This is a genomic window from Shewanella sp. MR-4 (assembly GCF_000014685.1).
GTDB lineage: Bacteria > Pseudomonadota > Gammaproteobacteria > Enterobacterales > Shewanellaceae > Shewanella.
Genome location: NC_008321.1, coordinates 4563234 through 4678576 on the forward strand (window position 1 = coordinate 4563234; position 115343 = coordinate 4678576).

At 48.5% G+C, this 115343-nt stretch carries 97 protein-coding genes and 3 rRNA genes (2 of these 100 cut by a window edge); 55 read left to right on the forward strand and 45 right to left on the reverse strand.

The window, feature by feature from the left end; all coding sequences use genetic code 11:
- A protein-coding gene (locus SHEWMR4_RS19945; protein WP_011624542.1) for an EAL domain-containing protein crosses the window boundary here: on the reverse strand, window positions 1–2300 show its 5' portion. The gene continues 1330 nt to the left of window position 1, outside the view; the window shows 2300 of its 3630 coding nt (coding positions 1–2300); its start codon is at window positions 2298–2300; the stop codon falls past the left edge of the window.
- A gap of 632 nt (window positions 2301–2932) precedes the next feature.
- On the opposite strand from SHEWMR4_RS19945, the gene SHEWMR4_RS19950 reads away from it, so the two are divergent.
- The 6 genes from SHEWMR4_RS19950 to cyoE all read left to right on the forward strand — a co-directional run bounded on the left by SHEWMR4_RS19950 (window position 2933) and on the right by cyoE (window position 8361).
- Window positions 2933–3253, forward strand: coding sequence for a hypothetical protein (locus tag SHEWMR4_RS19950; protein WP_011624543.1), 321 nt, complete (start codon window positions 2933–2935; stop codon window positions 3251–3253).
- Window positions 3254–3441: 188 nt separating this feature from the next.
- Entirely contained in the window at window positions 3442–4470 is a 1029-nt protein-coding gene (gene cyoA / locus SHEWMR4_RS19955) for a ubiquinol oxidase subunit II (RefSeq protein WP_011624544.1), read from the forward strand.
- Between the two features lie 2 nt (window positions 4471–4472).
- Complete coding sequence (gene cyoB, locus SHEWMR4_RS19960; RefSeq protein WP_011624545.1) at window positions 4473–6452, forward strand: cytochrome o ubiquinol oxidase subunit I; 1980 nt, start codon at window positions 4473–4475, stop codon at window positions 6450–6452.
- Between the two features lies 1 nt (window position 6453).
- Window positions 6454–7074, forward strand: a complete 621-nt coding sequence (cyoC, locus tag SHEWMR4_RS19965) for a cytochrome o ubiquinol oxidase subunit III (protein ID WP_011624546.1) — start codon at window positions 6454–6456, stop codon at window positions 7072–7074.
- Window positions 7074–7415 (forward strand): cytochrome o ubiquinol oxidase subunit IV, encoded by a 342-nt coding sequence (cyoD, locus tag SHEWMR4_RS19970; protein ID WP_011624547.1) that lies wholly within the window; start codon window positions 7074–7076, stop codon window positions 7413–7415. Before cyoC ends, cyoD begins: the two co-directional genes overlap by 1 nt.
- Window positions 7416–7428: 13 nt before the next feature.
- The gene (gene cyoE / locus SHEWMR4_RS19975) at window positions 7429–8361 is read left to right on the forward strand and encodes a heme o synthase (RefSeq protein ID WP_011624548.1); all 933 of its coding nucleotides are present in this window, start codon (window positions 7429–7431) and stop codon (window positions 8359–8361) included.
- Between the two features lie 109 nt (window positions 8362–8470).
- On the opposite strand, the gene SHEWMR4_RS19980 is transcribed toward cyoE, so the two are convergent.
- Window positions 8471–9256, reverse strand: a complete 786-nt coding sequence (locus SHEWMR4_RS19980; protein WP_011624549.1) for a class I SAM-dependent methyltransferase — start codon at window positions 9254–9256, stop codon at window positions 8471–8473.
- A 151-nt stretch (window positions 9257–9407) separates the two neighbouring features.
- Here SHEWMR4_RS19980 and SHEWMR4_RS19985 point away from each other — a divergent pair, with 151 nt between their 5' ends.
- Window positions 9408–10253: a 23S rRNA (adenine(2030)-N(6))-methyltransferase RlmJ gene (locus SHEWMR4_RS19985; protein ID WP_011624550.1), complete on the forward strand. Its 846-nt coding sequence runs from the start codon at window positions 9408–9410 to the stop codon at window positions 10251–10253.
- Between the two features lie 99 nt (window positions 10254–10352).
- Here the strand turns inward: SHEWMR4_RS19985 and SHEWMR4_RS19990 are convergent, their stop codons facing one another.
- From SHEWMR4_RS19990 to SHEWMR4_RS20000, 3 genes are read right to left on the reverse strand one after another with little or no spacing between them, the layout of a single operon-like run.
- Complete coding sequence (locus SHEWMR4_RS19990) at window positions 10353–11072, reverse strand: lytic transglycosylase domain-containing protein (protein WP_011624551.1); 720 nt, start codon at window positions 11070–11072, stop codon at window positions 10353–10355.
- On the reverse strand, window positions 11072–12100 hold the full coding sequence (locus SHEWMR4_RS19995) for a DUF3137 domain-containing protein (RefSeq protein ID WP_011624552.1): 1029 nt from the start codon (window positions 12098–12100) through the stop codon (window positions 11072–11074). The genes SHEWMR4_RS19990 and SHEWMR4_RS19995 overlap by 1 nt, the downstream gene beginning before the upstream one ends.
- A gap of 50 nt (window positions 12101–12150) precedes the next feature.
- Window positions 12151–12717, reverse strand: coding sequence for a LemA family protein (locus tag SHEWMR4_RS20000; RefSeq protein WP_011624553.1), 567 nt, complete (start codon window positions 12715–12717; stop codon window positions 12151–12153).
- A 466-nt stretch (window positions 12718–13183) separates the two neighbouring features.
- Here SHEWMR4_RS20000 and SHEWMR4_RS20005 point away from each other — a divergent pair, with 466 nt between their 5' ends.
- Entirely contained in the window at window positions 13184–14791 is a 1608-nt protein-coding gene (locus tag SHEWMR4_RS20005) for an AbgT family transporter (protein WP_011624554.1), read from the forward strand.
- A gap of 92 nt (window positions 14792–14883) precedes the next feature.
- On the opposite strand, the gene SHEWMR4_RS20010 is transcribed toward SHEWMR4_RS20005, so the two are convergent.
- From SHEWMR4_RS20010 to SHEWMR4_RS20025, 4 genes are all read right to left on the reverse strand, one after another.
- On the reverse strand, window positions 14884–15183 hold the full coding sequence (locus SHEWMR4_RS20010) for a hypothetical protein (protein WP_011624555.1): 300 nt from the start codon (window positions 15181–15183) through the stop codon (window positions 14884–14886).
- 48 nt (window positions 15184–15231) lie between these two features.
- Window positions 15232–15528, reverse strand: coding sequence for a hypothetical protein (locus SHEWMR4_RS20015; RefSeq protein WP_011624556.1), 297 nt, complete (start codon window positions 15526–15528; stop codon window positions 15232–15234).
- A gap of 111 nt (window positions 15529–15639) precedes the next feature.
- On the reverse strand, window positions 15640–18774 hold the full coding sequence (locus SHEWMR4_RS20020) for an efflux RND transporter permease subunit (RefSeq protein ID WP_011624557.1): 3135 nt from the start codon (window positions 18772–18774) through the stop codon (window positions 15640–15642).
- Between the two features lie 9 nt (window positions 18775–18783).
- A complete protein-coding gene (locus SHEWMR4_RS20025; protein WP_011624558.1) occupies window positions 18784–19932 on the reverse strand; it encodes an efflux RND transporter periplasmic adaptor subunit in 1149 nt (382 codons plus the stop codon).
- Between the two features lie 821 nt (window positions 19933–20753).
- Between SHEWMR4_RS20025 and SHEWMR4_RS20030 the strand changes: the two genes are divergently transcribed.
- Window positions 20754–21500, forward strand: a complete 747-nt coding sequence (locus SHEWMR4_RS20030) for a TorF family putative porin (protein WP_011624559.1) — start codon at window positions 20754–20756, stop codon at window positions 21498–21500.
- 102 nt (window positions 21501–21602) lie between these two features.
- Here SHEWMR4_RS20030 and SHEWMR4_RS20035 read toward each other — a convergent pair whose 3' ends face one another.
- A complete protein-coding gene (locus SHEWMR4_RS20035; protein WP_011624560.1) occupies window positions 21603–22292 on the reverse strand; it encodes a DNA-3-methyladenine glycosylase I in 690 nt (229 codons plus the stop codon).
- A gap of 207 nt (window positions 22293–22499) precedes the next feature.
- On the opposite strand from SHEWMR4_RS20035, the gene SHEWMR4_RS20040 reads away from it, so the two are divergent.
- Complete coding sequence (locus tag SHEWMR4_RS20040) at window positions 22500–23147, forward strand: glutathione S-transferase family protein (RefSeq protein ID WP_011624561.1); 648 nt, start codon at window positions 22500–22502, stop codon at window positions 23145–23147.
- Between the two features lie 10 nt (window positions 23148–23157).
- Here SHEWMR4_RS20040 and SHEWMR4_RS20045 read toward each other — a convergent pair whose 3' ends face one another.
- Together SHEWMR4_RS20045 and prlC are read right to left on the reverse strand one after the other, a co-directional pair.
- Window positions 23158–23688 carry a thioesterase family protein gene (locus SHEWMR4_RS20045; RefSeq protein WP_011624562.1) on the reverse strand — a complete coding sequence of 177 codons (531 nt, stop codon included), beginning with the start codon at window positions 23686–23688 and terminating at the stop codon, window positions 23158–23160.
- A gap of 129 nt (window positions 23689–23817) precedes the next feature.
- Entirely contained in the window at window positions 23818–25857 is a 2040-nt protein-coding gene (gene prlC / locus SHEWMR4_RS20050; protein WP_011624563.1) for an oligopeptidase A, read from the reverse strand.
- Window positions 25858–26120: 263 nt separating this feature from the next.
- Between prlC and SHEWMR4_RS20055 the strand changes: the two genes are divergently transcribed.
- The 8 genes from SHEWMR4_RS20055 to SHEWMR4_RS20085 all read left to right on the forward strand — a co-directional run bounded on the left by SHEWMR4_RS20055 (window position 26121) and on the right by SHEWMR4_RS20085 (window position 34573).
- Window positions 26121–26903 (forward strand): hypothetical protein, encoded by a 783-nt coding sequence (locus SHEWMR4_RS20055; protein WP_083757950.1) that lies wholly within the window; start codon window positions 26121–26123, stop codon window positions 26901–26903.
- Between the two features lie 101 nt (window positions 26904–27004).
- Window positions 27005–27535, forward strand: a complete 531-nt coding sequence (locus SHEWMR4_RS20060) for a hypothetical protein (RefSeq protein WP_011624565.1) — start codon at window positions 27005–27007, stop codon at window positions 27533–27535.
- A gap of 167 nt (window positions 27536–27702) precedes the next feature.
- Window positions 27703–29058: a glutathione-disulfide reductase gene (gene gorA, locus SHEWMR4_RS20065; RefSeq protein WP_011624566.1), complete on the forward strand. Its 1356-nt coding sequence runs from the start codon at window positions 27703–27705 to the stop codon at window positions 29056–29058.
- A gap of 365 nt (window positions 29059–29423) precedes the next feature.
- Complete coding sequence (locus SHEWMR4_RS20070; RefSeq protein WP_011624567.1) at window positions 29424–30245, forward strand: hypothetical protein; 822 nt, start codon at window positions 29424–29426, stop codon at window positions 30243–30245.
- A gap of 276 nt (window positions 30246–30521) precedes the next feature.
- Window positions 30522–30698, forward strand: a complete 177-nt coding sequence (locus tag SHEWMR4_RS21010; RefSeq protein ID WP_198134660.1) for a hypothetical protein — start codon at window positions 30522–30524, stop codon at window positions 30696–30698.
- A 3-nt stretch (window positions 30699–30701) separates the two neighbouring features.
- The gene (putP, locus tag SHEWMR4_RS20075) at window positions 30702–32198 is read left to right on the forward strand and encodes a sodium/proline symporter PutP (RefSeq protein WP_011624568.1); all 1497 of its coding nucleotides are present in this window, start codon (window positions 30702–30704) and stop codon (window positions 32196–32198) included.
- 9 nt (window positions 32199–32207) lie between these two features.
- Complete coding sequence (gene proB, locus SHEWMR4_RS20080; RefSeq protein WP_011624569.1) at window positions 32208–33314, forward strand: glutamate 5-kinase; 1107 nt, start codon at window positions 32208–32210, stop codon at window positions 33312–33314.
- Window positions 33315–33325: 11 nt separating this feature from the next.
- Complete coding sequence (locus SHEWMR4_RS20085) at window positions 33326–34573, forward strand: glutamate-5-semialdehyde dehydrogenase (protein ID WP_011624570.1); 1248 nt, start codon at window positions 33326–33328, stop codon at window positions 34571–34573.
- Window positions 34574–34691: 118 nt separating this feature from the next.
- On the opposite strand, the gene SHEWMR4_RS20090 is transcribed toward SHEWMR4_RS20085, so the two are convergent.
- On the reverse strand, window positions 34692–35141 hold the full coding sequence (locus SHEWMR4_RS20090) for a DUF2513 domain-containing protein (RefSeq protein WP_011624571.1): 450 nt from the start codon (window positions 35139–35141) through the stop codon (window positions 34692–34694).
- A gap of 301 nt (window positions 35142–35442) precedes the next feature.
- Window positions 35443–36975, reverse strand: a complete 1533-nt coding sequence (locus SHEWMR4_RS20095) for a DUF3612 domain-containing protein (RefSeq protein ID WP_011624572.1) — start codon at window positions 36973–36975, stop codon at window positions 35443–35445.
- A 209-nt stretch (window positions 36976–37184) separates the two neighbouring features.
- Here SHEWMR4_RS20095 and SHEWMR4_RS20100 point away from each other — a divergent pair, with 209 nt between their 5' ends.
- Together SHEWMR4_RS20100 and SHEWMR4_RS20105 are read left to right on the forward strand one after the other, a co-directional pair.
- Window positions 37185–37748 (forward strand): malate synthase, encoded by a 564-nt coding sequence (locus SHEWMR4_RS20100; RefSeq protein WP_011624573.1) that lies wholly within the window; start codon window positions 37185–37187, stop codon window positions 37746–37748.
- A gap of 265 nt (window positions 37749–38013) precedes the next feature.
- Window positions 38014–38964 carry a YeiH family protein gene (locus SHEWMR4_RS20105; RefSeq protein WP_011624574.1) on the forward strand — a complete coding sequence of 317 codons (951 nt, stop codon included), beginning with the start codon at window positions 38014–38016 and terminating at the stop codon, window positions 38962–38964.
- Window positions 38965–39013: 49 nt separating this feature from the next.
- Here the strand turns inward: SHEWMR4_RS20105 and SHEWMR4_RS20110 are convergent, their stop codons facing one another.
- Window positions 39014–39160 carry a hypothetical protein gene (locus tag SHEWMR4_RS20110; protein ID WP_083758005.1) on the reverse strand — a complete coding sequence of 49 codons (147 nt, stop codon included), beginning with the start codon at window positions 39158–39160 and terminating at the stop codon, window positions 39014–39016.
- 112 nt (window positions 39161–39272) lie between these two features.
- Window positions 39273–39818, reverse strand: a complete 546-nt coding sequence (locus SHEWMR4_RS20115) for a helix-turn-helix transcriptional regulator (protein WP_011624576.1) — start codon at window positions 39816–39818, stop codon at window positions 39273–39275.
- A 144-nt stretch (window positions 39819–39962) separates the two neighbouring features.
- Between SHEWMR4_RS20115 and SHEWMR4_RS20120 the strand changes: the two genes are divergently transcribed.
- From SHEWMR4_RS20120 to SHEWMR4_RS20135, 4 genes are read left to right on the forward strand one after another with little or no spacing between them, the layout of a single operon-like run.
- Window positions 39963–41165: a hypothetical protein gene (locus SHEWMR4_RS20120; RefSeq protein WP_011624577.1), complete on the forward strand. Its 1203-nt coding sequence runs from the start codon at window positions 39963–39965 to the stop codon at window positions 41163–41165.
- On the forward strand, window positions 41162–42190 hold the full coding sequence (locus SHEWMR4_RS20125; RefSeq protein WP_011624578.1) for a hypothetical protein: 1029 nt from the start codon (window positions 41162–41164) through the stop codon (window positions 42188–42190). Before SHEWMR4_RS20120 ends, SHEWMR4_RS20125 begins: the two co-directional genes overlap by 4 nt.
- Window position 42191: 1 nt before the next feature.
- Window positions 42192–45245 carry an efflux RND transporter permease subunit gene (locus tag SHEWMR4_RS20130; protein WP_011624579.1) on the forward strand — a complete coding sequence of 1018 codons (3054 nt, stop codon included), beginning with the start codon at window positions 42192–42194 and terminating at the stop codon, window positions 45243–45245.
- Window positions 45242–45547 (forward strand): DUF3240 family protein, encoded by a 306-nt coding sequence (locus SHEWMR4_RS20135; protein WP_011624580.1) that lies wholly within the window; start codon window positions 45242–45244, stop codon window positions 45545–45547. Before SHEWMR4_RS20130 ends, SHEWMR4_RS20135 begins: the two co-directional genes overlap by 4 nt.
- A 42-nt stretch (window positions 45548–45589) precedes the next feature.
- On the opposite strand, the gene SHEWMR4_RS20140 is transcribed toward SHEWMR4_RS20135, so the two are convergent.
- The 8 genes from SHEWMR4_RS20140 to SHEWMR4_RS20175 form a co-directional block, all read right to left on the reverse strand.
- Window positions 45590–46225, reverse strand: coding sequence for a paraquat-inducible protein A (locus SHEWMR4_RS20140; protein WP_011624581.1), 636 nt, complete (start codon window positions 46223–46225; stop codon window positions 45590–45592).
- A 104-nt stretch (window positions 46226–46329) separates the two neighbouring features.
- Window positions 46330–47520, reverse strand: coding sequence for an HD-GYP domain-containing protein (locus SHEWMR4_RS20145; protein WP_041409196.1), 1191 nt, complete (start codon window positions 47518–47520; stop codon window positions 46330–46332).
- 221 nt (window positions 47521–47741) lie between these two features.
- Window positions 47742–47981, reverse strand: a complete 240-nt coding sequence (locus SHEWMR4_RS20150) for a hypothetical protein (protein ID WP_011624583.1) — start codon at window positions 47979–47981, stop codon at window positions 47742–47744.
- A gap of 7 nt (window positions 47982–47988) precedes the next feature.
- Complete coding sequence (locus tag SHEWMR4_RS20155) at window positions 47989–48726, reverse strand: DNA-binding protein (protein WP_011624584.1); 738 nt, start codon at window positions 48724–48726, stop codon at window positions 47989–47991.
- A gap of 15 nt (window positions 48727–48741) precedes the next feature.
- A complete protein-coding gene (locus tag SHEWMR4_RS20160; protein WP_011624585.1) occupies window positions 48742–49284 on the reverse strand; it encodes a hypothetical protein in 543 nt (180 codons plus the stop codon).
- Window positions 49281–49964 (reverse strand): energy-coupling factor transporter transmembrane component T, encoded by a 684-nt coding sequence (locus tag SHEWMR4_RS20165; RefSeq protein ID WP_011624586.1) that lies wholly within the window; start codon window positions 49962–49964, stop codon window positions 49281–49283. The genes SHEWMR4_RS20160 and SHEWMR4_RS20165 overlap by 4 nt, the downstream gene beginning before the upstream one ends.
- On the reverse strand, window positions 49954–51321 hold the full coding sequence (locus SHEWMR4_RS20170) for an ATP-binding cassette domain-containing protein (protein WP_011624587.1): 1368 nt from the start codon (window positions 51319–51321) through the stop codon (window positions 49954–49956). Before SHEWMR4_RS20170 ends, SHEWMR4_RS20165 begins: the two co-directional genes overlap by 11 nt.
- Before the next feature lies 1 nt (window position 51322).
- Entirely contained in the window at window positions 51323–53512 is a 2190-nt protein-coding gene (locus SHEWMR4_RS20175) for a TonB-dependent receptor plug domain-containing protein (protein WP_011624588.1), read from the reverse strand.
- Between the two features lie 408 nt (window positions 53513–53920).
- Here SHEWMR4_RS20175 and SHEWMR4_RS20180 point away from each other — a divergent pair, with 408 nt between their 5' ends.
- Window positions 53921–55279: an isochorismate synthase MenF gene (locus tag SHEWMR4_RS20180; protein WP_011624589.1), complete on the forward strand. Its 1359-nt coding sequence runs from the start codon at window positions 53921–53923 to the stop codon at window positions 55277–55279.
- Window positions 55280–55291: 12 nt separating this feature from the next.
- Here the strand turns inward: SHEWMR4_RS20180 and SHEWMR4_RS20185 are convergent, their stop codons facing one another.
- Complete coding sequence (locus tag SHEWMR4_RS20185) at window positions 55292–56017, reverse strand: transporter substrate-binding domain-containing protein (RefSeq protein ID WP_011624590.1); 726 nt, start codon at window positions 56015–56017, stop codon at window positions 55292–55294.
- A gap of 241 nt (window positions 56018–56258) precedes the next feature.
- Between SHEWMR4_RS20185 and SHEWMR4_RS20190 the strand changes: the two genes are divergently transcribed.
- Window positions 56259–56918, forward strand: coding sequence for a 7-cyano-7-deazaguanine/7-aminomethyl-7-deazaguanine transporter (locus SHEWMR4_RS20190; protein WP_039977624.1), 660 nt, complete (start codon window positions 56259–56261; stop codon window positions 56916–56918).
- 99 nt (window positions 56919–57017) lie between these two features.
- The gene (locus SHEWMR4_RS20195; RefSeq protein WP_011624592.1) at window positions 57018–57485 is read left to right on the forward strand and encodes a GNAT family N-acetyltransferase; all 468 of its coding nucleotides are present in this window, start codon (window positions 57018–57020) and stop codon (window positions 57483–57485) included.
- Between the two features lie 265 nt (window positions 57486–57750).
- On the opposite strand, the gene SHEWMR4_RS20200 is transcribed toward SHEWMR4_RS20195, so the two are convergent.
- A complete protein-coding gene (locus SHEWMR4_RS20200; RefSeq protein WP_011624593.1) occupies window positions 57751–59880 on the reverse strand; it encodes a cache domain-containing protein in 2130 nt (709 codons plus the stop codon).
- Entirely contained in the window at window positions 59881–61263 is a 1383-nt protein-coding gene (locus SHEWMR4_RS20205) for a sigma-54-dependent transcriptional regulator (RefSeq protein ID WP_011718787.1), read from the reverse strand.
- 284 nt (window positions 61264–61547) lie between these two features.
- Here SHEWMR4_RS20205 and SHEWMR4_RS20210 point away from each other — a divergent pair, with 284 nt between their 5' ends.
- The 8 genes from SHEWMR4_RS20210 (at window position 61548) to mutM (ending at window position 68571) form a co-directional block, all read left to right on the forward strand.
- Window positions 61548–62372, forward strand: a complete 825-nt coding sequence (locus SHEWMR4_RS20210) for a substrate-binding domain-containing protein (protein WP_011624595.1) — start codon at window positions 61548–61550, stop codon at window positions 62370–62372.
- On the forward strand, window positions 62369–63076 hold the full coding sequence (locus tag SHEWMR4_RS20215; RefSeq protein ID WP_011624596.1) for an ABC transporter permease: 708 nt from the start codon (window positions 62369–62371) through the stop codon (window positions 63074–63076). The genes SHEWMR4_RS20210 and SHEWMR4_RS20215 overlap by 4 nt, the downstream gene beginning before the upstream one ends.
- Window positions 63077–63079: 3 nt before the next feature.
- Window positions 63080–63787 (forward strand): energy-coupling factor ABC transporter ATP-binding protein, encoded by a 708-nt coding sequence (locus SHEWMR4_RS20220; RefSeq protein WP_011624597.1) that lies wholly within the window; start codon window positions 63080–63082, stop codon window positions 63785–63787.
- On the forward strand, window positions 63771–64364 hold the full coding sequence (gene mobA / locus SHEWMR4_RS20225; protein WP_011624598.1) for a molybdenum cofactor guanylyltransferase MobA: 594 nt from the start codon (window positions 63771–63773) through the stop codon (window positions 64362–64364). The genes SHEWMR4_RS20220 and mobA overlap by 17 nt, the downstream gene beginning before the upstream one ends.
- A gap of 30 nt (window positions 64365–64394) precedes the next feature.
- Complete coding sequence (locus SHEWMR4_RS20230; RefSeq protein WP_011624599.1) at window positions 64395–66194, forward strand: bifunctional molybdopterin-guanine dinucleotide biosynthesis adaptor protein MobB/molybdopterin molybdotransferase MoeA; 1800 nt, start codon at window positions 64395–64397, stop codon at window positions 66192–66194.
- 16 nt (window positions 66195–66210) lie between these two features.
- The gene (gene moaA, locus SHEWMR4_RS20235) at window positions 66211–67194 is read left to right on the forward strand and encodes a GTP 3',8-cyclase MoaA (protein WP_011624600.1); all 984 of its coding nucleotides are present in this window, start codon (window positions 66211–66213) and stop codon (window positions 67192–67194) included.
- Window positions 67195–67275: 81 nt separating this feature from the next.
- The gene (locus tag SHEWMR4_RS20240; protein ID WP_011624601.1) at window positions 67276–67731 is read left to right on the forward strand and encodes a hypothetical protein; all 456 of its coding nucleotides are present in this window, start codon (window positions 67276–67278) and stop codon (window positions 67729–67731) included.
- Window positions 67732–67755: 24 nt separating this feature from the next.
- Window positions 67756–68571: a bifunctional DNA-formamidopyrimidine glycosylase/DNA-(apurinic or apyrimidinic site) lyase gene (gene mutM, locus SHEWMR4_RS20245; protein WP_011624602.1), complete on the forward strand. Its 816-nt coding sequence runs from the start codon at window positions 67756–67758 to the stop codon at window positions 68569–68571.
- A gap of 61 nt (window positions 68572–68632) precedes the next feature.
- Here mutM and SHEWMR4_RS20250 read toward each other — a convergent pair whose 3' ends face one another.
- From SHEWMR4_RS20250 to SHEWMR4_RS20260, 3 genes are read right to left on the reverse strand one after another with little or no spacing between them, the layout of a single operon-like run.
- Window positions 68633–70357, reverse strand: coding sequence for an ArnT family glycosyltransferase (locus SHEWMR4_RS20250; RefSeq protein WP_011624603.1), 1725 nt, complete (start codon window positions 70355–70357; stop codon window positions 68633–68635).
- A gap of 13 nt (window positions 70358–70370) precedes the next feature.
- Window positions 70371–71030 carry a TVP38/TMEM64 family protein gene (locus SHEWMR4_RS20255; protein ID WP_011624604.1) on the reverse strand — a complete coding sequence of 220 codons (660 nt, stop codon included), beginning with the start codon at window positions 71028–71030 and terminating at the stop codon, window positions 70371–70373.
- Between the two features lies 1 nt (window position 71031).
- Entirely contained in the window at window positions 71032–71763 is a 732-nt protein-coding gene (locus tag SHEWMR4_RS20260) for a glycosyltransferase family 2 protein (protein WP_011624605.1), read from the reverse strand.
- A gap of 233 nt (window positions 71764–71996) precedes the next feature.
- On the opposite strand from SHEWMR4_RS20260, the gene SHEWMR4_RS20265 reads away from it, so the two are divergent.
- Together SHEWMR4_RS20265 and SHEWMR4_RS20270 are read left to right on the forward strand one after the other, a co-directional pair.
- A complete protein-coding gene (locus SHEWMR4_RS20265; RefSeq protein ID WP_041408930.1) occupies window positions 71997–73160 on the forward strand; it encodes a nucleotide sugar dehydrogenase in 1164 nt (387 codons plus the stop codon).
- Between the two features lie 24 nt (window positions 73161–73184).
- Window positions 73185–74192: an NAD-dependent epimerase gene (locus tag SHEWMR4_RS20270; RefSeq protein WP_011624607.1), complete on the forward strand. Its 1008-nt coding sequence runs from the start codon at window positions 73185–73187 to the stop codon at window positions 74190–74192.
- A gap of 58 nt (window positions 74193–74250) precedes the next feature.
- On the opposite strand, the gene SHEWMR4_RS20275 is transcribed toward SHEWMR4_RS20270, so the two are convergent.
- Window positions 74251–75723, reverse strand: a complete 1473-nt coding sequence (locus SHEWMR4_RS20275) for a capsule assembly Wzi family protein (RefSeq protein WP_011624608.1) — start codon at window positions 75721–75723, stop codon at window positions 74251–74253.
- Between the two features lie 65 nt (window positions 75724–75788).
- Window positions 75789–76280 carry a pantetheine-phosphate adenylyltransferase gene (gene coaD, locus SHEWMR4_RS20280; RefSeq protein WP_011624609.1) on the reverse strand — a complete coding sequence of 164 codons (492 nt, stop codon included), beginning with the start codon at window positions 76278–76280 and terminating at the stop codon, window positions 75789–75791.
- Window positions 76281–76554: 274 nt separating this feature from the next.
- Between coaD and SHEWMR4_RS20285 the strand changes: the two genes are divergently transcribed.
- From SHEWMR4_RS20285 to SHEWMR4_RS20300, 4 genes are read left to right on the forward strand one after another with little or no spacing between them, the layout of a single operon-like run.
- Window positions 76555–77625 carry a glycosyltransferase gene (locus SHEWMR4_RS20285; RefSeq protein WP_011624610.1) on the forward strand — a complete coding sequence of 357 codons (1071 nt, stop codon included), beginning with the start codon at window positions 76555–76557 and terminating at the stop codon, window positions 77623–77625.
- Window positions 77626–77656: 31 nt separating this feature from the next.
- Window positions 77657–78037: an HAD hydrolase family protein gene (locus SHEWMR4_RS20290; protein ID WP_037424029.1), complete on the forward strand. Its 381-nt coding sequence runs from the start codon at window positions 77657–77659 to the stop codon at window positions 78035–78037.
- Window positions 78028–79593: a hypothetical protein gene (locus SHEWMR4_RS20295; protein WP_011624612.1), complete on the forward strand. Its 1566-nt coding sequence runs from the start codon at window positions 78028–78030 to the stop codon at window positions 79591–79593. Before SHEWMR4_RS20290 ends, SHEWMR4_RS20295 begins: the two co-directional genes overlap by 10 nt.
- Window positions 79590–80318: a glycosyltransferase family 2 protein gene (locus tag SHEWMR4_RS20300; RefSeq protein WP_011624613.1), complete on the forward strand. Its 729-nt coding sequence runs from the start codon at window positions 79590–79592 to the stop codon at window positions 80316–80318. The genes SHEWMR4_RS20295 and SHEWMR4_RS20300 overlap by 4 nt, the downstream gene beginning before the upstream one ends.
- 44 nt (window positions 80319–80362) lie before the next feature.
- Here the strand turns inward: SHEWMR4_RS20300 and SHEWMR4_RS20305 are convergent, their stop codons facing one another.
- Genes SHEWMR4_RS20305 through SHEWMR4_RS20320 form a run of 4 tightly spaced genes read right to left on the reverse strand, consistent with a single transcriptional unit; the run spans window position 80363 to window position 84573 of the window.
- Window positions 80363–81253 (reverse strand): WavE lipopolysaccharide synthesis family protein, encoded by an 891-nt coding sequence (locus SHEWMR4_RS20305; protein WP_011624614.1) that lies wholly within the window; start codon window positions 81251–81253, stop codon window positions 80363–80365.
- A gap of 45 nt (window positions 81254–81298) precedes the next feature.
- A complete protein-coding gene (locus tag SHEWMR4_RS20310; RefSeq protein ID WP_011624615.1) occupies window positions 81299–82372 on the reverse strand; it encodes a CDP-glycerol--glycerophosphate glycerophosphotransferase in 1074 nt (357 codons plus the stop codon).
- Window positions 82373–82391: 19 nt separating this feature from the next.
- The gene (locus tag SHEWMR4_RS20315; RefSeq protein ID WP_011624616.1) at window positions 82392–83477 is read right to left on the reverse strand and encodes a glycosyltransferase; all 1086 of its coding nucleotides are present in this window, start codon (window positions 83475–83477) and stop codon (window positions 82392–82394) included.
- Between the two features lie 52 nt (window positions 83478–83529).
- Entirely contained in the window at window positions 83530–84573 is a 1044-nt protein-coding gene (locus tag SHEWMR4_RS20320; RefSeq protein ID WP_041408933.1) for a glycosyltransferase family 9 protein, read from the reverse strand.
- A gap of 88 nt (window positions 84574–84661) precedes the next feature.
- Between SHEWMR4_RS20320 and SHEWMR4_RS20325 the strand changes: the two genes are divergently transcribed.
- Window positions 84662–85414, forward strand: a complete 753-nt coding sequence (locus tag SHEWMR4_RS20325; RefSeq protein ID WP_011624618.1) for a 3-deoxy-D-manno-octulosonic acid kinase — start codon at window positions 84662–84664, stop codon at window positions 85412–85414.
- Window positions 85415–85428: 14 nt separating this feature from the next.
- Here SHEWMR4_RS20325 and waaA read toward each other — a convergent pair whose 3' ends face one another.
- Complete coding sequence (gene waaA, locus SHEWMR4_RS20330; protein ID WP_041408934.1) at window positions 85429–86703, reverse strand: lipid IV(A) 3-deoxy-D-manno-octulosonic acid transferase; 1275 nt, start codon at window positions 86701–86703, stop codon at window positions 85429–85431.
- A gap of 245 nt (window positions 86704–86948) precedes the next feature.
- Here waaA and SHEWMR4_RS20335 point away from each other — a divergent pair, with 245 nt between their 5' ends.
- The 5 genes from SHEWMR4_RS20335 (at window position 86949) to glpG (ending at window position 91340) form a co-directional block, all read left to right on the forward strand.
- Window positions 86949–87596 carry a TetR/AcrR family transcriptional regulator gene (locus SHEWMR4_RS20335; protein WP_011624620.1) on the forward strand — a complete coding sequence of 216 codons (648 nt, stop codon included), beginning with the start codon at window positions 86949–86951 and terminating at the stop codon, window positions 87594–87596.
- A gap of 270 nt (window positions 87597–87866) precedes the next feature.
- Entirely contained in the window at window positions 87867–89060 is a 1194-nt protein-coding gene (locus tag SHEWMR4_RS20340; RefSeq protein WP_011624621.1) for a glycine C-acetyltransferase, read from the forward strand.
- 11 nt (window positions 89061–89071) lie between these two features.
- Entirely contained in the window at window positions 89072–90097 is a 1026-nt protein-coding gene (gene tdh, locus SHEWMR4_RS20345; protein WP_011624622.1) for an L-threonine 3-dehydrogenase, read from the forward strand.
- Window positions 90098–90195: 98 nt separating this feature from the next.
- The gene (glpE, locus tag SHEWMR4_RS20350) at window positions 90196–90501 is read left to right on the forward strand and encodes a thiosulfate sulfurtransferase GlpE (RefSeq protein WP_011624623.1); all 306 of its coding nucleotides are present in this window, start codon (window positions 90196–90198) and stop codon (window positions 90499–90501) included.
- Window positions 90498–91340, forward strand: coding sequence for a rhomboid family intramembrane serine protease GlpG (gene glpG, locus SHEWMR4_RS20355; protein WP_011624624.1), 843 nt, complete (start codon window positions 90498–90500; stop codon window positions 91338–91340). Before glpE ends, glpG begins: the two co-directional genes overlap by 4 nt.
- 76 nt (window positions 91341–91416) lie before the next feature.
- Here the strand turns inward: glpG and elbB are convergent, their stop codons facing one another.
- The gene (gene elbB / locus SHEWMR4_RS20360; RefSeq protein WP_011624625.1) at window positions 91417–92073 is read right to left on the reverse strand and encodes an isoprenoid biosynthesis glyoxalase ElbB; all 657 of its coding nucleotides are present in this window, start codon (window positions 92071–92073) and stop codon (window positions 91417–91419) included.
- A 385-nt stretch (window positions 92074–92458) separates the two neighbouring features.
- On the opposite strand from elbB, the gene polA reads away from it, so the two are divergent.
- Window positions 92459–95227, forward strand: coding sequence for a DNA polymerase I (gene polA / locus SHEWMR4_RS20365; RefSeq protein ID WP_011624626.1), 2769 nt, complete (start codon window positions 92459–92461; stop codon window positions 95225–95227).
- 978 nt (window positions 95228–96205) lie between these two features.
- Here the strand turns inward: polA and yihA are convergent.
- Window positions 96206–96865: a ribosome biogenesis GTP-binding protein YihA/YsxC gene (gene yihA / locus SHEWMR4_RS20370; protein ID WP_011624627.1), complete on the reverse strand. Its 660-nt coding sequence runs from the start codon at window positions 96863–96865 to the stop codon at window positions 96206–96208.
- Window positions 96866–97034: 169 nt separating this feature from the next.
- On the opposite strand from yihA, the gene SHEWMR4_RS20375 reads away from it, so the two are divergent.
- The 5 genes from SHEWMR4_RS20375 (at window position 97035) to hemN (ending at window position 101927) form a co-directional block, all read left to right on the forward strand.
- On the forward strand, window positions 97035–97658 hold the full coding sequence (locus SHEWMR4_RS20375; RefSeq protein WP_011624628.1) for a c-type cytochrome: 624 nt from the start codon (window positions 97035–97037) through the stop codon (window positions 97656–97658).
- A gap of 823 nt (window positions 97659–98481) precedes the next feature.
- Window positions 98482–99120, forward strand: coding sequence for a class I SAM-dependent methyltransferase (locus tag SHEWMR4_RS20380; protein ID WP_011624629.1), 639 nt, complete (start codon window positions 98482–98484; stop codon window positions 99118–99120).
- 82 nt (window positions 99121–99202) lie between these two features.
- Window positions 99203–99757, forward strand: coding sequence for a Der GTPase-activating protein YihI (yihI, locus tag SHEWMR4_RS20385; protein ID WP_011624630.1), 555 nt, complete (start codon window positions 99203–99205; stop codon window positions 99755–99757).
- Window positions 99758–99825: 68 nt separating this feature from the next.
- The gene (locus SHEWMR4_RS20390) at window positions 99826–100293 is read left to right on the forward strand and encodes a DUF2489 domain-containing protein (RefSeq protein ID WP_011624631.1); all 468 of its coding nucleotides are present in this window, start codon (window positions 99826–99828) and stop codon (window positions 100291–100293) included.
- 257 nt (window positions 100294–100550) lie between these two features.
- Window positions 100551–101927 (forward strand): oxygen-independent coproporphyrinogen III oxidase, encoded by a 1377-nt coding sequence (hemN, locus tag SHEWMR4_RS20395; protein ID WP_083757955.1) that lies wholly within the window; start codon window positions 100551–100553, stop codon window positions 101925–101927.
- 71 nt (window positions 101928–101998) lie between these two features.
- Here hemN and add read toward each other — a convergent pair whose 3' ends face one another.
- Window positions 101999–102994 (reverse strand): adenosine deaminase, encoded by a 996-nt coding sequence (gene add / locus SHEWMR4_RS20400; protein ID WP_011624633.1) that lies wholly within the window; start codon window positions 102992–102994, stop codon window positions 101999–102001.
- Between the two features lie 211 nt (window positions 102995–103205).
- Here add and SHEWMR4_RS20405 point away from each other — a divergent pair, with 211 nt between their 5' ends.
- Window positions 103206–105011, forward strand: a complete 1806-nt coding sequence (locus SHEWMR4_RS20405) for a DUF885 domain-containing protein (RefSeq protein WP_011624634.1) — start codon at window positions 103206–103208, stop codon at window positions 105009–105011.
- A 102-nt stretch (window positions 105012–105113) separates the two neighbouring features.
- A complete protein-coding gene (locus SHEWMR4_RS20410) occupies window positions 105114–106127 on the forward strand; it encodes an alpha/beta fold hydrolase (protein WP_011624635.1) in 1014 nt (337 codons plus the stop codon).
- On the opposite strand, the gene SHEWMR4_RS20415 is transcribed toward SHEWMR4_RS20410, so the two are convergent.
- The 5 genes from SHEWMR4_RS20415 to ccoG all read right to left on the reverse strand — a co-directional run.
- Window positions 106084–108534 (reverse strand): EAL domain-containing protein, encoded by a 2451-nt coding sequence (locus SHEWMR4_RS20415; RefSeq protein ID WP_011624636.1) that lies wholly within the window; start codon window positions 108532–108534, stop codon window positions 106084–106086. The two genes, SHEWMR4_RS20410 and SHEWMR4_RS20415, sit on opposite strands and share 44 nt — an antisense overlap.
- 245 nt (window positions 108535–108779) lie before the next feature.
- A 5S ribosomal RNA gene (gene rrf / locus SHEWMR4_RS20420) occupies window positions 108780–108895 on the reverse strand.
- Between the two features lie 221 nt (window positions 108896–109116).
- A 23S ribosomal RNA gene (locus SHEWMR4_RS20425) occupies window positions 109117–112009 on the reverse strand.
- 357 nt (window positions 112010–112366) lie between these two features.
- Window positions 112367–113909, reverse strand: a 16S ribosomal RNA gene (locus SHEWMR4_RS20430).
- Together the 16S, 23S and 5S rRNA genes form the textbook arrangement of a ribosomal RNA operon.
- Window positions 113910–114469: 560 nt before the next feature.
- A protein-coding gene (gene ccoG / locus SHEWMR4_RS20435; RefSeq protein ID WP_011624637.1) for a cytochrome c oxidase accessory protein CcoG crosses the window boundary here: on the reverse strand, window positions 114470–115343 show its 3' portion. Its footprint extends 554 nt past the window's final position; the window shows 874 of its 1428 coding nt (coding positions 555–1428); its start codon lies beyond the right edge, outside the window — the gene reads right to left on this strand; it ends in the stop codon at window positions 114470–114472.

Consider the following 115343-nt stretch of genomic DNA (forward strand, 5'->3'; position numbering starts at 1 on the left):
AAACTGCCGATGTAATGGCTGACCGATCCCGTCTCATCCCGCACCACTGACATCATCAGCCATTTGGGAAAATCATATCCATCCTTATGCCGATCCCATACTTCACCCTGCCAAAATCCGGTCTGGTCTAGGGCGGCACGAACTCTGGCATCGATACTGCGGTCGGTCCGTTCAGCCTCAAGGGAGCGGCAGTTTTTGCCGATGATCTCGTCTCTCGAGTAGCCGGTGATCTGCGTAAAGGCGCTATTCACATCCACTATGATGTCATGGGCATCCATAATGGCGATGCCTTCGCCGCTTTGCTGGAATACCTGAGCCAACAGATTCACCCTAGCAACGGTGCGCTCCTGCTCGGTAATGTCTTCCACAATAAACAGGATGAGCTGCTCGCCGTTGGCGGCAGTCACTAGGGAACCGTTCAGCCTCACGGCGACCATTTGTCCATCCTTATGACGGTAATGCTTCTGGTATGGGCCGTAACGGCGAGTCTGCTTGAGGCGCTCGAGCTGCTCGGTTTCACTCAATCGATAACGAATAGGTGTGAGTTCCCAGGGGTCTAGGGCCTGCAACTCTTCGAGGGTATAGCCGGTAATATCCATAAAGGCTTGGTTGATGGCGACAAACTGCCCATCCTCTAGGCGTTTTAAGGCGTGCCCCACTGGCGCCTTGTCGAACAGGGTACGATACCTTTGCTCACTCTCCACTAAGGTAGCTTGGAAGGTCTGGCTACGGGCAATTTCCTTTGAGAGCGCCATGGTTTTTTCCGCCACCTTTTCGGCAATGCGGTAGCGTTCTCCCGAAGACACTAATGTCATGCCGCCCACGACGGCGCAGGTAATAAACGCCAGCAGCAACAGCAGCAGCGACAGACTAAAAGTGTCCCCCATCAAGGCAGAGTAAGACTCGTAGATCACTATATGCCAGTGTCTATCGGCCAGCATCAGGTTGGCCTGATAATACTGGCCCATCCTGTCACTATGTATGTTCCCCATAAACTCAGGGAATATCTTCTGACTATTAGTGTAGAGTAAGGCGCCGCCGGCACTCATGTCCGTAAGGCGCCAATGTAAGCCTTTAACCTGTTCCACTTCATTGATAATCGATTGCAGATCGATCACCGCCGAGCAAAAGCCCTCAACAATCCCTAAACGGTCGAATACGGGCGCGAGGATCAGTGTCCCACCCGGACCATTGGGATCTTCCGCTAGTTGGATCTTACCCGTCATCACGGGTGATAGGGTCGCACGTACTTTTGCAATTGCAGCAGCACGAGTAGGTTCGCCATTCAGATCGAGTCCAAGGGCGGCACGGCTAGTATTCATCGGCTGAACAAACTTGACTGGCACCAACCAACCGTCGGGATTCGGTTGCCCTCCGGCTAAGTATCGAATACGGTAATTTTCACCGATTTCATTACGGGTCGCCGCCTCAAAATTATCTTTATCCGTTGCGGCTATCAGCGGTGACCAAGCCCAAGCTCGAAAGCCATCTAATTGCAGTTGGTTACGCTTACCAAACTGGATAAATTCATCCTCAGAAACCTGCTCGCTATTATCGAATAAGCTCGCGAGCGCAATCACTTGCTGTAGATTCGCCCCCTGAAAGCTCTCAACACTATTGATAATCGCATTAGACTGAATTTGGAATTTATCTTGCAGCTGCTGTCGCTGGTTCATATCCGAGTAATAGTACACGACGACACAAAATGAGAATCCGACTAACAGCGGCAGCCCTGTATGAATGCGCCTTGAGCGCCAAATGGAACGCTGATCGAATAACAGCATAATCAGCGGGATAAAGATCACTGCCCCGAGTAAATCACCCAGCCACCAATTTACCGTACTCCCCAAAGCATCCTTAATGGGGATAGCGCCATGGGCCACTAAGGCAGCATTGCCAAATGTCGTGGCAATCATGCAGGTCAGCGCGAGGCTAAGGCAAGACTTAATCACGGTATTAGGTCTATCTAGAGTCACCAAGGGATCGATACGACGGATAGCATTGGCGGAGACATAGGCCTGTAAGCTAGAGGCAGAGGCAATCACTAAGGGCAGCCAACCTAAATGGTTCTCACCACCGATATTGATATTTATCAGCCAAGAACCGACCAATATCCCAAGCCAGGGTGAATACTTGTTCCAGATCAGACAGGAGGCAATGGCAATACCCGCCGCAGGCCAGATGGCAGCTGAATAACCTGGGGGTAAGGCAATCAACAACCCCATTTTGCCAACAGCAAAGTAAGCCAAGGCAACGAGTAGATTGACCTTAAGGTAGTGAGCAAATGCTTTGATATACAATCCCTTTTATTACTAAGCCGCGACTCAGATAGGCCACATAATGCCCTAATCTACAAATCAATCTCAAGCTTAGTAAAAGCTCAGCGTAAATTCAGTATTAAAAAAACACCTCATCCGACCTGGTTAAGATTCTGTTTGCTGTCGCTCAATCTGCTAGACTCGCGCCAAGTGCTCAACGGCTGGACAAAGTGCAGTGCGTCGACGGAAATATTTAGCCAGTTCCCCTTTCGCGTTGAGACACTCGGCTAAATCTCAGCAAACCTAGGTAAGTTTGGTGATTTTCCGCCCTCAATTTGTTCACATTTAACCCAAGGCATTTTCTGACGCCGCTCACATTAACCATAATTTTTGCGAGTGTAATCAGTGTAATTTAGGTTAAATTGGTTAATAAATTGTTTTTATTTGGTTTTAATTAAGGTTTTTTTAATGCAAAAGCCGTTTTGAGCCTGGTATCCGCTTTCAATCAATCCCCGCTTCTTGTTATCCTCCCGCCCGCACAAAAAAGTTGCAGCTTGAATTTTTATTCAACCAACGATTTCCTTTCGTTCAGCCGGACCTGTTAATTGAAATTCGCACTCAGCCAATTTATCGCTGAAGGATTGAATCTCGTTGCGAGGTTCTCACACTTCAGTATGACAAACTTAGCCCTGCTTTTTGGGTTACTGTTTGTGCTGCCCGCAGCTGACTTAGTGTCAGTGATGGTCGGCGGCTGCATCGATATTGGTGAGTTAATCACCCTGAGCGATGGATTTTTAATCGAGTTTTTCAGCGCCACTCTGCTGAGCATTTTGCTGCTCAATCCCCAGATTATTAAGCAATTGTGGAATCTGTTCGACAATGGCTTCAAGTTTTTCAACAGCTTAGATTTAACTAATGCTGCCCTGTTTTTAGCACCCCCAAGGCTAAAATCCCTCGAGCACCTTGCGCACGGTTGTCGCGCCCCACCATTGTAACTCTCTGTTTTAAAATTCAAATTTAGCATTAAGCGCTGAAAGTCGATCCTCAATCTTGCATTGGGGTGGCAGGCATTTTTGTGCCGCGCTCGAGCCACTTTCGGATTTGCCTTCGGATAACGCCGCTCAATGCTACTGCCAATCTCTCTGGGCAGAGTTGTAAACCTTAGGGTTAGAGGAATCTTCCTTTGTTAATTCGAAATTTAAGTAAAGTAGCATTCGCGGCGATAGCCCTGATGCTCGCAGGCTGTGATGGCGGCGTATTGGATCCCAAGGGCCAGATCGGTGTCGATGAAAAGCACCTGATCATCATCGCTACCCTACTCATGCTGATTGTGGTTATCCCCGTGATCTTCATGACTTTGTTCTTCGCATGGAAATACCGCGATGGCCGAGATCATGAGGTTTACGCCCCTAAATGGTCCCATTCAAGCGCGATTGAAACCGTGGTTTGGATTGTGCCTATTGTGATCGTATTGATTTTGGGCGTGATCACTTGGGGTTCAACCCATGATCTCGACCCTTACAAACCACTCGAACACGAGGCCAAGCCAATTACGGTTGAAGTGGTTTCTATGGACTGGAAATGGTTGTTTATCTATCCAGAACAAGGTGTTGCATCGGTAAACGAACTGGCTTTCCCAGCGAACGTACCAGTGAACTTTAAGATCACCTCTGATACCGCAATGAACTCTTTCTTTATCCCGCAGTTAGGTAGCCAAATCTACTCAATGGCTGGGATGACGACTAAGTTGCACCTAATTGCCAACGAACCCGGTACCTATGACGGTATTTCCGCTAACTATAGCGGCGCTGGTTTTGCGGGCATGAAGTTTAAAGCCATTGCCACGCCAACGGCGGCCGACTTCGATGCTTGGGTAGCCAAGGCAAAACAACAGGCGACTAAGACCTTAGACTCTGCGACTTACCAAGCCTTAGCACAGAAGAGTGAAAACAATCCTGTTGAATACTTTGGCTCAGTTAGTCACGGCATGTTCGATCAAATCGTTATGCAATACATGCACATGGACTCAAACGAGCACATGGCAGGCCATGAAGGTATGGAACACATGAGTGCCGACCACAATATGGCTGGCATGCACCACGATATGGCGCATATGGCGAGCGAACAGAAGATGGCCGACATGGAAAGCTCAACCCATTCTGACACTTCATCAACAGAACACTCATCCACTCACCAAGTGGAGGCGGAGTAATCATGTCTTTTCTCGGTAAATTAAGCTTAGATGCGATCCCGTATCATGAGCCTATCATCATGGTGACCCTTGCGGTTGTTGCCGTGATAGGTCTGTACGTCGCAGCCTTGATCACTAAACACAAAAAATGGGGTGTGCTTTGGCACGACTGGTTAACCTCGGTTGACCATAAACGCCTCGGTATTATGTACATAGTGCTTGCCTTCATCATGCTGATCCGCGGTTTTTCCGACGCCATCATGATGCGTACCCAACAGGCACTGGCCACCAATGGCGCAGCAGGTTATCTGCCGCCAGAACATTACGACCAAATCTTCACTGCCCACGGCGTGATCATGATTATCTTTATGGCGATGCCATTTATGATCGGTCTAATGAACTTAGTGCTGCCACTGCAAATCGGTGCCCGCGACGTTGCCTTCCCCTTCTTGAACAACCTCAGCTTCTGGTTAACCGCGTCAGGTGCCGTGCTGATCAATATTTCATTAGGTTTAGGTGAATTCGCCCGTACCGGTTGGGTAGCTTACCCGCCGTTGTCTGAACTGGCTTACAGTCCGGGCGTCGGGGTCGATTACTACATCTGGGCGCTGCAGATTTCGGGGATAGGGACAACCTTAACCGGGGTCAACTTTATCGCGACTGTGCTTAAGATGCGTGCTCCAGGCATGAAGCTGATGCAAATGCCTATCTTCACTTGGACTTGTACTTGGGCCAACATCCTGATCGTGGCGTCGTTCCCGATCCTGACCGCGGTTTTAGCGCTGTTAACACTCGATCGCTACATGGGTTTCCACTTCTTCACCAATGATGGTGGTGGTAACGCCATGATGTATATCAACCTGTTCTGGGCTTGGGGTCACCCTGAAGTGTACATCCTGATTTTACCTGCGTTTGGTATCTTCTCGGATGTGATTTCAACCTTTACCTCTAAGCGTCTGTTCGGCTATTCCTCAATGGTATGGGCCAGTGGCGCGATTTCGATCCTCGGTTTTATCGTGTGGTTACACCACTTCTTTACCATGGGCTCGAGTGCCAACGTCAACGCCTTCTTCGGCGTGATGACCATGGTGATTGCGGTCCCGACTGGGGTAAAACTGTTTAACTGGTTGTTCACTATTTACCGCGGCCGCCTGCGCTTAACCGTGCCAGTGCTGTGGACCTTAGGCTTTATGGTGACTTTCACCATTGGTGGTATGACGGGCGTACTATTAGCCGTACCTGGCGCCGACTACGTACTGCACAACAGCTTGTTCCTGATCGCTCACTTCCATAACACCATTATCGGTGGTGCCGTGTTCGGTTACTTAGCTGGTTTTGCTTACTGGTTCCCGAAAGCGACGGGTTTCCACTTAAATGAGCGTTTAGGTAAAGCGTCATTCTGGTGCTGGCAAATTGGTTTCTATGTGGCCTTTATGCCGCTGTATGTACTCGGTTTTATGGGTATGACTCGCCGTATCAACCACATTGATAACCCAGCATGGAACATGTGGATCTATATCGCTGCCGTGGGTGCTTGCATCATCATGGTCGGTATCATTCTGCAATTCGTGCAACTGTACGTGAGTATCCGTGACCGCGACCAAAACCGTGACACCACGGGCGACCCATGGAATGGCCACACACTGGAATGGTCAACCGCATCACCACCACAGTTCTACAACTTTGCTAAGTTGCCACAAGTGTCTGATATCGATGCCTTTACCGATGCCAAAGAAAAAGGCACCGCCTATCAACGCCTCAAACACTATCAGCCAATCCATATGCCGAAAAATACCCCGAGCGGTATCTTAATGGCGCTGGGCATTACTGCCGCTGGTTTTGCTGCGATTTGGCACATTCTGTGGCTCGCGATTGTGGGCATGGTGAGCGCGTTTATCGTGTTCTTATTCCGTGCTTATAACAACGATGTCGACTATTACGTTCAACCCGATGAAGTGGCACGCATTGAAAATGCTCACTTAAACAATGTAGTAAGGGGCTGATATGAGTGTTGCAATCCCAGCTGATTTAGAAGTTGCTCACGCCGAGGAGCACCACGAGCACCATGATACGGGTGGCAACACCCTGTTTGGTTTTTGGCTCTACCTGATGACCGACTGCATCCTGTTTGCATCGGTATTCGCCACCTACGCCGTGCTCTATATGAACACCGACGGCGGTGTATCGGGTAAAGACATTTTCGAACTGGACTTTGTGCTGATCGAAACCGCAGCCCTGCTGCTCAGTAGTATTACCTATGGCTTTGCCTTGATTTTCGCTAAGCGCCACAACAAGGCGGCAACCCTCACTTGGTTAGCCATTACCTTTGCACTGGGCTGTGTGTTTATCGGCATGGAAGTTTATGAGTTCCATCACCTGATCGAACATGGCAACGGCCCACAACGCAGCGCCTTCCTGTCATCTTTCTTCACCTTAGTGGGCATGCACGGCTTGCACGTGACCGCAGGGTTAATTTGGATGGCAATCATGATGATTGAAGTCGGCAAAACGGGCTTAGGCAACCGCAGCATCACTCGCTTGAGCTGCTTAAGCTTGTTCTGGCATTTCCTCGACATCGTGTGGATTTGCGTATTCACCGTTGTGTACTTATTGGGAGCATTGTAATGGGCGCACATACTCATTCGCATGATCATAGCCATGGCGCAGACGATCTAGCCGCCAGCATCAAGTCCTACTTAGTCGGTTTTGGGCTGTCAGTGGTGTTAACTGCCATCCCATTCTGGGCGGTAATGACCCATCACTTCGAGCAATCGACGACGCTTGCCATCGTCGTTGTCACGGCACTGGTGCAGATTTTGGTACACCTTAAGTACTTCCTGCACTTGGACTTCTCTAAGGAAGGCAAGGTCAACACCTTCTCCTTCCTATTTACCGCACTGATCATAGTGATGGTGGTTGGCTTGTCGGTATGGATCATTCTCGAAGCTAACGCTTTGATGATGTAACGAGACACAGCAAATGAACACACAAGCTAGATTGACATCGACGCAATGGAAAGCACGCTTCAAAGGGTATGTACAGGTAACTAAGCCTGGCATCATTTTCGGGAATCTGATTTCCGTTGCTGGCGGCTTCCTATTGGCCGCTAAGGGCGATGTGGATCTGGTCTTGATGCTGGCAAGCTTAGTGGGATTATCCTTAGTCGTCGCCTCAGGCTGTGCGATTAATAACTGTATTGACCGTGACATTGACGCCAAAATGCAGCGCACCTGCAAACGCGTCACCGTCACGGGCGAAATCCCCCTAAGCCATGTCTTGCTGTTTGGCATCGCCTTAGGCGTGCTTGGATTTGGCATCTTAGCCTTGTTCACCAATACCTTAGCTCTGCTGTTTGCCGCTATTGGCTATGTCGTGTATGTCGGGATTTATAGCCTCTATATGAAGCGAAACTCGGTTTACGGCACCTTAGTCGGCAGCTTTTCGGGCGCTGTACCGCCCGTGGTGGGCTATTGCAGCGTGACGGGGCAAATGGATATGGGCGCAGTGATTTTATTGCTGATGTTCAGCCTCTGGCAGATGCCACACTCCTACGCCATCGCGATTTTCCGCTTTAATGACTATGCAGCCGCGAAGATCCCCGTGCTGCCAGTCGCCGAAGGGATGGCCAAGGCGAAGCACCATATAGTGCTCTATATCGCAGTGTTCGCCTTGGTCAGCACCATGCTGCCACTCGCAGGTTACACAGGCACCGCCTTTATGGCCGTGACCTGTGCCACCAGCCTCTGGTGGCTAACAATGGCCCTCAAAGGTTATCGTCAAGATGTGGATATGCCACGTTGGGCCAGACAAGTGTTTGGTTTTTCAATTATTACCATCACAGCACTCAGTGTAACCATGGCGCTGGATTTTCAAGCGGTCAGTCAAACCCCACTGTTTACCTTAGTGCGATAAACATAACCTTTATTCAAAAACAAAAGCGCTAACCTAGGTTAGCGCTTTTTTATTGCCTTAATCCTCAATAACTAAGGGACAAGAGGGCGTTAAAAATGGATGAAGAGCACTACTTCATTGCCGATTTCACATAGACATCGAAGCGGTTTTTCTTCGTTTCGATAACCATACTGGGCTTAACGCCAGCGAGGTCTTCGGCATAATCGGGGCGCTTTACCACAACACGCTTACTGGCTAGGGCCATGGCGGGGGCGAGCAAACCATCGGCGTCGAGGTCTGCACCGACTAAGGTTTGGAATACTCGCATTTCTTTTTTGACTAAGGCTGATTTGTCGCGGTGGGGGTACATAGGGTCGAGGTAGACCACATCAACCTCTTGCTCCAATTTGGCGAGTGCTTCGAGGCTGGATCCATGGAAAAGCTGCATACGTTCACGCATCCAGTCGCCGATTTCGGCATCCTGATAGGCGCGGCGCAAGCCGTCTTCTAATAATGCGGCCACCACAGGATGGCGCTCTACCATAGTCACAGTGCAGCCCAAGCTTGCCAGCACAAAAGCATCGCGGCCTAGACCCGCAGTGCCATCGACCACTTTTGGCGTAACGCCTTGTTTTAACCCAACAGCCTTAGCAATCGACTGCCCACGACCGCCACCAAACTTGCGTCTATGGGCAACCGCGCCAGTTACAAAATCCACCATTATGCCATCGAGCTTAGGCTCATCGCGCTTATGTAGCGTCAAGGTGTCTGATTCAAAACGCAATTCAAATGGCGCATCGGCATCAAAAACCAGTTGCCAACGGGCACAAATGTCCACAAGAGTTGGAAATTGCTGATTAAAAAAGACTGGAATAGGCAAAGGGATCACTGTTTGACAGGTAGAAATTGCCGCCATTATGCCAAAAGCAAGCAGAGCTGAATACTCTCTTGCATGGCGAATTCGGGGCAGCACTTAGTGTGGCTAATTTACCCCAAGGAGTATTGTCCCTATAATTGCCCCATTGAATGCGGGTATCTCACCTGTACTGCTCACCTTGGAAGATCCGATGTTAAGTTACCGCCACGGTTATCACGCCGGCAATTATGCCGATGTGCTGAAACACGCTATTTTGCTGCAAACCTTGCAGTTAATGCATAAGAAAGACAAACCCTTAGTCTATATCGATACCCATGCGGGTGCCGGCGGTTATGCATTAACGGATGAGTTTGCTCAGAAGACGGGTGAATACCTCGAAGGCGTAGCTAAGCTTTGGAATAAAACCGATCTGCCAAAATCCCTGCAGGATTATGTAGATGCGGTGCGTCACTTTAACGAAGACAATCCAGAAGAACTCAACTTTTACCCAGGTTCCCCCGCCATTATCGATATGGAGCTAGGGCCGAAGGATCGTATGCTGCTGCACGAGCTGCACGGTACCGATCATCTGCTGCTGGATGAGTATTTCGAGCAGGATAAGCAGGTAAAAGTCATCAAGGGCGATGGCCTTAAAGGATTGATTGCTGCGGTACCGCCACTAGAGCGCCGCGCACTGGTACTTGTCGATCCCAGTTATGAGATTAAGACCGACTATCAAACGGTCGCCGAGACCTTAATCAAGGCGCACAAACGCTTTGCTACGGGCGTATTTATGCTCTGGTATCCCGTAGTCAACCGCGCGCAGACGGAAGAAATGCTTTCCCGCTTAGCCGACAGCGGCATTAAGCGCCAGCTACGTATCGAGCAGGCAATCAAGCCGGACTCCAATGAATTTGGCATGACCGCCGCAGGACTATGGGTGATTAACCCACCTTGGCAACTGGATGAAATCGCGACTGAGATGCTCGATTACCTCGGCAAAAACTTAGGCCAAGCCGATGGCAATGTCATCGTCAAATGGGAAGTCGGCGAATAAGCCAATCCTATTGCGTCATCACCGTATGCAGCAGAGCAGCGTCACCTCTTAGGTACGCTGCTTTTGTTTTTAAGCATTAAATAGGTCGTGGCTGTGTTGCTAGACTTTGGCGCTGCGGTAACGTTTTAGCAGAATTTGCACCCGTTCCACATAGGCTTGGGTTTCTGGATAGGGCGGAATACCGTTGTACTGAGTCACAGTTGTAGGCCCCGCATTATAGGCCGCGCAGGCTAGCGCAATATCACCATTGAACTGTTTTAGCATTTGCGCCAAATACTTACTGCCGCCGAGAATATTCTCCTCCGGCAAAAAGGCATTGGTCACGCCCATCTCTTTGGCGGTTTCGGGCATTAATTGCATCAGGCCCATTGCGCCTGTACGCGACAAGGCTCTGGCATTAAAGGCCGATTCGGCGTGGATCACGGCGCGGATAAGTGCAGGGTCTAATTGATGTTTATGGGCCGCACGGCTGATCAAGCTATCGTAATTGCGGGTAAACAGCCGAATACCATTCCAGTCAATTTTGGAGTCAGGACGACAGGCAAAGCAGTCATAGAGCAGGATTTGATACTCATTGGTGGTCGGCGCTTTATCGGTAAAAGCCGTGACACCATTGGCCTGTAGATATTGATAAACTTTGACTTTTTCTTGCCCAGTGTTACTCACAATACCGCTTTCAGAATAACGGGCCACAATACGGGGCTTAGGCTTAGCTTCGTCGGCAAACGCGGCCGCAACACTTCCCCAAGCCAACCACAAACCAAGGCTAACGGTGGCTATCGACTTAAGGCAAAGTGGCGAAGAATACGTTGCTGACATCAAAGTCCCGTGTGTTCGTTTAGTTTAAGTACTTCAATAATAGCAAAGAGTTGCTTCATCTCACGGTTTAACTGGCTAAATTCGGCCGAAAAATTAGCACTGTCGAAGATAGATTGCATCTGGAAACGACTGCGACGATTAGGCAAAAACAAGATCAAACGATTGCGGAAGAAGGCGCATTGAATATCTCCATCGAAGGACTTTGCCAATTGCTGCAAGCGCTCCATAAAGGCGGTATTGAGCAAATAGCGCGACTCGATTTGATCCGTTGAAAACACATCGAACTCTTTTTCGAACAGGGGATCTTCAAGCTTCACCCTCTGCAGCCCTGAGTGGCTGTCGGATAAGAAATTTGCCAGCCCACCGCGATCCTTTAATACCACGGTATGACCAATAAATTGCTTATGGCTACTTAGCTCAACCACAGTGCCGCGAAAACGGGTCTCGGTGCGGGTCACGGTTCGGCGTTTATTGCCGTCCCACTCCTCCACTCGCACGTCTTTGGTTAGGGTTAACTCATTGACGACTAACTCGATGCCCTTGTATTGGCCTTGAATATAATCACCAAAGCTCGCCTTATCGTAATTAGGTAGCACCTTAGCCGCACTGAGGCGATTCATGTCGAGGCGCATCTCGCGGTTGTAGATAAAATCCTCACCAAAGTACTTAAACATGATGGGATAAATTTCTTGCTGTACTTGCCGCTTAAACTGCCGAGTCGGTGTAAAACTCCAAAAACCTAATCCCAATAGCGCGACTAACGGCAGCGGAAACAGCATGAGTCCACGGTTATGCCCCAATAGCGCTAACAACACGAGACCTGCGACTATCGCCAAACTAAGATATAAGCGTTTACGCGTGGCCTTAAGGCTGTTGACGCGCTTAGTTTCATAGCGGGCGGCGAGCGGCGCCAGTTGGGTATCGTAGTACTCCTGCAGCGACTCCCTATCCGAAGCGTCGGCCGACAATCTTGCCGCCTGCCGCTGAGCCTTGATGGGACTACCTAAGATAAAGGTCAGTATATTCATTCAGTTAATATGTTTGCGGAGCCTATCTTGGCCCCGCAAATATCGAAGGATTACAGATAATCCGCCGCGTCTATCGGCGCTTTAGAGGCTTCATTCACCTCGTAGAATGGCATCACCTTAATGTTTGCCATCGACGCAATAATCGACCCGGGGAAAATCTCAACGGCAGTATTTAACTCAGACACCGCCGAGTTATAGAAACGGCGGGCAGCAGAGATATGGGCTTCAACCTCGTTATAGGTTTGCATCGCCTCAAGCATAGTATTGTCCGACTTCAGCTCGGGATAGCTTTCAACGCTCACCATCAAGGCACCCATTTTATCGTTCAGCTTCTCAGCTTGCGCAATATGCTCTTTCACCGCATTCGGATCTGTCTTGTTGTAATTGCGGGTTAATTGGGTGCGCAGCTCAGTGATTTCAGTGAGTAATGACTTTTCATGATCCATAAATCGCTTGGCGATTTTGAGGATATTGGGCACAAGATCGGCGCGCTTGGCTAACTGCACATCGATCCCCGACAGGGCTTCGAGGGCGGTATTGCGCTTTTTGACTAGGCTGACGTACCAAAGGTAGGTGACGATAAAAATCAGCGCTAATCCTAATAACAGTTTGTCCATCTTCCATCCTTAGGGTTTATTCTTAGTCTCAACGGGTACAGCTAAACATAAATGGCCAAGAATTTCATCTAAAGCGATAGCTAACGCAATGAAATATTAGCTTTAGCTACTCTGGTCAGAGCATTAAGCAACAAAATGACCAGCGAAATTATTCAGCTTGGATACAGAAAAACTAGGCTATAGTGTATATGCACAACGTTAAGAGCAACCTTTTTGCTCGTGAATACTGGACTCCTAGTGAGTCCATTTTTTTACCCCGTATTTCCCCCATAATCCGCCGCACAGCCACAGTTGCAACATTTAAGTTTCAATTAAAGCTTAACCATCATACTTTTCGGCCAATTTTTTAACTTTCACCTTAGCGTTAATCCAACCACTTGGGCCAGACATAGCTCTGCCAAGTACGCCGCATCGATTCTGCTCCCGGGTAAAGAATGCGCTAGCAAAGGTCGACAGAGGCAAGAGAATGAGCTCGAAATCCAACGATATTCCCATCAATTCACCACAGGCCGACGACATGAGTTCTAGCGGCTGGTTTGTCCGTTTTCTTAATATTGTCGAACGCTTAGGGAACCTACTCCCCCATCCTATTACCTTGTTCGCCCTGTTCTGTGTCGCCGTGATCTTAGTATCAGGCATTGCGGGCTACTTTGGATTAACGGTAACCGATCCGCGCCCCGTGGGCGCCCACGGCCGAGGCGCCGATGGACTTATCCATGTCGTCAGTCTGATGAATGCCGAAGGCTTGCGGATGATAGTGTCCAACTTAGTCACTAACTTCACTGGCTTTACGCCCTTAGGCACTGTGTTGGTCGCCCTACTGGGTGTGGGTATCGCCGAGCGTTCGGGACTGTTATCCGCGGCGATGCGTGCACTCGTTATGGGCGCATCGAAGCGTTTGGTGACATTAACTATCGTGTTTGCCGGCATTATGTCGAACACGGCGGCAGAGCTTGGATATGTGGTATTAATTCCCATGGCGGCGATGATCTTCCACTCCTTAGGTCGCCATCCACTGGCGGGGCTTGCCGCGGCATTTGCTGGGGTATCAGGAGGATACAGCGCTAACCTATTGCTCGGGACTGTCGATCCGCTGTTATCGGGTATCACTGAGGCGGCGGCGCGGATGATCGATCCCGACTACAACGTCGGCCCCGAGGTTAACTGGTACTTTATGTTTGTCTCGACCTTTGTGATCACTTTCCTCGGGGCCTTTGTGACCGAGAAAATTGTCGAGCCGAAACTGGGCAAATATCAAGGCGATGATGCCGATGAAACCGTGCACCAATCCATGGGCAATGTCACCGAGCTGGAAAAACGCGGCCTCAAGTGGGCGGGATTATCTATGCTGGTGCTAGCGGTAATCCTTGCACTGTCAGTCGTTCCAGAGGGTGCACCACTGCGCGATCCTAAAACCGGCCTAGTCTCGGGTTCGCCATTCCTCAAAGGCATCGTCGCCTTTATCTTTATCTGTTTTGCAATCCCGGGTTTTATCTATGGCAAGGTCGTTGGCAGCATTAAAAACGATAAAGACGTTATCAATGCCATGTCACACAGCATGAGTACTATGGGGCTGTATATCGTACTGGTGTTTTTTGCGGCGCAATTTGTGGCCTTCTTTAACTGGAGTAATCTCGGCGCCGTGTTAGCCGTGCTGGGTGCCGATGCCCTGCAATCCATTGGCTTAACTGGGCCAATCCTGTTCCTGTTTTTTATTATGATCTGTGGCTTTATCAACTTGATGCTGGGTAGCGCCTCGGCCCAGTGGGCCATTACCGCACCGATTTTCGTACCCATGCTGATGTTAGTCGGCTATGCGCCTGAAACCATTCAAGCGGCCTACCGTATTGGCGACTCAGTGACTAACTTAGTCACGCCTATGATGAGTTATTTCGGGCTGATTTTGGCCGTGGCTTGCCGTTACCAGAAAAACCTTGGTATAGGCACACTCATCGCCACTATGCTGCCGTACACCTTAGTATTTTTCGTTGGCTGGACGGCGTTCTTCTTCCTGTGGGTGTTTGGCTTTGGTCTGCCTGTGGGGCCAGGCGCAGCTACTTACTACACACCTTAAGCCGAGGTTTGCCTCCATCCCTTACCAAAAGGGCGTCGAAGCTAAGCTCGACGCCCTTTTTGATGTCCTAATTCTGGTGTTAATTAACGACTTCAGTCGTACAACCATTCCATTAAAAAACTACAGATCAGCAAGAAAACCCCCAGATTAAACACCACAGTCTGTAACTTTGCCTTAGGCGATTTATCCTCGGCCTGACTCATCACTTGGTTGAGGGGAGTAAAAAACATATTAGGGTCGAGCCCCATGCCAATAAAAAATACTGCGACGGCAAAGAGGCGAGTCAGCTCAGGAACGGCAAGTTGCTCAAGATAAAACTCATAGGCGCCATAGGCGACCATGCCCAGCGCGATACAATGGCAAACGACTGCCATGATAAGCTGCTTAGTCATAAACCCTCTCACCGATGACACCACTTTGCTCCTCAAGCCAACGCACTGTTACTCATTATGCGGCTGATAATATTCGGCGCGCAGTCTATCTCTTTTACGTTGTAGCCGCACCCAGTCAAACCAACCAAATAAAATACCTGCCGCAGGATAAATACAGAGTGCCCGAGCTAACTCGCCCCAAAAGGATGTATCTGAGGTGAAATAATGGATAGTGGCGACCACGAGGGAAGTCACCCCACCCCAAAACAACACGCCAACCACTAGGATAAAAAACCACTTTCCCTTGGCTATGGCTTTATCAAGTGCTGCAAGTTCCTGTGACGACATACCAAGTTCCTCATCCATTATGATTCCACCAATATGCCCGAATTGGCTAATGCTGGCTATCCATCGTAGTAACGATACGCTAACAAAAAGCCCTGCAGGTGCAGGGCTTTAATAGTGTTAGGCTGTAGATTACTCTGCCGAGGTCGGCTTTTCTTCTTTACCTTTCTTCTCGCGCTTACTGAAGATACGTTCCACAATCACGAAGAACAACGGCACGAAGAAGATACCTAAGAAGGTCGAACTCATCATACCGCCGAGTACACCAGTACCGATGGCGTTCTGGCTACCAGAACCTACACCCGTACTAATCGCTAACGGTACCACACCCAGACCGAAGGCGAGTGACGTCATCAGAATTGGACGCAAACGCACACGTACCGCATGTAAGGTCGCCTCGATAAGACCCGAACCTTTCTCATAGAATTCTTTGGCGAATTCCACAATCAAGATGGCGTTCTTCGTCGCCAAACCGACCGTCGTCAACAGACCTACCTGGAAGAACACGTCATTTGGCAAGCCACGACCATTCATCGCCAGCAAGGCACCGATAATACCGAGCGGAACCACTAGGATTACTGCGAACGGTACGGACCAGCTTTCATACAGTGCAGCCAATACTAGGAACACTACTAGAATCGACAGGGCATACAGCGCTGGCGCTTGGTTACCCGATAAACGTTCCTCATAGGATAGGCCGTTCCACTCGATACCAAAGCCAGGTGGTAACTGTTTCACCATATCTTCCATGATATTCATCGCCGCACCGGTACTGAAACCAGGAGCCGTTGCGCCTTGAATGTTCATGGCAGGTAAACCGTTGAAACGTTCTAGACGAGGTGAACCATATTCCCATGCGCCAGTCGCGAAGGCCGAGAATGGCACCATGTCGCCCTTGTTGTTACGCACGTACCAAGTGTCTAAGTCTTCAGGTTGCATACGGTATTGAGCATCGCCCTGTACGTAAACTTTCTTCACACGACCGCGGTCGATAAAGTCGTTTACATAAGAACCACCCCATGCGGTTGCGAGTACGCTGTTAACGTTCGCAATCTCAATGCCTAAGGCACTCAGTTTGGCATGGTCGATATGCAACTGATAGATTGGCGCATCTTCCTGACCGTTTGGACGAACGCCTACTAGGTTTGGATTCTGTGCTGCCATACCCAGCAATTGGTTACGCGCCTCGAGTAACTTAGCGTGTCCTTGGCCACTCTTATCTTGCAGGTACATATCGAAACCGTTTGCCGTACCCAACTCGATTACCGCTGGCGGTACGAAGGCGAATACGAAGGCTTCTTTCATTTGGCTGAATACGCCCATAGCACGGCCAGCAATGGACTGTACATCCATACCCGGCGCTTCACGCTCTGACCAATCCTTCAAGCCAACGAAGGCAATACCCATGTTTTGGCCTTGACCCGCGAAACTGAAGCCCGCCACGCTGAATACCGATTTAACGGCATCTTCTGCCATGTAGTGATCAGAGACTTTCTCTAACACTTTCATGGTGCTTTCTTGGGTAGAGTTGGTTGGCAAAATCGCCTGCGTAAACAAGATACCTTGGTCTTCGTCAGGTAAGAATGCCGTTGGCATGCGCATGAAAATCCAGCCCACAGCCACGACTAAGGCTGCATAGATCATCATGACTCTGAAGCTACGCTTCACAATACCCGCAACGCTCGATTCGTAACGGTTAGTTAAGCGATCGAAGCCACGGTTAAACCAGCCAAAGAAGCCCGTTTCGATATGACCGTGGCCCTTCTTCAACGGTTTCAACATGGTCGCACAGAGTGCAGGCGTTAAGATCAAGGCCACCAGTACAGACAGCGCCATCGCAGAGACGATAGTGATCGAGAACTGACGATAAATAACCCCGGTAGAACCCGACATAAACGCCATAGGTACGAATACCGCTGACAGTGTCAGACCGATACCGACTAACGCGCCAGTGATCTGATCCATCGACTTACGGGTCGCCTCGAGTGGACTTAGGCCCTCTTCGGCCATAACCCGCTCAACGTTTTCCACCACCACAATCGCGTCGTCCACGAGGAGACCAATCGCCAGCACCATAGCAAACATGGTGAGGGTGTTGATGGAGAAGCCCGTTGCCGACAGAATCGCAAAGGTACCCAGCAATACCACAGGCACAGCAATCGTTGGAATTAAGGTCGCACGGAAGTTTTGCAGGAAGAGGTACATGATGACGAACACCAGTACGATCGCTTCCAGCAGAGTGTGTACTACGCCTTCAATCGATTTCTCAACGAATGGCGTTGTATCGTAGGGGTAAACCACATCTAACCCAGCAGGGAAGAAGGGACGTAACTCTTCAACTTTAGCGCGAACCGCTTCCGCGGTATCCAGAGCGTTAGCACCGGTAGCCAGTTTAATCGCAATACCAGAAGCGGGTTTACCGTTGTAGAGAGACTCTACTGCATAGCTTTCTGAGCCCAGTTCGACACGCGCCACATCAGCCAAGAACACGTTCGCACCCGAAGTATCGGATTTGATGATGATCTTGCGGAACTGTTCAGGCGTTTGCAGGCGGCTCTGCGCCGATACTGTCGCGTTTAGCTCTTGTCCCGGCAGCGATGGCGTGCCACCGAGTTGACCCGCAGAAACCTGCGCGTTTTGCGCACGAATGGCGCTCACCACATCTAAACTGGTGAGGTTGTATTGGGTCAGTTTCAGTGGATCTAACCATATACGCATCGCGTATTGGGCGCCGAATAACTGAATTTCGCCCACGCCCGGTACACGGCTCATAGGATCTTGGATGTTAGCGCCCACATAGTCGGCGATATCACCCTTGTCCAAAGAACCGTCGGTCGAGACGAAGCCCAGTACCATCAAGAAGCCAGAACTTGACTTGTTAACGTTAACCCCTTGCGATTGCACCTCTTGAGGTAACAAGGTCATCGCGCCCTGTAACTTGTTCTGTACTTGAACCTGAGCGATATCGGGATCGGCCTCAGCGTTAAAGGTTAAGGTAATAGACGCGTTACCGAAGCTATCACTGGTCGATGCGATATAACGTAGGTGGTCGATACCTTTCATACGTTGCTCAATCACCTGAGTCACTGAGTCTTCAACGATTTTGGCCGATGCACCTGGGTAGTTCGCACTGATCACCACTGTCGGTGGCGCAATACTGGGGTACTGCGAGACTGGCAGGGATCGAATAGACAATACCCCCGCCAACATAATGATTAACGCGATCACCCACGCAAAGATGGGGCGATCAATAAAAAAACGTGCCATAGCTATGCCCTATTGTGCTTGGGTTTCAGAAATAACTTTGGGAGTGACTGGTGCACCTGGACGGATCTTTTGTAATCCTTCCACAATCAACTTATCGCCCGCTTCCAAACCTGCAGTAATACGCCATTGATTGTCGATAACTTCAGCTGTGGTAACAATTTTTGCTTCAACTACGCCTTGATCGTTCACCACCATAGCCACAGCTTGTCCCTTCGCATTTCGGCTAATGGCCTTTTGCGGCACCAAAATGGCTTGAGGATCGGTACCGGTATTCAATACGGCGCGAACATACATGCCAGGCAATAAGATGCCATCGGGGTTCGGAAACTCTGCACGCAGGATCACTGAGCCAGTGTTCTCATCCACGCTCACTTCGGCAAATTGCAACTTACCGTTGTGACCATAAACAGTGCCGTCTTCTAAGACTAACTGCACGTCAGCATTATCGGCCGCCTGCAGTTTACCTTGCTTCAACTTGGCTTTTAGGCGTAACAGTTGAGCACTTGACTGGGCGATATCCACATTGATTGGATCGAGCTGTTGAATGGTCGCCAATGTTTGGCTTTGGTTAGCCGTTACTAGCGCACCCGCTGTCACACTCGATTTACCGATACGGCCGGAAATAGGCGCTAACACTTCGGTGTATTCGAGGTTGATTTTCGCGGTGTTGATGGCAGCTTCAGCGACAGTGACACTCGCCAGCGCTTCTTTGTAAGCCGCTTCAGCTTCGTCGAAATCCTGTTTACTGATAGCGTTAGTCTTCACTAACTGCTGATAACGAGCGGCTTTTGCTTTGGCAGAAGCAAGACTTGCATTCGCTCTGGCTAAATCGGCATTCGCGCTCACGAGTGCAGCTTTGTAAGGCGCTGAATCAATTTGATAGAGGGACTCGCCCTGCTTAACATTGCCGCCTTCAACAAAACTACGTTTGGTAATGATGCCATTCACTTGAGGACGCACTTCGGCTTCGAGGAACGCCTTGCTACGGCCTGGTAATTCGACTTGGATAACCTGAGGCTTAGCCGCCACATTGATTACCCCAACTTCTATGCTCTGCGGCCCTGCGCCGCCATGAGCGGCTTTATCCTCTTGAGGGCTACAAGCTGCCATCCACAACGCCACGCTGATTACTGAGGCAAGTTTAATTGTCTGCCGCATGAGAACTCCTTTAAATATTAACGCTACCGTTTGCACGCTATAAGGGCGAACTGACGGTCGTAATTATAACTAATAATCAAATCTGCTACTTATCGCATACCCTATAAGGATGAACAAGAAAGATAAACCAACTAAAATGTAAACTAATGAAAATATTCACACCCTGTCGCATACCTTTTTCATTGAATTGTTACCTTAATGAAGCAATATGCTAATAGTGGATAAGGTTGTTAGCGTTATACGATACAAAGCACTTATCCAGCCTACTCTATATCAAAAATGTTGCAAACATGTTTGGCAACACAGGTTTCGTCACTATTAATGCTGAATGAGCATTTAATTGATAACGATGCTATATATTCGCTTACGCCTCTCATAAATAAGACTTTACGCATATATCATCAGCCCTTTCACGACAGATGTTTGATAAACAACAATGAGTCATATCGCCTTGTTATCCAACTAGATAGTCAAAAACGTAGGCGAAAATTACTCTTGGTACCGTGAAATAATATATGACTTATGTAAATTCGTTTTAAATCTACATCTTGGAAATGAGAGACGCCCAAAACCTTGGACGCGACATTTTATGACCAAGTGTAATTTAGGGCAAACCCGAAATGGCTTTTTACACCCCATTAAATGAAACTCTGCTTCCCAAAAAACGCATTTTAAAAAACTAACACTTTCAGCAACCACGTTATTTCGCTGCTTGTTCACATTCATTCACATCTTTTCGTCATTGGTTCATCCCACGCTGCATGGCTATTCACAACTTATTTTTACGATAAAGGTGCGCTAACAATTACCAATACTTTGAGATGATGATTATGAAGACTCGTACTAAATTTCTGCTGACAGGAGCATTGCTTTCTTTGGCGGCAAGCTCTCACGGCGCCGAAGATAATCAACTCTTTGGTGGCACTATTAATGGCAATGTTAACTTTGCTTCAGATTATGTTTTTCGCGGTGAATCTGAAACTTTAGACGGTGATATTCCCGTCGTACAAGGCACACTAAGCTGGAACCACAACCAAGGCTGGTATGCGGGCGTATTCAGCTCCAACATCAAATTTGCCGACCCTAACCTAGAGATAGTCACCGCGCCATTTATTGGTAAAGCGGGTGAATTTGGCGACTCGGGTTTTACCTATGATGTGATGCTGTTTTCATACCTTTATCCCGGTGCGTCCTACTCCAACTATACCGAGTTATGGTTAAAAGTGGGCAAACAATTTGGCCGCGCAAATCTGCAACTCGAAGTCACCCCAACGGTGGATGATTGGTTTGGTGTCGATGGCTGGCACGGCGTTAACTATGCCTTGCACCCAAGCTATAGCTTTGATAATGGTGTAAAAATCTCAGCTTCCGTTGGTTATCAAGACTTAAGTGGTAATGGCGCCGAAGGTTGGGGTCACTGGAACATTGGCCTAAGCAAGGCTTATTACGGCCTTAACTTCGACCTACGTTACCACGGCAGCACTGTGGAAAGTGACCATAAAGTCTATGGCACACAAACTGAAATCTTCGATGACAGAGTCGTCATTGGGATCAGTAAAAGTTTCTAATCCTCTATTTGCTTATACGTTCATCCCGCTGCTTCCCTGCAGCACTCCAATTGCTTGAGATATCGAGCCTTGACCAGCCAAATTTGGCTGGTCCTTTTTTATCTAAATACGGTTATCCCCAACGCTGCAGGCTAAGACGCGACTGATATCCGCAAGACACCGACCCGATTCTTGCTGCCATTGGTTGAATACCGCTTGCACCTGCTTTAGCGCCGTTTGCGAGCTAAAGCCCGCATCCACCAACTTGTGGGCTTTAAAGTAGCCCTGCACATCATCGGTTAACAAAAAGGTGTCCTTACCAATACCGCGCAGGAAATACGGCCCCGTATTGCCACCGAGGCGAGCGCCTCGTTTCTTTAAGAGTGCCCAAAGCCCGACTATATCCTCGGTCGGCCAGTCGGCAATCAGCTTTGCCAAGCTGCCATGCTCGCGGGTAATATCGTGGATCATCAAGGCATTATCATAAACCGCTTGGGTTTTCTTAAGGTGACGGATCAGAGTCGCATCCGCGGCGCGAGCTTGGATCTGCTCTGGCGATAACATCAATACTTTTTCGGGTGCAAAATGAAAGAAGGACTGCTCATAGGCAGGCCATTTGTTATCGACCACGCGCCAGACAAAACCACTCTGAAACACCTGGCGGCTCATGGCTGAGAGCAGCCTTGCATCATCATACTGACGAAGCTCGGCACTGCTAAGGCAGCCGGGTAATAATGCTTCGAGTCCCGCTTTACCGCCCTTACGTTCACTCGCTCTGGCATAGATGGATGAGAAACTTTCTAACTGGCTCATACAGCTCCCTTGATTTGTCCGTATTGCGTTGCTTTTATCTGAGCGGTAATAGTACCGAATTTTAGCTTGGGTGGATCATTCCGTATGGCAAACCACTTTTACGCCAATTCCACTGCTTTTAAGGAAAAATCCCACAGCAAGCGCCTTGATACCGACTAAAGTTAAGACGTAAAGTCAGAAAATGCAGGGGTTGTGAGGTCGACACCTATGGAGCTTTTTTATCATCCGTTATCACGTTATTCACAGAAGGTGTTAATTGCACTCTATGAAAAACAAGCTAACTTTTACCCGCGGATCACCGATTTGCGTGACCCGCTAACACGTCAGACATTTCAGCAATTCTATCCACCTGGCAAACTCCCGTTACTCAAAACCCATGAAGATCAACTGCTCCCCGAATCCAGCATTATTGTTGAATACCTAGACAAGCATTTTCAAAACGGCACCGAGTTACTGCCCGCCGAACCCGAGCGCAATCTCGAGGTGCGCTTATTCGATCGCATCATAGATAACGATATCAATAACCCATTATTTCAATTAGAAAAACTAAAGCATGCCCCCGAAGGCCATGAATTTGAAATCAAGCAGATAGAAAAGCAGATGTTTGCCCAGTTTCAGCGCTTGGATACCCAACTTAGCCAGAATCACTGGGTGTGCGGCGACAGTTTTACCTTGGCCGACTGCGCCCTTATCCCCTGTTTAAGCTACAGCTTTGCCCACTTAAACCTATTGGATTTAGATGAATTAGTGCGTTATTGGCAACAGGCGCAGCTTCGCGGCGCCTGGATGCTGGTTCTTGAAGAGGTGCTACTCGCCGAAATGGAGGAAGATACAGGAATTAGGACCATTCCCTAACGCCTACATATTAGAGATTGCGTTCTTTCTTCAATTGTAAAAACGCTTTCCATTTAATGACTTCTGGCGGCAACTCAGGAGCAGGATCGGTATAACCCGCCTCTTTGACTAACACATCCAAGGGAACTTGCTTACCTTTACAGACAAACACACCACGCACATGCACTATGCAGTGCAAACCACGTTCACTCACAAAGCGTTGTTCAATATAGAAATATTTCTCGTCCCAGCCCACGACTTTGGTTTCAATCTCAAACTTTTTTAAGGGCTTGATATCACGGATATAGGTAAATTCGGCGGCGTTAACAATCGGCATCCACTTCAATTTGAGGAAACGCTTCAACAGCCCCATTTCGGCCAGCATATAAGTGCGCGCCAGATCCATAAACGCCGGATAACGAGAGTTGGTCAGATGGAAGTTGATATCGCAATCGCTAGGTAATGCACGGTAAGTAATGCGGCTCGTGCCTAAAAAATCAATCTTACGGCAGTGGCGCGTGCGCCAAAACAACAACCAAAACAAACGGAAATACAGATTCATATGCAGTCGCCCTAAAAATAAGAGCCACAGGCTAACAGAGGTCATACCAGAGGGCAAGCGAGATCTAGCTCACAAAAAAGGCGCCAAATGGCGCCTTTTTTATGCTCAAGCTTTCCTATTTAGTGTGGCTTAAGCCGCAATCCCAGAGTGGCGCAGCAGCGCATCGATACTCGGCTCGCGACCCATAAACTGTTTGAACAAGTCCATCGGCTCAGCAGAACCACCCATTTCGAGGATGTTGTGCAGGAAGCTACGGCCAGTATCAGGATTGAAGATGCCTTCCTCTTCGAAGCGAGAAAACGCATCCGCTGACAGCACTTCGGCCCACTTATAGCTGTAGTAACCCGCGGCATAACCGCCCGCAAAAATATGCGCAAAACCATGTTGGAAACGGTTAAATGCGGGCGGAATTAACACGGCCACCTGACGACGGACTTCGTCCAAGGTCTCTTGAATACGCGCCCCTTTAGCTGGGTCATATTCGTGGTGCAGTCTAAAATCGAACAGTGAAAACTCCAACTGGCGCAACATCATCATACCTGATTGAAAGTTTTTCGCCGCTAACATCTTGTCTAGCATGGCTTTTGGCAAAGGTTCACCGGTTTCGTAGTGACCGGAGATTTCAGCTAAGGCTTCTTCTTGCCAGCACCAGTTTTCCATAAATTGGCTAGGCAATTCGACCGCATCCCAAGGCACACCGTTGATGCCTGATACGCCAGCCACGTCGATTTTGGTCAGCATATGGTGAATACCATGGCCAAATTCATGGAACAGCGTCGTCACTTCATCGTGGGTAAAGAGTGCTGGTTTGCCATCAACTGGACCATTGAAGTTACACGTGAGATAAGCCACGGGCTTTTGTAGACCATGGGGCGTGTTACGACGCACGCGGCAATCATCCATCCAAGCGCCGCCGCGTTTGCCCGTGCGGGCGTATAAGTCTAAATAGAAGCTGCCTCTGTGCTCGCCCGTTTCGTCGAAAATATCGAAGAAACGCACGTCTTTATGCCAGCGGTCGAACTCAGTTTGCTCGACAATCTTTAAACCAAATAGGCGCGAGACGGTGTAAAACAAGCCAGATAGCACTTTATCTTCAGGGAAGTACGGGCGCAGTAACTCTTGAGAAATCTCATACTTATGTTGCTGTAACTTCTCGGCATAGAAACTCAAATCCCAAGACGCCATTTCGCTCACGCCATACTGCTCCAGTGCAAAGGCTTTAAGCTCGGCTAATTCGGCCTTAGCTTGATCCTTAGAGCGCAGCGCTAATTCATTTAAGAAGGCCATCACTTGAGCTGGAGTTTCGGCCATTTTCGTCGCGAGGGATTTTTCGGCAAAACTATCAAAGCCTAACAACTGTGCCAGCTCGTGGCGCAGCGCGAGGATTTCATCCATCAAGGGACCATTATCAAATTCACCCGCGTTTGGACCTTGATCCGAGGCGCGCGTCACGAAGGCGCGGTAACACTCTTCACGTAAACTACGGTTTTCGCTGTAAGTCATCACGGGTAAATAGGAAGGGAAATCTAAGGTAAATAACCAACCTTCTTGTTCGCGAGCCTCGGCCATCGCTTTTGCGGCCGCCTTAGCTGAATCGGGTAAACCAGCTAATTCTGCCTCGTCGGTAATTAACTTAGTCCAAGCTTGAGTCGCATCGAGCAGTTGATTCGAAAAGCCGCTCGTCAGCTCGGATAGGCGTTTAACGATTTCGCCATAACGCACTTTTTGCCCATCATCTAAGCCGATACCCGAGAGCTCGAAGTCCCGTAAGCTGTGCTCAATCACCATCTGTTGTGCTTGGCTTAATTGGTCAAACTCTGCCGATGCACGCAGCGATTTATAGGCCTGATACAACCCTTGGTGTTGGCCCACATAGGTGCCGTATTCGGATAACAGTGGCAAACAAGCATCATGGGCGGCGCGCCATTCATCTGTGCTCACCACTGAGTTCATATGGGACACGGGCGACCAGATCTGGCTTAACTCGTCGTCCACTTGCTCGAGCGGGGCAACCAAGTTATCCCAGGTAAACGGCCCTGAGTTTTGCAGCACTTCATCAATCTTGGCACGACACTGAGCAATGGCCTGCTCAACGGCAACTTGAATATGTTCAGGTTTAATCTGTGAAAAAAGCGGTAATTTTGCGCCGTTAAGCAAAGGGTTGCTCATAATGGTTCCTCGACAATCTGTGTAGCTAATAAATAAGGGCTTATCTTCTATTTATCAAGGCGAGAAAACCGATTGCAACCTTCGTCTCTGTGCCTAACGTCATTAAGCGAATAAAAAAGCGACTCAGTTCACAATTAAGATTTACACCAAATTTACTTATTCAATGTTGACGAGTTGATCGCAAATCAAATCCATTCTCATTAACGATCATGTTCCACTGTATTAGAATATCGCCATACTTTGCATCTAGATCAGATTTCGATATGGCCGCTCTAAACCCCTTCATCTTAAGCACCTTAAGTGTCCTTAGCTTAACCTGTGTAAGCAACGGCTGGGCGAATGAAAACTTAGTGCAAACCGAAGGCGTAAGTAGCGGCGTATTACCCACATCGACAGCAGAATGGGCAATTAACTTAGATTTAGGCTGGGACAGCAAGTATGTTTCGCAAGGGCGTAATAACTTGGAGCATGGCGGTATCTATTGGATGAATGCCAGCGTTGAGTACGGCAACCTGACAACCTACGCCCTTGTCGGGCGCGGCGATAGTCAGGCTTATACCGAGTGGAACATTGGCCTAGAATACGCATTACACCTCAGTGAAGATATTGAAGCACATGTGGGCTATCAACGGATTGAAGGCTATAGCAATAGCCGCTGTCAAGATAACGAACTGTTTGCCGAGCTGGCTTACAATGCCGTGACCTGGTTGGTGCCTTCGGCGAGTTATGTATATTCCACCGAGGCGGCAGGCTATTTTATCGAACTGAGTCTACACAGCTATTGGCAACTTAGCGAACGCTTCATCCTCGCCCCTTACATTACCCAAGGGCTTGATTTTAAATATCGAACAGAAGATCACAATGGCCGCAATCATCTGCAATTTGGTTTAGAGGCCAATTATGATCTGGCCGATAATATGAGTCTCGGTGGCCATATTAGCCACAGCATAGCTCAGGCGGATATTGAGCAAGAAGCCACTGCCAATGGCGACTTTAGCTCGCAGGATCAAACCTATGCGGGTATCCACTTCAATATCAGCTTCTAAGCGTTACTCGACCTAACTCCCCCTCGGCTTGGCAAACCAATCCCGCCCTAACTACACTCAAGGTGTCGATGGAACGACCTTAATTTGCCGAGGAACAGGGAATGTTAACGCATCATTTAAATCGGTCATCTAACGCCTTTATCTTATTATTATTTTGCTGTTTACCGTCTACTGGCGCCGCACGAGAGCCTGTGCTGACACCAGAATATGGCTTAGAAACCTTACCCCAAAACCCGCCCAGCGAACCTCTGCCGCTTGGAACCCTGCTAGACAGTGAGGGAAAACCACTTGCCATCCCTGCAGAACAAAGCGCCTTGGAGTATTCGCCGTCCACAGTCCATGTGGATGAGGCAAAGACCAAGCAAGCGACCAAATCGACCACCGCGAAAAAGAAAAAGCCGAGCCGCAAACAACAACTCGCCAGCCGAGAGAGAGTCGCTAACGACCCCAGTTGTCGCTGGCTTAACGCCCGCATGTCACAACTCGAAACCCAGATCGGCAAGCGGCCAGACAAAGCCGCTCGCTATCAGATAGACGAGCTCAGTGCCCGTCAGCAGGAATGGCAATGCCTCAAATGCGGCGCCGAAGGACCAAACCAAGACGATCACTATCGCTGCCAATATCGCCGTTAAGCTTGAGCTAACCGCTCATAGTTAAAGTGAGTGCTTTGCTGAGATTTTTTGCGGCAAAACAAGGTCTATACCAAAGCAACCTAATGGGCTGGTCTGCAAACCCATTCCAACCTACAATGACCTTCTGCTATTAAGCACCTCATTCTTAGAGTTAGACGGAGAAACTCATGGCTCAACATTTTGACTATATCTGCCTAGGCGCAGGCAGCGGCGGTATCGCCTCAGCTAACCGAGCTGCCATGCGTGGCGCTAAAGTTCTACTCATCGAAGCGAAACATGTTGGCGGCACCTGCGTAAACGTGGGCTGCGTACCCAAAAAAGTCATGTGGTATGGCGCACATATCGCCGAAGCCATGCACCTCTACGCCAAAGATTATGGATTTGATGTTTCAGTCAACAAATTCGACTGGAACACCTTAGTGAACAGCCGCGAAGCCTATATCGGTCGTATCCACGAGGCCTACGGTCGCGGCTTTACCAACAACAAAGTCACCCTGCTCAATGGTTATGGCCGTTTCGTTAATGGCAACACGATTGAAGTGAATGGCGAGCACTACACGGCTGACCATATCCTGATCGCCACCGGCGGCGCGCCAACTATTCCAAACATTCCTGGTGCGGAATACGGTATTGATTCCGATGGTTTCTTCGCCCTGCGCGAACAACCTAAACGTGTCGCTGTCGTCGGCGCTGGCTATATCGCCGTCGAAGTCGCGGGCGTGTTACACGCACTTGGCAGTGAAACTCACCTGTTTGTGCGTAAACATGCGCCGCTGCGTAATTTCGATCCTATGCTGATCGATGCCCTCGTCGACGCCATGAAGACCGAAGGCCCAACCCTGCACACCAACAGCGTTCCTCAATCTGTGGTCAAAAATGCCGACGACAGCCTGACTCTGCACCTCGAAAATGGCGAAAGCATGACCGTTGATTGCCTGATTTGGGCCATTGGCCGCTCACCCGCAACGGGCAATATCGGCTTAGAAAACACCGATGTGCAACTCGATAGCAAAGGCTATGTGATTACCGACGCACAGCAAAATACCACCCACAAAGGCATTTATTGCGTGGGCGATATTATGGCGGGCGGCGTGGAGCTGACTCCAGTTGCGGTTAAAGCGGGTCGCTTACTCTCTGAGCGCCTATTCAACGGCATGAGCGACGCCAAAATGGATTACAGCCAAATCCCAACTGTGGTCTTCAGCCATCCACCGATTGGCACTATGGGATTAACCGAGCCAGAAGCCCGCGCGCAATATGGTGATGATAATGTGAAGGTTTACACCTCAAGCTTTACCTCCATGTATACCGCCGTCACTAGCCACCGCCAAGCCTGTAAGATGAAACTGGTCTGTGCAGGTAAAGAAGAGAAAGTCGTTGGTATTCATGGTATTGGTTTTGGTATGGACGAAATTCTCCAAGGGTTTGGTGTCGCAATGAAAATGGGCGCCACCAAAGCCGATTTCGATGCCGTTGTCGCCATCCACCCCACTGGGGCTGAGGAATTTGTTACGATGCGATAAGTATCGCAAATTCAAAAGCTTAAAGGCCAGAATTGTCTGGCCTTTTTTATTACTCAGTCGTTTAGGCTTCAATAGAAATCGCTGCCAGACAACCTCTCTCAAACGCCATCACACCGCGAATCAGCCGCCTAAGTAAATACTTTTGCCACAACCCCATGCTTAGGGTAGTTTAGCTAGTGGTGATTTTTTGTCCCATAAGGGCAGATATTCTCTGCTAAGTGACGGGACTAAAAAACCAATAGGGCCCCCACATTGCATAGGGTGACGCAAATGATCTCGGCTGCGAATCGAAACATATCTCCGTATCTCATGCCTCACCTCTTGCGCATTCTTGGCCACAAGCTCAATAAAATAAAGAGATTAATATGAGAGCATGTTATTCATTTATCGCAGGTATCGCCCTGCTGCCCCTATACACAGCGCACGCGGCCGACAGTGACAATACACCTGTCGTGAAACCTGAAAAACAGCCTCAGGATATGTCCGATCCGCTTGCGATTTATACTCAAGCGGGCTTTGGCGTAACAGATAAAGGCCTCAATTTTAAAGTGGGCCAAGCCTATGATACGGGAGAAGAAAACAAAGCCGGGATGAATGTCATCGAAGTGAAGGGGATCTTTGGCGATACCCTAGGCTGGCGAGGTGAAGGCGCCGCCTCAGACTCTGTCGACTCTTTTCGATTTCGTAACTTTACCGCTAATGTCACCAATGGCCGAGCCGCCCAAATTGATATCAGCTATAGCCTTAACCCTAACTTCGTCGCTCAAGAGAGTGCCGATCTGTCCTATAGCTTCATCCAAGCCTTACCACCGATGGGGCGATTCAGCCTCTATCCACTGGTTGGCGCAGGAGTGTCTATTGGTAACGACGCCCTCGAGGATGATGGTTCCATCGACAGTGGTTACTCCATCATGGGCGTTTACGGCCTAGTGGGAATGTATAGCAAGCTCAAAATCACCGACAAAATCTGGTTGAATTACAATCCCTTTTGGCTGACGACTATTTCGGGCTCTGACAATTACACCGACAACTATTATGGCTTAGGCAATAGCCATATTTTGACCCACGAGCTAGCACTCAGTTACCAAATCAACCCGCGAATGAACCTGCGCTACTTTGCCAACTTTAATGAAAACGTTAGCTTTATGGACGGTGATCATAGGATAGAGTTTAACTACCAGCTCTAGTAAACCCGCCCTGTAAACCATCCCCCAGTCGTTTGATGAAGAAGCCCAGTCGATAGGGTTTCTTCCTCTTTCGGCCACGGCCTTTCTCGCACTAAACCCTCAATTGTAAACGCAAAAATTACTATCAACTCAAACTATAAAAGTCAGTCAAAAGCGCCAATTCGCCCCATTAAATTGTGATTTAGGCGGGAAAATTAGATTTATTTATGTTACGGTAATTAGAGTACTAACTAAATCACACTCTCATTTTTGTTTGAGAAAAATCAAGGAGGCATTATGTCAGCTAAGCATGCTACAGATGAAAACCCAATCTCACAGACAGCTCGTTCCACTCGGGAACGACTCACCGCATCACTACAATATTTCTGCCTGTTCGCCATTCTAAGTACCTATCTCTTTGTCATTTTGAAACCGAGCTTCATTCAAAATAACAAAGCGTTAGGAGGAAAATAATCGATGAATTCCCTCTCTTACATTTCATTGGCAATTTACTTTATTGCCATGCTCGCCATTGGTTTGTTCGCCTATCGCAAGTCGACCGATGATGTCTCTGGCTATATTTTGGGTGGCCGCCAAGTCAGCCCGCAAGTCACGGCTCTCTCGGCCGGTGCCTCGGATATGAGTGGCTGGATGCTGATGGGCCTTCCCGGCGCCATGTTTCTGGTGGGGTTTGAAACCCTCTACATTGCCCTCGGATTATTAATTGGTGCTCTAATTAATTATTTGGTAGTTGCCCCCAAATTGCGGGTCTACACAGAAGTCGCCGATAACGCGCTGACTATCCCTGAGTTCTTCGCCAAACGCTTTGGTCAGGCCGATAACAGCATCCGTATTATTGCCGCGGTGATCATAGTGATCTTTTTCACCCTCTATACCTCGGCAGGATTAGTCGCGGGCGGCAAGTTATTCGAATCTGCCTTTGGACTGAACTACGATATTGGCCTAGTCGTTACCTTAGCCGTAGTGGTGTCGTACACTCTGCTTGGGGGATTTTTAGCCGTCAGCCTCACCGACTTTGTACAGGGCTGCATTATGTTTGTCGCCTTGGTCTTAGTGCCTTTCGTGGCATATCAAGAATTTACCAGCGCAGATCGCATGATGAACTTTGCCTATCAGTCGATCCCGCATTTTACCGACGCGATGCAAAATGTGACCCTGCTTGGCTTAATCTCGAGCCTTTCTTGGGGACTTGGGTATTTCGGTCAGCCGCATATTATTGTGCGTTTTATGGCGATCCGTTCCGTCGCCGACATTAAAACCGCACGACGCATTGGCATCAGCTGGATGACAGTCACCATAATCGGCGCCTTAGCGACGGGCTTGGTCGGTATCGCCTACGCCAATAAATTTGGCATGAAGCTTTCGGATCCTGAAACCATCTTTATCGTGTTTTCAGAGTTACTGTTCCATCCCTTGGTTAGTGGCTTCCTGTTGGCAGCGATTTTGGCAGCGATTATGAGCACGATTTCATCGCAGTTATTGGTCTCGTCGAGTTCGCTCACCGAAGATATTTACCGCACCCTCTCAAAGAAAGACTCGAGCGAAAAAGAGATGGTGAAAATGGGCCGTTACGGGGTTGCAGGTGTTGCCATTGCCGCAACGCTGCTGGCACTCGACCGCTCGAACAGTATCCTCTCCCTCGTGAGTAATGCTTGGGCAGGATTTGGCGCCGCCTTCGGTCCGCTGGTGTTATTTAGTTTGTATAAAGCCAATCTCACCCATAAAGCGGCGATTGCGGGGATTATTTCGGGCGCGCTTACGGTACTCTTTTGGATTTATGCCCCCGTGCTTGCCGATGGTAAGGCATTGAGTAGCTTAGTGTATGAGATGATCCCTGGCTTTGTGGTCAGCAGCACAGTGATTTATCTGGTGAGCAAATTCGATAACGATCCTTGTCCTAAAACCACTAAGCAATTCCATCAGGCCGGTCGTGTATTGGCCGAGGAAAGCTAAGGAGGCGTTATGACAGACTCTCCCCGTAAACGTATCGTCGTCAAAGTGGGGAGCGCCTTAATCGCGCCCCACAAGCAAGGTTGCAGTAGCCATTATCTCTTGGGTATCGCGCAGTTTATTACTTACTGTCGCGTCCAAGGTATCCAAGTGGTACTGGTTTCATCCGGTTCGGTTGCCGCAGGTTGGCATCATTTTGAGGGCCAAACTCAACCGAGTGTCACAGTGAAAAAGGCCATGGCAGCCGCGGGGCAGGCGGATATGATGGCGACGTGGAATAAGCTATTTGATTTTCCTACCGCCCAACTGCTGCTGACCCATGGCGATTTACGTAATCGCGAGCGTTATATCAGTATTCGAGACACGATTTTTAGCCTGCTCGAACACGGTTTAATGCCGATCATCAATGAGAATGATGCCGTTACCGCCGACAAACTTAAGGTTGGCGATAACGATAATCTCTCGGCCATGGTGGCAGCAGCGGCCGATGCCGACACCTTAGTGATTTGCTCGGATGTGGATGGACTCTATGATCAAAATCCCCACGAACATCCCAATGCCAAGTTGATAAAGCAAGTCACTGAAATCAATGCCGATATCTATGCGATGGCGGGAGGCGCCAGCAGCGATGTTGGCACTGGAGGCATGCGCACTAAGATCCAAGCCGCCGAGAAAGCCATCTCCCACGGCATTGAGACCTTTATTATCAATGGCTTTAATGCCGACTCCTTTAGCCAACTGCTAAAGGGGCAAAATCCGGGCACCCTCTTTACCCCCTACGAAAAACCGATGCAGGAGCATTTGCATTGGATGACCCACACCTCGCAAGCGCAGGGCGAAGTGATCGTCGAGGATGATTTTGACCTCGCACTCGATCAGCACAGCGAGCAATTAACCAGCGATGATGTGGTTGAAGTCAAAGGGGATTTCTCTGTGGGCGACACCATTCTGGTGCGTAAAGGCGATGGCACTAAGTTGGCGAAAGCCAAATCTAACTACAGCAGTTGCCTACTGAGTTTTATTACCGAGCAGGATGATCAGGCATTTGCCAGTGAATTCCAGCAAAAAACCGGCCCCATCATTTCCGATAAGAATATCGCCATTCTTAAATCCATTTGAGTGGAGAAACTATGAGCCTAATTAAACAAATATCTGCCGATGCCGCCCATGCGGCCCACATACTCGCCCAACTCGATGAGTCGTTAAAAAACACCGTATTACTGGATATGGCGCGCTCATTACGGGAAAAAAGCTATGAGATCCAAAGTGCTAACCTGATTGACGTCCACAGAGCCATACAAGACAACTTAAGCTCCGCTATGGTCGATCGCCTCACCCTTAACCAACATCGCATAGAGGCGATGGCACAAGGGATAGAAACCATCGCCGCCCTGCCCGATCCCGTTGGGCATGAGCGTTATATAGGAAAGCGACCAAACGGCTTGTCGATCAGTAAGATGCGTGTGCCACTCGGCGTGGTGTGTATGATTTATGAGGCGCGCCCGAATGTCACCGCCGATGCCGGCGCATTGTGCTTTAAATCCGGCAATGCGGTGATCCTACGTGGCGGTAAGGAAGCGCTACACACCAGTCAAGTGATCGCCAGTATTTTACAGGCGGTACTGACCGCCTATGGTTTACCTAAAGCACTTATCAGCGTGATCCCCGATCCTGACCGCGCCCTGATGCTCGAACTGATGCAGCAGCGGGAATTTATCGATGTGATCATACCCCGTGGTGGCGAAGGACTGATTAATTACGTCACTGAAAACAGTAGCATTCCGGTTATTCAGCACTTTAAGGGCGTGTGCCATTTATATGTGGATAAAGACGCTAATCAAGATATCGCCTTGGATTTGCTGCTCAATGGTAAAACCCAACGCACAGGAGTGTGTAACGCCCTCGAGGGTTTGTTAGTGCATAAGGATATCGCGCCGCGATTCTTGCCCCGCGTCGCCAAGGCACTGGCCGAGCATCAAGTAAAAATCAATGCATGCCCTCCGGCCGCCGCGTATTTCGACGCTTGCACTTATATGGCAGAAGAAGATTTTGGCCAAGAATACTTGGACTTAGAAATCGCCATTCGCCAAGTCGACAGTTTTGAAGTCGCCACCCAACATATCGCTAAGTTTGGCAGCCACCATACCGAGGTGATTTGCACCGACAATGAACTCACCGCCGCCCACTTTCAACGCGCAGTGGATGCCTCGGTCGTTATGGTGAATGCCTCATCACGCTTTTCCGATGGCAGTGAACTCGGCCTCGGCGCCGAAATCGGCATAGCCACCACTAAGCTACATGCCTACGGCCCCATGGGACTCGAAGCCTTAACCACTGAAAAATATCTGGTTTCAGGCACAGGACAGATTAGAGCTTAGCGATTACTTAGACGATGTGATTAACTAAATAATAAAGCCCCAAGGTATTCTCCCTTGGGGCTTTATTTACTAAACAAAATTGCAAAAATTACCACTCACATTCAGATAACAATTATTGTCATAAGCCTTCACTCAATAGAGTATCCATTTTCTTTTTAAGAAAATGTTCTAATAATTTCTGACTTCCATCAAAGATCGCTTTGAAGGGAGCATCTTTTAGTTCTGACTTTATTTTTAAAAGTACTTCTTTATTGTTCAAAGCTTGAACAAAATCATGCCCTTTCTGAGTTAAGCGTATTTGAACAGAAGTTAGTGAAGCTCTACCACATCCACCAATAGTGATTCCAACGGATTTCAGACTATTAGCTTGCAGATCTCGATTACTAATCAGCCCGTTTTCAATAGCAATTTGTAGGTGAAACAAAAATTTTTCATCTAAAAAACCAGGTTTAGACACATTTTCAATTCCAACTCCTAACTTCGGGAAATGAGATATTTCAATATGCGCAGTATCCGCGGTTCGAAATAAGTTTAACATTTTTGTTAAATACTCAAGATCAGTAACCAAGTTTCACTCCTCGTTTAATGTTTAATTGACTATCACTCTTTAGAACCATGCTGCTGCATAATTGTGCCACTAAGCCACTGAATAAATCCCCTTCGGAAGCGATAGCTAATTTGGCAATGAGCACAAGGGGCTTTCAACTCCGTTGAGGGCGTCTTGGCTGCTGGTGTAAACAACAGCAAGGAGGATAGGACGAGCAGTCCTCCTTGGTCGACTCTTGATCAAAAAGCAGGGGTTGAAGACCCACGACCTTGATTCACCTCGGCCGTAAGGCCGCAAAACTCAACGTAAATCAAATAGTGATTTACGCTGCCCCATCACACTGCGATTTACCCGCTTGATAACAGCTGGGTTGCCGTGGGCAGACGGCGCCGCGGGAGCAGATAAGCCGGGCATCATTTTTAATACCGCGCTCAATCCAGTTGATATTCAATATCTTAGCCACGCTTACTAGATCGCTTTTAATATGCTTGGGAATCGCGACTGATCCGCCGCCAGACACACAGGCGGCTTTTAAATCATGGGCGATAGAGAGTGCATCCTTACCTTGGGCTTCAATGGCCGGATTTAAATCGATACCGGCACAAAGCACATGGGGGTTGCCCGCCGAGTCTTCGACCTTAATCGACTCGCAGCAGTAAATCCGTGGTTCATTGCCCACATTTAAAATCGAAATTTGCGCCGATGTCCCAACTGAAGGTTCACTGATCATTCTAAACACCGCCCAGTGCTGACAAGGGTCTTCCACCAGCCGCATATTGCCCCAAGGCAGGGGAATGCCATTACCACGGTAAACGGCTTTGAGTTTGCCCGGCGCATAGGCATCAAAATAATGCCAATGGGAATAAGGCGATACGACCGTCATCCGTCGCATGGCAACCGAAGCCGACACTTGCAGCTGTTTATGCACCTCAATTTCGTAACCGTGGCGGTCGAGCAATTGTCGATAGGGCACCTTAGGACATAACAGGGCTCCGGCAAAAAAGCTGGACTCGAAGTCGCGCCACGCATGCAAAATATCCTGCGCGTTCAGGGTATTAGACTGCATCGTCACTTCTTCATCCATCTCCAGTTTTCGGCCAGAAATCATCACACTCTTAAGCCCATCTTTGTTGTGTAACACACAATGGCCGATATGGGCGGCGAGATCGTACTTCAGTCGACTGGGGCGATTTTTAAGGACTTTATTGATGTAAATGGTGCTCGGCGGCTCGAAGAAGGAAGTCACTAACTGATGCGAGCTTACGCCGCGCTCGTCGATCACTTCCTGGGGCGTACTATCTATCCATTTGATTTTTAAGCCTACGCCCTTGGCAATATCCAGCATCTCCTCGAGGGATAAGGGCATGCGTTTTAACCCAACCTCTTCGGCGGCACGTTCAAGATCGGGGAAATGGTTTTGATGATGTTCCTGATGGGCGCGGATTAATAAGTGGGCGAATTGTCGACCCGAGATCCCAGTCTGGGATAGCATTTCAGGGATGGCTATTTGCAAAATATCATTTGAAAACAAAAAGCTGGGTTCGAGCGCCATGCCGCTAATCCCACCTCGGCGGCCCTTGTCCGGCGTGATGGCACTTTCCTCAGGTACGTCGTCTAAAAACCAGTCAACATCCTTTTGAAAAACCGTGGCAATCACGGCCAACATTTCGGCACTCGGCACGCGTTTTCCACGCTCGATCATCGACAAATATGACACAGAGGGCGCACTGCCCGCATCGACGCGGATGCAACGCGCAGATAAATCTTCCATGGTTAAATTGTTACGTTTCCGTAGGTTACGTATTTTTGTCCCTAGGAAATGTGACTTTCTCATCAAGCTCTGGTCATTGCGCATTTTGTAAAATTCACATTGTAAAATTTTTATTGTGAAATTGTAGCCAAAAAAAGACTAGACTACAAATTAAGCAATCGAGGCAGGTTATCCACCTGAACACTGCTTAACCATTAACTCTGTCGGACAAACCAAATTGAAGACAAACGTTGAACCATTAGAAGTGAAATCAAGGCCCTAATTTTTAATTTGAATGTGTAGAGGATACAGCGATGAATATGTCAATTATCAATAGCCACCAGATCCAACCGAATCTAAACAGCTTCATCGCAGAAGAAGTGCTTGCCGTCGCCCAAGTGAACGTGGCCGAGCATGAAAAACTAGCCCAGGCGAAGCAGTTCCTCGACCGTCATTTCCCACTGGATGCGGGTTCGCACCAGGATGTGATCAGCTATGTGGTTTACTACCAACACCTGCTGGCATTTTTTGCCGACGGCAGCCACAGCGGATTACGCCAAACCAAGCAGTTTGTTGCCTTCAACGGCACTAAAGATGCGCCAAGCGCCATAGTGTTACAGGACCAAGGCTGCCATGTAGAGTTGTGTTTCGACCGCACTGGCATGATAGGCGCGCGGGATTTAGCGAATTTGGAAGATGTGCAAATCGAAGCGCCCGTTGAGTTAGCCGCCGAACCCACAGAGACACGTAATACCACCTCGCGCCACTGGTTAAGCCTGTTACATGCAGGAATGCCAAGCGCTAACGATATTCAAGACAAGCTGTTTACCGCTAAAGATGGTGGCGACTACAGCCTGCAACGTATCGTGAATCTCTAAATTCCGCGTATTTTCACGGGAGAGCTGCCGTCGGCGGCTCTCCTTTTTTAGCTTCAAACCCACCTGCCCATTACGACTCAATAAAATTGACTTACAAAATAAATTAAATTGATTTTATTGAAGCTGAACGCAATCGTTATAATGCCCGTCTTTGTCAGCGTCCCAATGCTTATTCGATTGGCTTATTCGAGTATCCATGCCTATGTGGATGGAGCTGAAAACCCAAGATTGGAACGATAACACTCAGTCGCAAACCTAAGGCGTTATGAATTTTTCATCGATAGTCTCGCAACTTAAGCAACCTCATCGCCTTGTATTTATCTGCGCCGCGCTACTGTGTCTCGCGCCTGTTATCTCATCCCCTATGGCGCTTGTGCTCGGTTTTACCTTGGCCAGCCTAGGTTGGGTGCCAAACGACTGGAATATCGCCGCCCTCACCAAAAAATTACTGTCCTATTCGATTATCGGCTTAGGCTTTGGCATTAACTTCAATGCCGCGATTGAGGCCAGCAGCCATAACCTAGGATTAATTGTCGGCTCGATTATTTTTACGCTGATCTTGGGCTTTTTGGTGACTCGCGCTTTAAAGTTTGACCCGATCACAGGGCACTTAATCGCCTCTGGCACCGCCATCTGTGGCGGCAGCGCCATTGCCGCCGTATCACCCGCCATTAATGCCAAACCAGACCAAACCGCCACCGCATTAGCCTGTGTATTTGTACTCAACTCGGTGGCATTGTTTTTATTCCCCGCCCTCGGACATTTGCTCAATATGAGCCAATACGATTTTGGCGTGTGGAGTGCCATCGCGATTCACGACACCTCCTCAGTCGTCGGCGCGGCCTCTGCCTACGGTGATGAAGCACTTAAAACCGCCACGACCATTAAACTGGCGCGCGCACTGTGGATTATCCCCATCGCCCTTGTCAGTGCGCTGATCTTTGGCGGCGATAAACGTAAGCTTAACCTACCGTATTTTATCGGATTTTACTGTTTAGCCATCGCAATCGCCCATTGGTTACCGCAGTTTCAGCCGCTCTACGACACGCTGTTTATGGTATCGAAACGTACCTTGGTCCTGTGTCTGTTCTTGATTGGTGCGGGGATTACGGTGCAAAAAATGCGAGCGAGCGGCCCTAAGCCTTTGCTGCTGGGCGTGGTTCTGTGGGCGGCGATAGGAATTACGTCTTTAGGTTATATTCTGTATTTTCAATAGATTGGATTTGAGCCTAACGGCTCAGATTGATGAGCTAACGCGGGAAGCTTTATTCGGCGTTGGGTTTAATCCGCCAAGCCAACCCCAGTACCCCTAAAAAGGCGGAAAATTCGATCAGCGAGCGGAGTAATCCTGTGGTTTGCGTGGATGCAACCAAGGCAATAAGGCAAAACACAATCAGCAGCGAGTTTTTCAATTGCATCCTCCGACGAACTTAGGGGATGCTCATTATTGTTTAGAACCAAAAAGCCAGCCAATATCGATTTTCAATAACAAATAGCTATAACAACTAAGCCTGAGAGTTTAGCTTAAGCGGCTTTATGGGCGCTATCGGACTCGTTTGCCGCCAGTTCTTGGTTATGTTCTTGAATAAAATCCTCCATAAACCAAGCACAAAAGGTGTGGCGACCATCTACGTCGGCCTTGCCATAAATGGTCGATGCCTGTTGGCGCACGGTTTTCTCTTTTGTCTGTCTCACTTCGGCAATTTCTTTAAAACTCAGCCCTTTAAGCAATAAAAATGCGACTTGCTGCTCGCTCTTGGTAAAACCCCAAGTATCAAACTGGTTTGCAACGGCTTGGCTGTATTCCTGTCTGGCGGAGCGCATTTGGGTCGACATATTGTCGATTTTTTTATCGGCATACTCGAGGCGTTTTGCTAAGGCTTTTACCTCGCGCGAGCGGCGAATTAAATCGTAACTGAGGTAGATGGCTCCAACGGCGGTGAGCACTAAGAGTATGGCTTCCTGCACTAAATGCCATTGCGGAATGCCTAATTGAATGTCGGAACTAATGTCAAAAAGCTTAAAGCACATGATGAGTGCCAACAGACCAATAATGACAATATCCTTCATCTAAAACTCCTAAATAAAAGCAAAATCAATCAATTATTTTATGGGACATATGTACCATAGGCGGATTTATGATACAGGTCCCCGACGACTTTCAGCCGTCAATCCCTACACTGACAGCATTGTTTAATACCACAGAATCATCTCATGTCTGTCAGTTCGTCTTGTATCAAGTTAAGTCTGTTGACCAGCTTAGTCGGCAGTAGTTTCCTGTGTCTTGCGGCGGAAGCCGAACTTTCCCAAGCGCTTTCGAGCAGCCAAGCTAGGTTGGCCCATATCACTTCGTCGAATACCCAATCGGCAAATTTATCCAGCTCGACCTGGCTCACTGGTCTGCCGAGCATTAGCTTAAGTCACCTCGGGAGCTTGGATAATAGTAACAGCTACGAGCAGGAACTCTCAGTCAATTTGCCATTTAAATCGCCCGCGCTACACAGCAGCGATAAGCAAATAAAACAGCTCGCCGAGCAAATTCATCAACAACAAACGGCGCTGCAAGCCTTGTATCTCTCGGGATTATTAAGGCAGAGCCTGTGGGAATACCGCCAGAGCGAAGTCAAACTGGCGCAGCTTGAGCGCAAACAGCAGTTGCTCGATAAACTCCATCGCCAGCAAAAACAACTGACCGATGCGGGGGAATTGCCACTGGCCAACACTCTGCTACTGGAGCGGGAAAGTGTCGATATCGCCTTAAGCCGCGCCGATATTCTGCAACAACAAGCCCAATCTTTAGCCCTATATCAACAGCTGACGGGCCAAGATCAAATGCCGAGCGCGATAGAAGAAACTGACCGCCCGCTTGGTAAGGGCGCAGAGGCCTTAGCCCAACATCCCCTATGGCAATTGCTAAAGCTGCAACAACAGCAACACTTGCTGCTGATCCAAACTCAGCAAGCGGGTGAGCGCGATCCTTGGACCGTCTCACTCACAGCCAAAAATACCGCGGATACGGGCGTGGATGATCAGCAGTTAGGCATAGCCGTGTCAGTGCCCTTAACCTTGGGCTCGGCGCTATCCCAAAGCGATTTATCCCAATGGCAACAAGCGAATACCGAGCAAAGCCTCAATCTTGACCGTAGCGCACTCGAGCTTAAAAACCAGTGGGATCAATTAGTCCGCCAGCAAACTAACCTCGTCGAGCAACAGCGCCTACTCACCCAAGCGCTCGCCCTCAGTCGCACCATTACCGAGGAACTCGCCAAGGTAAAAGATCAAGATCAGGTGAGTTATGAAGTCTGGCTGCGCCGCTATATGGAGGCGCTCGACACCGAATCCCGCTTGGCGCTCAATCGCGTCAGCTTGCAACAACTGCATTCTCAACAACTCCAAGCCTTAGGAATTTCATTATGATGGCCAAGTACGGCGCATGCCTTCTCTGTTTATCCGCGAGTGTTGTAGGTTCGGCGCAGGCCGAAAGCTTAGCCATTAGCGCCTTAGGCAATCTCGACCTCAGTTACACCCAACCACAAAGGGTCGCCAGTTATGAGGGCAACCCATTGCCAGCGCAGGTTGAAATCCTCCTCGGCAATGATTACTGGATCAGCACGCCCGAGAATATCCAGCAGGTGCACTTTCTCGTCGGCCAAGGCCAGCGCGTCAGTAAAGGCCAAGCGATAGTCAAACTCACAGGGCCAGAAGTGTTCCACTACCTCGCCCAAGTCGAGGCCGCGGCGAGCCTGTATCAACTCGCTAAGAGTCGTTATGAGCGCAACAAACCTTTGCTCGCCAATGGCAGCATAAGCGCCGAAAAATGGCGTGAGATCAGTCAGGACTATTTCACGACTCACCTCGAATACGAGCATATGCAGCACTTTATGGAGCGCGTCCACAGCACGGATGCGGCTACCGACTCCTTAGTTGTCGCCGCGCCCGTTGACGGTATCGTTAAACTCAATGCCATCAGCGGCCCCTATATGGCCGGGGATCAGCTGTTTTCACTGGTGCCCAATAACAGCATCCGCGTCAAAGTGAATGTGCCGACAGGGCAGTCTCATTCCCTGTCGGCCATCAACATTAATCAATGCCATATCGCGATTGAGTCATTGTCGGCGATTGCCGAAGGCGCCTTTGTTACGGCTTGGTCATCGGCGGTGCCGCAGGAATGTAACCTGTTGTTAGGCCAGCAAATAACAGTGGTTCCCGAGTATCAAAAAGCCGTGTATTTACTCCCCAAAAACAGTGTGTTTAGTTGGGAGCAAGACAGCCAAGTGTTCACTCTGTCCGATAACCAGCTCAATGCGTTGACGGTCGATATTTTAGGCTCGACGCCAGAGCAATATATTGTCGCCAGCGATCAAGACTTGAGTCAGCTACAAGTCCTATCCCAGTCGGTTGCCGCCGTGAAAGGCATCATGCTCGGTTTAGGAGGCGAATAAGATGCTCACCTCTGTGATCCGTTTTTCGCTCACTCAGCGACTCTTTGTGCTGATTGTGGCGCTGATCCTCATGTTGGCTGGCGCACGCGCTTGGTTTGCCATTCCCTTGGATGCCTTTCCGGATATTTCCCCAACCCAAGTGAAGATTATCCTCAAGGCTCCCGGCATGACGCCGGAGGAAATCGAGGCCCAGATTACCGTCCCGATTGAAACCGAGCTTTTGGGTATTCCGAAGCAATCGATTCTTCGCTCGACCACTAAGTACGCCATTAGCGATATCACCCTCGATTTTGAAGAGGGCACGGATATCTATTGGGCGCGCCAACAGGTGAGCGAGCGCCTCTCGGCGGTCTGGGACAGTTTTCCCGAAGGCGTGAGTGGCGGTGTGGCGCCCATGAGTACGCCACTCAGTGAAATCTTTATGTTTTCACTCGAAAACCCCAATCTTTCCCTGCTGGAGCGACGTCAATTACTCGAGTGGGAAATTCGGCCGCTGCTGCGCACAGTACCCGGCGTTGCCGATGTGAATATCCTCGGCGGTTATGCCAAGAGTTTTAGTATCAGCCCCAATCCTGCGGCTATGGCGGCTGCGGGTGTGAGCTTTGCCGCGCTGCGGCAGGCGATTGTGGAGAATAATCACAACGAAGGTGCAGGTAAGCTCACCATAGGTACAGACACCATCATAGTGCGCTCCGAGGGACGCATCGATGATATCGACGAGCTTAAACAGCTAGTGATCAAAGCCGATAATGCCAAGGTCTACCGCTTGCAGGATCTCGCTGATATCCAGATTGGCCACCTTGCGCGCTACGGCGCCGTGACAAAGGATGGTAACGAAACCGCCGAAGCCTTAATCATTGCCCTCAAAGACGCCAATACGGCACAAGTGGTTAACAACATTAAGGAAAAGCTGGCGCAAATCAGCCTAACTCTCCCCGAAGGCAGCCAGATAAACACCTTTTACGACCGCGCTAACCTGATCAACACCGCTATTGAGACTATTTCCAATGCGCTATTCGAGGCCGTAGTGCTGGTCATCGTATTGCTGGCGCTGTTTTTAGGGAATGTGCGCGCCGCGTTAGTGGTGTCACTATCGCTGCCACTGGCCGCACTGTTCACCTTTTTGATGATGGATCACTTCAATCTTTCAGCTAACTTGATGAGCCTCGGTGGCCTCGTTATCGCCATCGGCATGTTGGTGGACTCCTCCGTGGTAGTGGTTGAAAACATGGTGAATTTAATCGCCACTAAACAGCGTTTGCCGCGTTTGCACTTGATCTTTCGCGCCACCAAAGACGTCGCCATTCCCGTAGTATCGGGCACGGTTATCGTCATCATAGTGTTCTCACCACTGCTCACCCTCAGTGGTTTAGAAGGCAAACTCTTCACCCCAGTTGCTATTACCATAGTGTTTGCCATGCTGTCGGCGCTGGTGTTATCGCTGACCGTGATCCCCGTGATTGCCTCGTACCTAGTCAACGAAAAGGCCGCGAAGGAACCTAAGGCCATCGAAAAGCTTAAGCATCTTTATCTTGGCAGCCTAAAGGCCTGCTTTGGTTGGCAAAAACCTTTTATGCTCACTGCCTTTAGCTTGCTGATCGTCAGTCTCGGCCTGTTTAGTCTGGTGGGGAAAACCTTTATGCCGACCTTAGATGAGGGCGATATCATTCTCCAGTTAGAGAAATCCCCTTCGATTTCCCTCGACGCCTCCATCGCTATCGATAAACAGATCCAGCAAACCCTGCTAAGCCAAATCCCCGAAATTAAGCAGATGGTGGCGCGCACCGGCGCCGATGAGATAGGTTTAGATCCCATGGGACTGAACGAAACCGATGTATTTTTAGAGCTGGCGCCCCGCAGCGAATGGCGTTTTGCGACCAAAGAGCAGCTTATCGATGCCATCCGCACTGTGCTGCTCAAATATCCCGGCGTGAACTTTAACTTTACGCAACCGATACAGATGCGCGTCTCCGAAATGCTCACAGGCAGTATTGGGGATGTCGCGATTAAAGTATTCGGGAATGATATCGAGACCTTAGGCAAACTCACCGGTGAGATAGAACAACTGGTCACCGCCACTCAGGGCAGCGTCGACGTTAAGATGGCGATGATTGAAGGCAGCCCCTTTATCAATCTCACCTTAGATAACGAGCTCGCCCGTGGGTTTGGGATGAGCACTATGGAGTTTGCCCGCTACCTCAAGAGCCAACTCGAAGGCGTGGTCGTCACCGAAGTGCTGCAAGGGAAGAAGCGCACGCCCGTGCTTATCGCTAATAATCAGGCGCAGATCAGCAACATTAACGAACTGCAAAATCAGCTATTGGTGATGCCAGATCATTCTCTAAAACGCCTAAGCGATGTGGCTGTTTTGAGCTATAAACAAGGCCCTATCCTGATCGAGCGGGAACAGGGAAATCGCTTTTCGGTGATCACCACCAACGTCCAAGGGCGGGATATTGTGGGCTTTGTGGAGGAGCTTAACAGCAAAATCACCAAGGAAATCAAACTGCCCAGCGGCTATAGCGTTAGCTTCGGTGGCGAGTTTGAAAACCAGCAGCGCGCCACCAGCAATTTGTTGCTGGTGATCCCTATAGCTATCGCACTGATCACTTTGATTTTATTCACCACCTTCGGCTCGCTAGCAAAATCGGGATTAATCCTCGCTAACGTCCCGTTCGCTATGATGGGCGGTATCGTCAGCTTGTATCTCTCAGGGGAATACCTCTCGGTACCCGCCTCGGTAGGTTTTATCGCCCTGCTAGGTGTCGCCGTGCTTAACGGCGTGGTGATGGTCAGTTATTACGAACAAACCAAATACTTATTCGGTAGCCTCAGGGAACGAGTCGAACAGGGTGCCGCCCGGCGACTCAGGCCCATTCTGATGACAGCCACCACCGCCATGTTTGGTTTGATCCCCTTAGTGTTCGCCTCGGGCCCCGGTGCTGAAATCCAAAAACCCTTGGCCATTGTGGTGATCGGTGGATTACTCACATCGACCATTACGACCCTGTATTTACTGCCCATGTTGTATTTTTGGCTGGAGAAACGCCGATGAGCACGGAACAACTGCTAGTCCTGATCGCCCAAAACGATATTAAGGACGATATAGTCGACACCCTGATTGAGTTGGAGTTTTTATCCGGCTTTAGCTTGGGCAATATTTGCGGATTTAGCCGCGAGCACAGCCATTTCAATATCAAGGAACAAGTGGAAGGTTATCGGGAGTTTTGTAAGTTTGAGATTATGCACCCAGCAAGCCAGCAAAGCGCCCTGCTTCAAGCACTAGCAAAGGTCTGTAAACACAACCCTTGCCGTTATTGGATTATGCCCATCTATCAAAACGGCACACTTTCCTAACGATAAAGGGCATACAAAACCTGCTGTATGCCCTTTGATTAACTACAGAATCGGTGTTGGACGACGCACTAAGTAACCACTGGCGATAGAGAGAATGCAGTAGGCGGTAAAGAAGTAGAATCCGCTCTCAAACTGCGCCTTGGTCTTTAGCATTTCGCCCATGCCACCCGAGGCATTGCCCGCCAAAAAGGTAATGATCAGGGCCACCACAAACACATCGGCCATCGACCATTTCGCCAGCGCAGAGACGATATGATGAATGCGCCACTGCAGCGCAACCGAACTCACGCTTTGTTGTACCAACATCAGACTGAGTTTCACTGCGGGGATAATGATACTAAACAGCATCACTAGCCCGGCCACTAAGCCATTGCCAGAGTTATATAATTCGGTGACTGTGCTCCAAATACTGCGGGTTTGCTGTAATACTTCTACCTCGCCCTTGAGGCTATTCAGTCCTAGCAAACCACTGACCATATTTAACATGCCGCGGGCACTGTCGCGCCCCGAGTCCTCATCGAAGCTCTGTGCGACCTGCTCAATCCCTTGTTCGGTGAGTTTGGCCTTATCTATGCTGCCATTGAGGCTCAAAATGGGTTGAGTCACGCCAGGAATTAACAGCGCCAAAGACAGCAGAATAACGAGAATAGGAAGGAGAGAGTTGCGTACACTGTTCATAACTGGGCCCTAGAAAAACTTTGGCCCAGTGTACGGCCTTTCCCCTTATCGGGGCAATGAATGGCACCTGACAACTTGGCAGATATCAGGCGCAACGACGCACATTAGTAGAAGGGTTTAGGGTCGATATCCAGCGAGCTAGGTGAGACACCGCGCTCAATATGCAGCTCTGACTTCAGCAGATCTACCATAACCACCTCGGTATAACGTTTTGCTTTTAAAGAATAAAAACATTTTACGACCGGATGTAATACATCCCTGTCCTTCGAGGTCCAGACGATACCCACACGTCCATCGGATAATTCCACTAAAGAACCCACCGGGTATACACCAATGCAACGAATAAACTCATAGACCAACTCTTGATCTAAGTGGAATGGTGTCAGGCTCAGTAGGATCTTAAAGGCCGCCGCGGGACTCATAGCCTCTTTGTAGCAGCGAGTGGCGGTTAAGGCGTCGAAGATATCGACGATACAACTCATGCGGCCATGGAGTGGGATTTCCTCGCCCTTCAAGCCCTGCGGATATCCGCGACCATCCAACTTTTCGTGGTGCATCAGACAAACGTCTTTGCTAATCTGAGACAAACCTTTAGTTTCGCTCATAATATCAAGTGCATATACCTGATGCAGCTTCATATGTTCGAATTCTTCAGGGGTCAGCTTACCCGGCTTATGTAGGACTTTATTATCGACCTTGATCTTGCCAATATCGTGCAAGATGCCGCCGACCGCCATCTCCCTAAGCATGGCACGATCTAGCTTTAAATATTTACCAAAGGTAACCAGCAGAAAGGCCACATTCACAGAATGCTCTAGCAGATAAGCATCCTTAGAACGTAGGGCTGACATACATTTCAACGCGTCTTCATCCAGCATAACCGATTCGATCATGCTATCGGCTAAGGCCTCAAAGGGGGCTACCTCAATCGCTTTACCTTCAAAAGTTTCGGACAAGACTTTACGGATCAGGTCTTTGGCTTCAGTTAACATCAACTGAGCCTGCTTCTGCTGATTTTCACGCGTGACTAACGGCTTTTTAGGCTCCTGTGAACCATAGTTGCTGGCTTTACGTTTAAAACCACAATGTTCGGCCGAGCGTTCAGTGTCGACCCAAACATACTTGATGCCATTCTTGGTTAATTTGGCAATCGCATCCTTGTGCCTAATTTGTCCTGCATTTGCAATTGCGAGCCGACCTTGATCATTTCTGTCTATCGCACTGACAAACATCCCCAGCGTCAATTGCGACACAGGTAATCTGATTAGGTCAACTGATTCTGCCGACTCACTCATATCTTGCAACCCCAAGGCATAGAGAAGATTACTGCTACAAACCATACAGCACGCAATGCTAATTTAGCGAATCATGCTGTCATTTCTTTCTTGGTAGTATAGGACAGTATAACCTGCATTCTAAGCGCAGGAAGGCAAAAGCACCACAGGCTTTGATGACGGCAATCAAAGAACAAGACAAAACCAAGTCAAATGGTGAGATATTACTCAAAATTAGTTAATCATTTAATAATACTGTATTTTTTTAACATCAAACACTCGAAGCTTGTCATCATCCAACGGCGATATTGGCAGTTATAGCAAGAGCGAAGCTCATCATCGACCTGCTCATCTTCATCGTCTGGGGCAAAGTGATCGCACAACTGCGCCGCCCGTCTCGCCTCTGGATATTGCTGTAAACCCGCCCGAAAAATCCAACCTTCAGTCTCGTATTCAAACAGCTTGAACAGCTCTTTATCCATTCTCACCTCAATAATCCTGCAGGGCTTGCTTACCCGCATTACGCCACAGTTCACCGTCCTTCGCGACTAACAATACAAACTGATGATCAAGGTAAACGGCCTTCACTTTGCCTTTGAGTTGAACCTTTTCATCTGGGGTTAAACGGGTTTTATCTGTATTCATCACCGCATCGAGGCCTGTCTGCGCGAGAATCTCGGCCACGGTTAATTCGATGGATGCCTCCTCAAGTTGCCCGAGTTTGATTTGCCCCTTCACTCGCCCATCGCTCCCCATTAAGCGCAGCCCTAATCCCGCCAAGGCACCAATCACGCCCTGTCCGGTGCCACCGTGCTCGGTGAGTTGGATCTTTAACTGCTCTGCAAGCTGATAGGCGGCCGCTTTGGTAATCACCTCACGCTTGGCGCTGAGTCCGAAGTCTATCAGCGCATGCACATCATAGTCGGAATCGACATCCAAAATCGCAATCCCTGGATCCGCCTTAGGCGCCGATTCGGCCACCAGATGCGCGACCGCCAGACGATGGATTTCCGCCTGCGATAATGGCGACTGCAGCGCAAAACACATGGCACTGTTGTGTGAGGTGTAGGGAATGTCAGGGTGCACAAACAGTTGATGCCGTGTCACAAAGGAGGCCTTGCCCCCCGAGGTTTGCGCGAGTAAGAGTGCAATTTCCTCGGCAATTTCGCCCGTGCCCTTAGTGCCAATGTCGTCGGTATCGTCGATACAAATAAGCCAATTTTTCATCGGTATTCCTAGCAGTTAAAACTTGTCACGGTGAAGGAGATCATGGGCCTTAAGCCGATGCAGCACGGGAGGCACTAACAGGGCACCTAAGGTGGCAAAGAATCCGCCCTTAAGCACACTCGCGCCCCACTGGATCAGCACGACATCGAGCGCCATGCCGGCCAGCGCATTGGTCAGTGCCACTTTGACCGCCCACGCCATACAACCAACAATGCCTAAAATCACGCAGCGCCAATGCAGGCTTAATGTGAGCGGTAACAATAAGGCCACCAGATCCATAGCGATAGCAGGTAAGATAAACTTCAATAAAATCATTGGGCCACCCTTACCAACACCGAGCGCCATGGCGACTAAGCCCGCAATGCCGCCGCAGGCAATCATGCTGCCGAAACGCCCAAGCACGCCGTAGCAAATCAAGTAGAAGAAGCTCATTAAAAACATGCTGTGGCCAGAAAGCCCAAGCTTGAGCCTTAACATGCCCGTCAATGCCACCAGCAGGGTGGCACAAAAGCCGATAAACAAAGAATCCTGTAAGCTCAGAGGGAGTTTTTTATTCATTTTTTGTCTCTAGGTGAATGCCAATGGGTGGCACGTGAACTCTTACCAAAGTGGCGGCTCTGGGCCGCAACCGCCATCTGGCGAGATAATTTAAGCAATTGGATTAACACAGGAAACAGCACACAGTACACCAGTTCTGGCCAGTTTTTGGGATTCCGCAGCGCCTTAGGGGTAATGCGTGCGCCGCGCAGACACTGGATCTGGTAAATCTCGCGCACTTCGTCCGCCATATAGGGCAGCAAACTCAAGGATGCTGCCACCACAAAGGCCCATTTGCTCGGCAAAAATGCACTTAAGACTTCGCCGATACGCTCAGGCGCCGCCGTGATACACAACCACCATCCGGGGATAGTCGCTAAAATAATGCGTCCCACTACCACGGCGCCTTGGGCGAGGTGTTCAACACCATAGAGCAGTAGATAAAGACTTAAGGTAATCGTCAGTTGAATCACGCCGAGTTTAACCACGCCCATAATACTGCCTCGGCGCGCTAAACCATGGAGCACGAGCAAGCCATTCACGGCCGCCAGCGGTAGCAGTAAATCGGCGGGCAATACAAAAGCGCAGGCGGAAAGTACGCAGACCAAAAACAGCGACAGCGCGCACAGGGTGGTTTCTTGCTTCTCGCGACTCCAACGCCTGCGGGCACGTAGTCGCCATCGACGACAACTAACCCACATAGCGCTCCTCCATTCCCATGGCTTCTTCTGCCAACAGCCCTTGGCGCAGGCTTAACTGCCGCGACACCGCACCGTGTTCCACCAACCTGTGGCTGGTCATCAGAATCGCACTGCCTTGGGCGCTGAGGCGCTTGAGCAAAAACCATACTTTGCGATAGTACTCTTTATCCATACCCGCGAGCGGGTCATCGAGTAGCAGCACCTTAGGTTGCAAGCAGGCTAGGGATGCCAAGGCAATCAGGTGTTGCTGACCATAGGACAGCTTATGGGGCGACTGTTTGGCCAGAGCGCTCAACTCGAGATCGAGCAACATTTGTTCGGCACGCGCAGTCGGAAGTTCGAAACGATTCAAACTAAACTGCATCTCGGCCAACACATTGGTTTCAAACAGTTGTCGACTCGGTCTTTGCAGCAATAGCCCTAACTCGGCGCCGTACACACCGAGTTTAGGTTTACGACCTAGCACCTTGAGTGGCAAACGCAGCTTTAAGTGCAGCATGCCCGCGAGGGATTTTAAGAGGCTGGTTTTACCCGCGCCATTATCCCCCACTAAGGTCACTATCTCGCCCGCATGCAGTTGAAACCCTTGCGGACAACTAAACAAGGGCTGACAACCATCGAAGCAAAAATCAAACGCCTCGGCGCTGACCAGCACTTTGCCTAAGTGATGGGCGCCTCCCCAAGCTCTCACTGGCACGTCCTGCATAGGGGCATCGCTAACGGTGTATATTCCCTCGGATAAACGGCCAGCCTCTAATTGCCAATAGTGCTGGATAATCTCGGCAAAAGCCGCCGCATTATGTTCCACCAGCACCAATGCCATACCTTCGGCAATCAGATTGCGCAGCACTGCCAATAGCTCGCTTACGCCGTGATCATCGAGCTGCGCCCATGGCTCATCGAGCAAGAGTAAATGCGGCTCACACACCAACTGGGCGGCAATCATCAAACGGTATTTTTGACCAAGGGAGAGGGTACTGACTTGAGTGTCGAGCCGTAAAAATAGCCCGACGCGTCGCAGCGCTAACTGCACCTTAGGCAACATATTCTCGGCGGGGATGCCGAGATTCTCTAAGGCGAAGGCGACTTCGGCGCCCACGGTTTGCCTCAGTAGCTGGGTTTGAGGATCCTGCATCACTAAGCCAATCACCAGCTCTGGGTGACGCCAAATATCGCCCTCATGGGGGCGCGACAGCACGCCCGCCAGTAGATTGAGTAGACTCGATTTCCCCGAGCCCGTTGGCCCGCTCACACAATGGCATTGGCCTGCGCCAATCGAGAACTTAAGCTCCTGTAAAACCGGAGCTAATTGGCTGCCATAGTTGAAGCTGACACCGTCGAGCTCGAGTAATTTCATCTTAAATCTGCCAGTTCACACCAACGAAGAACTGACGGCCAGCCTGAGGCAATGCTTCACTCTGGTAGTAGTTCTCATCCAATAGGTTAGTGGCGCGCAGATACACTTCTAACTTATCGGCGATCAGCGGCTGCACTAAGTTGATATCCACTAAGGTGTAATTATCCAGCGACTGCTGTTGATACTGGTTCTGACCGTTCACTTTCACCTGAGTCGCATAAACCTGATCGAGGATACGCTCCACATTGAGGTGGACTTGAGTTTCGAATGGAAATTCGTAGCTCATTTGCCAGCGCAGCTGGTGACGAGGACGGTATTGCAGCGCATCTAAGGTATCGTCGCCTTCCATTTCTTTCGAGTCTAGGAAGCTGTAGGAGAAGCTCAGATCTAAATGCTCAATCGCATGGTTGTTAATCTGGAAATCAACCCCTTTGAACTCATAGCGCCCCATATTTTGGTAGAAACCATCAGTATCTTTGGCGATGTAGTTCTTCGCATCGGTGTAAAAACCGTAGAGCGAGAAGTCGGTACTGGCGGGTAGGTTTTGATCCAGACCCAGCTCAACATGTTTAGACTCTTCCGCTTCTAACTCACTGTTACCCGATGATTGCGAGTACAAATTCACCATAGAAGGAAAACGTACTTTGCGTGCCACACTCAGGCTCAAACGTGAGTCAGGCACAAGCTGCCAATAACTAGACGCCATCGCCGAGTAGTTATCATCCGTACCGTCTGAAGTATCGAGTGAATGGTAAGCCCCGCCCAAGGTGAAGCCATAGTTATGCTCTGACTGATACTGATATTCGGCCGCTGCAGTATATAACCATGCAGAATCATTTAGGTTTTCTGCGCCGCCAGAACCGCCACCATTGCCACCGCCAGAGCCTGTTCCGCCGCCGCTACCCGTGCCACCGCCACCACCAGAGCCTGTTCCGCCGCCGCTACCCGTGCCACCGCCAGAGCCTGTTCCACTGCCGCTACCTGAGCCGCTGCCAGAGCCTGTTCCACTGCCGCTACCTGAGCCGCTGCCAGAACCTGAACCAGTGCCTGTACCCGAGTTATTGCCAGTACCGCTGCCAGCGTTACTGGAGTAAGTGTCCACTACAGACTTCCAGCTCTGCTCTTCAGCAATCACAGAGGTGGTTAACAGCCCTGCTTTATGAAAATCGGTGATTAACTGTAAATTGACCCCTTGCACCACGGAATGGCCATCTTGGGTTTGCGTCAATGCTTGATAGGTTTCATCGGCATAGGCTGCTTCTAAGGTATCGCTTTGATTGTGATAACCAAATCCGCGCAGGGTAAAGGTATCATCAAACTGATGGGCTAAGCCGAGTTGGAAGGTATGCGAATCATAGTCGTCGGTACGCTCATACTTGAGCTTACCACTGCCAGTACCATCACGTGAGGGTTTACCCCACTCACCATTACGCAGTGCCATATTGGCGATCAACTGTGTCTTATCCGATAACCAATAGCTGCCTTGGGCATAGACGTTGGTGACTTCTTTATCTGAGTTAACTCTCAGCTCACCGTCTTGATATTGGGTCGGCTCGAAATCGTTCGACATCGGGAAACCATCGGTCTGTTGACGGCTCACACTCACCAATCCCTGCCAATCATCACCCGAGCCAGCGGCGCTGATATCGCCATTAAAAGTATTGTCTTTACCCGCTTCCAAGCGTCCTGACAAGGCGGGCGCTGTGCTGCCTTGTTTAGTAATAATATTGATCACACCGCCGGCGCCGCTTGGGCCGTACAGCACTGAAGTCGGGCCAACTGACACTTCAACCGAGGCAATTTGGCTGGTTGGGATCACGCTTGGGTCGAACTGGCCATCATCGGCACTGCTCATAGGCACGCCGTTCACCAACAGAGTGACATGGCGGGTCTTAAAACCACGGATATCGACCCTAGGAGTGCCATCGCCACCCACACGGATATAAACCCCGGGTACATTCTTCAGCACTTGATCTAAGGTCTGTGCACCCAAGGCACGAATTTCGGCTTCGTCGATGCTCCAATGGGTGGTAGCCAATTGCTCCGCATCGGCACCTTCACCATGGACGACAATGACTTCATTCACATTCAACAGGGGATCGCGGGCGATTTCATCGGCTGAGGCGGTAAAACTCAGTCCAATTGCCAGCGCTAAGGACGACACTCTAAAGACGGTATTTCTGGTAATCATATTATTGTTGTCATACAGGAAATTTAAGATGTGCCCCCTATTGTGGTCTGAGGAATTTCCGTCTCAACTGAAATAAAATCAAAAACCAACCCAGATCGACTAATTGCAACAAATGGAAAATGCGATGCATCACAAAGAGACAAAATGTCCAACACAGACAACGGTATCGACAAAAAGACCCATCTAGGTCACATTTTTAAGCGCCGCAAAATGAGACTATGGCAAAAGTCACACACTCGTGGGTTGCATCTTGACACTGACGGCCTCGGCCTTTAATTTGAGCGAAAGATTCTTATTTACACGCTCTCACCCACTCGGTGTAAATAGCTTTAAAAAGAATGGATTAACTTACCGCTGACTGCCGGAACTTCAGCCACCACCTTCATCTCGTTACCTTTGGAGTTTTATTTGCCCGCTCACGCCCTGTCTGAAGACCTTAAGTCTCTCATCGACAAACTCATTCAATTGAAGCAGGTTCCACCGACGGAGCCGATAGTGCAGTTATCCTTAACAACTGTTTCTATCCCTTTGATTTCATGGCTGGCATCCCAAAACCAATACCCGCGCATCTACTGGCATGGACGTGACAAGGTTGAAGAAGTGGCGGCGATTGGCGCCTGTAAAGACTTTAAGTTTGAAACTGGCGTCGATGATGGCACCTTAGCGGAAATTTATCAGCAGCAACGCGCCTTAACCACAAATCCCGAGATCCGTTACTACGGCGGCGTGGCGTTTGACCGCAGCATAGAGTCCTGGCCTGAGTTTGGTAATAGTCGCTTTGTGCTACCGCGTATCGAATTTAGACGCAGCGCGAACCAGTTCAGTTTGCGGGTCAATCTGAACTTTGTCGATAGGCATCTCGAAGAGGAAATCGACCTCGCCATTGCCGCGATAGAAGCCGTGCTGCCCGCTCGTCCGCTCGCACCGCCCAATAAACTTGCGCTGTTGAGCCGCACCGATATTCCCGATTTTCCGCGCTGGAAGACCTTAATCGAGCAAGTGGTTGAACCTAAGTTTAATCAAGATACGCCCAAGGTAGTGCTGTCACGCCATACTCAGCTCGAGGTCAATGAACAAGTCGATCCTTGGATGGTGTTAGCCTGCTGGCAGGGGCGTAATCCGAACAGTTTCCAATTTGGCTTCCAATTTAGCCCCGAGCGCACTTATATCTCCTGCTCGCCAGAGCGGTTATTTCGCCGTCGTCAGCAGGAACTGTTTACCGAGGCGCTTGCCGGCACCACAGTACGTGGCTTAAACCAAGAAGAAGACACGGCGCTGGCCAACGCGCTGCTCGAAGACAACAAAAACAGCATAGAGAATCAGCTAGTTCGCCGCCATATCGTCAGTATGCTCTCCCCTTTGAGCCAGCATGTGGGCGCCGAAGAAGCCGCGACGATTTTTAAGTTAAACCATATTCAGCATCTACACCGTGCCATTCGCGCCGAATTAAAGCCGGGAGTGAATGACTTCCAGTTGTTACAGGCGCTACACCCAACTCCTGCGGTAGGCGGCCTTCCCCGCGAGTCGGCCATGCGCTTTATTCGCGAACGCGAAGGCTACATGCGCGGCTGGTACGCCGGTGCCTGTGGTTATTTTAATAAGTATGAGAGTGAATTTTCGGTGGCGATTCGTAGCGCCTTGATTGAACCCGGCAAGATCAACCTATTTGCCGGTGCGGGCATTATTGCGGGCTCAGATCCCGAGGCGGAATGGCAAGAACTGGAAAATAAACTGGCGACGATTATGTCGATTCTCATTGAGCTATAACAAACTGAAAAACTAAAAACCCTTTGCTTTTGTCTCTGCATAAAGTCGATCTTGCTCACCGGAATCAATCAGTTTTTTATGTTCAATATCAAAATGTTGTTTTAACATTCTCCCCTTTTCTGTGTTAGCAAAGGCGAAATAAGTTTCGGCTTTTAATACCCCTTGAATAATCACAAACTGCTGCGGCGCCTTCAACTGAGGGACGAGAGCCTCGATATTCTTCCTGTAATCCAGCACAGCATCGGTGCGCCCCGCATTCACACTATTTAGCATGTTTAAAATATCGCTGCCTTCCTCATAAAACATGGGAGTGGTCGTCAGCATGTTATAGCGATAAGCCAGCATGGCTTGCACTTTCTTATGGGATAAACTCTCCATCCCTGACCAAGTCGCGGCAATTTGAGGGGTAACAGCGGCATCGATAGAATCGAGTTCAACGGGGTTTTCACTCAGCAAACTGTTTTTTACATCCCCTTTGTAGACGCTGAGGACCATATCGACTCTATTAGTTTCAACCAGATAAAGCGTGCGGGCGAAGGGCATAAACTGCACATCGAGTTGCCAATCGGGGGCCGGAAACACCCGGCGAAGGATATCAAAGTAATAACCCGTCTCATCGGGATCCGCGAAACCCTGCCACGAAGCCGTGACCAGATGGATCACCACGGGCTTAGCCGGTGTCGCGTAGGCACACAGACTCAATAAACTAAAACACAAGGCCGCAAGAAATGATCGCATCGCTTTCTCCTCCCATTTCTTAACAGTGTAGAATAGTTTCTATACCCATGCTGTGACCATATCGATTACTCGCCCTTGAAGAATGAGGCTAAATTGCTTGGAATATAAACAGTAAGCTTGCATCTTCGAACCTGGTCACTATAATGGCGACCCCGATTTCAGCATGCTGACATTGGACAAAATAACAACAGATCATTAGCGGGTTCCCTCACCCCGCCCTACACAACTAAAAAGGCCACATATGTTAATGTTAACCCCTGCGCAGCTTCGCCGCGCACTCCTGCTATTAGTGGGATTTCACATACTGATTATTTGCGTCAGCAACTACTTGGTACAACTACCGTTTCAATTGTTTGGTTTTCACACCACTTGGGGCGCGTTTAGTTTTCCTTTTGTCTATCTCGCGACCGATCTCACAGTGCGTATCTTCGGACAAACACCTGCCCGTAGCATCATCCTCAAGGCCATGGTGCCCGCGTTGATGATTTCCTATGTCATGGGTGTGGTATTCCATCAAGGCAGCTTCCAAGGGATAGATTCCTTAAGCCAATGGAACACCTTTGTGTTTCGCATCGCCTTCGCTAGCTTCGCGGCTTATTTGATTGGTCAGCTGATGGATATCACTGTCTTCGCCCGACTACGTCAGAGCCGTTCTTGGTGGGTCGCGCCTGCGGCATCGACCATTGTCGGTAACTTAGTCGACACCTTAGTGTTCTTCAGTGTCGCTTTTTATGCCTCGACAGATAGCTTTATGGCGGCCAACTGGCCCGAAATCGCGGCCGTGGATTACAGCTTTAAACTCCTCGTTAGCCTAGGGTTATTCCTGCCCGCCTATGGCGTCCTGCTGAAGGTCTTACAAGACAAGATCTTGCAAACCAGTCCACAAAAATCATTTTCCTGATTAACTCAACTGGCCAGACCTGTTATAATTTAAGCAGTTTTTTGTTCGGCCCCATTGCGTTCATGCGCAAATGGGGCTGATTTTCTGTGAGAGAAAATTATGTATTCAATTGAAATTAAAGCACTGACCGCTCTGACGCCTGAGTTGACTACACAGCTTATCGAACTGAGTAAGCAAATTCCCGAACTCGACCGCCCGCTGACCAGCGAAACACTGGCTGAACGTCTCTCGGATAAGACTTGCTTGATTCTCTTAGCCTATGTGGAAGGTGAATTGGCAGGCTTTAAACTGGGATACGAACAGGCAGATGCCGTGTTTTACAGTTGGTTAGGCGGTGTTGCGACCGACTTTAGACGTTTAGGTCTGGCACAAAGCCTGTTGGAATACCAAGAAACCTGGGCAAGCCGCCAAGGTTATAACCTCATCCAGGTTAAGACCATGAATCGCTTCCCTGCCATGCTCAATCTATTGATTAGAAATCAATATTTGATTACCGAGCTGAAGGCCGATCCGCAAAGCCTGATCGACCATAAACTGCATTTAAGCAAGTCGATTGCGACAGCTTAAAGGCGATTTACATAAAAAAGTGTATTTTTTTCGAGAAATAGCTTGCAAACGCAAGTGAGAATGATTATCGTTAACTTGCGTTCCAAAACTCATCTTTAACACGGATGACTGGTAATCTGACGTTGTTAAAGTGCTCCTGAGTTTGCAAGCACGACATTGCTCACACACACTCTTTTGTGGCCGGATTCATCATCCGGCTTTTTTTTGCCTTTTATTCAGCTAATGACCCGTCCTAAATAGCATTTGAAGCACCGCCACTCTAGGATCACCTCTCGGTGGGTTGACCGGAAAAATGTAAACCATCGTAGGGGTTATTTTGCTGATCTTCCTTCGCCTCATGGTACAAACCAATGGTGAAGATAGACCCCTTACCCAGTACAGAACTCACTTCTATGGTGCCGCCGATACGCTTGATAATGCCGTAACTTAAGGATAATCCAAGGCCAGTACCGTCCTTACGCGTGGTGTAGAAGGGATCAAAAATCCGCCCTAGCTGCTCAGGCGCAATCCCAGAGCCTTCGTCCTCAACCTCAATTTTCACCCCAATAGGCATATCTTGCTGCAGCCAATCATAGGTGCGAATCCAAATCCTGCCCTTACCGTCCATCGCATGGGCTGCGTTAACCACAAGGTTAATCAGCACTTGCAACAACTGCGGGCGGTTAACCTGCACGGGACAACTAGCGTTCAGTTCGGTTATCAGTACAACTTCTTGTTTTTGAATCGAGTGCCGTACTAATACCAGCATTTCCTCGATGATAGGCGTAATGGGGTGCATCTCTAAGGGAGCGTTAAACTCACCAGGACGACTGTATTGCAACAGGCTGCGGATAATAGTGCTAATACGACCAACCTGTTGAATAACCAGATCGATTTCTTCTTTTACTACTTCGGCATTGTCACCAAGCTCGTAACGCAACAGCTCCATATTGCCGAGGATCACCGCCGTTGGATTATTGATCTCATGGGCAATCCCTGCGGTTAACTCACCCAGCGCGGTTAACTTTTCATTGGTCACTAACTGCTGGCGAGTCTCATTGAGCAGCGCCACGTTACGCTGCAACTCTAAGGTCTTATCTTGCAAACTACGAGTCCGCTCCTCGACCTTCATCTCGAGTTGTTCGGCCGCGGCTTGGATTTGAGCATTACGCCGCTGCAATAGGTCGAGCATACGGTCGAACTGCTCGGCAAGATTCGCCAGCTCGTTATCCCTATCCAGCCCTAAGGCGCCGATACGCACATTGCGCCCTGACTGTACCGCTTGCACCACATGGTGAATCCGCTCAATCGGTTGCAACAAGCTGTAAGCGCCGCGGTACACCAACAAGCCGGAGATCAGCAGCACCAGCATCAGAATGGTGCCTAACTCGATGATATTAAGCAGGTAGTTATGAATAAAGGGCGATTCTGAAAATCCGGTATAGATCATACCGACACGTTGCCCACGGATATCCTCTAAGGGCGCGTAGGCGGAAATAAACCAATCGTTAAACACAAAGGCGCGATCGACCCATAACTCACCGTGATTCAGCACTTTTTCGCGCACTTCCTCCGACACTAAACTGCCGAGCGCCCGCCCTTGGGGTTCATTCGACTGTGGGAAAAAATGCAAAGGTACGTTGGTTGAGACACGAATATTGTCGAGGAAAATGGTCACAGTACCGATGGAACGCTCCGGCAGCGTGCCCTTGTCGTACACGAGGTCGCGGATATGGTCGACGATACGCGTATCCCGATTAAACAGCACGCCGCCATCGAGATACCAAGCCACTTTGCCCTCAAAATCGGGGATCGGCAGCAAACTGCGGCTCAGTAGACCACGGTCTTCCACTTGTTTATTCGGGCTTTGCGCCCGCAATGTCGCCAGTAAGGGAATCGCCGCCCTTTGGGCTAAATCCGGATCAACCCGCGCCAAACGTTCAGGTGATAACACCATCAGCCCCGAATAGGGTAAAAGACCACCCATTTTCGGTAAAATTTGTCGCAAATCCGGGTCTGACGCGGCCTCGGCCACACTGACAAGCCTTAGAAAATCCAGATCGAGTTGCTTTTTTTGCTCATTTAGAAAGGCATCTATACTCGCCCTGTGGGCCAACTCGCCAGTGAGAATGGGCCGAAAATCATTCTGAAAAGTCCATGAGGTCATGACTCTCTCGAGCTGTTTCTCCTGACGAACTTGCACCTGTTGCAGAGTATTTTCAGCCACAGCCAGATCGGCTTTTACTTTCATAAACAGTTGCTTGCCTGTGTAACTGATATTCCAGTAAATAGTGATAAACACTAAACTCACCAAGGTGAGCAAAATCGGCAGCAAGGTGAGGATCAGAATGCGATAACGCACTTTGGCCTGCATTTGCTGCCAACTGACACCAAAAAAGTGAGTAAAAAACGACACTTAGAACTCCTGCTCGTCGCTAACGTCAAACCACTCTTTATACTTGCGATCTAAGGTCTTACGGGAAACGCCTAAGTCCCTCGCCGCCGCCGATTTATTGCCAGAGTGCAGATCCACCACACTGGTCACATGGTGTTTTTCCACTTCTTTCAACGGCCAATCTAAGGGATAACCCTGAGAAGCCGAAGACTCTGTCTTCACCTGTTGTTTCCAGTATTCCGCTGGCGGCTTGCCGAGCAGAATGCAGCGTTCAATCATATTGCGCAGTTCACGGATATTGCCTGGCCACTCGTGCTGTTGCAGCTTCACCATATCCTCATGGCTCCACACGACTTCACGCACACCCAATTCGGCCGCTAACTGGCGAGTAAAGTGATGGGTCAATTCGACCACATCTTCCGGACGCTCACGCAGGGGAGGAATTAAAATATCCAGCACATTCAATCGATAATAAAGATCACGACGGAAGTTACCCGCCTCGACTTCATCCACCAGCGTGCGGTTAGTAGCCGCAATCACCCGGACATCGATATTCACTTCCTTCTCACTGCCGACGGGGCGAATCGCCTTTTGCTCTAATACCCTGAGCAGTGCCGTCTGCATCTTGAGGGGCATCTCACCAATTTCATCGAGGAAAATAGTGCCGCCGGAGGCAAAACTGAATAAGCCTTCGCGATTTCCCTTTGCGCCAGTAAAAGCACCCGCCGTATGGCCAAAGAGTTCACTCTCCAGTAGTTCGGGGGCAATCGAGCCGCAGTTAACGGGCACAAATGGCCCTTGGCGGCCGCTGAGTAAGTGTAATTGGCGCGCGACCAGCTCTTTACCCGTGCCCGATTCGCCTTGAATTAACACCACGGCATTGGTCGGTGCCACGCGCTCAATCACTTGCTTGACCGACTTCATGGCTTCGCTACTGCCAATAATGGTAGAGGAATAGCCGATGGAGACCTCACGGCGCAGCATCAAGTTTTCGCGGCGCAGCAAACGGCGTTCAATACAACGGTCAACCGCCGACATCATCTGCTCGAGATGGAAGGGCTTCATAATAAAGTCTGAGGCGCCAGCTCGCAGCGCTTTAATCGCGACTTCTAAATCCGCATAGCCTGTCATAAAAATGACATCGGAGCGGCGGCCTTGTTCATCTAAGGCTTCGTGCCACTCGATACCCGAGCGACCCGGTAAACGGATATCGACAATCAATAGGTCGAAGTGGCAGCGACTACGTAACTGCTCAGCATCTTCAATACTGCCCGCCGTTTCGACTAAGGCGAATTTCTTCGAGAGCGCCTTATTCAAAAAGCTACGCATCCCCGGTTCGTCATCGACGATCAGGACCGACACAGCGGAAGGAAGGGGCTTGAGGTTATTATCTATCTGGCTCATAGTGCTCACTTCTGGACATTTTGACTCAATTGCGACCAATTCTAGCATTGAAACTAGACAAATAGGTCACTATGAACCATAAGAAGCATGCGCTGAGACAATTTGTCTGCAAACTATTTGTTGAGCCTGAGATCAGGGTCACAATTTAGATCAAGCTGTGAATGTAAATGTGCAATTATTGGTTTGGCATCTTATTTGCTTTCAATCGAACGCATTACAATTTACGGAACCTCCCACTCAGTAGGCAATTGAGTCGGAACCCTATTTTTCGCCAAGGAGTATCCATGCTAAACGTGAAATCCCATATGAAGTCATTACTGGGCCTGGTTGTTGCAGCCAGCATGCTCACAGTGTTACCCGCTCAATCGGCTGAAGTGATCAAGTTAGCCACCACCACTAGTACTGAAAACTCAGGCCTGTTAAAAGAATTACTGCCTAAGTTTGAAAGTGAATCAGGCTACAAAGTACAAGTTATCGCAACGGGTACCGGTAAAGCGCTGAAACTGGGTGAGCAAGGCGATGTGGATTTAGTGATGACCCACGCCCCAAGTGCCGAAGCAAAATTTGTTGCCGACGGTTTTGGTGTTGAGCCACGTGGCATTATGGAAAACGATTTCGTGGTGTTAGGTCCTAAAAACGACCCAGCAAAACTACGTGAAAGCAAAACGGCTGAAGAAGCCTTCGCGAAAATCGCCAAATCTGGCTTGCCTTTTGTGTCTCGTGGTGACAACTCAGGCACTCACATCAAAGAGTTAGAAGTATGGAAAGCCGCAGGCGTGACTCCTGACTTCAAAGGTTACACCTCAGTAGGTCAAGGCATGGGTAAAACCCTGCTGATGGCAAACGAATTACAAGGTTACACTCTGTCTGACCGTGGTACTTTCGTGGCTTACAAAACTAAGCTGGACTTAGGTGTGGATTTCGATGGCGGTAAAACCCTAGCGAACCCATACCAAGTGATTCTGATCAACCCAGCTAAATACCCAGATCTGAACCACAAAGGCGCCAAAGCCTTCAGTGACTGGCTGATCAGCAAAGAAGGTCAAGCCATGATCAACAACTTCAAAGTTGAAGGCGAGCAACTGTTCAAGGCAACCTATAGCGAATGAGCGAAGGCTGGCTAGCACTGTTACAGCAGGCGTTAAGCCTGCTGTTTTCATTGGACCCCGACGTTTGGTCCATCATCTCTGTCTCGTTTTCGGTTTCTTTCGCGGCGCTGCTCATCACCTTAGTCCCCTCTATGGTGCTCGGTTTTGTGTTGGCGTTTGCCCATTTCCCCGGAAAGTGGTTTGTCACAAACTTAGTGCAAACACTGCAATCGATCCCCACTGTCGTTATCGGCCTGCTGGTGTATCTGATCTTGACCCGCAACGGCCCACTAGGGGATTTAAAGTGGTTGTTCACTCAAGAGGGGATGATCCTCGGCCAAATGATGATTTGTGCCCCCGTGATGATCGCCATGAGTCAAGCGGCCTTCACCAGTGTCGATCGCCGTGCATGGGAAACCTCTCGCACCTTAGGCGCCTCTTGGTTTAGCGCGGTCTGGACAGTGTGCCGTGAACTTCGTATGCCGTTATTGCTGGCGATTGTCGCGGCCTTTAGCCGTATTCTCACCGAAGTCGGTTGTTCTATGATGGTCGGTGGCAACATCTTAAACGTGACACGTAATATCCCGACGGCTATCGCGCTGGAAACCAGTAAAGGCGATTTCGCCCAAGCTATCGCCCTCGGACTAGTGCTGCTAATCTTGGCCTTGATCCTCAACTTTGCCTTAGGTAGTTTACGTGGCAAAGAAACGCCAAGGAGCCATTAAGTGATGACCCAAGCCAAACTGATCGCCCGTGACTTGGAAATGTCCTTTGGCCCGCGCTTATTATTCAAAGCCCATAGCCTAGAGTTGTGCCAAGGGAACGTCATTTATTTGCAGGGTGACAACGGCTCGGGCAAGTCGACCCTGATGAAGATCCTCGCGGGTCTACAGCCGCCATCTAAGGGCAAGATTGAAGTCAGCGGCTTTAAAAAGGACGCATGGTGGACACGCAACCCTTTGCTGGGCAAAGCCGTTTACCTCCACCAGCATCCCTATCTATTCGATGGCACAGTCAATTACAACCTGACCTACGGGCTCCCCTTTGCGGCCTCAAAAACCGAGGCTAAACGCAGGATAGGTCAAGCGATTGAAATGGCTCAATTAGGCTCGTTATTGCAGGCCAGAGCCAGCAATTTATCCGGCGGCGAAAGACAACGACTCGCCATCGCCCGCGCGTGGATATTGCAGCCAAAGTTACTGATGCTCGATGAGCCGACCTCCAACATGGATAAAGACTCCCAAGCCTTAGTGCTGCAAATGATCCAACAGCTCAAACAGCAAGGGACGGGAATGCTATTAAGCAGCCACCAAAACTGTGCGCTCACCACCATTTGCGAGCAGCAGTGGCACATTGAAGACCAACAGGTGATAACCTCCCGTCAGCAAACGCCCACAAACTCCACACAGGGATCTTTATATGTCGTTGCAAATTGATGCCGTAATTCTTGCCGGTGGTATGGCGCGCCGTATGGGCGGGGACGATAAAGGCCTCGTCGAGCTAAACGGCAAGGCCATGATTGAACACACTATCGAGCGGATAAAACCTCAGGTTAAGGAGATCCTGATCAACGCAAATCGTAACCAAACACGTTATGCTGAGTTCGGCTTTACTGTGTTGAGCGATGAGCATACTGGGTTTCTCGGCCCCTTGGCGGGCATGATCACTGCTATGGGTCACACTCAAGCAGACTATCTGCTCGTGGTGCCCTGCGATTGTCCGCTGCTGCCGCGGGATTTAGTCGCCCGCTTATTGGCCGCCATTAAGGCAAACGATGCTGAACTTGCCGTTGCCAGCGATGGTGAGCGTGAGCAGCCGGTGGTGATGTTACTAAAGCCGAGCCTGCGCGAGTCGATGACCGCCTTTCTCGAAGCGGGTGAGCGTAAAATTGATTTTTGGTATGCAAAACACCGCTTTGCCGTGGCGGCCTTTGCCGATCAACCCAATGCCTTCGTCAATGTGAACACGCCAGAACAAAAACAACGACTGGCTGCAGAGATAAACCAAAGCTAAGGCTTCAAATTTCCTAGATTAGAGGTGCAAATGAGTACTCCCTTCGTCAATCCGCTATCTATTCCCGTTCTCGGATTTTGTGCCTATAGCGGCACGGGGAAAACCACCCTACTCAAGCAATTGATCCCCGAATTAAATCAACGCGGCCTGCGTCTGGCGGTGATCAAACATGCTCACCACAATTTCGATGTCGATATTCCCGGTAAAGACAGTTACGAGATGCGCAAAGCCGGCGCGCGGCAAATGCTAGTCGCCTCCCATGTGCGTTGGGCGCTAATGACCGAAGATGCCCGCGATGGCGACCCAGAGTTAGTCCACCTACTCAAGCAAATTGAAGCCGATAAAGTCGATATCGTCTTAGTCGAAGGCTTTAAAAAACTCACGCTACCGAAAATTGAGCTACACCGCGCCGCCCACGGTAAGCCGTTTATCTATACCCAAGACGACAACATTCTCGCCATCGCTTGCTGTGATGACACAGAGCTGCCGAGCGAGCTAAGAAGACTCGACCTCAACAATGTCGCGCAAATTGCTGACTTTGTTATGGAATATGCCAATAGCTGGCAAGCACCCAACCCCGCATTACCTATAGCGACTGTCGATGCCTGCACCTTGGGCAGCGATAAAAACCTCAGCGTGAGCCAAGGCTTGGCGCAGATTTTATCCCATGTCACCCCAGTCTCTGAGGTGGAAGACATAGGTTTAGATGCATTAGATAACCGCGTGCTTGCCCGCGACAGCATTTCGCCCGTGGATGTGCCGCAACAAACCAACTCGGCGATGGATGGTTATGCCTTCGCCTATCAAGATCCGCTGCCTACAAGCTTTACCTTAGTCGGTGAAGTCTTAGCCGGACATCAATATTCGGGCACACTCAAAGCGGGTGAAACCGTGCGCATTATGACGGGCGCGCCCGTACCCGCTGGCGCAGATACAGTTCAACCTCGAGAATTGGCTAACGAGGCCAATGCCAAGGTCAGTTTCGACGGCCGCATTCAACAGGGCCAACACGTTCGCCTTGCGGGTGAAGACATAGGCCAAGGCCAAGTCGCCCTCACCCAAGCCACACGCCTAAGCGCCGCCGAACAGGGCTTATTAGCCTCCCTCGGCCTTGACCATGTGACGGTTTATCGTCGCCCGACCGTGGCCGTGTTCTCAACCGGGGATGAAGTCAGCCAACCCGGCGAGGCTCTGAATCCAAACTGTATCTATGACTCAAACCGTTACACCATCAAGGCAATGGCAAAACGTTTAGGTTGTGACGTCATTGACTTAGGTATTATTGAAGATTCCGAAAGCGCACTCGAAGCGACCTTAACCAAAGCCGCGGCGCAGGCCGATGTGGTGATCAGCTCGGGTGGTGTTTCCGTTGGCGACGCCGACTACATCAAGGCCGTGCTAGCGCGCCTTGGCAATATCGACTTCTGGCGGATCAATATGCGCCCCGGTCGCCCACTCGCCTTTGGTAAGGTCGGCGATAGCCTATTCTTCGGCTTACCCGGCAATCCGGTGGCTGTGATGGTGTCGTTCCTGCAATTTGTGCAACCTGCGCTGCGTAAACTCGGCGGTGAAACAAACTGGCAGGCGCCGTTATTCCCGGCGATTACCGATGAAACTCTCCGTAGCCGCACGGGCCGCACTGAGTTTATCCGCGGAATTTATCGCCTCGGTAATGATGGCAGGCTGCACGTAACCAGCACTGGCAACCAAGGTTCGGGCATGCTCAGCTCTATGGTCAAAGGCAATTGCCTTATCATCATTGGAGATGATGCTGAGGCGGTGAATGCGGGTGAAACCGTGTTTATTCAACCTTTTGCCGATCTTCTATAAGAGCCACTGAGTCCCTATGAGCCAACTCGTGGATGCCTTTGGCCGTCAGGTCGAATATTTACGACTCTCAGTGACTGATCGCTGCGACTTCCGTTGTGTCTACTGCATGACGGAAGATCCCTGCTTCTTGCCCAAAGACCATGTCCTGCACCTCGAAGAGTTGGCTTGGATTGCCCAAGCTTTCACTGAACTGGGGGTGACAAAAATTCGCCTCACCGGCGGCGAGCCCTTGGTGCGTAGCGATTGCGATCAACTGGTGCACTTACTGGGCAAGCTACCAGGGCTTAAAGATTTATCGATGACCACTAATGGTTCTAGGCTCAGTAAGTTTGCCAAGCCTATGTTTGATGCGGGTCTTAAGCGCTTAAACATCAGCCTAGATACCCTTAACCCCGAGGTCTTTACCCAACTGACACGCAACGGTAAGTTAGCACGTGTGTTCGAAGGGATTGATGCGGCCATCGCCGCAGGTTTTGAGCGCATTAAAATCAATGCGGTAATCCTTAAACAGCAAAACGACCATGAAGTGATTGATCTGGTTAATTTTTGCCGTGACCGAAACCTAGATATCGCCTTTATTGAAGAAATGCCGCTGGGTGACATGGACGAGCGCAAAGACGCGCGTCATTGCAGCAGTGATGAAGTTAAGGCCATGATTAACGAGCATTATCCCCTGCAACTTTCCAATAAGCGCACTGGCGGCCCCGCGCGTTACTACACCATGGCGGATAGTCCGATTCATATCGGGTTTATCTCACCCCATAGCCACAACTTTTGCCACGAATGTAATAGAGTGCGCGTAACCGTAGAGGGGCAATTATTACTCTGCCTAGGTAATGAACACTCCATTGATTTAAAAAGCATTGTGCGAGAATATCCCGGGGACATTGAGCGCCTTAAAACCGCGATTCACCAAGGTATCAAGCTCAAACCTAAGCAGCATGTTTTCGATAATAGTGGCGTGCAAATCCTGCGCTTTATGAATAGCACTGGCGGTTAACCCCTTCGTCCTAGGGCTAGCATCTCTATTTTGCCGTGATACACTCATGGCATCAGTCTCCTTTTTTGTGTCACTCTTCCTATGGCGCTTACTCGTAAACAGTGGAATAACATCATTATTCTTGCCTGCATTTTTATCATTGCGGTGCTGACGTTTATGGACAAGAAAACCCATAATGTGCCGAGTGATGCCCAACTGTTATTTGATGACAATGCGCCGCTGGCACAGTTGCAGCTAGATGGTGTGTGGCTGCATAAACAAGCCTCAGGTTGGGAGTGCGATCCGCTGGTGCTCAACTGCGCTCAATGGGCCAAGGCTTGGCAAGGCCTAAAAGTCTCGCCCCTCAGCGAGGCACCACAACCCACAGGCAAACCGCAGGAACTGGTGATCCAAATTGCCGAGATCCGCCAATCGCAACGTTGGATTTATTTCCCCGAGGACGGTGTGCTCAAATCACCCGCTGGCAACTGGTATTTAGTGCCCCCCAGCCTAAGGGCCGATTTACAGCCTATTCTCGATGCCAAATCCACCAGCTAATCTATTACCTAAAAGAACTCAATCATGCCGGAATTACCAGAAGTCGAAGTCACCCGTCAGGGCATAGCCCCACATCTTGTCGAACAAACCGTGGTTGACCTCGTAATCCGTAACGCCTCACTGCGTTGGCCCGTTCCCGAACTTGCCAAACAGATCATCGGCCAAACCATACGCCAAGTGCGTCGCCGCGCTAAATATCTGTTAATCGATACCGATGCTGGCACCAGCATAGTGCATTTGGGGATGTCGGGCAGCTTGCGGATCCTGCCCCATGACACGCCAGTGGAGAAGCACGACCATATCGATCTTGTCCTCGCCAATGGCCGAATTCTGCGATTTAACGATCCTAGACGTTTTGGCGCTTGGTTATGGTGCCAATTGCCAGAGGAAGCCCATCCGCTACTGGAAAAACTCGGGCCAGAACCTTTGACCGACGCCTTTAACGTCAATCAGTTAGCTGCCGCACTGGCGGGCAAGAAGAAGGCCATCAAACTCTGCCTGATGGACAACCATATTGTGGTGGGTGTGGGAAATATTTACGCCAACGAAGCACTGTTTGCCGCAGGAATACACCCCGAGGCGGAGGCCGGCAAGATAGATATTGAACGCTTAACGGTACTGGTTGCCGAGGTCAAACAAATCCTCGCCCACGCCATCAAACAGGGCGGTACTACGCTTAAAGACTTCACCAATGCCGAGGGTAAACCCGGCTATTTCGCGCAAAAGCTGCATGTTTACGGCCGCGGCGGCGAAACCTGCACTCAGTGCGGCAATCTACTCAGCGAAATCCGCCTAGGTCAACGCACCACAGTATTTTGCGGCATCTGCCAGACGCGTTAATCTCGCCGATAAAAATGCCTGCAATTGCAGGCATTTTTAGCTTCTTCGATATGGCTGTTGATTACTCTTTTAACCAACGACCTGGATGGTCGGTAAAGTAGCGGTAAACACGCTCTGGCGCTTGGCACTGAGGCTTAAGCTCTGACGCAGATAACAAAATCCATTCGTCACGGTGGGCAATCCCCATGCTCTTACCGCCTTTGATATCGAAACAACTCAGCTCGGCACCGCTAGGCACTAACACATAACGCTGTTTGTTCTCCTGCATCCATTGCCACGCGTTACGCTCCTGCTCTTCTACCGGCGCGAGATAACTAAAGTGCGTCACACTCATGGGCGAGAACAGAATAAATTGCTCTTTGAAGTTTACTAGGCCAAGTTCGGCATCCTCACCTATCACCTCGGCAGTGTGTAGCATCAGGCTTCTGGGGGTGCGCATTTCATCGAGCATCGAATAACCCCAAGTGCTCACCAGCACCCAGCCCAAGGCGGAAACCAGCCCCACCTTAACCAGGGCAAACTGACGACGCGCCAGCCACAGCAAGGCACACCAAAGCACCCCGAGCAAAATAAATAAGTAACCAATGCCAGTGAGATCATCGGTATAGTCCGCCAGCGCTTTGACAAGCGCAGGGTGATGGATAAATGCCAGCACACCGGCCACCAACACGAGCGCACCCAAGAACCACAACACACCAGTGACTAGTTTTTCAAACCAAGCTTTGGGTGAAACACCCGTTAATACCGCCGACGCAGCGAGGGCCAACATAGGTAATGCGGGCAGAATATACACGTTGCGCTTGCCCGGGCTGATACTGAAAAACAGCACCACGAGCCCGACCCAAATCAGCAGAATCGCAATGGTGGGATCGGCTTTTACCTTTTGCAGCCACTGTTTCCAATAGGCGACCACCAGCAGCGAAATCGGGAACCACATCCAAGGGATCACGCTCAGCACGAAGAAGTACCATGGCTTGATATGGTGCCAAGCATTGACGTAACGCTCGCCCGTTTGCTTAAACAAAATATTATTTTGATAGGCCACCATCTCGGGCGTGCCATGGGCTTGAACCGTCATCACCATAGGCACTAACCAACAGGCAATCACAGCCAGCATGGCCAGAGGCCCCGCCAGGCAAAGCCAAGTTAAGCGGCCCTCGAAACGGGTCTTATCTTTGAAGGCGTAAATCCCAATCGGAATGAGCAACAACAGGGGCAAGAAACCAACCCCCTTAGTGATCACCCCAAGCCCCATAAATGCCCAGCCAATAAAATACCAATGCCACTTAGGCCCAAGCATAAAATGTCTGATTAATCCGTAACATCCCACGGTTATCCAGCACATCACCATGGCATCTATCTGGGCATTTTTCGCCTGCATTAAAAACTGCGGCACGATAAGGAGCAATAGTGCAGCGTTGCGGCCAACACGCACATTCCACAATCTGGCACCCAGATCATAGACAAGGAATACCGTCAGCAAGCCGCAGAAAGCATTGGGGAGTAAAAAGGAGAGTTTTAACGACCCCGTGAGTTGATAAAACAGGGCAATCGCCCACATAAATACTGGCGGCTTATCGGGATAATATTCCCCACCCCGAGTAGGGAATAACCATTGGCCCGAGGCAACCATTTCCCGCGCGACCTCAACAAACCGCGGCTCGTCAGCAGGCCAAGGGGAACGAAAACCTATGCCAACCAGTAAGATCAGCAAACTCATCAACAGCAGCGGCCAGAGTACTTGATAATAATCTTCGCTATTGAAACGACGATTCAATGCATCCATTCCTAATCCCTATTTAGTTTTCCAATTCATCCACCTGCTTACGCAGGCTAGAACGGTAAAGGTAAGCGCCGATAAGACTCGAGATAATAAACAGCCCGATACTGATCCCCAGTTGGTTATGATCAGATAAGCCTATGCCCGCGCCCGCAAAACTGAAAATCAGCATCTGCGGCAAATAACCCAGCACGCTGCCAAACATAAATCCCCCCGCGGGGATATGTGTCGCCCCCGCAAACAGATTCGTCAGCAGATTACTGCCCACGGGTAACAGACGGATCATTAAGACTTTTAACCAAGTCCGATGAATGATCAGCGCCTCAAACTTTTGTAAACGATTGCCAAAACGTCGTTGCAGACTGTTTCGAATGGTTAATCTCGCGGTGTAAAACGCCAGCACACAACCCAGCAATGCCGCCAGGGTGGAAAATAAGCCACCATAGATGCCACCGAGGGCAAAGCCGAATACAAAGGCGATCACCTGCCTAGGTCCACCGACAGCGGTAAACAAGGCGCCAACCATCAGCAATACCGCCAGCGCATAGACCCCTTGAGCGGCAATAAAGTGTGCCACCCAATTGCTATCGGTTACATGCTCGAATAACCCTTGCTGGGCCGCAAACATTAACACCAGCAAAATAAAGACGATAAAAATCGCCTTATAGAGTCGCTTCATCTTAATCGTGCCAGCTGGTTTCGCTACGGGCGACCTTAGCGATTTTCGCCCTGCGACCGAGCCACATGACGCCCATGATGTCGACAATTCCGACCCAGACCCGATTCCAAGCAGTATATTTAGATACGCCTACTTGGCGATCCCTATGATTAACCACAGAAATAAACACTTCGCCCCCCATGCGGCGCACCAGTGCTGGGATATATCTGTGCATATGGTCGAAGTAAGGCATGCGCAGGAAGGTTTCGCGGGGGAAGAGTTTTAAGCCACATCCGGTATCGGGTACACCATCGTGTAACAGTGCATCACGCACTTTATTCGCAAAGCGGGACTGAAATCGCTTCCACGCCGTGTCCTTGCGGTTTTTGCGATAACCAGCAATACAAAAATGTTCGGCATGAATTTGCGGCAATTGGGCCAACATGGCGGGAATATCCGCAGGGTCGTTTTGTCCATCGGCATCTAAGGTGACGATGTATTTACCGCGGGCGTGTAAAACGCCAGTGGAGATAGCGGTACTTTGGCCCGTACTACGCTCGTGACGAATGGCTTTGGCATCGCATTGCATCACCTCGGCGGTGTGCATAACTTCACCAAAAGTGTCATCCTGACTACCGTCGTCGACAACAAGAATTTCAAACTCAGTCAACCCTTGCAGGGCTTGGCATATCTCTTTCATTAATGGGCCAATATTGCCCACTTCATCTTTGGCGGGGATCACGACTGAAATCACGTTAAGGCTCCAAGCTTAATAACCATGAGTACGGTAACATAGGATTGTGGCAAACAAAAATCTGCATTGATAGGATGTTATGAATTAAACGGAACGCGAGCCCAGCATTGTATACGGGTAAAAATCGAGAAAAGAGCACTTAATTTGGAACTGTGAATTTCATCGAAATGACATATTCTAATGCCGCAGAAAATGCTAGTTTGAGAAACAAAATGCCAAACTGTATAAAACCTATGAACATAGTTGTAGTTGGAATGGGCTATGTTGGCCTATCGAACGCGGTTTTACTCGCCCAGCAAAACCATGTAGTAGCGATTGATTTGATGCCCGAGCGCATCGCGTTAGTTAATGCGCGTAAACCAACGGTCGCCGACAGTCTGATTGAAGAATATCTACAGCATAAAACCTTAAATCTCAGTGCCACGAGCGACAAAAACGTCGTTAAAGAAGCCGATTTTGTCATCTTAGCCACTCCTACGGATTACGACCCACAAACCAACTACTTTAATACTCAGTCGGTCGAACGGGTGGCGAAGGAAGTGCTAGCACTGAATCCTGACACCACCATTGTCATCAAATCGACGGTGCCAGTGGGTTTTACCGAAGGGCTGAGAAGTAAACTCAACAGTAACAATATCTTATTTTCGCCTGAGTTTTTGCGTGAAGGTAAGGCGCTTTATGATAACCTGCACCCCTCACGGATCATAGTGGGTGAACGTTCAGAGCGCGCCCAAGCCTTTGCCGATCTGCTTGCTCGCGCCGCCATTAAGCAAGATATTCCGATTTTACTCACAGACAGTACTGAGGCCGAAGCGATTAAGTTATTTGCCAACACTTTTTTAGCCATGCGCGTCGCCTACTTTAATGAGTTGGACTCCTATGCGGAGAGCCGAGGGCTCAACACCCGCCAGATTATCGAAGGCGTATGTTTAGATCCGCGCATCGGCGATTACTATAACAATCCTTCCTTCGGTTATGGCGGTTACTGTCTGCCCAAGGACACTAAGCAATTGCTGGCCAACTATAACGATGTGCCTAACAATCTGATCAGCGCCATTGTCGATTCCAACACGACCCGCAAAGATTTTATCGCCAACGCGATTATCAGTAAGCAACCGAAGCGAGTGGGGATCTATCGCTTAATCATGAAATCCGACTCAGACAACTTCCGCGCCTCGGCGGTACAAGGTGTGATGAAACGCATTAAGGCCAAGGGCATCGAAGTCGTGGTCTATGAGCCAGTACTCAAGGAAGACGAGTTTTTTAACTCGAAAGTGATCCGCGATTTACATGAATTTAAAGCCATGTGCGATGTGATTATTTCTAACCGTATGGCCAATGAACTCGAAGATGTCGCCGCTAAGGTATACACCCGGGATCTGTTCCATCACGACTAAGCGTCCAAAATATAAAGGTTTACTATGAAATACTTAGTCACAGGCGCCGCCGGATTTATCGGCGCTAAAGTCAGTGAGCGCCTCTGCGCACAGGGCCATGAAGTTGTCGGTATCGATAACCTCAATGACTATTATGATGTTGGGCTAAAGCTAGCCCGACTGGCACCGCTCGAGGCCTTAAGCAATTTCCGTTTTATCAAACTGGACTTAGCCGACAGAGACGGCATAGCGGCATTGTTTGCAGAACAAGGTTTTCAACGGGTTATCCATCTTGCCGCACAGGCAGGGGTGCGCTACTCCCTCGATAATCCCCTCGCCTATGCCGATAGCAATTTAGTTGGGCATCTCACCATTTTAGAGGGCTGTCGCCACCATAAGATTGAGCATCTAGTGTATGCCTCTTCATCCTCTGTGTATGGCTTGAATCAAAAGATGCCATTTTCGACCGAGGACAGCGTCGATCATCCGATATCCCTGTACGCAGCGACCAAGAAAGCCAACGAGTTAATGTCACACACATACTCGCATCTATATCAGTTACCCACCACAGGCCTGCGCTTTTTTACCGTGTATGGCCCCTGGGGACGACCCGATATGGCCTTGTTTAAATTCACTAAAGCCATTCTCGCGGGCGACACTATCGATGTGTATAACCATGGCGATCTCAGCCGTGATTTCACCTATATCGACGATATCGTTGAGGGCATCATCAGGGTACAAGACAAACCTCCTCGCCCAACACCGGACTGGCGTGTAGAAACTGGTACACCGGCTAATAGCAGCGCACCCTATCGCGTATTTAACATAGGTAATGGCAGCCCAGTGCAATTGCTGGATTTTATTACCGCACTCGAAAGTGCACTCGGCATTGAGGCTAAAAAGCAATTCTTACCCATGCAGCCCGGTGATGTACATTCCACTTGGGCCGATACCGAAGATCTGTTTAAGGCGGTGGGATATAAACCACAAGTGGATATCAATACTGGGGTGAGTAGATTTGTCGAGTGGTACCGCGCATTTTATGCGAAGTAAGCTCTCTGAGAAAACCAAAAGGCCTGCTGATTAGCAGGCCTTTTGGTTGGATTAGCGCTTAAAAACGGTATTCAAAACTGCTGAAGAAAGTCGCATTAGTATCGTTTTCTTGTACATCAAATTCCGATCTCGATACTGTACCGCCCAGACTCCACATGCCCTTCCACACAGGCATACGGTAAGAAAGTTCCAGCATCAGCAAGTCTTCCTTCGGTGGCTGTGGCGCCCATGTGGTCGCCACATTGGTGCCGTCTTTATTCAACTTGGCATAACGCAGTAACGAGGTAAAACCGCGGCTGTTATGGAACTGACCAACCAAACCGAACACAAAGACTTGAGCATCGCTATCATAGGTCGAGCCTAAGGCTCTGCCGTAGTAACGCGCCCCACTCAGGTAGACAGGATCTTCATAGAAACAATTCGCCTTGCCACCACACTCAACAAAAGTGTCCGAGTATTCCATAAACAGCTTGAACTGTTTACCCGAGGTGCCGAAATGAGTATCTATCCCCCAAAGTGAGCCGCAATCGCTGCCGTTTTCACAGCTATGCTCAAGGTACAAACCCACGGGGATATCCTGCCAAGTGTCGGCATAACGTAAATCGATGCTCTGGGTTCTATGGCCAGCGTCACGGCGTTGATCGGCCAAGCAAGAATCCGAACCGTCGATACACACCGCATTGCTTGCCACCGAGTCCCACCAAGAATCGACGTCGCAATTCTGCCCTTCACCGCAAAAGAGTGTCGACCAAGACAGGCCAATTTCTAACTGCTGGATCGGTTTGGCGGTAAAGCGCATATCCCATTCCGCCGTTTTAGACACGGCACGCTCTTTTTCTGCCATGCTAAAACCGGTCTTGAAGGTCCAAGGACCAATCCAAGATAACCATGGCGTTTCGAAGGCGGCGGCATTATTACGGCTGAGCGACAGTGACTGCATTGGACGCGCATTGTTAGAGCGATGCAATGCCGAATCAAATCCCGGCCCCCACCACTGCTCAACCGTACCTAAGGTCGCAATCCAGTTCCCCATGATTACAGCAAAATAAGACTCATCGAGACGGAAGTTTTTGTTATCTTGCGGATCGTAGGTCTCAGCAACTGTGGTTTTATAGGCCACACGTGAGCCTAAGTATTCGTATGAGGCTTTAGCCTCACCCTTTTCACGGTAGTCGGAGCCATAATGCTGGAAGCGAGCGGGATCGGTCGCCCCCGAGAGTTTAACCCTAGCATTGCCGCGATTATCGACGGCATTTTGATAGTAAAAGTTAACTCGGGCAAAGGCTTGCACTAATCGGGGAGACAATAGCTCGGGTTCGACTTTCGCTAAGTCGCCACCAATTCCAGACCACATCAAGGGAAAGGTATTCACTGGCACCCGGATCACGCCCGCATCGGCCAGTGCTTGAATATCGGCTCTTAAATAAATGTCCGAGGCATCCACCCAAGGGGCGGCAGCAACGGAAGCAGAAAATAGTAAACCAGATGCAACGCTAGCAGCGAGGATAGAGGGGGTCAAAAAAGCCTTCATAACATCCTTTTCATTATCATCGCGAGGCCTGATGCCTCAAAGGTTTTATGGAAAATTAAGCCCTATCAGGCTTTTGCGAGATTAAGTTTTGCCGCCAATGCACTTGCCACTTCAGGGTGTACAAATTGACTCACATCGCCGCCATGCAGCGCGACTTCCTTCACTAAGGTGGAAGAAATAAAGGAGTTTTCTTCAGCCGGTGTTAAAAACACGCTCTCAAGATCAGGGCTTAATCTGCGATTCATGTTGGCCAATTGGAATTCATACTCAAAGTCGGAAACCGCACGCAAACCACGCACCAGCACGCTCGCACGCTGTTCCTTGGCAAAATCCACCAGCAGACCCGAAAAACCAACCACTTCCACATTATCCAAATGGGCCGTGACGCGGTTTACTAGCTCAACGCGCTCCTCAAGAGTAAACCTTGGCTGCTTAGATGGATTGGCCGCAATGCCAATAATCACATGCTTAAACAACTTAGCCGCACGCTCAATCAAATCGGCATGACCATTGGTAATGGGATCGAAGGTCCCAGGATAAATCGCTCTTGTGTGCACTTTGCTGACTCGACTCAGATAGATACCCAAAAAACATTGCCGCCAGTCTACTCGTTTTAGCCACTTGAGTGAATCATCCCGATAAAAACCGCTGAAAATCCCGCTAAAAATTGAAATACTGGCAAGAATTCCTTGGATTAAGCCCATGTAAAGGGATGAACTGATATAATGCCGACTCGCTATATTGGATTAAGTAGGTAGCTGGTTTTCGTCAAATCAACCCAGATAGAAACCACACCACAACCGATTAAGTCCACGTAATCAGAGCATTTATATGAAAAAAATCGCCATTTTTTGCCATAACTTTTTCTCGAACGGCACGGTCAAAATCGCCTTATCTCAGGCCGAAGTGCTGCAGGAAGCCGGGCAAGATGTTCACCTCTTTGTGTTCCATAAAGAAGGGGATTTTATGCCACCAGAAAATGTGACGATTCATTACCTGTATGAAGCTGGCCAAAAGCCAACTCTACAGGAGCAAAGACAACACCTGAAGGCCAAGGTGGCCGAAGCGGAACAATCGGGTAAGTTCTCGCTATTTTTAAGTAACTCGACCGACTGCGATGTCGTCGTTTCCGGCTGCGACTTCGAACCCTGCTACTACTTTTGCCATTGCGCCCTTAAGCAAGAGCTATTGATGGAATTAAAGCGTGGTCCAGTGCATTTCTGGCGCCGCTGGAAAAAAGCCAAGGCACTGATTGGCAAAAAGATCATTACTGTTTCCAATGGCATCGCCGATGAGCTTAGAGCCACTTCTTGGCTGAAGCCACAAAGCGTTCAGACCATCTATAATCCCTTTAGATTGGAAGAAATCCGTAAGAAGACTCAGGAAGAAATTGCCGAGATCCCAAGCGAACCTTATATGATCCATGTCGGCCGTGTGACACGGCAAAAGCGCCACGACATTTTATTTAAGGCACTCAGGGATATGCCAACGGCCCCTAAGCTTGTCCTGCTGTGCAATCGCCCAAAGAAGGCACGCAAACTCGCCAAGAAATATGGTGTCGAACACAGAATCATCACACCTGGGTTTCAACACAATCCCTACGCCTGGATTGCCAAAGCCGAGTTGATGCTACTCAGCTCAGATTTTGAAGGTTTACCGACTGTTGTTATTGAGTCTTTAGCCTGTGGCACACCTGTCGTCAGTACTGATTGTCCACACGGGCCAAATGAAATTCTCACAGGGCATTTGGCCCAATATCTCGTCCCCGTTCGCCAACCTGCGCTGTTGGCACAAAAAGCGCTGGAGTGTTTGGCCTCACCACCAGCTTTAGACAATCTAGAAATATTAAAGGCCGTAGACAGCCAATATATTGCCGCTCAATATGTTAATTTAGCAATTTAAATTATTCTCAATGAGAGTACTTGGAGTTAATGTGAAAAAATTAATTGTCGATTTGGACGGAACTATTACACTAGCGAATACTACTGACTATGAAAAAGTTTTACCTAACACAGCGTTAATTGAGAAACTTAAAGAATATAAAACCTCTGGATTTAGCATTGTAATTGCAACAGCAAGGAATATGCGAACATACGATGGAAACATTGGAAAAATCAACATACATACTTTACCAAAAATAATAAAGTGGCTAGATAAACATGAAGTTCCTTATGATGAAATTATAGTAGGAAAGCCCTGGTGTGGTAATGATGGATTTTATATTGATGATAAAGCTATTCGCCCATCTGAGTTTTTAAGCATGGATTTAAGTGAAATAAAAAGTCTACTAAACAAGGAAAATATATGTTTTTAATTATGTCTGGTGCATATGTTACCGAAGATCTTAAAGCTGAATTCGGAACAATACCACCAGCCTTTCTACCTTTAGGTAACAGACGGCTATTTCAGCATCAAATACAAAAAATTCCTAAGGGAAAGAGTATTTACCTTTCCTTACCAGACTCTTATAAAATTCCTGAAGTGGACAATTCGTGGCTAGCCGCCCATAACATTAACATTATTCGTACACCAGTAAACCTTTCTATCGGCGAAGCTATTGTCACCAGTTTAAACATTGCAGAAGAAATGTCTTCAAATTCACTTAGCATTCTCTTTGGAGATACATTACTGGAGAGTTATCCAACAGAATGCGATATTATAGCAACAGCTAATACACTAGATAACTATACATGGTCCACTTTCTCAACAAAAAACGAAATTAGCTGGAAAGAAAACCAACAAATTATATGTGGTTATTTTAACTTCACCCATCCAAAAAAACTAATAAAATGTATCACAATTGAGCGCTGGGACTTTATTAATGGAGTAAATCGTTACAATAATGAAAATGGATTATCAAATTTTAAAGTTAAAAAGTGGTATGATTTTGGTCATATAAACACATATTACCACTCAAAAACAGCATTTACGACACAAAGAGCTTTCAATGATCTGAAAATAAACCAAACACAGATTACAAAATCTAGCAAAAATAATAATAAAATTCTTGCCGAAGCAAACTGGTTTGAATCAATACCACCAATGCTCAGAGTTTATACCCCACAATATTTGGGTTGCACTGAAGATAAACTAGGAAATTATAGCTACTCTTTAGAATATCTTCACAACATTTCCTTGAATGAATTATTTGTTTTCACTGAGATTCCAACTAGCATTTGGGATAACATTTTCACTCATTGCATAAAATTCATTGACTATTGTAAAGAAGTAAAAAATGTTAAAAATGTTAAATTTTTCAATGAATTACTAACCGTAAAAACAAAAGATAGATTAAATGATTATCTCTTGAGTGAAAAAATAAAAATTGACGAAAAGTGGACATTTAACAAAAACATCAAGTGTAGCATTTTAGATATTTTAGATCTAAGCAAACAATATCTTCCAGCAGAAAGTAAGCACGCAACATTAATGCATGGAGATTTTTGCTTTAGCAATATTTTGTATGATTTCAGAGCTGACAAGATAAAAGTCATAGACCCAAGAGGAATTACACATCAAGGACAAATCAGCATTTATGGTGATATTTTATATGATATAGCTAAGCTAAGTCACTCCGTATTAGGAATGTATGATTGGATTATTGCTGGTTACCATCAAACAAGTGTTGACTACGCTAAAAGAGAATTATCAATAACCTTACCAAACGATAACAAAATCGACAAAATAAAGTCGTCGTTTTTAAATAAGGTTTGCAAACATTACAATCTAACACCGTTAAATATATATGCCATGCAAATTCAACTTTTCATATCCATGCTAACATTACACTCTGATGATAAATATAGGCAATCAGGGCTATTTGCTAATGCTTTCAGAATTTACAGTATTATGAAGGAGCTTATAAAATGATTGTAATCCCAATGGCAGGACTAAGTAGTCGATTTTTTAAAGAAGGATATGAGCAACCAAAATATATGTTACTAGCCCATGGATTATCGCTGTTTGAGCACTCAGTTAAAAGCTTTGAAAAATATTTCAAAAGCGAAGAGTTTATTTTTATAGTTCGAGATAGCTATGAGACTCCTAATTTTGTAAGAAAAAAATCAGAGATCCTAGGCATAAAAAACTTCAAAATAATAGTTCTTCATGAAAATACAAAGGGACAGGCTGAGACAGTTTTTCTCGGCTTAAAAGAGATTAACAAAACAGAAGAACCAATCACTATTTTCAATATAGACACATTTAGACCAGGATTTATATACCCGGAATTAGAAGCGCTCGGAGATGGCTACTTAGAAGTATTTCAGGGCGAAGGAGATAACTGGTCATTTGTGAGAGCAATTTCCAATGAAACAACGTTGATTGACTTAACTACTGAGAAAAAACCTATATCCAAATTATGCTGCACTGGGTTGTATTATTTTAAAAGCAGTAAAGATTACATAGATGCATATAATAATTACATACGTCTCCCTATAGAAGAATGGGAAAAGGGAGAACTATATGTAGCACCGCTGTATAACTATCTCATAAGAAAAAATAAAAAAATACATTATAATTTAATATCTAGAGAGGATGTCATATTTTGCGGAGTCCCTTCGGAATATAAAGACTTTCTATCAATAAATGATTAAAAATCTTAGTCTACAATGCATAAAACATGCATTGTAGGTTTAATTTATTTTTTTAACTTATTCCAAAAATCTCTTAGTCCAGACTTTTTCAAAATAAATTTATTTATAAAATATAGATTATATACTAATCTCCCAAATATATTTCCATTGATAAAGTATGCCTGATCTCTATAAGGTCGTTTAAATCTACGAGGAATATCTAAGCCTAGCTTTTTAAATGACAAAAAATTAAAATCTTCTTGAATTCTTGACTTTGCCAACAAACACTCCTCAAGACTAACATTTCGCTCAGAATTTATTTCAATATTTGAAAAATAGTTCTTATAAAAACGTCGCCCCAACATTTGTTCGACAGTCCTATAGTCATCATAATGAAGATAATTTTTGTCTGTATCGCCAAAAAGCTCACCTTTCCAATACTTTATAACATCTTCAGAATATCCTATAAATATAAAGTCACTTAAGTGATAATCAACATAACTCCTTCCACCAAATTTAAAGTACTCTGTGCGACTGTATATATCCAATATGGTCAAACGTCCTTTAAATCTACTGGCTTTAACCAATAAAGAAGGGAGAATATCTATCAAGTTATTATTGATAAATTTAAAATCAGATCTAACTTTACAACAATAAATAGATTCGACTAACTCCAATCCGGCTACAACGCCATGTATTTGTCTATTCACATTCTCAAATTTTGGAATTGAGTTGATACATCCGGCCTGATTAGGGCCTACGTCATCAGGACAAACTATAAGATCTATCAAAGATAATACTTCAAGAGGGATCACGACGTTATCTGACCTTGAATATATTATTTTGGAATCAGGAAAATATTTTCGTAAAGTTCTAAAGCATTCATCAGAAGAAATATGATTTCTATCTGTATGCGGAAAGTAAGGTCCTTGCACAACAAAAGTCAGTTCTTTCATTTTTATCTCAAAATAAATTTAAACTAATCATAAATCAAAATTTTATCAAAACCTCCAATAGCCTAACTTGCGGCGCATTTTAAAGTGTCGCAGTAGGTTCAATGGCTTAGGTTTAAGCCAAGCGGTTCCCTTATCGATCAAGGCATCGGTCGCCGCGAGTACACGCTGGCTAGACTGACCATCTCCCGTGGGGTGAATTTGATTGCAATAATCATGGATATGCGCCATCAAATCATCGGGGCGGCTGAGCGCTCTAGTGAGTGCAGGTTCAATCTCTTCGACTCGGTTAATATCGATTAAATGCGCCTTCGGTGACTGATTTTTAAAGGTCACCACTGGCTTACGCTGCATTAAAAACATCAATAAAATCGAGGATGTATCGCAGAGCATCACATCTCCCGCCTGCAGAAGCGGGATCACGTTGTCGGTTTCCACAAACTGCAGATTCTCATTTTCGAGAGTCTTGTATTGCTCAACAATACTTGGCTTCATCTTAGGATGGAATTGTACCAGCCAGCGCCACTGGCTCTTTTGCGACAGGGCTTTAATCTGCTCGAATACCTCAGGCGCACAGGTCAGACTGGGGGAGAATGTCGAGCAAAACAGCACTACGGGCCGTGGATCATCGGACTTTATGTAAGGATTATCTTTATTTTCAATAAATAAAGGATCGAGCGCTGGCCAACCCGTTTCAGCCACGGTAAAGGTGCCGATTTTTTTCTCTAGCTCAAGGAACGGCAGCGTCGTCGCCGGCCCTTGGGTGCAATACAAGTCAAAGCAATCGCGGATTTCGAAGTGATCTTCTCGCCCCTTATGATTCATTTTGCCCGCATTAAAACCGTGGAACACCCCCACTTTTACTCCAGGGATAAAGCTTGGCACTACGTTACCCGGCACGAACACGGCATCGGGTTTCCATGCCTTAACGGCATCGATATCGGGTAAGCGTTTTTCATCCGCTTTAAGGAATTTGGGGTCGACTTCACGGCCTTCGAGGAACCAACACGCCTCATCGCCACGCGCCAGAATCACTTGCTGCAGCGGCCTTAGCATCGCATAGGAATAGTTCTGTGCTATGTAGAACAAATAACGTCTTTTATTTGATTTACGCGCTTCCACCGCTTTCTCCTCGGGTAAATTATTTCGCTAGCGCGAGATATTGTTCGGCAATCGCAGTCGCATCCACCTTAGCTAAAATCTCCACATTGTCGAGGGATGGCGGCTGGGCGACCACGGCGTCAATCATCTTGGCCAAGGCCGCAGGATTACGACGGGGCACAAGATAGGGGGCCAAATTTCCGGTCAAAATCTCATTCGGCCCATGTGGGCAATCGGTACTGACCACTGGCGTGCCGCAGGCTAAGGATTCGATTAATACCGTCGGCAATCCTTCGAAATCGGAACTCAGCACCAGTGCTTTCGCACGTTTGATCCAAGGAAAAGGATTACTCTGGAATCCAGGAATGATTAAGCGCTTCTCGATGCCGTATTTCTTCGCCGCTTTAATCGCCTTCTTGTGGTTATGGCATAACAGCACCACGGGTAACTGATTTTGGGTCTGCTTAAGGGCCTCAAACAGCACATCGTGGCGCTTCTGCTTAGCAAAACGCCCCACGTGGATCAGATAGTCACCCTGAGGGATTTGCGGATTATCTTGCTGTGACTGAGCAACAATCTCATTAAATTCAAATGGATTGTAGATAGTTCGCATGGATGCTGGCTGCAAGCGTCCCTTAGCTTGAATCTCTTTGGCGATGCCGTTGGAAACAGTGATCAAATGCTGGCCATTGAGCGCTTTTTTCGCCCGCAGTTTCTTATAGTAGGCGAAGGGGCCTAACTTAAACTGACGACTCAACTCTTCTTCAACCGATGAATGCACAATCACATAGAGTGGTGTCACCCCAGTTTTGGTCATCATCAAATTGGTTTTATCAAGATTAGATAAAAACAGATCGAACTTACCGACTCGGGACTCAATCTCGGCAATCTTTGCCCGTAACTTATCGACCGATGCCCCTAGGCGCCCGAAGTGGTCATAATCTTTATCTTTGTCGGCAAAGCATTGATGAACAGGTAAATTTTCAGGGGTTTCGTAATAACGATTATCTTCCATGACCAAAAAATGCGGCTCATGCCCTAGGCTAATAAACTGCTTTGCCAAGGTAATCATGACCTTCTCGGCTCCACCACCCGCTAAACTGTCGATGGCTATGGCTATCCGCATGATTTTTCTCCTAAACGATAATCTAAAACTCAGGGTGACAGGCTAACAGTGGTTAACTGTGTGTCTGCTGAATAACCTGATCAAATTTCTCAATCACGGCTTCGACACTAATTAGCGCCATAAGGTGCTCACCCTTAGCACGGGTGCCCCATTTCACCTCACCGCTTTGCTGTGAGGCGATGGCCTCTTGGTAGGCACTCACCACATATTGCTGCGATAAATAAGGCCCGGTGCGGCCTGGGTTGGAATGGGCATATAAACCTATGACAGGCGTCCCTTGCGTGACCGCCATGTGTGCAGGGCCAGTATCGGGCGCTAGCACTAGGCTGGCGCGTTTCAGCAGAGCCAGCAATTGAGTCAAACTGGTTTTACCGACTAAGTTATCGAGTTTCGCAAAACATGCATTGGCAATATCGTCGGCCAATGTCTTTTCAAGTGCTGTAGGGCCACCGCAGAGAATGACTCGGTAACCCTTATTCACCGCATGTTGCGCTACTGCCGCATAACGCTCGGGCAGCCAATTACGCTCGGCTTTACTGGCGGCCGCGCAAATAACCAATACCTTCTCGCCATCGGCAATCTGGCGCTGGGCAAATTCAGTATCCGCCTGAGGGACTGGAATATTCCAACTCGGGGTGATATCGCTAACGCCAATCGCCTTGGCGAATCCCATAAAGCCGTCCAGCACATGGGGCTTTGCTAAAGGTTCGACCCTATGATTGGTGACCAGCCATTGACCTTCTTTGGCGCGGGCACGGTCGAATCCGACCCGAATCTTTGCCGAAATCGCGAGGGAGGCCAAGGTAGCACGCAGCGCCACTTGCATATGCAGCAAAACATCGAAGCGACGGCCTTTCAGCGCCTTATACAGATTAAAGTAACTGCGCCAGCCCTGGGATTTATCGAAAATCACAAACTCAATACCAGACAAGTGCTTTAATAGTTGGTATTCGAGCTTGCCTATCACCCAAGTGATTTTGAGCTGGGGATATTGGCGTTGAATCGCCTGCACCATAGCCACGGCATGACAGACGTCACCGATAGCCGATAGCCTAAGCAGGCAGAGAGAATTCATGGTGTTGGGATTTAGACTCAAGCGAATAGCTCTTAAGGTTATTTGGCGCAAGCTAAGGATCTTAATGTAGAATGGCCGCAGGTGCCACGCTTAAGTCAACAAATCTCCCATGAACGCACAAATCAAAATCATAAATACCGCCGATGGCTATATGGCACTTTGCCAAGATACGCCTGAAGACATCACTCCAGCTTGGTTTTCGGTGGATTTCTGGCGTGAAAAAGCCGCGGTAGTGGGATCATCCAAGGGACGTTACACCACTTGGTTTGTGGCCTTTAGCGAGCGCCATTGGGTGTTGCGACATTACTGGCGCGGCGGCCTGATGGAGAAATTCAGTAAGGATGCCTACTTCTATACCGGACTTGAAAACACCCGCGCCATGGGCGAATTAAGGCTGCTCGATCTGCTCTACCGTGAACAATTTGCGGTGCCTAAGCCTATTGCCGCCAATATTGTGCGCGATGGCTTGTTTTACCGTGCCGACATTATTATCGAGCGAGTCGATGGCGCCGAAGACTTGGTCGCCAAGTTAACCAAAGGCGCTATGACTCCAGAGCAGTGGCAAGCACTCGGCGCCACCATTGCCCAATTTCATCGCCGCGGCGTTTACCATGCCGACTTAAACGCGAAAAATATTTTGTGGCAACCACAGCAAGCGGATAGCGTACAAGAACGTTTCTATCTGATTGATTTTGACCGGGGTGAGATCAAAACGCCCCATGCCCAATGGCATAAGGCGAACCTTGATAGGTTGCTACGCTCCTTCAATAAAGAACAAGGAAAACAGCCTACACTCGCCTTCACGCCCGCCGACTGGACGGCTCTGCTCGCGGGCTATCACTCAGTTATTCCCCAAGCCTAGAGACCTGAATAGCGTTAGGCAGTTTGGCGCGAGAGTAAGGATTCGGCTAGAGCAAACTGACGCTGCAAGGCACCACGATTAGCCTCTACCACGGCAAGACCTGCCTCTGCGGCTTGTTGGCGTAACGCAGGTTGCTCAAAATACTGAATTAAATTCTCACCCAACTCTTGGCCTGAACTCACAATCCGCAGGCCGCCAGCATCTGCCAACATTTGGGTAATTTGGGCAAAATCCCAATGATTCGGCCCCACCATCACAGGTACGCCCATGGCCACGGGCTCTAAGGGATTATGGCCACCATTTTCAATTAACGTCCCACCCACAAAGGCTTGATCGGCAGCGCCATAGAAGGTTAACAATTCACCCATGGTATCCCCCACCAGCACCTGCGTCGTGGCAGTAATCGCTTGAGCCTCACTGCGGCGCATAAATTCAAAATCTTGGCTGGCGACTACATCGGCCACCGCCGCAAACTGCTCAGGATGACGTGGCGCAATCACCAATAACGCCTCTGACCACTTGGCAAGCAACTGCTTATGGGCGCTCAGCACGGCATCAAACTCACCGGGGTGAACACTCCCAGCCACCCACACGGGCGCCGTTTCTTTCCCCCAAGTCTGCCTTAGCTCTCGCGCTAGGGTTAATCGTTCAGGGGTGATAGTTAAATCAAACTTCAAACTGCCGCAAACTGTGACTCTATCAGCAGGCACCCCAAGGTCGATAAATCGCTGCGCCTCGGCTTGCGTCTGCACCGCGATGACATCTAGACGTTGCAACATGGGGCGACTCAACTGTGGACGCTTGGCATACTGCGCCGCCGATTTAGCCGACAACCTAGCATTAGCGAGCATCAAGCGCACACCGCGCTTAGCCGCCAGCGCCACGAGATTCGGCCACAGCTCAGTCTCCATAATGATGCACCATTTAGGGGATAACTGGCGCAGAAAGCGGTTCACACACCAAGGCAAATCGAAGGGTAAGTAGCAATGCTGCACTTGATCACCAAAGGCTTTACGCACCTCAGCAGAACCCGTCGGGCTTGAGGTTGTGACCGTAATCTTAAGCTGTGGATGAACCTGTTGGATCTGGCGGATTAACGGAATCGCCGCCAGTGTTTCGCCCATGGAAACCGAGTGGATCAGTAAATCCGTTGGTGCCAGTCGTGTTAATCCGAAACGTTCGCCCCAGCGGCCACGGTAATCAGGGCTTTTAATGGCACGGAACGCCAAATAGACAATGAGCAGAGGGGATAATAGATAAAGCAGCACACTGTAAAAAAATCGATTCATAAAAATCGTGCTTATGAGTTTTTGCCTGATGAATAGCGGCAATGTTAGCATAATATCCCCAAGCGACCTCAAGATACGAGTTTCAGCATCTTGAGATTGTTTGGGGATATCAATCGTATTGAATTTTTGTTCATTGGGATGAATCCATACGATTTTAAATTAGGGATAATTTACCAGCAGTGTAGCGGTCGTTGGTTAGCCTTCTTTAATCAATTTGTAGCGTTCACTAGCCACTTGGAAAATATATGAAAACCCGCGACAAAATCATCTATGCCAGCCTTGAGCTATTCAATGAGCACGGCGAACGAAATATCACCACCAATCATATTGCCGCTCACCTGAATATGAGTCCCGGGAATCTTTATTATCACTTCCGTAATAAGGAAGACATTATCCGCTCGATCTTCAGTCTCTACGAGGCGCACCTAGAATCGGGATTCCAACCCTATGAAGGCGAGCAAGTCAATGTTGAGCAATTGATCGGCTATTTCGACGCGATGTTTTATACCCTGTGGCAATTCCGTTTTATGTACGCCAATCTTGCCGATATTCTCGCCCGCGATGAAGAATTAAAAAGCCGTTATCTGCAGGCGCAGCAGCAAGTATTAACGCGTTCGAGCCACGTGCTGGATAAACTCAAGCAGGATGGTTTTTTAAATATCGACAATGACAAAATCACCCAACTTGCCGACACCATTAAGATGATTGTGAGTTTTTGGATTGGTTATCAACTCACCCAATCCAGCACTTCAACCATCACTAAAGGCATTCTGTACGAAGGTGTACTGCGGGTATTGATGATTTTTAAGGCCTACGCCACCCCAACATCTCAAGCGACCTTCAGCCGTTTAGAGCAACACTATCACGAGCTAGCGACCCAAGATTCACTCTAATCGCCCCAAGCCATCGCATTTAGCACTAAACTCTAAGCGTTATGGGTGCTAAATGCGGGCTCAATTTTCGCACAGGGCTGTAATACAACATACTAAACTCATCACCATCAAGCATGTTGCACATTAGTTTTTATAATGTAACACCCCCTTTAGCCCTAAACTAATTTATCTAGCTAACCTGCATGAAAAAAAGGCTGTAGGCCGATAGGGTTTAGCGTTAGAATGCCGCAACTCCCAGAATCAGAATAAAGTTAACTAAGGAGATATCAGGTGGCCTCTACCTCATTCTACGCACAGATTAATCAACAGCTTGCCGATGTTAAAGCCGAAGGTTTATATAAAAGCGAGCGTGTTATTGCCTCACCGCAACAGACCGCCATTCAAGTTAATCACCAAGAAGTTGTTAACTTTTGCGCCAACAACTACTTAGGCCTAGCCAACCACCCTGAACTGATTAAAGCCGCACAGCAAGGCTTAGACAGCCACGGCTTTGGTATGGCTTCAGTCCGTTTTATTTGTGGAACCCAAGACATCCACAAACAACTCGAAGCCAGCCTGAGTGAATTCCTCGGCATGGAAGACACGATTCTGTATTCTTCTTGCTTCGACGCCAACGCAGGTCTGTTCGAAACCCTGTTAGATGCCGAAGATGCGATTATCTCCGACGCCTTAAACCATGCCTCTATTATCGATGGCGTGCGCTTATGTAAGGCCAAACGTTTCCGTTACGCCAACAACGATATGGCGGATTTAGAGACGCAATTGATCGCCGCAAAAGCCGCTGGCGCGCGCAATATTCTTATCGCCACCGACGGCGTATTCTCAATGGACGGCGTGATCGCCAATCTGCAAGGCGTGTGTGATTTAGCCGATAAATACGGCGCATTAGTCATGGTTGATGACTCACATGCCGTGGGCTTTGTTGGCCTCAACGGCCGTGGTTCGCACGAACACTGTGGCGTAATGGGCCGTGTCGATATTATCACTGGCACCTTAGGCAAAGCCTTAGGCGGCGCATCGGGCGGTTTTACTTCAGGTAAAAAAGAAGTCATCGACTGGTTACGCCAACGCTCTCGCCCTTACCTATTCTCTAACTCATTGGCGCCTTCGATTGTAACGGCCTCTATCCATGTATTAGAGATGCTCAAATCGGGCCAAGCACTGCGTGAAGCGGTATGGGAAAACAGCCGTTATTTCCGCGAAAAAATGTCCGCGGCAGGCTTTACCTTAGGCGGTGCAGACCACGCGATTATCCCTGTGATGATTGGCGATGCCAAACTGGCGAGCGATTTCGCTAACCGTTTATTAGCAGAACATATTTACGTTATCGGCTTCTCATTCCCTGTCGTGCCAAAGGGACAAGCCCGTATTCGTACGCAAATGTCGGCGGCCCACACCCGTGAGCAACTCGACAAAGCGATTGAAGCCTTTACCCGTATCGCTAAAGAAATGGCGATTATTTAGGACCCTACAAAATGAAAGCACTAAGCAAGTTAAAAGCCGAAAAAGGCATTTGGTTAGTCGATGCGCCTAAGCCTGAAATGGGCCACAACGATCTGCTGATCAAGATTAAAAAGACCGCCATTTGTGGCACCGACATGCACATCTACAACTGGGACGAATGGTCACAAAAAACCATTCCTGTGCCTATGGTGGTAGGTCACGAGTATGTGGGTGAAGTGGTTGATATCGGTCAAGAAGTTCGTGGCTTTAAAATTGGTGACCGCGTTTCTGGCGAAGGCCATATCACCTGCGGCCACTGTCGTAACTGCCGCGCTGGTCGCACCCATTTATGCCGCAACACCTCAGGTGTGGGTGTAAACCGCGAAGGTTCATTTGCCGAATACTTAGTGATCCCAGCCTTTAACGCCTTCAAAATTCCCGATGATATCAGCGATGATTTAGCGTCTATCTTCGACCCGTTCGGTAACGCAGTGCACACAGCGCTGTCATTCGACTTAGTGGGCGAAGACGTGTTAATCACTGGCGCGGGCCCTATCGGTATTATGGCTGCGGCCGTATGTCGCCACGTTGGTGCTCGCCATGTGGTCATTACCGATGTTAATGAATACCGCTTAGAGTTAGCCCGTAAAATGGGTGCTACCCGCGCCGTTAACGTGGCTCAGGAAAGCCTGAAAGACGTGATGAAAGAACTCGGCATGACCGAAGGCTTCGACGTGGGTCTAGAAATGTCTGGCGTACCGTCAGCCTTCCACGCCATGTTAGATACCATGAACCACGGTGGCAAAATCGCGATGCTCGGTATCCCGGGTGGCGAAATGGCGATTGATTGGAGCAAAGTGATCTTCAAGGGTCTGGTCATCAAAGGCATTTACGGCCGTGAAATGTTCGAAACTTGGTACAAGATGGCAAGCTTGATCCAATCTGGCTTAGATATTTCGCCTATCATCACGCACCACTACAAGATTGATGATTTCCAAAAAGGCTTCGACGCTATGGGCTCGGGCCAATCCGGTAAAGTCATCCTCAGCTGGGATTAATTCTCTTAGCTATGCCAATCACGGGGCTGTACACATGCAGCCCCATGTTGCACACTTATCCCATCGCTTATCCCTTTTCAGTTATTTCAGGTTTTATTATGTCTTCCTTTAAACACCTCAGCGTGAATCAATTAGTGCAAATGACCGAGTCAAAGTCAGTGCAAATCGTCGATATTCGCGATGGTCACAGCTTTAACAACGGCCACATTGATGGCGCATTTAATTTGAATAACGAGAATCTGGCGCACTTTATTGGCCAAGCGGATATGGACAGTCCTTTAGTGGTGGTTTGCTACCATGGCATCAGCAGCCAAAATGCCGCGCAATACCTTTGTGAACAAGGCTTTGATGATGTCTATAGCCTAGATGGTGGCTTTAGCGCTTGGCATGAGGCCAATGCATGATAGAGATTGGCAGACTCCCCAACAGCAGAGCCGCGCAGGCCTTTGTCGATTACCTTAAAGGTGAACAGATAGACTGCCAGATTCAGCCATTGCCGCAGGGAGTCGCTATTCTGGTTATCCGCGATCAAGATGCCGAGCAAGCCCGTAAAGAGTTCGCCCATTTTATCGCTAATCCTTACGATAACAAATACTTACAAGCCTCATGGGAGCATGGTGATACTCATACTAAGCTCGACTATGGCGCCCCTTCTTTACAGCTTTTTGCGCAATTTATCACAGGTGCAGGCCCAGTTACTCTTATCATCTTTGGCCTCTGTGTACTGATTTATGCCGCGATGAATTTAGGCTTCGGCGGCCCGGTTTATGAAACGCTCTCCTATTTCGGTGCAGTGCCTGACACCAGTGTTAGTCAATTCTGGCGCGTGTTTACCCCAAGCCTGATGCACTTTTCGGCCATGCATATCATCTTCAACTTACTCTGGTGGTGGTATTTGGGTGGAAAAATCGAGACTCGCATAGGTACAGCCCCGCTGTTAATCCTGCTACTGGTCGCCGGTACTTTACCCAATGTCGTCCAATACTATGTTAGCGGCCCCAACTTTGGCGGACTGTCGGGCGTAGTGTATGCCGTCGCCGGTTACACTTGGGTCATGGGGATCCGTAAACCCGCAGCAGGAATAGGTTTACCGCCCTCCTACATGGGATTTATGTTGATTTGGCTGATGTTAGGCTTTACGGATTTCTTAGGCGTGTCAGTTGCGAATGGCGCCCATATTGGCGGATTACTGATAGGTCTCGCCCAAGGCTGGTTCGATAGTCGCAGTAAAGCCACTCGCTAACTTACCGCGATTGCTTCCATGCTCGATTAAAAAGCAGGGTAAGCCTTAAGGCTTACCCTGCTGCATTTAGGTGCCGTTACTTGGCCAACTCTAATACTTTGGCAACCAGCTTCTCGATGCCAGAGTGCGCCTCGGCAATGTTCCCCGCAAGCATATAAGCGGGCGTGCTGACAATCTTATTCACCTCATCTACCACGATATCATGCACAGTCGCCGCCTGATGATGGCCGCCCATCAGATTAAAGGCTGCTACCGTATCCACATCATTCCCGATAGTGCCCTTAGCGCCATGTCCATATAAACGCGGGATCATCATAGGCGCGATACAAATAAAGCCGACAGGCTTTTTCGCTAGAATAAATTCATTAATAAAATCAGTAACGAGTGGATTCACTTCACACTCACTACCATTAGTGGCGAAGTTACACAGATTTTTCGCCGCCCCAAATCCGCCAGGGATAACCAGTGCATCGAAATCGGTAATATCGAGTTCGGTGGTAGCTTTTACTTCGCCGCGGGCGATACGTGCCGATTCAACCAGCACATTTCGTGTCGCCGTCTTGTCTACTTCGCCCGTGAAGTGATTAACAACATGCATCTGATTGATATCAGGAGCAAAACATTGATATTGAGCCCCGGCTTTCGACAGAGATAATAACGTTAAAACCGATTCATGGATCTCTGTTCCATCGAAAACACCGCACCCACTGAGCAATACTGCGATTTTTTTCATTATAAATATCCTTCTTATGTCATTTGGTTTTAACAAACTGTAAACAAAATGGTTGATCTGCTTAAAAATCATGCTAACTTAGTTCGTCGAATCTAAGGGTCGGTGAAAATTAACGCAGCCTTTAGGTATTTTACGGAGTCAAGAAAAAATCCACAAATCAGGAAGATTTTTCAAGAAACAGTATTGAACTCACACAAATATTTTAAAAATATAAAAATCAACAACTTAAAAATATCGCACCAAGCCGTAAACATCGCCATTATTCACAGTTGACTTTTTCACTCACAGAGTTATCCACAGGCTGAGAGTCAATTTGCCGTGGCTGAAATACCGTATCTGTGGCATGCTTACCGCCATCTAAGTCATCGATAAACGAAAATTACTTATGCCTACCATAGCCAATAACCCACTTGTCCTTGTGGATGGATCTTCTTATTTATATCGCGCCTATTATGCGCCTCCTCACCTGACAAACTCAAAGGGCGAAGCTACTGGTGCTGTTTATGGCGTAGTGAATATGCTCCGCAGTTTATTAAGCCGTTATCAACCTAGCCATATCGCTGTGGTGTTCGACGCTAAAGGCAAAACCTTCCGCAATGACTTATATGAAGAATACAAGGCACATCGCCCGCCTATGCCGGATGACCTGCGCTCACAAATTGAACCACTACACCGTATTATCCGTGCCTTAGGCCTGCCCTTAATCTCTATTCCTGGTGTTGAGGCGGACGATGTTATCGGCACAATCGCTCGCCAAGCGAGCCGCGAAAACCGCGCTGTACTCATCAGCACTGGTGATAAAGACATGGCGCAGCTGGTTGATGAAAATATCACGCTGATCAACACCATGACAGATACCATCATGGGTCCTGAAGAGGTTGCGGCTAAATATGGTGTTGGCCCAGACAGAATTATCGATTTCTTGGCGTTGATGGGCGACAAGGCAGATAACATTCCCGGTTTACCCGGCGTAGGCGAAAAAACCGCATTAGCTATGCTCACAGGGGCGGGTAGTGTCGCCAATTTGCTTGCAGAGCCCGAAAAAGTCACCGAATTAGGCTTTAGGGGCGCAAAAACCATGGCGGCGAAAATCATCGACAATGCCGACATGCTAAAACTGTCCTATGAGCTTGCCACCATTAAAACCGATGTTGAGCTCGAACAAGATTGGCATGAACTCGAAGCCAAACCCGCAGACAGGGATGAGCTGATCAAATGCTATGGCGAAATGGAATTTAAACGCTGGCTTGCCGAAGTCTTAGATAATAAGGCGCCAACGACAGCCGCAGCAAAAGTCGAAACGACAGAAACCCAAGAAGAAACAGCGCCCAGCGTCACGATTGAAACCCAATACGATACGATTCTGACCGAAGCTCAGCTCGATGAGTGGATTGCCAAACTCAAGCAAGCGCCATTAATGGCCGTGGATACCGAGACCACCAGTCTCGACTATATGGTTGCGGAATTGGTTGGCCTGTCCTTTGCTGTTGAAGCCGGTAAAGCCGCTTATCTGCCCTTAGCCCACGATTATGTTGGCGCGCCTCAACAATTAGACAAGCAAACTGCACTCGAAAAACTGCGCCCGATACTCGAAGACGCCAAGCTCAAAAAAGTCGGTCAAAACCTGAAATATGATATCAGCGTATTGGCAAATGCAGGCATACAACTCCAAGGTGTGGTATTCGACACTATGCTCGAATCCTATGTGTTTAACTCGGTCGCCTCACGCCATGATATGGATGGGTTGGCGCTTAAATACCTAGGCCATAAAAATATCGCCTTTGAAGATATCGCAGGTAAAGGTGCTAAACAGCTGACCTTCAACCAAATTCAGTTGGAAACAGCAGCCCCTTATGCGGCGGAAGATGCCGATATAACCCTACGTCTACATCAACATTTGTGGCCAAGACTCGAAAAAGAGACCGAATTAGCCTCGGTCTTTACCGATATTGAACTGCCGCTGATCCAAATACTGTCCGATATTGAACGCCAAGGTGTGTTTATCGATAGTATGTTGCTCGGCCAACAGAGTGATGAACTTGCCCGCAAAATCGATGAGTTAGAAACAAAAGCTTATGATATTGCAGGTGAAAAATTCAATTTAAGCTCACCAAAGCAACTACAAGTGCTGTTTTTTGAAAAGCTGGGTTATCCGGTCATCAAAAAAACCCCTAAGGGCGCCCCCTCTACCGCGGAAGAAGTACTGGTTGAGTTGGCATTGGATTTCCCTCTGCCTAAAGTGATCCTTGAGCATAGAAGCCTAACCAAGCTAAAGAGTACTTACACCGACAAGCTCCCTCTAATGGTGAACGCGAAAACGGGTCGAGTACACACAAGCTACCATCAGGCCAACGCGGCAACGGGGCGTTTGTCCTCGAGCGAACCAAACCTACAGAATATTCCTATCCGCACCGAGGAAGGTCGCCGTATTCGCCAAGCCTTTATTGCGCCTCAAGGACGTAAGATTTTGGCCGCCGACTATTCGCAGATTGAATTACGGATCATGGCGCATTTATCCCAAGATGCGGGCTTACTCAAAGCCTTCGCTGAAGGTAAAGACATTCACAGAGCCACCGCCGCCGAAGTATTTGGCACCGACTTTGACAGCGTCACCTCGGAGCAGCGTCGCCGCGCCAAAGCCGTTAACTTTGGCCTTATCTATGGCATGTCCGCCTTTGGATTGGCGCGTCAGCTCGACATTCCCCGCAACGAGGCACAAACTTACATCGACACTTACTTCGCTCGCTATCCAGGCGTATTAAGGTATATGGAAGAAACACGAGCCAGTGCAGCAGAACTTGGCTATGTCTCTACGTTATTTGGGCGCCGCCTGTATTTACCCGAAATTCGCGACCGCAATGCAATGCGCCGCCAAGCAGCAGAAAGAGCCGCGATTAACGCCCCAATGCAAGGCACCGCTGCGGATATCATTAAAAAAGCCATGATCAGCATTGCCGATTGGATAAAAACCGATACCCAAGGTGAAATCGCAATGATCATGCAAGTCCACGACGAATTAGTATTCGAAGTCGATGCCGATAAAGCCGAAACTCTCAAGCTCAAGGTGTGTGAACTCATGGCAAAAGCGGCCAATCTGGACGTGGAACTTCTGGCAGAAGCTGGTATTGGCGATAACTGGGACCAAGCCCACTAGCATTCAAACGCTAGACTGAGCTTCTAACACTCGTTGCTAACACTTACTAAGGCTCATTCGTTACAGAATGGGCCTTTATATTTGGTGCAACTCTTAGGTGCCGTAAAAATCAACGCTGCAGAGAACAAGATGAGGAGAGGTTGTTTACTCAGGCGAATACCCTGATGGCTCCCCCCCCTCAAGAGCGGGAAGCTGCATTTGACTCACCGCACAATGTTCTCAGTCACTAAATACAATCTCCCCCTCAATTCTCGCAGCTTCAACGCCGGCATAACCACAACCAGCTATCCGCGTGACACTCCATACAAGCCTAAACAATCGTTCGCTGATGGATACAACCCAGAACAATCACCAAAATAGAGTAAAAACATTAAATCTGAAGAATTGATCAGTTCTGTACTAAAAATACGGTCAATTTAGCGAAATCAGTGGTTTAAATGTCTTTTGTGAAAATATCAGATCAAACACCGCTGGTTTTTTCACCTAAAACTTGAGATCTACCGCACACAATTATCACTTTTTCAAAAAAACTGTTTTCCATTTAGAGATAAATAGCGTATTATTCTCTGCGTAGGGTACAGAGGTTAAGATGTTCTATCTTTCAGACCTTTATTTCACTTATAGTGACGAGCCAAATTCTGGCGCCCCAGCAACTTGTTTGCTGGGGCTTTTTTTTGCTCTTTTTTCGGTCTCGGGATGATTTCAACAAAGGCGAGTAAATTTTAGAGTATTTACTTTAATAAAAGGTAAATTCGATGTATGCTGTCTTCATTGAGAACCATTGAAGGTAATTTGATGGTGCTTGAGTCTTGTTGAATTTAGCTTCTCCCCAAAAGAGCTAAAATTTTGGCCGGTGACTAATGTTATCGGCTATTTTTTTGCCCAAAATTTGCGGGGTGAAATCGATGTTTTATAAGGGGATATTGCAGGGGAAGATGGCCGAATGCGCTAATGGCATCCGACCATAAAGCAAAAGGCTTACTCAGCGTCGTCTTGGTTTTCTAACTCATCGGCCAACCATTGCGGATGACACCATTCATTTAAGATACTAAGCACTTTAGGTTTGCCCGTGCCCTTGAGCGCAGAAAAAGGCTCAACCTGTACCCAATCACCAAACTCAACCAGCGCTTTACGCACTTCGTTCACGGTTTTCATCTTCGCGCTTTGCGCCAATTTATCGGACTTAGTCAGTAATGCGAGTACTGGAATTTCACTCGCAACCGCCCATTCGATCATCTGCATATCCAAATCTTTTAACGGATGACGAATATCCATCAATACCACAACGCCACTTAAGCATGCACGCTTCTGCAAATATTCGCCGAGGGATTGTTGCCACTTTAATTTCATGGCTAAAGGCACTTGGGCAAAGCCGTAACCCGGTAAATCGACTAATCGGCGCTGCGCATCGAGTTCAAATACGTTAATTAGCTGAGTGCGGCCCGGCGTTTTACTGGTACGCGCCAAGTTTTTCTGCTCAGTTAATGCATTGAGCGCACTCGATTTTCCGGCATTGGAGCGACCAGCAAAAGCAATCTCAACACCAACGTCGCCGGGCAGATATTGATCCAAATGTGCAATGTCAGGTGCACTGATTAAAAACTTCGCCCTGCGAAAATCTATATGAGATTCAGTCACTATTTACTCCAATATATTTACTGCGCAATACCATAATTTATGAAGAATTGCTTACTTTTCCACGTTTTCGTGTAAAATATTACCCCGATCACATTAAACATATTTTACCACGCTTGCGGGTCACCCTAGTAAGCTCAGGATAATAATCTTAACCAGAAGTTGGAACGCCATGAAAAAGTTAGCTCTTGCGCTGTCTGTTGTAGTTGCCGCCATATCTTCACCTGCGATTGCTGAAGGTAATGCTGAAGCGGGAAAAACTAAAGTTATCGTTTGTTCTGCCTGTCACGGCATGGACGGTAACAGTATGATCGATATGTACCCTAAGCTTGCGGGCCAACACGCCACATACCTCCAAAAGCAACTACATGATTTCCGTAGTGCTGCACAATCTGGCGGTAAAGATGGTCGTATGGATCCTATCATGAGTGGTATGGCAATGCCTCTAAGCGATCAAGATATTCTGGATATCAGCGCTTATTTCTCTAGCCAAGCAATTCAAGTTGCTGAGGCGAAAGATGTTCCTGAGCTAGGTGCAAAACTTTACAAAGGTGGCGACGTGTCACGCGGCATCACTGCATGTATGGCATGTCATGGCCCAGATGCTAAAGGTGCAGAGTCTGCTGGCTTCCCTGCATTAGCCGGCCAACACGCTAACTACATCAAGATCCAACTGACTAAGTTCCGCGATGCTGGCCGTCACAACGACCTCAATGGCATGATGCAAGATGTCGCGAAAAAGTTAAGCGACAGTGATATCGAAGCCTTATCTAAGTATATCGCTAGCCTGAAATAGGTCTTAACGAAGAGAAAGGGTGCATTGTCACCCTTTTTTACTGCCACATAGTTTACGTTAACGTAAACTGATAAAGATTCGTGCTTGACATAGATCACAGATTTGGGTTTAATAAGCCCCGTACCGAGATAAACCCATCTGTTTGTACAAATAAATTAATAATAACTTGCAGATTTCGGTATAATTAACATTCAAGATATAAGAATAAAGACTCTCAATAACAATAATATAACTAAGACCACTCTCTAATAATAATAAGAGTAGTGATTTCGTCTTGAAATCCCGGTCAGTACATTTTTGTAAGGGATGGCCGATAACGCCAATTTGCGATAAGCAAAACGCCTTACACTCAGGGTAACTTGCCCCATCAGGACACAGTTTGAATGATTCGAACTGTAGCAAAGGAAGCTAATAGCTTTGGATGCACTGGCTGGAAGCTTGTTATCACTGGAAGGTACTTCAAGCAACATGGATGGTTAACTTAACGTCATTGATGACGCTGTAATAAAGATGTGTCTTGAGACCATCTACGGAAACTGTGGTCAGGATGGCGACAGAAACTAATTAAGTGTCTGGAAGACCGATAACTAAAATGATGCAGGGAAAGCAGTAAAAAAAAGATGGATACCGACCGGGAAAGTCGCATAGCAAGTAAGGATACTTGGAATCAGAATAGGGTGCCTAATGCACCGTTTGTAAGGCGGCAGTTTAACTGCCGCCTTTTTTCTTTATGATTACCCGCCAGAAAACACTAAGCCTAGAAAGTGCACTTCAGCAATATAATTGTTACAATCAAGACCTTAATACTTTTCTAGTTGATTCAATGCGCAGATGTCCCCTTTGTCATAGCACTCAAACACAGTTGTTCTTACAGGACAAAAAGCGGTGTTTTTATGTTTGCCAGACATGTGGACTCACCTTTGCCGACGCAAATAGTCACCTTCCTCCCGCGGCAGAAAAACAGCGTTATGGCCGCTCGCGGATTGCCGCCAAACAGCGCCAACTCTCGCAATTTATTTTACCGCTACTGACACAAATACAATTGCAGCAAAAAGGTAGCCTCACAGGCTTAAATTTTGGACGCGTGCTTGATCAAACTAGTCTGGCGACTATTGAATCGGCGGGACATACTTTTAAGCAATATGACCCTTTCTTCGCGCCAGACCACGAACCCCTAAAACAAGAGTATGATTTTATTTGCTGCTACCGAGTATTTGAACACTTCCAGCACCCCAGCAGAGAATGGAGCTTACTGACCCGTTTACTCAAGCCAGGCGGTTGGTTAGCGATTAGCACTCCCTTATTAATTGATTTAGAAGGCTTTGCTAAGTGGCATTATAAAAACAATCTCACCCATGTGAGTTTTTACCAAAGACAAACTTTTGAATACTTGGCAAGCAATAGCGATTTTGAACTATTATTTGCCGCAAAAGACCTCGTTTTGATGCAAAAAACATCATAATCTGGTATAACAGCCGACCGAATTTAGTACCGAGTCGATCCCGTATCGGCTAGGCCACACGTTGTAAACAATTGAGAAAATCATGTCTCGTAGCAAGAAAACACGCAAGGGCGGCGATAATAGCCCTAAATTACAGCCAAGAGTGAAAAAGCAGGACCGTGCAGAAGTCACAGGCAAGCGCGCCGAAAAAGGCAACAAGTCTGGCAGTCGTCATAATGAGGCGCTGATCCAGGCTCAAGCACCACAGAAAAAGGCTGCACAGAAGAAAGATCCTCGCCATGGCAGCAAAAAGCCTGTGGTATTAACTTTGCCAACAGCCACTGAAAAGCCAGCCACACCAAAGGTTAAGCAACCTAAGTTAACTGACGAGCAAAAACTGTTGAAGCTGGAAGAAGATCCAAGACTGAACCAGTTACTCGATATGCTGGAAGAAGGCCGTAACTTAAGCAATGACGACCAACAATGGTTAGATCAGCAGCTGAACAAGATTGAAGCCCTGATGATTAAACTGGGTCTCAGCGATGAGTTAGAAGATGAAGCACCAGCGAAAAAATCTAAAGTCGATTCAGATGATGACCTGTTCGATCGCTTTGAATCGGGTGCCGACCTGCTAAAAGATTATCAAGATAAGTTTTAAATCTTAGAATATGCATAAAAACAAAGCGTTCAGCCTTTGTTTTTATGCGGTCTAAACAAGGAGTTTACGTGTCTACCACTCTTATCCTGCTTGGTTTTATCATCATTGTTGCCCTCAGTAGTTACGCCACTTTCTTACTTCTCAAGCTCAAGCAACAGAAACAACGCCAACAAGCGCTCACTGCCGAGCGTGAAGCGGCTGCTAACGCGAAGCGCGCCCAAGTACTAGAAGATATTCGTTATATCGCCACCGCCATGATTGACGACCGCTGCGAAATCTCTGAAGGTGTGGTGAGGATTGGCCGTTTATTTGAAATTTTATCCTTAAGCGAGCGCGTGGCACCTGAGTTCCCAGCATTCTTCCAACACTTTGAGCTGATTAAAGATCATCCAATTATGGAAGCTCGCCAAGCCCTGCCAAAGCAAGAACGGATGAAGCTCGATTTTGTCCGCATGAAATCTGAAGCTGAACTGGCCGAGGGTATTACCGCCGATGCCAAAAAGCTCTCAAATTATCAATTAAAAGCCCCACATTAAGCTGACGACATTAGCCTCAAGGCCAAACCTTGGCTTTGAGGCCCAATCGCTCCCGCATTTCTTTTCCCACACAGAGTACGGCTTCCCGTGAGCCTGTGCACAAAACCTCCAAAAAACAACAGACATTGGCTCCTTTTTCATAGATATTGCGTAACTTCTAAAAGGACAGACATCATTTTTACAACCTAGATCAAGGTTATTTGGCTAAGAACCTTGCATACTTCGCTTGTTGCTAATTTACCCTCGGAGGACACGCCTTGAAGCAGCCCACTCAGATAAGCTGGGATCAGTCTATGATCGAAAAATATAACTACAGCGGTCCCCGTTACACTTCTTACCCAACGGCGCTGGAGTTCGATGATTCATTCACTGAACAAAACCTGTTAACGGCGATTGAAAGCAGTAAGAGCGACAAACTGTCGCTGTACATTCACATCCCCTTCTGCGCCAAACTTTGCTACTACTGTGGCTGTAATAAAGTTATCACTCGCCACGCCCACAAGGCCGATCAATATATCGAGTATTTAAGCCACGAAATTATTAAGCGCGCTCCACTGTTTAAGCACTACACAGTCACCCAAATGCACTGGGGCGGCGGCACTCCAACCTTCTTAAATCCCGAGCAAATTCTGAAGTTAACCGACTTAATCAAGGCTAATTTTAACTTTGCCGCTGAAGGTGAGTTCTCTATCGAAGTTGACCCGCGTGAGATTGAGCTTTCAATGCTAGATACCTTGAAAGAAGCGGGCTTTAACCGCATTTCTATCGGGGTGCAAGACTTCAATAAAGAAGTACAAGTCGCGGTTAACCGTGAGCAGGACGAGCAATTTATTTTCGATTTAATGGCCAAAGCCAAGGCCATGGGATTTGTCTCAACCAATATCGACTTAATTTACGGTCTGCCACATCAGACACCCGAAACATTCGCCGCCACCATGCAGCGCGTGTTAGACCTGTCGCCCGATCGTCTATCCGTGTTCAACTATGCTCATTTACCCGCGCGTTTTGCCGCGCAGCGTAAGATTAAAGATGAACATTTACCTTCGCCAAAACAAAAACTCGAGATGTTGCATCAAACGATCGAAACTTTAACTGGCGCGGGTTATCAGTACATCGGCATGGACCACTTCGCGAAGCCCGACGATGAGCTGGCTAAGTTGCAACGCGAAGGTAAATTGCATCGCAACTTCCAGGGTTATACCACCCAAGAAGAATGCGACCTGCTCGGTCTGGGCGTGTCTTCAATCAGCCAAATCGGCGATTGTTATGCGCAAAATCAGAAGGACATTCGTCCTTACTACGAAGCCATCGACAAAGACGGCCACGCGCTGTGGAAAGGCTGTAGTCTGAACCGTGACGACGAAATCCGCCGTGTCGTGATCAAACAACTGATCTGCCACTTCGATTTAGATATGGCAAAAATGGACGAAAAACTGGGTATTAAGTTTGAGGAATACTTCGCCGAAGACTTAAAACTGCTGCAAACCTTTATCGATGATAAGTTAGTCGACGTCACCGACAGAAAGATCACCATCAGCCCCACTGGCCGTCTGTTGATCCGCAATATCTGTATGTGCTTCGACCTTTACTACCGTCAAAAAGCGCGTCAACAACAGTTCTCCCGTGTGATCTAACACTGACGCATCTCCAATAAAAAATCCGACTCTAATGTCGGATTTTTTTATTGGGCAAAAGAGCCGCTTACTTAAGCTTTAGCCGCATACAGCGCCTTGCGCTCGCTCTCGGATAAAAACGCCATTTCCACCCCGTTGCGTTGCACCTGAGCCAGCTCAGCATCGCTTAGTCTCAGTTCAGACTTAGCAATGCGGTATTCATGCTTGATATCGATCGCACTCACACCCGGATCATCGGTGTTAAGGCTTATCAACACACCGGCATCCATAAAGGTTCTGAAGGGATGTTCTGCATAGGAAGACACGGTCGAGGTGTGCAGGTTGCTGGTTGGGCAAGATTCGATCCCGATACGGTGTTTAGCGAGATATTCCATCAGCTTAGGATCGTGTATCGCATTCACACCATGGCCGATACGTGTTGCACCCAGCTCCTGAATCGCTTGCCACATACTTTGTGAACCGGCCGCTTCCCCCGCATGGGCGGTAATGGCTAAGCCCGCGTCTCGCACCCGCTTAAAGTGTTCGTTAAACAATTCGCCAGGGAAACCCAGCTCATCGCCGGCTAAATCCATCGCGACTAAATGTTGTTTATGGGCGAGCAGGCCTTCAAGCTCCTGAGTACAAGCAGCTTGGCCGAATGAGCGCGACATAATCCCGATAAGATTGATTTTAACTTGGTAATCTTTCAGGCCCGCTTTCACCCCGTCGATAACCGCTTCAACCACACCTTCAATCGGTAGTTTATGGTTCATCGCCATGTAATATGGGCTAAAACGCAGCTCCGCATAATCAAGGCCAGATAACGCCGCATCGGCCACGTTTTCATAGGCGACACGTTTTACCGCATCTAAATCAGCTAGAACTGCCACCATCCAGTCAAGCTTCTTCAAGAAGGCGACTAAGCTGGTTTCTTTCCCCTGAATTTGTACAAATGGCGCGAGAGTCTCTAAAGAATCGGCAGGTAAAGCAATGCCGTGTTGGTGTCCGAGTTCCCAAATGGTGTTCACTCGCACGTTACCATCTAAGTGACGATGCAAATCCACCAATGGAATGGATGTATTGATCATAATTAACCCCTATGTGAACTACCCAGCCAATGCTTTTGTTATTTGGTCTAGGGCGGACCCTAAGTTTAACACGCATTCTTTGGTGTCACTTAACAGACCTCGGGATTTAAATTCACATTCAGTCACAATTCTGCTTAATATGCGTACAACAATCTGGGGAAAACCTCAGGCATAATGACCTCAATAACAACGAAAATATCCGAGATAAATCATGCATAAACTCTTTACCCCAAGCTTACTGATTTGCGCACTTAGTGCCTGTAGCGCGGTTCAGCCCCCAATCGAATCCACCAAACAAACAACGGTAGCCGTTGCGCAGTCCACGGCCAAGACTATGGCCCCAGCACTGCAAGCAATAGTGGATCAAAGTTGGCAACTCCAACTCAGTGCCAGCCCTGAAATGGCCTATGGAATGGGGGATAAGAGTGCTGCGGGTAAACTGCAAGATCTGTCTCCCGAAGCCTTAGCTAAGCTCAATCAGGGACAAATGGCCATTCTCGCCCAATTGAAAGCACTGGATCGCAGCAAACTGAGTAAAGAGGATAAAATCAACGCCCAAATCCTCGAAGATCAGATCCAAAATGAGGTCGACCTGTATAAATACAAGGATTACTACCTGCCGATCACCGCAGAGAGTGGCTTCCACGCCTATATATCTTCCATTGCGCAAGGGCGGTTCAACACTCTAGAGGATTACCAAAACTACCTAGGTAAGCTCAAGGCACTACCGACCTATTTTGCCCAGCAAACCCATTGGTTAAAACAAGGCTTAAAGGAAGGGATTACGCCCCCTAAAGCCACGCTTAAGGGATTTGAAAACAGCATTAGTGCATACATCTTACCGGTAGAGAAAAGTAGTTATTTCAAGCCTTTTACTCAATACCCAAGCCACTTTACTGAGGCGCAAAGAGCGCAACTGACCCAAGAAGGCCGAGCATCGGTCGAGCAGAATGTGCTCCCAACCTATCAGGCTTTTTATGATTTTATGACTCATGAGTATATGCCCAACACTCGGGAAAATATTGCCGCCAACAGCTTACCCGATGGTGATGCCTTCTATGAAAACCGCGTTCGTTACTACACGACCTTAAATATGACCTCGGCCGAAGTGCACGAGCTTGGTTTAAAAGAAGTGAAGCGTATCCGTCAGGAAATGGAGCAAGTCATTAAGTCTGTTGGCTTTAAAGGCAGCTTTGCCGACTTTTTACATTTCTTACGAACCGATCCCCAGTTTTATACTACTAGTGCGGATCAGCTCCTGAAGGAAGCGGCCTTTATTGCCAAAAAAGCAGATGCCATGTTACCTAAATATTTTGGTAAATTGCCGCGAAAACCCTATGGTATCGCGCCAGTGCCTGCCGAAATCGCCCCTAAATACACTTCAGGCCGTTATTCAGGCTCTAATCGTGATGACGAGCCGGGTTACTACTGGGTTAATACCTACGCCTTAGATAAGCGCCCGCTCTATGAACTCGAAGCGCTAACGCTGCACGAAGCCGTGCCCGGGCATCATCTGCAGATTTCACTTAACTCCGAACTGAGCTCATTGCCCGATTTTCGTCGCTACAGCTATATTTCGGCCTTTGGTGAAGGTTGGGGATTGTATAGCGAGTACTTAGGCTTAGAAGCGGGATTCTATCAAGACCCTTACAGTAACTTTGGACGCCTCACTTACGAGATGTGGCGCGCCGCTCGTCTCGTTGTCGATACGGGGATGCACGCCCAAGGTTGGAGTCGAGAACAAGCCATCGAGTTTATGGCGAGCAACACGGCGTTATCGCTCCACAATGTGACCACTGAGATTGACCGCTACATTACCTGGCCAGGGCAAGCGCTCTCCTACAAGATTGGTGAGCTCACCATTAAACGCCTGCGCGTGAAAGCCGAGCAAGCCTTAGGCGATAAATTTGATATTCGCGCCTTCCACGACGCGGTATTAGAAAATGGTTCTGTGCCTATGTCGGTGCTGGAGCAGCAAATAAACGACTTTATCGAAGCGCAAAAAGCCGCGATTTAAGCTCATCCCAAGGGAGCGGGTATTTTCCTGCTCCCTTTCCTGCCCGCCCCAGTTCTCTGATACACTCTAGCAAACCTTTTTGCCCGAGATGCGCGACAGAGTATGAGCCAAACGCCCCTAAACTTTCCAAGGGAAGAGTTTTCCAAGGTAGCTTTTTCAACGGAACACGATTTAAATACTTCTGAACAGCAAGCCTTCTGGCAAACCGTTGTCCAAGACACACTCAAAACGCCCGATGGATTAACCTTGGCCTACATGATGGTCAAACACCCCAAGGCCCATGCCAGCATAGTCATCAGCAGTGGCCGGGTTGAGTCCTACTTAAAGTATCAAGAACTCGTTTTTGATTTGTACCAGCAAGGCTATTCGGTATTTGCTATCGATCACCGCGGCCAGGGATTATCAAGTCGCATGACGGCCAATCCCCATCAAGGCCACGTGAGACGGTTCAACGACTATATCGACGACTTTGCCCTGTTTATGCAAACCGTTGTACTCAAACATGCCACTTCGCCACTGTTCTTGCTCGGGCATTCCATGGGCGGCGCCATCGGTACCTTGTATCTCAAACAACATCCGGATGTGTTTACGGCGGCGGCATTCTCCGCCCCCATGTACGGCATTAAGTTACCTATGCCGAAAGGGTTTGTTCGTTGGCTTGCGAGTAAGCTCGATGCCAGTCTCAACGGCGGGGAACCTAACTATGTCCTCAGCGGGCAAAACTATAAGGCCGCTCCTTTTAAGGGCAATGATCTCACCCATTGCCAGAGTCGTTATCAAGCCTACCGAGAGTTGTACGATGCGGCGCCAAAGCTGCAATTAGGCTCACCCACTAACCGCTGGTTGACTGAATCTTTAGATGCGGCCGATGCCTGTGTATTGGCCACAGCACATATCCGCACGCCTATTCTGATCCTGCAAGCCAGTGAGGATAAGATCGTCGACAATGCCGCACAAAATCTGGCGGTAAGCTCAAATTGCCAATTAAAGGTGATTGCAGGGGCTGCCCATGAGATTTTTATGGAGAAAGATAGCTACCGTAATCAAGCGCTTAATTACGCGCTCGACTTTTTTAAACGCTACGCAACAAGGGACGTGGACAAACAAGCTGTTTAAAGTCATTAACACTTAAGGCACGCGCAATATTGTAGCCTTGGAAATGGGTACAACCTAAGCGGCTAAAGAGTTGCTGTTGCTGCGGTGATTCGACGCCTTTGGCCACAATAGACAAGTTAAAGGCTTGTACCGACTGAATCAGCGCTTGGCTCCAGCTCGTATCCGTCGTTAAGTTAGCGGCACAATGTAAATCGAGCTTCACCTCATTCAAGGGATAGTGACGCAAGCAACTCAAGGCGCCCTGTCCCGCACCAAAGTTATCTAGTGTTATCGCAACCCCAGCTTCCGCGAGCAGACTGATCCTCGGCTGAATAAAGGAGGCAGATGTTAGTAATGCACTCTCGGTTAACTCAATACCCAGCTGATTGTCATCCAGCTCGTAGCGACGGGTTAACGCAACTAATTGCTCGACGAAATCAGCTTGGCAGAAAGAGAAGGTACTGATATTCAGAGTTAAACGTGGCAGGCTAATGCCCTGCTGTTTAAATTGTTTAATCAACTGGCAAACGCGCGTAGCAACATTTAAATCGAGTGATGCAATCAGACCATGGCGCTCGGCGAGGCCAATAAACTTAGCGACGGGGATAATATCACCGTTGGCTAAATGCCAACGGGATAAGACTTCGGCAGCGACTATCTTTCCTTGCATATCCACAACAGGCTGGAACATCAATGACAACTGATTGTCTGTAATCGCACGCTTTAGTTGCTGGCATAACGACAATTCGGGATCTTGAATATTTTCTAAATCAGGATGATAGAAGGCACAGCCGGCCTGCTCGAACGAGTGAGCATGTTGCATCGCTAATTTGGCGCGGCGCAGTGCAATCTCAGGCACGATCGTTTCAATCGAATCCAATAAGCAAATACCAATATTGGTGCTGAAGTTGACACTCTGGTCAGCATGATGAAATGGACGCGATGCTATATGCCTTAACTCAGTCGCGAGTGCCAATGCGCGCCGACCAGCCATCTTAGCGTCAGCCGCCAACTCTTTGATCAAAATTGCAAACTGATCAAGCTCTATATGGGATATCACAATATTTTCAGCAAAATAACTCGAGAGCCTCGCACTCAGTTGCGATAATAATCGTTCAAGCTCATGGGAGGTTAGCGTATTACTAACAGTATGAGTTTCAACGTTAAGTAATAACAAGGCGTCCCAGTGACCAGTGCTGCTTCGCTGGCTAATATATTGGGACAACTGCAGCATAAAGGCTTCGGGGAGCATCCTATGGCCAGTCTCAGATTGCTTAACCAACTCGGCGATCGCGGCATGGTTTCGCTCACTCTCAGACACATCCACATGAATACCAATCATGCGAGTGGGGCGACCGAGATGATCCCAATCAACCAACATGCCACGGTCGAATACCCAGACATAATGGCCATCGCGATGCAGTAAACGATGCACACTCTCAAATTCTTTTGTCTTGCCGCTGACGTATTCCTGCAGACAGTCCAACACGGTTTGTCTATCATCGGGATGCAAACGGCTCTCCCAAGTCTGGAATGCACCTTCGAGTTCGTCGGGCTGATAGCCGATCATTTCCTTCCAGCGATCAGACAAAAACACCTCACCAGTCCGAATATCCCAATCCCAAATACCGTTACGCGAGCCTTCGACCGCAAACAACCAACGTTGCTCACTATCATTTAGCTGCTTGACGGCTCGCGCTAAGCGCTCATGAACCTGTTGCAGACTCGTCTGTAGGGATAAAACCTCGGACGCGCTCCAAGGCACTTGAGTTGAGAATTCTGGAGTACCGACATGCTTGGCCGATTGACTCAACATCTTGAATGGGCGGATCAGCAGATAATATAAAACGAAGGTAAAACCGATTAACAGCAGCGCCCCAAGCCCCCAGACACGCATAAATCTTTGTTGTAACTCGGTAGAAGCTCTCGCAACTAGAGGCGCTAAATCCGACTCGAGATAGACCAGCTCTGTGGCGCCGGGATATTGAGCGTCCACAGGATAATAAGCTTGAATAGATAACCTTTTAGGATTAACAAAAATATTCGCCTGACCAGATTGCACCACCGCATGATGCTGAACCACATCATATCCATCGATGACTTCAATGGCATTGCTATCACGCCAAACTGTATGATTTGCAAAGCGGATCAGGCTATTGGCGTCCAATAAGATATAAACCATGACGTTCATATCCAAGGTCGCCAGAGAGACTTCCTGCTCGATCCGTTCTATGTCTTGTAATGCTTGCGCCGATTGCACCACGGCTTGCATACGTAATAACTGCTGCTTGATCTGGCTGACTTGGCGGTCAGCTAATTCATTTCGCACCAACTCACTCTCATAAAAATACTCAGCCGTAACCAACACCAAATAAAGTGTTAGCATGCATACTGGTATCAATACTGCGAGCGAGAGTTTGCGAAGCATTGGTTGCTAAATGTCTTAAATAAAGAAATGGGCGCCCTGTATGCTAACGGGAAACCCGTTACTAAGCAAAAAGACTTAATAGAAGTGCCGCTATTTTAGACTAAATAATAGAATCTACGGGATAAGAGCTGGGAATCTAAACTCAAACATAAGCTTGAAGAATTGAACGTTAAAATGGAAACGCGAAAAACAAAAAAGCCAGCTTATTCAGCTGGCTTCTTGCTCTCTTTACGAGAATGTTAGGCGCTTGGCGATGACCTACTCTCACATGGGGAGACCCCACACTACCATCGGCGCGATTGCGTTTCACTTCTGAGTTCGGGATGGGATCAGGTGGGACCACAATGCTATTGTCACCAAGCAAATTCTTACTGGTTAATTCTACGTCTGACGGCATTGTTTCCTCACTCCAGTGCTCATGTACTACCGTACACTCCGCCCTTCGCTCGTCACGGCTTTGTCTGCCGTACAATTACCTGCGTAATTAACCTTTATTTGTTAATTTAGAAAGCTGTATTGAGTGCCACTTCTTAAGTGTTTCTATTCGTCTAAGTATCACTTAGTAAAACCCATCTGGGTTGTATGGTTAAGCCTCTCGAGTCATTAGTATCAGTTAGCTCAACGCCTCACAACGCTTACACACCTGACCTATCAACGTCCTAGTCTCGAACGGCTCTTTAGTGGACTTAAAGTCCAAGGGATGACTCATCTTGGGGCTCGCTTCCCGCTTAGATGCTTTCAGCGGTTATCGATTCCGAACATAGCTACCGGGCAATGCCATTGGCATGACAACCCGAACACCAGCGGTTCGTTCACTCCGGTCCTCTCGTACTAGGAGCAACTCCCCTCAATCATCCAACGCCCACGGCAGATAGGGACCGAACTGTCTCACGACGTTCTGAACCCAGCTCGCGTACCACTTTAAATGGCGAACAGCCATACCCTTGGGACCGACTTCAGCCCCAGGATGTGATGAGCCGACATCGAGGTGCCAAACACCGCCGTCGATATGAACTCTTGGGCGGTATCAGCCTGTTATCCCCGGAGTACCTTTTATCCGTTGAGCGATGGCCCTTCCATTCAGAACCACCGGATCACTATGACCTACTTTCGTACCTGCTCGACGTGTCTGTCTCGCAGTTAAGCTGGCTTATGCCATTGCACTAACCGTACGATGTCCGACCGTACTTAGCCAACCTTCGTGCTCCTCCGTTACTCTTTGGGAGGAGACCGCCCCAGTCAAACTACCCACCAGGCACTGTCCTTAACCCCGATTAGGGGCCCAAGTTAGAACATCAACACTACAAGGGTGGTATTTCAAGGACGACTCCACGAGAACTAGCGTTCCCGCTTCAAAGTCTCCCACCTATCCTACACATGTAGGGTCAATGTTCAGTGCCAAGCTATAGTAAAGGTTCACGGGGTCTTTCCGTCTAGCCGCGGGTATACGGCATCTTCACCGCAATTTCAACTTCACTGAGTCTCGGCTGGAGACAGCGTGGCCATCATTACGCCATTCGTGCAGGTCGGAACTTACCCGACAAGGAATTTCGCTACCTTAGGACCGTTATAGTTACGGCCGCCGTTTACCGGGGCTTCGATCATGAGCTTCTCTTGCGATAACCCAATCAATTAACCTTCCGGCACCGGGCAGGCGTCACACCGTATACGTCATCTTGCGATTTTGCACAGTGCTGTGTTTTTGATAAACAGTTGCAGCCACCTGGTATCTGCGACTGCCGTCAGCTTAGGGAGCAAGTCCCATCACCAACAGCAGCGTACCTTCTCCCGAAGTTACGGTACCATTTTGCCTAGTTCCTTCAGCCGAGTTCTCTCAAGCGCCTTGGTATTCTCTACCCGACCACCTGTGTCGGTTTGGGGTACGATTCCCGCTAACCTGAAGCTTAGAAGATTTTCCTGGAAGCATGGCATCAACTACTTCATCCCCTTGGGGACTCGTCATCAGCTCTCAGTGTATAGTGACCCGGATTTGCCTAAGTCACCCACCTACCACCTTAAACGCGGACTACCAACGCCGCGCTAGCCTAGCCTTCTCCGTCTCTCCATCGCAGTTAGCGGAAGTACAGAAATATTAATCTGTTTCCCATCGACTACGCCTTTCGGCCTCGCCTTAGGGGTCGACTCACCCTGCCCCGATTAACGTTGGACAGGAACCCTTGGTCTTTCGGCGAGGGGGTTTTTCACCCCCTTTATCGTTACTCATGTCAGCATTCGCACTTCTGATACCTCCAGCGTGGGTTACCCCTTCACCTTCAACGGCTTACAGAACGCTCCTCTACCGCGCAACCCTAATGGATTGCACCCGTAGCTTCGGTGGTATGTTTAGCCCCGTTACATCTTCCGCGCAGGCCGACTCGACTAGTGAGCTATTACGCTTTCTTTAAATGATGGCTGCTTCTAAGCCAACATCCTAGCTGTCTAAGCCTTCCCACATCGTTTCCCACTTAACATACACTTTGGGACCTTAGCTGACGGTCTGGGTTGTTTCCCTTTTGACGACGGACGTTAGCACCCGCCGTCTGTCTCCCGGATAGCACTCTTTGGTATTCGGAGTTTGCAAAGGGTTGGTAAGTCGGGATGACCCCCTAGCCTTAACAGTGCTCTACCCCCAAAGGTGTTCGTCCGAGGCGCTACCTAAATAGCTTTCGAGGAGAACCAGATATCTCCCGGTTTGATTGGCCTTTCACCCCCAGCCACAAGTCATCCGCTAATTTTTCAACATTAGTCGGTTCGGTCCTCCAGTTGATGTTACTCAACCTTCAACCTGCCCATGGCTAGATCACCGGGTTTCGGGTCTACGCCTTGCAACTAAACGCGCAGTTAACACTCGGTTTCCCTACGGCTCCGCTATTCGCTTAACCTCGCTACAAAACGTAAGTCGCTGACCCATTATACAAAAGGTACGCAGTCACGGTCTCAAGTACCGCTCCCACTGCTTGTACGTATACGGTTTCAGGTTCTATTTCACTCCCCTCACAGGGGTTCTTTTCGCCTTTCCCTCACGGTACTGGTTCACTATCGGTCAGTCAGGAGTATTTAGCCTTGGAGGATGGTCCCCCCATATTCAAACAGGATATCACGTGTCCCGCCTTACTCGTTTTCATCAAAGGTTAGTTTTCGTGTACGGGGCTATCACCCTGTGCCGCTGGACTTTCCAGACCATTCCACTAACACCCCTCTGACTTAAGGGCTAATCCCCGTTCGCTCGCCGCTACTAGGGGAATCTCGGTTGATTTCTTTTCCTAAGGGTACTTAGATGTTTCAGTTCCCCTCGTTTGCCTCACTACACTATGTATTCATGCAGTGATAACAGCTTATGCTGCTGGGTTCCCCCATTCGGACATCGTTAGCTCAAATGCTTGTTACTAGCTCGCCAACGCTTTTCGCAAGTTACTACGTCCTTCATCGCCTCTGACTGCCAAGGCATCCACCGTATACGCTTAGTCGCTTAACCATACAACCCAAATGAGTTTCACTTGAATTGTTGCGACCAGCTGGTTTTACTTGTCTCATCTTCGACCAAGAAGATGGACTCGCCTTAGACTTGAATATTCAAGACACTTAAAAAGTGTTTTAAGAACTCAATTTTTTTCGTATTAACACAACGACAGACATCATTGCATTAATTACTATCAGCTTTCCAAATTGTTAAAGAACAATGCTTACCGGCACGCGGCGCATTTCGCTCTCCCTCCTCTTTCGAGAAGTTCAACAAGCCATCTGTGTGAACACTCAGGCACATGGATGTGCCGTGTGTAAGAAACGCATGGAGCAGTTTCTTACCAACCAAACATCGAGTTAGTCGTATAGGTAAGGAGGTGATCCAGCCCCAGGTTCCCCTAGGGCTACCTTGTTACGACTTCACCCCAGTCATGAACCACAAAGTGGTGAGCGCCCTCCCGAAGGTTAAGCTACCCACTTCTTTTGCAGCCCACTCCCATGGTGTGACGGGCGGTGTGTACAAGGCCCGGGAACGTATTCACCGTGGCATTCTGATCCACGATTACTAGCGATTCCGACTTCATGGAGTCGAGTTGCAGACTCCAATCCGGACTACGACGAGCTTTGTGAGATTAGCTCCACCTCGCGGCTTTGCAACCCTCTGTACTCGCCATTGTAGCACGTGTGTAGCCCTACTCGTAAGGGCCATGATGACTTGACGTCGTCCCCACCTTCCTCCGGTTTATCACCGGCAGTCTCCCTAGAGTTCCCGCCATTACGCGCTGGCAAATAAGGATAGGGGTTGCGCTCGTTGCGGGACTTAACCCAACATTTCACAACACGAGCTGACGACAGCCATGCAGCACCTGTCTCAGAGTTCCCGAAGGCACTAAGCTATCTCTAGCGAATTCTCTGGATGTCAAGAGTAGGTAAGGTTCTTCGCGTTGCATCGAATTAAACCACATGCTCCACCGCTTGTGCGGGCCCCCGTCAATTCATTTGAGTTTTAACCTTGCGGCCGTACTCCCCAGGCGGTCTACTTAATGCGTTAGCTTGAGAGCCCAGTGTTCAAGACACCAAACTCCGAGTAGACATCGTTTACGGCGTGGACTACCAGGGTATCTAATCCTGTTTGCTCCCCACGCTTTCGTGCCTGAGCGTCAGTCTTTGTCCAGGGGGCCGCCTTCGCCACCGGTATTCCTCCAGATCTCTACGCATTTCACCGCTACACCTGGAATTCTACCCCCCTCTACAAGACTCTAGTTTGCCAGTTCGAAATGCAATTCCCAGGTTGAGCCCGGGGCTTTCACATCTCGCTTAACAAACCGCCTGCGCACGCTTTACGCCCAGTAATTCCGATTAACGCTTGGACCCTCCGTATTACCGCGGCTGCTGGCACGGAGTTAGCCGGTCCTTCTTCTGTAGGTAACGTCACAGCTGCAAGGTATTAACTTACAACCTTTCCTCCCTACTGAAAGTGCTTTACAACCCGAAGGCCTTCTTCACACACGCGGCATGGCTGCATCAGGGTTTCCCCCATTGTGCAATATTCCCCACTGCTGCCTCCCGTAGGAGTCTGGGCCGTGTCTCAGTCCCAGTGTGGCTGATCATCCTCTCAGAACAGCTAGGGATCGTCGCCTTGGTGAGCCATTACCTCACCAACTAGCTAATCCCACCTAGGTTCATCCAATCGCGAGAGGCCCGAAAGTCCCCCTCTTTCCCCCGTAGGGCGTATGCGGTATTAGCAGTCGTTTCCAACTGTTATCCCCCTCGACTGGGCAGATCCCTAGGCATTACTCACCCGTCCGCCGCTCGCCACCTCATAAGTAAACTTACTTGTGCTGCCGCTCGACTTGCATGTGTTAGGCCTGCCGCCAGCGTTCAATCTGAGCCATGATCAAACTCTTCAATTAAAAGTTTTTTTGTTTAACTCGCGTTAAACGACTCAATGAATTCTACTGTTTTGATTCGCTTTGCTCACTAAGAAGCATCGCGTTTCAATTCATATATTACTGTATGTACATATTGCTATGAACACTCATTCATTGATTTAATTCTTTGATTACTCGCCAAACGGCAGAGTAATTTCGATTAACTCAACACCTGTGAGTGTCCACACAGATTTCTTGTTTAGATTGTTAAAGAGCATTTGACCATTCACTTCGCGTTACCGCTCAGCGGGTCAGGGCTGCGTATTCTACGCATTTCCCTTGTCGCGTCAAGGCGTTTTTGCAAACTTCTTGAGGCTTTCGAATCAACTGCACATTTTGCATTCGATTCGAACTGTCACCGCGCTTGCTTTCGCTGTCTGCCGTGTCAGTGGATGCGCATTATAGGCAGCAGAACTTTTTGTGCAAGGGCTTTTTGACAGAAAATTTCGATTAATCATCTAGACGCCTAGATATCCAGCAACATGAATAAAAAAGGGGCTAAACAGCCCCTTTTTCAATGCATTTACTTAACAAAATACTTACTACGGACTGAAGAAACGCGATTCTTGCTCGACTTCGACTTCTTCACCATCGATATGGGTTTTCACTTTTATCTCGATGTTGGTCACTGAACGCGAAAGCTCGACAGGATCGACGCCTACACTAATAGGTAGAGTCAGAACCTCTCCACCCGCAATAGTTACTGAAGTGGGGCCGTACCATTTATAGTTGTTAAGTCCTTCTACACTCATAGTGTACTCATGGACTTGTTCAGTCTTATTCAGAATTTTCAGGGTGAAGGTGTTTTCAATCAACCCCTGATTGTTTTCCCGATAGAGTTGGTTACGGTCACGGATAATATCCATACGCACTGGCGCAATTGTCGCGCTTGCATAGATAAAGATCAGAATCATGGCGACCAACACTACGCCATAGCCCACCAGCTTAGGACGTAATACCTTCTCTTTTATACCTTCGAGTTTATTCTCTGTGGTATAGCTAATCAGCCCCAGAGGATATCCCATCCGCTCCATGGTTTGATCACAAGCATCGATACAGGCGCCACAGTTGATACATTCGTATTGCAGACCATTACGAATATCGATACCAGTAGGACACACTTGGACACAGAGGTCGCAATCGATACAGTCGCCTAAACCCATTTCTTTAGGATCGGCTTTACGTGAACGTGGACCTCGGGTCTCACCGCGTTTGGTATCGTAACCGACAATATAAGTGTTTTTATCAAACATCGCCGCTTGGAAACGGGCATAGGGACACATGTGAATACACATGATCTCTCGCATCCATCCCGCATTGCCGTATGTTGCAAAGGTAAAAAACACCACCCAGAAATAGATAGCGCCAGAAGCATTAAGGGTAAACACATCGACATAGACTTCACGGCTAGGCACA

What these genes read in the sequence shown, in the direction of transcription:
- SHEWMR4_RS19950 (WP_011624543.1), top strand. Translation starts at nt 2,933, where the DNA reads ATGACAAACTTAGCCCTGCTTTTTGGGTTACTGTTTGTGCTGCCCGCA.
- cyoB (WP_011624545.1), top strand. Translation starts at nt 4,473, where the DNA reads ATGTCTTTTCTCGGTAAATTAAGCTTAGATGCGATCCCGTATCATGAG.
- cyoC (WP_011624546.1), top strand. Translation starts at nt 6,454, where the DNA reads ATGAGTGTTGCAATCCCAGCTGATTTAGAAGTTGCTCACGCCGAGGAG.
- cyoD (WP_011624547.1), top strand. Translation starts at nt 7,074, where the DNA reads ATGGGCGCACATACTCATTCGCATGATCATAGCCATGGCGCAGACGAT.
- cyoE (WP_011624548.1), top strand. Translation starts at nt 7,429, where the DNA reads ATGAACACACAAGCTAGATTGACATCGACGCAATGGAAAGCACGCTTC.
- SHEWMR4_RS19980 (WP_011624549.1), bottom strand. Translation starts at nt 9,256, where the DNA reads ATGGCGGCAATTTCTACCTGTCAAACAGTGATCCCTTTGCCTATTCCA.
- SHEWMR4_RS19985 (WP_011624550.1), top strand. Translation starts at nt 9,408, where the DNA reads ATGTTAAGTTACCGCCACGGTTATCACGCCGGCAATTATGCCGATGTG.
- SHEWMR4_RS19990 (WP_011624551.1), bottom strand. Translation starts at nt 11,072, where the DNA reads ATGTCAGCAACGTATTCTTCGCCACTTTGCCTTAAGTCGATAGCCACC.
- SHEWMR4_RS19995 (WP_011624552.1), bottom strand. Translation starts at nt 12,100, where the DNA reads ATGAATATACTGACCTTTATCTTAGGTAGTCCCATCAAGGCTCAGCGG.
- SHEWMR4_RS20000 (WP_011624553.1), bottom strand. Translation starts at nt 12,717, where the DNA reads ATGGACAAACTGTTATTAGGATTAGCGCTGATTTTTATCGTCACCTAC.
- SHEWMR4_RS20005 (WP_011624554.1), top strand. Translation starts at nt 13,184, where the DNA reads ATGAGCTCGAAATCCAACGATATTCCCATCAATTCACCACAGGCCGAC.
- SHEWMR4_RS20010 (WP_011624555.1), bottom strand. Translation starts at nt 15,183, where the DNA reads ATGACTAAGCAGCTTATCATGGCAGTCGTTTGCCATTGTATCGCGCTG.
- SHEWMR4_RS20015 (WP_011624556.1), bottom strand. Translation starts at nt 15,528, where the DNA reads ATGGATGAGGAACTTGGTATGTCGTCACAGGAACTTGCAGCACTTGAT.
- SHEWMR4_RS20020 (WP_011624557.1), bottom strand. Translation starts at nt 18,774, where the DNA reads ATGGCACGTTTTTTTATTGATCGCCCCATCTTTGCGTGGGTGATCGCG.
- SHEWMR4_RS20025 (WP_011624558.1), bottom strand. Translation starts at nt 19,932, where the DNA reads ATGCGGCAGACAATTAAACTTGCCTCAGTAATCAGCGTGGCGTTGTGG.
- SHEWMR4_RS20030 (WP_011624559.1), top strand. Translation starts at nt 20,754, where the DNA reads ATGATGATTATGAAGACTCGTACTAAATTTCTGCTGACAGGAGCATTG.
- SHEWMR4_RS20035 (WP_011624560.1), bottom strand. Translation starts at nt 22,292, where the DNA reads ATGAGCCAGTTAGAAAGTTTCTCATCCATCTATGCCAGAGCGAGTGAA.
- SHEWMR4_RS20040 (WP_011624561.1), top strand. Translation starts at nt 22,500, where the DNA reads ATGGAGCTTTTTTATCATCCGTTATCACGTTATTCACAGAAGGTGTTA.
- SHEWMR4_RS20045 (WP_011624562.1), bottom strand. Translation starts at nt 23,688, where the DNA reads ATGAATCTGTATTTCCGTTTGTTTTGGTTGTTGTTTTGGCGCACGCGC.
- prlC (WP_011624563.1), bottom strand. Translation starts at nt 25,857, where the DNA reads ATGAGCAACCCTTTGCTTAACGGCGCAAAATTACCGCTTTTTTCACAG.
- SHEWMR4_RS20055 (WP_083757950.1), top strand. Translation starts at nt 26,121, where the DNA reads ATGGCCGCTCTAAACCCCTTCATCTTAAGCACCTTAAGTGTCCTTAGC.
- SHEWMR4_RS20060 (WP_011624565.1), top strand. Translation starts at nt 27,005, where the DNA reads ATGTTAACGCATCATTTAAATCGGTCATCTAACGCCTTTATCTTATTA.
- gorA (WP_011624566.1), top strand. Translation starts at nt 27,703, where the DNA reads ATGGCTCAACATTTTGACTATATCTGCCTAGGCGCAGGCAGCGGCGGT.
- SHEWMR4_RS20070 (WP_011624567.1), top strand. Translation starts at nt 29,424, where the DNA reads ATGAGAGCATGTTATTCATTTATCGCAGGTATCGCCCTGCTGCCCCTA.
- SHEWMR4_RS21010 (WP_198134660.1), top strand. Translation starts at nt 30,522, where the DNA reads ATGTCAGCTAAGCATGCTACAGATGAAAACCCAATCTCACAGACAGCT.
- putP (WP_011624568.1), top strand. Translation starts at nt 30,702, where the DNA reads ATGAATTCCCTCTCTTACATTTCATTGGCAATTTACTTTATTGCCATG.
- proB (WP_011624569.1), top strand. Translation starts at nt 32,208, where the DNA reads ATGACAGACTCTCCCCGTAAACGTATCGTCGTCAAAGTGGGGAGCGCC.
- SHEWMR4_RS20085 (WP_011624570.1), top strand. Translation starts at nt 33,326, where the DNA reads ATGAGCCTAATTAAACAAATATCTGCCGATGCCGCCCATGCGGCCCAC.
- SHEWMR4_RS20095 (WP_011624572.1), bottom strand. Translation starts at nt 36,975, where the DNA reads ATGCGCAATGACCAGAGCTTGATGAGAAAGTCACATTTCCTAGGGACA.
- SHEWMR4_RS20100 (WP_011624573.1), top strand. Translation starts at nt 37,185, where the DNA reads ATGAATATGTCAATTATCAATAGCCACCAGATCCAACCGAATCTAAAC.
- SHEWMR4_RS20105 (WP_011624574.1), top strand. Translation starts at nt 38,014, where the DNA reads ATGAATTTTTCATCGATAGTCTCGCAACTTAAGCAACCTCATCGCCTT.
- SHEWMR4_RS20115 (WP_011624576.1), bottom strand. Translation starts at nt 39,818, where the DNA reads ATGAAGGATATTGTCATTATTGGTCTGTTGGCACTCATCATGTGCTTT.
- SHEWMR4_RS20120 (WP_011624577.1), top strand. Translation starts at nt 39,963, where the DNA reads ATGTCTGTCAGTTCGTCTTGTATCAAGTTAAGTCTGTTGACCAGCTTA.
- SHEWMR4_RS20125 (WP_011624578.1), top strand. Translation starts at nt 41,162, where the DNA reads ATGATGGCCAAGTACGGCGCATGCCTTCTCTGTTTATCCGCGAGTGTT.
- SHEWMR4_RS20130 (WP_011624579.1), top strand. Translation starts at nt 42,192, where the DNA reads ATGCTCACCTCTGTGATCCGTTTTTCGCTCACTCAGCGACTCTTTGTG.
- SHEWMR4_RS20135 (WP_011624580.1), top strand. Translation starts at nt 45,242, where the DNA reads ATGAGCACGGAACAACTGCTAGTCCTGATCGCCCAAAACGATATTAAG.
- SHEWMR4_RS20140 (WP_011624581.1), bottom strand. Translation starts at nt 46,225, where the DNA reads ATGAACAGTGTACGCAACTCTCTCCTTCCTATTCTCGTTATTCTGCTG.
- SHEWMR4_RS20145 (WP_041409196.1), bottom strand. Translation starts at nt 47,520, where the DNA reads ATGAGTGAGTCGGCAGAATCAGTTGACCTAATCAGATTACCTGTGTCG.
- SHEWMR4_RS20150 (WP_011624583.1), bottom strand. Translation starts at nt 47,981, where the DNA reads ATGGATAAAGAGCTGTTCAAGCTGTTTGAATACGAGACTGAAGGTTGG.
- SHEWMR4_RS20155 (WP_011624584.1), bottom strand. Translation starts at nt 48,726, where the DNA reads ATGAAAAATTGGCTTATTTGTATCGACGATACCGACGACATTGGCACT.
- SHEWMR4_RS20160 (WP_011624585.1), bottom strand. Translation starts at nt 49,284, where the DNA reads ATGAATAAAAAACTCCCTCTGAGCTTACAGGATTCTTTGTTTATCGGC.
- SHEWMR4_RS20165 (WP_011624586.1), bottom strand. Translation starts at nt 49,964, where the DNA reads ATGTGGGTTAGTTGTCGTCGATGGCGACTACGTGCCCGCAGGCGTTGG.
- SHEWMR4_RS20170 (WP_011624587.1), bottom strand. Translation starts at nt 51,321, where the DNA reads ATGAAATTACTCGAGCTCGACGGTGTCAGCTTCAACTATGGCAGCCAA.
- SHEWMR4_RS20175 (WP_011624588.1), bottom strand. Translation starts at nt 53,512, where the DNA reads ATGATTACCAGAAATACCGTCTTTAGAGTGTCGTCCTTAGCGCTGGCA.
- SHEWMR4_RS20185 (WP_011624590.1), bottom strand. Translation starts at nt 56,017, where the DNA reads ATGCGATCATTTCTTGCGGCCTTGTGTTTTAGTTTATTGAGTCTGTGT.
- SHEWMR4_RS20190 (WP_039977624.1), top strand. Translation starts at nt 56,259, where the DNA reads ATGTTAATGTTAACCCCTGCGCAGCTTCGCCGCGCACTCCTGCTATTA.
- SHEWMR4_RS20195 (WP_011624592.1), top strand. Translation starts at nt 57,018, where the DNA reads ATGTATTCAATTGAAATTAAAGCACTGACCGCTCTGACGCCTGAGTTG.
- SHEWMR4_RS20205 (WP_011718787.1), bottom strand. Translation starts at nt 61,263, where the DNA reads ATGAGCCAGATAGATAATAACCTCAAGCCCCTTCCTTCCGCTGTGTCG.
- SHEWMR4_RS20210 (WP_011624595.1), top strand. Translation starts at nt 61,548, where the DNA reads ATGCTAAACGTGAAATCCCATATGAAGTCATTACTGGGCCTGGTTGTT.
- SHEWMR4_RS20215 (WP_011624596.1), top strand. Translation starts at nt 62,369, where the DNA reads ATGAGCGAAGGCTGGCTAGCACTGTTACAGCAGGCGTTAAGCCTGCTG.
- SHEWMR4_RS20220 (WP_011624597.1), top strand. Translation starts at nt 63,080, where the DNA reads ATGACCCAAGCCAAACTGATCGCCCGTGACTTGGAAATGTCCTTTGGC.
- mobA (WP_011624598.1), top strand. Translation starts at nt 63,771, where the DNA reads ATGTCGTTGCAAATTGATGCCGTAATTCTTGCCGGTGGTATGGCGCGC.
- SHEWMR4_RS20230 (WP_011624599.1), top strand. Translation starts at nt 64,395, where the DNA reads ATGAGTACTCCCTTCGTCAATCCGCTATCTATTCCCGTTCTCGGATTT.
- moaA (WP_011624600.1), top strand. Translation starts at nt 66,211, where the DNA reads ATGAGCCAACTCGTGGATGCCTTTGGCCGTCAGGTCGAATATTTACGA.
- SHEWMR4_RS20240 (WP_011624601.1), top strand. Translation starts at nt 67,276, where the DNA reads ATGGCGCTTACTCGTAAACAGTGGAATAACATCATTATTCTTGCCTGC.
- mutM (WP_011624602.1), top strand. Translation starts at nt 67,756, where the DNA reads ATGCCGGAATTACCAGAAGTCGAAGTCACCCGTCAGGGCATAGCCCCA.
- SHEWMR4_RS20250 (WP_011624603.1), bottom strand. Translation starts at nt 70,357, where the DNA reads ATGGATGCATTGAATCGTCGTTTCAATAGCGAAGATTATTATCAAGTA.
- SHEWMR4_RS20255 (WP_011624604.1), bottom strand. Translation starts at nt 71,030, where the DNA reads ATGAAGCGACTCTATAAGGCGATTTTTATCGTCTTTATTTTGCTGGTG.
- SHEWMR4_RS20265 (WP_041408930.1), top strand. Translation starts at nt 71,997, where the DNA reads ATGAACATAGTTGTAGTTGGAATGGGCTATGTTGGCCTATCGAACGCG.
- SHEWMR4_RS20270 (WP_011624607.1), top strand. Translation starts at nt 73,185, where the DNA reads ATGAAATACTTAGTCACAGGCGCCGCCGGATTTATCGGCGCTAAAGTC.
- SHEWMR4_RS20275 (WP_011624608.1), bottom strand. Translation starts at nt 75,723, where the DNA reads ATGAAGGCTTTTTTGACCCCCTCTATCCTCGCTGCTAGCGTTGCATCT.
- SHEWMR4_RS20285 (WP_011624610.1), top strand. Translation starts at nt 76,555, where the DNA reads ATGAAAAAAATCGCCATTTTTTGCCATAACTTTTTCTCGAACGGCACG.
- SHEWMR4_RS20295 (WP_011624612.1), top strand. Translation starts at nt 78,028, where the DNA reads ATGTTTTTAATTATGTCTGGTGCATATGTTACCGAAGATCTTAAAGCT.
- SHEWMR4_RS20300 (WP_011624613.1), top strand. Translation starts at nt 79,590, where the DNA reads ATGATTGTAATCCCAATGGCAGGACTAAGTAGTCGATTTTTTAAAGAA.
- SHEWMR4_RS20305 (WP_011624614.1), bottom strand. Translation starts at nt 81,253, where the DNA reads ATGAAAGAACTGACTTTTGTTGTGCAAGGACCTTACTTTCCGCATACA.
- SHEWMR4_RS20315 (WP_011624616.1), bottom strand. Translation starts at nt 83,477, where the DNA reads ATGCGGATAGCCATAGCCATCGACAGTTTAGCGGGTGGTGGAGCCGAG.
- SHEWMR4_RS20325 (WP_011624618.1), top strand. Translation starts at nt 84,662, where the DNA reads ATGAACGCACAAATCAAAATCATAAATACCGCCGATGGCTATATGGCA.
- waaA (WP_041408934.1), bottom strand. Translation starts at nt 86,703, where the DNA reads ATGAATCGATTTTTTTACAGTGTGCTGCTTTATCTATTATCCCCTCTG.
- SHEWMR4_RS20335 (WP_011624620.1), top strand. Translation starts at nt 86,949, where the DNA reads ATGAAAACCCGCGACAAAATCATCTATGCCAGCCTTGAGCTATTCAAT.
- tdh (WP_011624622.1), top strand. Translation starts at nt 89,072, where the DNA reads ATGAAAGCACTAAGCAAGTTAAAAGCCGAAAAAGGCATTTGGTTAGTC.
- glpE (WP_011624623.1), top strand. Translation starts at nt 90,196, where the DNA reads ATGTCTTCCTTTAAACACCTCAGCGTGAATCAATTAGTGCAAATGACC.
- glpG (WP_011624624.1), top strand. Translation starts at nt 90,498, where the DNA reads ATGATAGAGATTGGCAGACTCCCCAACAGCAGAGCCGCGCAGGCCTTT.
- elbB (WP_011624625.1), bottom strand. Translation starts at nt 92,073, where the DNA reads ATGAAAAAAATCGCAGTATTGCTCAGTGGGTGCGGTGTTTTCGATGGA.
- polA (WP_011624626.1), top strand. Translation starts at nt 92,459, where the DNA reads ATGCCTACCATAGCCAATAACCCACTTGTCCTTGTGGATGGATCTTCT.
- SHEWMR4_RS20375 (WP_011624628.1), top strand. Translation starts at nt 97,035, where the DNA reads ATGAAAAAGTTAGCTCTTGCGCTGTCTGTTGTAGTTGCCGCCATATCT.
- SHEWMR4_RS20380 (WP_011624629.1), top strand. Translation starts at nt 98,482, where the DNA reads ATGCGCAGATGTCCCCTTTGTCATAGCACTCAAACACAGTTGTTCTTA.
- yihI (WP_011624630.1), top strand. Translation starts at nt 99,203, where the DNA reads ATGTCTCGTAGCAAGAAAACACGCAAGGGCGGCGATAATAGCCCTAAA.
- add (WP_011624633.1), bottom strand. Translation starts at nt 102,994, where the DNA reads ATGATCAATACATCCATTCCATTGGTGGATTTGCATCGTCACTTAGAT.
- SHEWMR4_RS20405 (WP_011624634.1), top strand. Translation starts at nt 103,206, where the DNA reads ATGCATAAACTCTTTACCCCAAGCTTACTGATTTGCGCACTTAGTGCC.
- SHEWMR4_RS20410 (WP_011624635.1), top strand. Translation starts at nt 105,114, where the DNA reads ATGAGCCAAACGCCCCTAAACTTTCCAAGGGAAGAGTTTTCCAAGGTA.
- SHEWMR4_RS20415 (WP_011624636.1), bottom strand. Translation starts at nt 108,534, where the DNA reads ATGCTTCGCAAACTCTCGCTCGCAGTATTGATACCAGTATGCATGCTA.